The sequence below is a fragment of the Bradyrhizobium sp. BR13661 genome (genome assembly GCF_029892425.1).
Classification (GTDB): domain Bacteria; phylum Pseudomonadota; class Alphaproteobacteria; order Rhizobiales; family Xanthobacteraceae; genus Bradyrhizobium.
The window spans coordinates 54,825-168,455 of the sequence record NZ_JARXWB010000016.1; the positions used below are offsets into that span (position 1 = coordinate 54,825).

Sequence of the window (113,631 nt, forward strand, 5' to 3'; positions counted from 1 at the left end):
CCAGAGGCTGCTATTGTCTATGGAGAAGCCGCGGCGTATTGGATGCCCCGGTCAAGCCGGGGCATGACAGCGAGGTGTGGCTTCTACCCTTTCCTCCCCACGCGATACCCGGCCGCAGGATGCGGCGCATCTAACCGGGCGCGGCCGTCGCCGAACAGCTTCTCCCGCAGCGTGCCCTTGGCGTATTCCGGCTTGTAGCGGCCACGCTTGGTCAGCTCCGGCACCAGCATGTCGGAGATGTCCTCGAAATCGCCGGGCGAGATCGCAAAGGCGACGTTGAGGCCATCGACGTCGGTCTTCTCGAACCAGTCCTCGATCTTGTCGGCGACGCTTTCGGGCGTGCCGACCACGACCGGGCCGGCACCGCCGATGCCGACATGCTCGATGACGTCGCGCACGGTCCAGACGCGATCGGGGTCGCCGCGGGTGACATTGTCGAGCGCGCTGCGGCCGGCGTCGTTCTGGACGTGACGGACCTGCTGGTCGAGTTCGTAGCCGGAGAAGTCGATGCCGGTCCATCCCGACATCAAGGCGAGCGCGCCTTCCGGATTGATGTGCGAGCGGTAGTCGGCATATTTCGCCGCCGCTTCGGCTTCGGTGTTGCCGAGGATGATCGTCATCATGTTGAACATCAGAATCTCCGCCGGGTTGCGGCCAAGCCTTGCGGCTTCCTCACGGATCGCGGAGACGCGCGGCGCGATGATCTTGGCCGATGGCCCCGACATGAACACGCATTCGGCGTGCTTGGCCGCGAACTGCCGGCCGCGCGGCGAGGTGCCGGCCTGATACAGCACGGGTGTGCGCTGGGGCGACGGCTCGCTCAAATGAATTGTGTTGTTGATGCGGTAGTTCGCGCTCTCATGATTGATGCGATGAACCTTGCTGGGGTCGGTGAAGATGCCGTGCTTGCGATCGCGCAGCACGGCGTCGTCCTCCCAGCTGCCCTCCCAGAGCTTGTAGACCACCTCCATATATTCGTCGGCGATGTCGTAGCGGTCGTCGTGCCCGGTCTGCTTGTCCTTGCCGGCGCCGCGCGCTGCGCTGTCGAGATAGCCGGTGACGACGTTCCAGCCGATCCGTCCCTCGGTGAGATGATCGAGCGTCGACATCCGCCGCGCAAAGGGGTAGGGCGGCTCGAACGACAAATTGCTGGTGACGCCGAAGCCGAGATTTTTCGTCACCGCCGCCATCGCCGAGAGCAGCAGCAGCGGCTCGTTCGAGGGCGTCTGTGCTGCATTGCGCAAGGCTGCGTCAGGGCTATTGCCATAGACGTCGTAGACGCCGAGCACGTCGGCCAGGAACAGCCCGTCGAAACGGCCGCGTTCCAGCGTTTTGGCCAGGTCGAGCCAGTAGGGCAGGCGGTTATATTCGGCGGTGCGGTCGCGCGGATGGGTCCACAACCCCGGGGACTGATGCGCGACGCAATTCATCGCAAATGCGTTAAGCCTGATCTGCTTGGCCATGCTGGTACCCCGGCGCCCTGTACTGAGCGCTCTTCAAATGATAGACGTGCGCCCCAACTTGGCGACGTTCTTGCATATAATTGGCCCTTAGCAAGGGCCAAAATGAAAAGGCTTGCGCTTGGCAAGGCTAAAATGGCGGCACGACTGCCTTGGCAAGCCAAGCTCAAGAGAACAAGAACGAAATCACAAGTCCCCGCCACTTTCGAGCGTCCGCGTAGTCCGCTACGCTGCCTCGTTCCATCAAGTTGAAGACGATACTGATGACCAGAGCCGACGCCATCGCCCGCACCCGGGACGACTTCAAATCCGGTGCGTTCCTCGCTGAACTCGACCGCCGCGTCGCCTTCAAGACCGAGAGCCAGAATCCGTCACGGGGCCCCGAGCTGCGCGCCTATCTGGAGCAGGAGATGGTGCCGGCCTTCGCGGCGCTCGATTTCACCAGTCGCATCGTCGAATCCCCAAGCGGCAAGTCGCCGTTCCTGTTTGCCGAGCATCACGAGAGTGCCTCGCTGCCGACCGTTCTGGTGTACGGCCACGGCGACGTCGTCGATGGCATGGAAGGCGAGTGGCGCGATGGCCGCGATCCCTGGCGCACGACGGTTGCAGGCACGCGCCTCTATGGCCGCGGCACCGCCGACAACAAGGGCCAGCACAGCATCAACATGGCGGCGCTCCGCGCCGTGCGCGAGGCCCGCGGCGGCAAGCTCGGCTTCAATGCAAAGTTCATCGTCGAGATGGGCGAGGAGATCGGCTCGCCTGATCTGGGCAAGGTCTGCGACCTCAACCGCGAGGCGCTGAAGGCGGATCTGTTCATGGCTTCTGACGGGCCGCGGCTGTCGGCGGATCGGCCAACGTTGTTCCTCGGCTGCCGCGGCGGCATCCGCATTCATCTCGACGTGGCCTTGCGCGACGGCGGCCATCATTCCGGCAATTGGGGCGGCGTGCTCGCCAACCCCGCGACCATTCTGGTCAACGCGATTTCGACGCTGGTCGACGGCCACGGCCGGCTTCAGCTCGACGCGCTGAAGCCGCCGCGGCTTACCAACCAGATCCGCAGCTATCTTGCCGATGTGCAGGTGGTGCCGACCGAGGACGAGCCAGCGCTTGCGGAGAATTGGGGCGAGGAGGGGTTGTCCGCGGCCGAGCGGCTTTATGCCTGGAACACGCTGGAAGTTCTGGCGATGTCGTCGGGCAATATCGGGAAGCCGGCAAATGCCATTCCCGGCCATGCCAACGCCGTGCTGCAACTGCGTTTCGTCGTCGGCACCAAGGTCGATGGCCTGATCGACGCTATCAGGGCGCATCTGGTCGCCAAAGGCTTTCCGATGGTCGAGGTGCGGGCGGCGCAGAGCTTTGCCGCCTCGCGCACCGATTTCGACAGCCCCTGGATCAAATGGGCGGCGGATTCCATCCAAAACACCACCGGCAAGGCACCGGCGGTGCTGCCGAACTTCGGCGGCTCACTGCCGAATGATGTGTTTTCGGAAGTTCTGGGCCTGCCGACGATCTGGGTCCCGCACTCCTATCCCGGCTGTTCCCAGCATGCGCCCAATGAGCACATCCTGCTGCCATTGACCGAAGAGGCCTTGACGGTGATGGCCGGGCTGTTCTGGGATCTCGGCGAATTACCCAGGCCGCTTGCCTGAGCCCACAAGCCTGAGCCGGCGTCCAGCCGAAAGTCACATTCTAATCCGGGCCGAGATGTGCTTGCATCCGGCCGCATCATCCTGAAAGGGGAGAAAAAGTGAAACATTTCCGTCACATCGGCATCGCGCTCGTCGCGACCTTTGCCGTCAGCCAGGCCGGCGCCGAGGAACTGACCGGCACGCTGAAAAACATCAAGGACACCGGCGCCATCACGCTCGGTTTCCGCGATTCCTCGATCCCGTTCTCCTATCTCGACGACAACCAGAAGCCCGTCGGGTTCGCGATGGACATCTGCTACAAGATCGTCGACGCCGTGAAGAAGGAGCTTAAGCTCGACAAGCTCGAGGTCAAGCTCAATCCGGTGACCTCGGCCACGCGTATTCCGCTGATGGCGAACGGCACCATCGACCTCGAATGTGGCTCGACCACCAACAATGCCGAGCGTCAGAAGCAGGTTGCTTTCACCAACACCCACTTCCTGACCGCCAGCCGCTACGTGTTCAAGAAGTCGAGCGGCATCAAGTCGATCGACGACCTCAAGGGCAAGGCGGTGGTTTCCACCGCCGGTACCACCAACATCAAGCAGCTGACTGAGGCCAATGTCGCAAAGAGCCTTGGCGCCAACATCATCCCGGCCAAGGACCATGCCGAAGCCTTCCTGATGGTCGAGACCGACCGCGCGGTCGCCTTCGTGATGGACGACATCCTGCTCGCGAGCCTCGTCGCCGGTTCGAAGTCGCCGGACGATTACGCCATCTCCAAGGATGCGTTCTCCAAGCCCGAGCCCTACGGCATTATGCTGCGCAAGGATGACGCGCCGTTCAAGAAGGTGGTCGATGCGGCCACCGCTGCGCTCTACACCTCGGGTGAAGGCCAGAAGATCTACGACAAATGGTTCACCGCGAAGATCCCGCCGAAGGGCCTGAACCTCAACTCGCCGATCTCGGCCGAGCTGAAGAACGAGTTCGCCAAACCTTCGGACTCGCCGAACCCGGACGACTATAAGTAAGATATAACCTCGATCTCCGGATCGGGATTGATGTCCGGCCACTCTTGACTCAGGAGTGGCCGGACATTTGCATAGGCGCCCAGAACTTCTTTCGGGCCATTTTATTTGGCGCGTTCGCGCGGGGGACACGTGAACTACCACTGGAACTGGGGAATTTTCTTCGAACCGAACCCGATGGGGACCGGCACCTATCTCGACATGCTGCTGTCGGGTCTGGTGCTGACCCTGAAGACGGCCGTGCTCGCCTGGATCATCGCGCTGATCGTCGGCTCGATCGTCGGCGTCATGCGGACGCTGCCTTCCAAGGCCGCCGGCTGGTTCGGCTTCTGCTGGGTCGAGTTCTTCCGCAACATGCCGCTCTTGGTGCAGCTGTTCCTGTGGTTCTTCGTGCTGCCCGAATTGCTGCCGAAGGCCGCCGGCTTGTGGCTGAAGCAATTGCCGAACGCGCCGTTCTGGACCGCGGCGATCGGTATCGGCTTCTTCATGTCGGCTCGCGTCGCGATCCAATTGCAGGCCGGCATCTCGTCGCTGCCGCGCGGACAGAAGATGGCCGCGACCGCGCTCGGGCTCACCACGATGCAGGGCTATCGCTACATCCTTCTGCCGATGGCGTTCCGCATCATCCTGCCGCCGCTGACCTCCGAGTTCCTCAACACCATCAAGAACACCGCGGTCGCCATCACCATCGGCCTGATCGAGCTGACCGGACAGGCGCGCTCGATGCAGGAATTCTCGTTCCAGGTGTTCGAGGCCTTCACGGCCGCGACCATCCTCTATCTCCTCGTCAACGCCGTCGTCGTGACCGCGATGCGCTTCCTCGAGCGCTGGGTTGCGATCCCCGGCTACATCACGGGGAAATAGCGCTATGTTCAGCAATTTCGATTTCGGAGTCATCATCCGCGCGCTGCCCTATCTGTTCTACGAGGGCATGACGTTCACGCTGATGCTGACCGGGCTTGCAGCCCTCGGCGGCCTCGTGTTCGGTACGGCAATCGCCTTGATGCGCCTCTCCGGCTACAAGACGCTCGGGCGCATCGCCGGCGTCTATGTCGACTTCATGCGCTCGCTGCCGCTGGTGCTGGTGATCTTCTGGTTCTACTTCCTGGTGCCTTATATCGGACAGTGGCTGACTGGCGCCTCGCGGCCCATCAGCGTCGGCGCGTTCGCGTCCTCGCTCATCACCTTCATCATGTTCGAGGCGGCGTACTTCTCCGAGATCATGCGCGCCGGCATCCAGTCGATCTCGCGGGGCCAGCCGGCAGCGGCCAACGCGCTCGGCCTGACCTACGCGCAGACGATGCGCTACGTGGTGCTGCCGCAGGCGTTCCGAAACATGCTGCCGGTGCTGATCACACAGACCATTGTGCTGTTCCAGGACACCTCGCTGGTCTACGTGCTGTCGATCACCGATTTCCTCGGTGCTGCCAGCAAGGTCGCGCAACGCGACGGCCGTCTGGTCGAGATGTATCTGTTTGCCGCAATCGTCTACTTCACCGTTTCCTGTATCGCGTCCTTCGGCGTCCGCCGCCTCCAGGCGCGCATCGCCATCATCCGCTAGAGCAAGTCGGTCATGATCGAAATCAGCCACGTCAATAAATGGTACAGCCCGACCTTCCAGGTGCTGACCGACTGCACCACCAGCGTCACCAAGGGCGAGGTCGTGGTGGTCTGCGGCCCCTCGGGCTCGGGCAAGTCGACCCTGATCAAATGCGTCAACGCGCTGGAGCCGTTCCAAAGCGGCGACATCTCGGTGGATGGCACCAAGGTCAACGATCCCAAGACCAATTTGCCGAAGCTGCGCTCGCGCGTCGGCATGGTGTTCCAGCACTTCGAGCTGTTTCCGCACCTGAAGATCATCGACAATCTCTGCCTCGCGCAGGAGAAGGTGCTCGGCCGCGCGCACGACAAATCGGTCACCAAGGGCATGCAGCTCTTGGAGCGCGTCGGCCTGAAGGAACAAGCGCAGAAATTCCCGGCGCAGCTCTCCGGCGGCCAGCAGCAGCGCGTTGCGATTGCGCGCGCGCTCGCGATGGATCCGATCGTGATGCTGTTCGACGAGCCGACCTCGGCGCTCGACCCGGAAATGGTCAGCGAGGTGCTCGACGTCATGGTCGATCTCGCCCGGGAGGGCATGACCATGATGGTCGTGACCCACGAAATGGGTTTTGCCAGAAAGGTTGCCAACCGCGTGATCTTCATGGATCGCGGCGAGATCGTCGAGGATGCCCCGAAGGACGACTTCTTTGGCAAGCCGAGAAGCGACCGCGCGCAGAAATTCCTGTCGAAGATTCTGTCGCATTAGTTCCGCCGTCGCCCGGGTTCGGCGCCTCGCGCCACCCGGTTTGACGAAACGAGGGTGTTCGGCGCCCCCATTTCGCGTATAACGGCGCCAAATCCCCCTTTCCCACCAGGAGACCAGCCTTGGATTCGACCGCCTATGTCAACGGCTCATTCGTCCCGCTCTCGGAGGCAAAAATCTCGGTCCTCGACCGCGGCTTCCTGTTCGCCGACGGCATCTACGAGGTCTCGGCCGTGCTCGGCGGCAAGCTGGTCGACAACGCCTCGCATCTGGCGCGGCTGGAGCGTTCGGTCGGTGAGATCAAACTAAAGCTTCCGGAGACGCTCGAGCGCATCACCGAGATCCAGAAGGAGCTGATTGCCCGCAACAAGATCGACAGCGGCCTCGTCTATCTCCAGGTTACGCGTGGTGCCGACAAGGGGCGCGACTTCGCGTTCCCCAAGGAGGACGTCAAGTCGAGCCTAGTGATGTTCACCTCCGAAAAGGACATCATCAACGCCGCCTCGGCCAAGACCGGCATCAACGTCATCACGGTGCCCGACATCCGCTGGGAGCGCCGCGACATCAAGAGCGTGGCGCTGCTGGCGCAGGTGCTGGCGAAGCAAGCTGCCGCCGAAGCCGGCGCGGGTGAAGCCTGGATGCTTGAAGACGGCTACGTCACCGAAGGCGGCTCGTCGTCAGCCTTCATCCTCACCAAGGACGACGTCATCGTCACCCGCAAGAACTCCAACGCGATCCTGCCAGGCTGCACGCGCAAGGCCGTGGTTGCGCTCGCCGAAGAGCGCCAGCTTCGCGTCGAGGAGAGATCGTTCACGGTCGCCGAAGCGCTTGCCGCGAAGGAGGCTTTCATCACCTCCGCGTCCCAGTTCGTGCAGCCGGTGATCGCAATCGACGGCAACATGATCGGCAACGGCAAGCCCGGCCCGATGGCAACGCGCCTACGCGAGATCTACGTGGAGTTCGCCAAGGCGACGGCGGTTTAGGCCGCACCTACCACTGTCATCGCCCGGCTTGACCGGGCGACCCAGTACTCCGAGACGGTTGTGTTTCTATCGATGGGCCGCGGCGTACTGGATGCCCCGGTCAAGCCGGGGCGTGACAGTTGTGGATGTAGGTACGACGCCGTGGCCTATGCCACCGACGCCTTCACCTTCACCGGATGCACGGCGCGGAATGCGATCGCCAGTCTGTTCCAGGCGTTGATCGCGCCGATCAGCGCGGTCAGGTTCACCGTCTCCGCATCGGAGAACTGGGTGCGAACCTGCTCATAGACATCGTCGGGCGCGTGCGTCTCGGCAATCAGCGTCACCGACTCGGTCCAGGCCAGCGCGGCGCGCTCGCGGTCGGTATAGAGCGGGGATTCGCGCCAGGCGTCGAGCAGGTAGATACGCTGCTCGGTCTCGCCCCGCTTGCGGGCGTCTTCGGTGTGCATGTTGATGCAGAAGGCGCAGCCGTTGATCTGCGAGGCCCGGATCTTGACCAGCTCGATCAGCGACTTCTCGAGTCCGGTGGACTGGATCTGCTCTTCCAGCGCCATCAGCGCCTTCATGGTGTCGGGGGCAGCCTGGTAGAAATTCATGCGGGGCTTCATGGTTGGTCTCCTTGCTTCAAGTTGAGGTTAGTGAGCGCCGCCGGCCGAGGCATGGCCGGCTTTCTTCAGAAAGAGGACGGCAATCAGGGCGACGATCAGCGCCATGCCGAGCAGATAGAAAGTGTCGCTGAAGGCGAGGATGTAGGCCTGCTTCTGCACGATATGTCCGATCGCGACATAGGCACGATGCGTGGCGTCGGCACGGTCGAGCACGCCGTGATTGATGAAATACTGCGTGAGCTGTTCCAGCCGCGTGCGAGTGGCCTGTTCGAACACCGAGACCGACTGCATCAGTACGTTGGAGTGATACTGCTCGCGCTTGGTCAGCACGGTCTGAAGCAGCGCGATGCCGACGGCGCCGCCGAGATTGCGCATCATGTTGAACAGGCCCGAGGCCGAGCCCGCATTCTCCGCTTCGATGCCTGCAGTGGCAACAGCCGACAGCGGCGCCATCACCAGCGCCTGGCCGATGGCACGGACGACATTGGGCCACAGCAGCTGGTCGGCGGCGTAGTCGCTGGTCATGAAGATGTTCATGAAGTTCGAGCCGGCAAACAGAATGAAGCCGATGCCGATGATGATCCGCGCGTCGAACTTCTGCATCAGGCGCGGCACCAGCGGGATCAGCATGAGCTGCGGCAATCCGGTCCAGGCCAGCACCGTGCCGATCTGCTCGGAATTGTAGCCTTGGATGCGCGACAGATATTGCGGCAGGATGAACACCGAGCCGTACAGCGCGACGCCGAGCAGGAAGTTGGCGAGCATGCCGAAGCCGAAATTGCGACGGACCAGCAGGCGCAGGTTCAACAGCGGCTTCTTCACCGTGAGCTCGATGATCAGGAACATTGTCAGCGCAACGACCGCGATCACGCTGAGCTTGACGATGAAGGGTGAGCCGAACCAGTCGTCCTTGTTGCCTTCTTCCAGAACGGTTTGAAGCGCCGACAAGCCAATCGCCATGGTAATGATGCCGGCCCAGTCGCCTTCCGCGAGCAGCGACAGCTTCATCGGCTTGGCGTCGAGCGCATACCAGAGCATGCCGACCATGATCGCGCCAGGCACGACGTTGACGTAGAAGATGTACTGCCAGCCGAAGTTCTCGGTGAGATAGCCGCCGATGGTCGGACCGATCGCCGGTGCGAACGTCGCAGACAACGCGAACAGCGCAAGGCCGACCGGCTGCTTGGCCCGCGGCAGCAGCGTGATGATGAGCGTGAATGCCATCGGGATCAAGACGCCGCCGGTAAAGCCCTGCACGGCGCGCAGCACGATCATCTGCGGCAAATCCTGCGCCAGCGCGCAGGCCGCCGACAGCAACAGGAACAGAACCGCGTTGGTGAGCAGATAGATCCGGATCGAGAACACCTGAGCGAGCCAGCCGGAGAGCGGGATCACGACGATCTCGGCGATCAGGTAGGAGGTCGAGATCCAGCCGCCATCGTCGATGCCGGCGCCGATCGCGCCCTGGATGTCGGCGAGCGAGGCGTTGACGATCTGGATGTTCAGCACCGCCATGAACGCGCCGAGCGTGGCGCCGATCACGGCAATCCAGGTCTTGGTGGATGTCTTGGTAGACATTGTCGGCGCTGCGGGCGCCGAAGCAGGCGCGGGGAGATTGGCGGCGGAATCGGCGTTGATGGTCGGTTGGAGCGTGCTCATGGAAGCCTCGTCTCATTACGGAGACAGGATGCGTTAGGCGGATCGTTTCGATAATCAGGGAAGTCCGGAAAGGATCATCCGGCAGGACTTGATAATCCTGCCGAGCCCTTCCGGCGTCAGCCGCCGTTCGCGCGCAACGAGTTGTCGGCAACGCGCTTGGCGGTCTCGTACTCAGCCACCACGGTCGCCTTGGTGTCGACCGTCGGCACCGCCGACATGCCGGGCCGCAGCAGGCCGGTGAGGCTGTGGTCATCGAGCACGATCTTCACAGGGACACGCTGCACGATCTTGGTGAAGTTGCCCGTAGCATTGTCGGGAGGCAGCAGCGCGAATTCAAGTCCGCTGGCCGGCGACAGGCTGTCGACATGGCCATGCAGCGTGCGATTGCGAAAACTGTCGACGATCAGCTCGACCGGCTGGCCTGCGCGCACATGGGTCAGCTGCGTCTCCTTGAAGTTCGCGACCACATAGACTGCATCGAGCGGAACCACCGCCATCAGTTGCGTGCCGGCCTGCACGTACTGTCCGACGCGCAAAGACCGGGCGCCGACCGTGCCGTCAACGGGCGCGGTGATCTCGGTATAGGACAGGTTCAGCTCCGCCTGATCCGCGACCGCGCGGGCGTGATCGAGCTGTGCGGTCGCCTGCGCGCGCTGCGTGGTCAGCACGTCGACCTTGCGCTGCGCGGCGACGAGGCCCGACTTGGCGTGCTGCAATTGCGCGTTGCTGGCGCGGAGTGCCGCATCGGTCTGCTGCGCGCGCTGGATCGTGCCGGAGCCCGACTTCATGAGGTCGTCATAGCGGGCGCGCTCTTCCTGCGCGAACTTCAAATTCGCATCAGCGGCCGTGACGTCAGCGGTGCTCTGTTCGATGATCGGTTGTTGCAGCTCGAGCTGGGCATCGAGATTGCGGACCGAAGCTTCGGCGGCGGCGACGTCGGCGTGGGCCTGGCCGAGCGCGGCCTTGAAGTCGCGGTCGTCGATCCTCGCCAGCACCTGCCCGGCCTTGACCCGCTCGTTGTCGCCGACCAGCACCTTCGCGATGTAGCCGGAAACTTTTGGCGCGATGATCGTGGAGTCCGCCTTCACATAGGCGTCATCGGTCGATTCCAGGTACCGGCCGGTCGTCAGGTAATCGTAGCCAAAGTCGCCGGCAACAGCGACGCCGAGGGCCAGCGCCAGCCCGAGGGCTGCCCGCTTGATCGCCTTCCGGGACGGTTTCAGGATAATTTTACCAGTTTTTTCAATAGTATAAGCGGCATTCGACATGACATCCTCCGGATTCCCTGGGCGTCCCGTTCCGAAGGGGCGCTGCTGTCTGCGCGGAAGATGCGCTGTCCCGGCGCCTGTGATAATCCGCCAAAAAGCAAATTGATTGTCCACCCACGCTGCATAATCCGAGGCGCTCATGGACCGGCTGACCAGTCTGACCGCTTTCGTCCGGGTCGTTGATACCGGCGGGTTCTCCGCCGCAGCGCGCAAGCTCAACATGTCCACGACCATGGTGAGCAATCACATCCAGGCGCTGGAGGAGCGGCTCGGTGCGCGGCTGCTCAATCGCACCACGCGCAAGGTCAGCGTCACCGAGATCGGCAAGGCCTATTATGACCGCTGTACCCAGATCCTCGCTGACATCGAGCAGGCCGACGACATCGCAGGTGCCTTACAGTCAGTGCCGCGGGGCACGCTGCGGATTCACAGCGCCACCCACATGGTGCCGTTCGTCGCAGGCGTCGTGGTCAAAATGCTGTCGACCTATCCGGAGGTGAAGGTCGATCTGCGCATGGGCGAAGCCGATGTCGACTTGATCGAGGAGGGCTATGACGTTGCGCTGCGCATGACACCGCCGCCGGATTCCAGCCTGATCGTCCGCAGCCTCGCCACCTGGCGCCACGTGCTGTGCTGTTCGCATGATTATCTCGAAAAGCATGGTCGCGTGCTGCAGCTCGCCGAGCTCACCGCGCACAATTGCGGCCGCCACCTCAACTATCCCTTTGGCGACGAATGGCGCTTCTTCGATCGCAAAGGCTCGCCCGCCTCGGTGCGCGTTTCAGGCAGCCTCGTCACCAATAGCGGAGAGGCGCTGCGACGGATGGTGTTGGGAGGTGCCGGCATCGGCCTGCTCGCCGGATTTCTGGTGAGCGACGATCTCGATGCCGGGCGGCTGGTGCGCCTGCTGCCGGAATACCGGCCGGTGGAGATGTCGTTGAACGCAGTCTATCCGCACCGCCACCATCTGTCGGCGAAGGTCAGGACTTTCATCGACATGCTGGTGCTCCACAGCGCCGAGCAGCAGAAGCTGATTAATCCTTATTCGTGAGGCCCAGCCGACGGAACCGTCAGCGCGGCGGCGGTATCCGCCCAAACACGTCATCAAGAGCGATGCCAATCGCGAGCAGCCGTTCGTCGCTGCCCGCCGGGCCGTCGAGCTCGAGCCCGATCGGTAACTTGCTGGTCTCGCCCAGCGCGATCGGAATCTGGATGCCGGGAATGCCCGCATTGCTGCCGGGATCGGTGTTCTGGATGAACAGCCCGAAATTTTCGAGACTGCTGGAGTCCGGATTGGACGCGATCGCGACCCGTGGCGTGGTCGGGAAGACGATGGCGTCGAGACGGCTGCTTGCAAACATCTCTGCGTACAGCGCCTGAAGCGCGGGCCGCGCGACATTGATGGCGTGATCGTAAAGCGGCTTTGCATCGACAAAGCTACCGTCGGGCGCCGGCAATTTGCGCGGCAGCACCAGTCCTTCATAGGTACCCTTGACATCCGCGCTCGTGATTTGCGCGACCATCGCCTCGACGGTGACGCCTGTGCCCGTGCGCTTGAGATAGGCGACCATGTCGTCATAGGCCTCATACAACGCGACCGGAAATCCGACCTGGCCGTTGAGCTGTGCCAGTTCCGGCATCTCCATATCGATCACGGTGACGCCTTGCGCCTTCAATCTGACGAGTGCTGCATCGAACGCAGCTTGCGTGTCTGCATCGAGATTCGCCAGCATGCTCTTCACGAGGCCGAGACGGACCTGTCTCAGATCAGCCGCTCCGACCGCATCGCCGTCGGTAATGACGCGATCGAGCAGCGCGACATCAGCCATCGTCGCCGCCATCGGGCCTGCGGTGTCGCGGGTATGCGAGATCGGCGCGATGCCGGCCTGCAGATAGCGGCCGACGGTCGGCCGCAGCGAGGCGCACCCGTTCAGCGCGCCGGGCACGCGCACCGATCCGCCGGTGTCGGTGCCGAGCCCGCCCGCCACGATCCGCGCGCCGATCGCGGCGCCCGTGCCTGAGGACGAGCCGCCGGCAATCAGTGCGTGATTGTAGGCGTTGCGTACGCCGTATTCGGTGCCGGTCTTGAACGCGGTGTTGTAGCCGGAGATGCCGAACGCAAGCTCGTGCATGTTGGTCTTGCCGATGATGACGGCGCCCGCGGCCCGCAGTTTTGCCACCACAGGTGCATCAGTGCTCGGAATGAAGGTCTTCAACCCCGGCGTTCCAGCCGTGCAGGGCAGCCCCGCGACCTCGATATTGTCCTTGATGACGATGGGAACGCCGCCGAGCGGTTTGCTGCCTGCGCCTGTGCCCTGCGTATCGAACGCGACGGCGGCCTTCAGCGCGCCTTCCTCGTCCAGGGTGACGAAGGCGTTGAGGTCAGCTTTGGCCTTGGCCCGGGCAAGCGCTTCGGAGGTGAGCGCGTGGCTTGTGATTTTTCCGGCTGCGAGCTCGGCTGCGGCCTGGGTCAAGGTCAACTGATCGAAATCCATGATACGCCACCCGATTGCAGGGCTCCATGAGGGAGCCTCTTCAATCCGCAAGGCTGAAGCCTTGGCGGCGTCGCGTCAACCGGTGGCGCGCATCTTTGCCGGCGAAGATGCGGCGAGACCCGCGAGCAGCTGCTCGACCTCGGGCTTCACCTTCGCGATTGCCGCATCCTTTACCGGTCCGTAGCCACGGATGTCCATCGGCGCCCTGGCGATGGAGAGGAGATCGGGCAGATGCGCTGCGTCGAGCTTGCCCAGCATTTGCGCGATGATGCCCTCGTACCAGGCAATCAGCTCTCGCTCGGCGCGGCGCTCCGCGGTGTAGCCGAACGGATCGAACCGCGTTCCGCGCAGCACCTTCAGCCGTGCCAGCGCTGCGAGTGGCGTCTGGATCCACTGGCCAAAGGCGCGCTTGCGTGGACGGCCACGGGCGTCTTGGCCGGACGGCAGGAACGGCGGTGCGAGATGATACTGGACGCTGAACCCGTCCTCGAATTCGCGCTTCAATTCGTCGAGGAAGCCGCCCTGCATGTGCAGGCGTGCCACCTCGTATTCGTCTTTGTAGGCCATCAGCTTGAACAGGGAGCGGGCAACGGACTCGGTGAGCGCTTCGCTGTTAAGGGCGGCCTCAGCATCCCGGACTTTTGCCACGAGCGCCCGGTAGCGCGCCGCGTAGGCTTCGTCCTGGTAGGCGGTGAGAAAATCCGCGCGCCGGGCGATGATCTGATCAAGCGTCTCGGCTTTCGGCGCCTCGTCGACCTTCGGCACAAAGTCGGGATCCGCGGCGACAATCCGGCCCCATGCAAAGGCCTGCTTGTTGCGCTCGACTGCAACACCGTTCAGCTCGATCGCGCGCAGCAGGGCCGATAGCGAGACCGGCACCAAGCCACGCTGCCAGGCAAAGCCGAGCATGATGATGTTGGCATAGACGCCGTCGCCGAGCAGCCGTTCGGCCAGCGCGTTCGCATCGAGCGTGTCGAGATTGTCGTTGCCGACGACCTGCCGGATCGCACGCAGGCGCGCGGGGGAGGCGAGATCGGCGTCGCGAAAGCGAACGACGTCGCCGGTCGGCATCTCCGCGGTGTTCACAGCGGCGCGTGTACCCCGGCGATAGGTGCCGGATGCTTTCGGCGAGGAACTGACGACGAGGTCGCATCCGATCAGTGCATCGGCCGCGCCCTGGTCGATGCGGACCTGGTGCAGCGCCTCGGGTGAAGCGGCAAGCCGGACGAAGCTCAGCACGGGTCCGAATTTCTGTGCAAAGCCGGTAAAGTCCAGCACCGAGACGCCGCGTCGTTCCAGATGCGCCGCCATGCCGATCAGCGCGCCGACGGTGATCACACCCGTGCCGCCGACGCCGGTCACCAGCAAATCATAGGGACGATCGAGTGTTGGAGGGGGCGGGAGAGAAAGCGTTGCGGCGCGGCCGATCGCGTCGATCTGGCTCGCGCTCTTCTTGCGGCGCGTCCCACCTTCGACCGTGACAAAGCTCGGGCAGAAGCCGTTGAGGCAGGAAAAGTCCTTGTTGCAAGCGGACAGATTGATCTGGCGCTTGCGGCCGAACGGCGTCTCTTTCGGCTCGACGCTGAGGCAATTGGATTCGACCGAGCAATCGCCGCAGCCTTCGCAAACGAGGTCGTTGATGTAGGCAAAGCGTTTTGGGTCGGCCATCTGCCCGCGCTTGCGCCGGCGCCGCTTCTCGGTGGCGCAAGTCTGCTGGTAGATCAGCACGGAGACGCCGGAGACATCGCGCAGCTCACGCTGCACGGCGTCCATATCCTCGCGCGGATGGATGGTCACGCCACCGGGCAGGTCCGCAGGAGAAAACTGGGTGTGATCATCCGACACCAGCGCGATGCGCGTCACGCCCTCGGCGCGGACGCTGTGGGCGATCGCATGCACGCTGACGGGGCCGTCGACCGGCTGGCCGCCGGTCATGGCGACGGCGTCGTTGAACAGGATCTTGTAGGTGATGTTGGCCTTGGCGGCGATCGCCTGCCGGATCGCCATCGAGCCGGAGTGATAATAGGTGCCTTCGCCGAGATTCTGGAACACGTGTTTGTGGCCGGTAAATCGTGACGATGCGGCCCAGTTCACGCCCTCACCGCCCATCTGGATCAGCGAGGAGGTCTCGCGGTCCATCCAGCTCGCCATGAAATGGCAGCCGATGCCGGCCAGCGCCTTCGATCCTTCCGGCACCTTCGTCGAGGTGTTGTGCGGGCAGCCCGAGCAGAAATAGGGCGTGCGAGTTGCGCCCGCGACGTTGATGGTCCGTTCGGCCTCCGGCAACAGGGCAGCGGCGCGCGCGGCGAGATTGAGGCCCGGAAACATCGGATCGAGCCGCTTCGCCAGCACAGAGGCCAGCGCGCGCGGTGACAATTCGCCGATCCACGAGATCAAGCGTGCCCCTCGCTCATCGTGTTTGCCAACCATCCGCTCGGGCTTGCTGCCTGGATAGTCGTAAAAATATTCCTTGAACTGGCTCTCGATGATGCCGCGTTTTTCCTCGACCACGAGGATCTCGCGCTTGCCCTTCACGAAGTCCATGGCGTCATGCAGCGCCAGCGGCCAGACCATGCCGACCTTGTAAATATCGATGCCGATGCTGCGGCAGGCGGCCTCATCGAGGCCCATCAGCCGCAGCGCTTCCATCAGATCGAGATGCGCCTTGCCGGTCGTGACGATGCCATAGGTGGCATTGGGGATGTCGTAGATGTGGCGATCGATCGGATTGGCTTTCGCGAAGGCGTAGACGGCGTGCTTCTTCGCCTCCAGCCGTTCCTCGATCTGCGGTCCCGGCAGATCGGGCCAGCGATAGTGTAGCCCACCCGGCGGCGGCATGAAGTCGGGTTTGCGGAAGATGCGCGGGGGGCGCAGGGCGACGGATGCGCTCGATTCGACGATCTCGGATATCGCCTTGAAGCCGATCCACATGCCGGAGAAGCGGCTCAGCGCGTAGCCATATTCGCCGAACGCCAGATATTCGTCGACACTTGCCGGATGCAGCGTCGGCATGAACCAGCTCATGAACGCGACGTCAGACTGGTGCGGCATCGACGAGGACACGCAGCCATGGTCGTCGCCAGCGACCACCAGCACGCCGCCATGCGGCGAGGAGCCGTAGGCGTTGCCGTGCTTGAGAGCATCGCCGGAGCGATCGACGCCAGGGCCCTTGCCGTACCACAGCCCGAACACGCCATCGACCTCGCGCTCGGCTTGCGTCTCGACCTGTTGCGAGCCGAGCACCGCGGTGGCCGCGAGGTCTTCATTGACGGCGGGGAGGAATTCGATGCGGTCTTTCTTGAGCCGCTCCTGGATGCGCCAAAGCTCCAGGTCGACACCGCCGAGCGGCGAGCCGCGATAGCCGGAGATGAAGCCGGCGGTGTTGAGCCCCGCGGCTCGGTCGCGCCTGATCTGGTCGAGCGCGATGCGGACGATCGCTTGCGTGCCCGTGAGGAAGACGCGGCCCTCCTCGCGCGCGTAGCGGTCGGAGAGTTCGTAAGCGTCGAGTGACGAAATGGCGTCCATGCGGACCTCGCGCGGCATCCTGCCGATAAGAGAGGTTAAGCCGGGGCCTATGGTAGGTCTTACCTATTTATCCCGTTGTGATGCGCATCACGGTAATATTTTACAAAAATCGATGAATTTTGGTAGAAGTCATCGATTTGAGGGCTCTTGATGACTGAAGACCAGGACGCGCGGATTCTCGCTTATCTCCAGAAGGACGGCCGCGCCACCAACCAGCAGCTTGCTGACGAGGTCGGCATGTCGACCTCGGCCTGCTGGCGCCGGGTGCGTACGCTGGAAGAAAGTGGCGTCATTCGCGGTTATGCGGCACTGGTCGCGCGCGAGCAGGCGGGTTTTGCCATGTCGGCCATCCTCCACGTCTCGCTCGAGCGGCACGACGCCAAATTCGTCGACGAATTCGTATCGCGGGTCACGAAGCGTCGCGAGGTGCTGGAGTGTTTTGCGACCACCGGCGACGCGGACTATCACTTGCGGGTCGTTGTGCAAGACATGGTCGCCTACAACCGCTTCCTCGACGAATTCATGTTCCGCATCCCCGGCATCCGCTACGTCCGCAGCAACGTGGTGTTGAAGGAGATCAAGACGAGCGTGGCGCTGCCGTTTTGAGCCACGGGAGGTGCCGTTGCGTCACGATTTCTGTGCTTTCGATCCGGGCCTCAGCAGAAGCATGAAGGCCACAGCGTGCCCGACGAGCAGCAAAGGCACGTAAAGGGCCGGGATATAAATGCCGGCGCCGAACAGGCCGGGATTCTGAATCTTCGTCGCGCCCACGTAATACGCATTCAGAAGATCGAGCGTTCCCCAGATGTTGAAGATCCAGACGATCGGAATGGCGATCGGCGATTCCCAGGAGAGCGCTGCCATCGAGATGAGCGCGAGAGTGGCGGCGATCAGATCTCCCCATCCGACTTGGCTGGCGAAGTCCGGGTTCAACTCGGGGGAGACGAACCCGGCAACCATGAAGTTCATGCCAAGGAAACGGAACGCATGGAAGGCTGCAAGAAGTCTCAAGGCGTCATGGCGCGGCATTGCACGGACAAAGGGCCAAATATAGACGGAGGCCACCACCGCACTTGTCAGCAAGGCGCCTGCGACACTGAGGACGAACGGAAGATTGAATCCCTGTGGCACGTTCGGATGTCCTTGCAATGGTTCGCCGGGTGGGATCGGGGAAGACTGTGGCCGCTCAGGGTTTCGCCATGAGCAGGCGGAGCGGCATGAGCGGGCCGACGGCGATATATTCGTGGTCGATGAGGTCCTGCCTCGCGAGCGGAAGCGCATCCATGGTGGCATGAGCCTCGGCGACATCCTTTGAATCCAGCAAGAAGACGGCGCCTCGCCCATCGGACCGCGAATACCATTCACGAACCTTGCCGGTGAGATAGAGCTGAACGGTCTGCCTGATTTCATCAGGCATGATGGCCATGATTTGCTCGCGTGTGACGCCCGCCTTGGCGGTCAGGATGACCATGACCCCGGTGGTTACGGCCGAGGGCGCTTGTGTTTGGGCTTGGACGGCGGATGGCTCGGTCATGGCGGTAACACCTGTCAATGTGAGGGCGAGTATCAGAATGGCGCTGCGGATTGCCTTCATCGGTTTCGCTTCTCCGGTGCGTCTCATTTGCAATCCGGATTTAGGGCGTCTAGCCGTGAGCGACTATCCACGATAATATTGACGGGCTATGAAGCAGAACTTCACAGTCAGGCAGGGCGCGCTCGACGGCGTCGAGGCGTTCCTCAGCGTCGCCCAGCACCGCAGCTTTCGTCGGGCGGCTGCCGAACTCGCCGTGACGCCGTCGGCGATTAGTCAGGCCGTGCGGGCGCTCGAGGCGCGCGTCGGCGCTGCGCTCTTCATCCGCACGACCCGTAGTGTTGGCCTGACGGAGGCAGGCGAACGATTTTTCGAGCGCGCCAGGCCGGCCTTCGAGGAACTCGTTGCTGCAAGCGGAGCAGCGCGTGAGCTCGGCCAGCGGCCGGCGGGGCTGCTGCGTCTCACCGTGCCGCGCTCGGTCGTGCCGATCCTGCTCGAGCCGCTCATCGCCTCGTTCTGCGAGGCCTATCCCGAAATCGAGGTCGAACTCGCCGCTAGTGAAGAGATGGTCGACCTCGCGGCCGGAGGCTTCGATGCCGGCATCAGGATGGGCCAGTTCATCGCCCCCGACATGATTGCGGTGCGGCTGACCAAGCCGCTCCCGCTCATTGTCGTCGGCAGCCCCGCCTACCTCGCCCGTGCCGGCCAACCCGCGCGTCCGGACGATCTGCGCACGCATGCTTGCCTGAGATTGCGACGGTCAAACGGAGCGCTCGCACCTTGGTCGCTCATCGACAATGGCCGCCCTGTCGAGATCGCAGTGTCGGGACCGTTCATCGCCCACGATTTTCCCACGATGCTCGGTGCCGCGATCGAGGGCGTGGGTCTTGCGCAAGTGCCTGCACCACTGGCCACCGGCGCCATCGCGGCAGGAAAACTCGCTAGTGTGCTGGAGCCATTCGCGCCGATGACACCCGGCGTGTTCCTGTACTATCCGGGCCATCGGCAAATCATGCCGAAGCTGCGCGCCTTCATCGATCATGTGAAGATCCGGTCGGTCGGCTCAAGCTGATCTACTGCCCCTCCCGCACGAACCTGTTGCGCAACGTCCCCACGCCGGTGATCTCGATCTCCACGACGTCGCCATGCTTGATGTCGGGCGAGGCGCCGTCCGTGCCCATCCAGATCACGTCACCGGGCCAGAGCGTAAAATACTTCGTCAGCTCGACCAGGAACGGCACCACGCCAAAGATCATGTCGCCGGTCGCGAAGCGGTTGGTCTCCTTGCCGTTGACCCGGACGATCGTCTCCATCCTGGCGAGATCGGCCTCGGTCTCGATCCACGGTCCCATCGGCTTGAACGTATCGGCGTTCTTCGAGCGCCACAGGCTGCGATCGGCCTTCTGCCAGCTGCGTTCGCTGACATCGTTGCCGATGGTGTAGCCGAACACGCAATCCAGCGCGTTCGCTTCGGTCAGATGCTTCACCTTCTTGCCGATGACGACGGCAAGCTCGCCCTCGTAATGGATCTTCTCGGTCGCGAAGGACGGGATCACGACATCCTCACCATGCGCGATCAGCGCGTTCTGCGCGCGATAGCCGATCTCGGGTCGATCAGGCACGGCCGGCACGGTGCCGGCCTTGTCGGCGGCTTCCTTCAGATGCTTGAGGTAATTCAGGCCGACGCAATAGAAGGTGCGCGGAATCAACGGCAGCTCGATCTTGACCTGCGAAAGTGGATGCCTGTGCGAGGTGCGCTGCCATTGGCCGAAGGGATCGCCATCGACCGCGATCACCTGGTCGCCTTCGATGATCCCCCAGGAGGTTTTGCCGGAGGCGGTAAATTTCAGCCAGCGCATGTCGTGTCCCCGTTGTTATTCCGCGGCATCGCGCGGCTGCACTTTCCAGTCGCCGGCGGCCGGCCGCTTTAAGCCCAGATTTTCGCGCAGCGTCTTGCCGCGATACTCCCTTTGGAACAGACCGCGCCGCTGCAATTCCGGCACGACATGTTGCACGAAGTCTGCGTAGGAGCCGGGCACGTAAGTGGCTGCGATGACAAAGCCGTCGCAGCCGCGCTCGACGAACATTTCCTCCAGCTTGTCCGCGATCTCCTTGGGGCCGCCGACCATGGCGTCATGCACGTGGCCGCGGCCGGAGAAGGTGACGAAGTCGCGCGCAGTCGGATTGCTCTTGCCGGATGTCTTCAGCACGCCGTCGCGAATGCCCAAGATACCCTGCATGCTTTTGAGTTCCTCCGTCGTCAGCGGCTCGTCGAGACCCTTGGAGGCGAAATCGTAATTGAGCGCCTCGGCGAGGAGTGACAGCGCGTCGATCTCCAGCGGCAGCTTGTTGATCAGCGCCATCTTGTCCTCGGCTTCCGCCTTGGTCGCGGCACAGACCGGCGTCGTCAGATTGCAGAGGAACATCTGTTCCGGATCGCGGCCGGCCTTCGCGGCCTCGTTGCGCACGGACGCATAGCCGTCCTTGGCGCCTTGAAGATTGCGCGCGGCGGTGAAGATCACTTCGCCCCAGCGACCGGCAAAGCGCTGGCCGCGGCCGGACGCGCCGGCCTGGATGATGACAGGATGCCCCTGATCCGAGCGCGGCACCGTGAACGGCCCGCGCGACTTGAACGACGGCCCCTTGTGATCGAGCCGCTTCACCTTGGCCGGATCGGCAAAGCGGCCGCTTTTTTTGTCCATGATGAGCGCGCCGTCCTCCCAGGTATCCCAGTGGCCGAGCACCACCTCCATGAACTCGTCGGCCTTGTCGTAGCGGGAATCATGTTCGGGATGGGAATCTCGCCCCATGTTGAGCGCTTCGCCGTCATTGAGCGAGGTCACGACATTCCAGCCCGCGCGTCCGCCCGACATCAAGTCGAGCGTGGCAAAGCGGCGCGCCACGTCGAACGGCTCGTAATAGGTGGTCGAGCAGGTTGCCCCTAAGCCAAGCTTGTCGGTGACCATGCCCATCGTGGTCAGCACGATCAGCGGGTCCATCTTCACGCAGCGAATGCCGTATTCGACGGTGTGGGCGTGGTCGTTGCCATAGCGGTCCGGCATCGCCAGGCGATCGTCGAAGAACGCCATGTGGAATTTGCCGGCTTCGAGAATCTTCGCAATTTCCTGGTAGTAGTCCGCCGACATCGAGTCGCTACGCGAGTCCGGATGTCGCCACGAGCTCGGCAGGTTCGTGCAATTCTGCGCCTGAAGGAAGCCGACCAAAACCATCTGCCTGGGCATGCTGTTGTTCTCCGGATTGCGTCAGGACAGATCGAGGACGGTGTCGAGCCGGTATTCGCGGGCGAGCGCGCGCAGCTTCTCCCAGGTCGCATCCTCGACCTCGATGCCGTCGCGCAGCCGATGCTGCTCGCGCAGGCCCTCGATCTCGCCGGGGTAATAGACGCCCTTGCTGCCTTCGGACGGCGGCGTCGATTTCAGGTAGCGCGCAAATTCCGCGACCTCGCGCTTGAACTCCTTCAGCGGGCGGAACGCGGCGACGTTGAATACCGCCATGAAGCATCCGTCATTGTGCCGACCCGTCGGCTCGACGCCGAAGCCGAGACCGGTCAGCAGGCCACAGAGCACCTCGACCATCGCGGCGAGACCGCTGCCTTTGTAACCCTCGGTGCCGCCGAGCGGCAGCAGCGCGCCGCCCTTGCGATATTGCGTCGGATCGGTGGTGTGCCGCCCTTCGGCATCGATGATCCACCCCGTGGGGATCTCCTCGCCGCGCGCGACCGCGAGCTGGATCTTGCCGGCCGCGACCGCCGATGTCGCCATGTCCAGATAGAACGGCGCCTCCAGATCGGACGGCACCGCGATCGAGATCGGATTGGTGCCGAGCCGCGCCTCCTTGCCGCCGAACGGCGCGACGAGTTTTGGCGAGCGCCCGGAGTCTGCCGTCGCAATTCCGATCATGCCCTCGCGCATCGCCATCAGCGGATAGGTGGCGAGCCGGCCGACATGGCTCTGCCTGAACACGGTGCAGGCGGCGACATTCGCCGTTTTTGCCTTCTCGATGGTCAGCGCCATCGCCTTGGCGTTGACGTGGAAGCCAAAACCCCAATGGCCGTCGATCACGGTCGTGGTCGGCGATTCCTGGACGATGGTCCAGGTGGCGCCGGGGACGATGTGCCCGGCCTTGATGCGGTCGATATAGGTCGGAACGGCAATCACGCCGTGGGAGTCATGGCCGGCGAGATTGGCGTTGACGCAGCCGATGGCGACGGCGTCGGCTTCTTCCTCGGAGGCGCCGGCGGCACGGAGCAGCGCAGCGCTGACGCGCGTGAGGCGGTCGGCCCTAACGATCGGCATGGCGTTCCCTCGGCTTTGGTGCCCTTAACGGGCTGTTCGTTGGATGCCATCGTCTCAAAGCGGGGATGCGATATCAATCTCCCGTAAACCAATACAGGGCTGCAAATTCGTAAAGAGAGCGCGCCTCTGGTCGAAGACTCCTGCCGTGCGGCGGTATTCCCGACAGTCTGACACCTGTCGTTCGCAGCTTGTTCACTTTGATCGGTGGTTTGCAGCGCGCAATAACGACCGTTTAGGCCATGGCCGTTCATAAAGAACCCGGGAAAATTAGGCAGAAATGCCCGGGAGTTGAGATCGTGCAGACGACCCTCGCGCGCACCTTTGCAGCGTTGAGCGCCATCAACGAAGCAATCCTCTACGCGAAATCGCCGGACGAGCTGTACCAGAAGGTCTGCGACGCCGGGTTTTCGAGCGGGGACTTTTTGGCCGTCGCCGTGTTCCTGGTGGGACCGGATGGCGGGCGGCTTTGTTTTGCGGCGGGCTGCGGCGACGACGTCGAGCGGCTGCGCGCGATCGAGATCACGACTGACGCCGGAACACCCGAGGGATCGGGCGTCGCCGGCGAGGCGTTTCGCGATGGGAAGCTGTGTGTCAGCAACGACTATCTGAACGATCCGCGCTCGCTGGCGTGGCGCGAGGGTGCGGCCAAGGCCCATATCGGCGCGGCTGCGGCGCTGCCGCTGCTCTGCAACGGCAAGAGCGTCGGCGTGCTGCTGGTGACCCGCAGAGAGGCTGGCTCGCTGAGCGAGCAGATGGTGTCGCTGTTCGAGCGCATGTCGGCCAATATCTCCTATGCTTTGGAGAATTTCGCGCGCGAGACCGCGCGCCAGACCAGCGAGCGCGCGACGCGGCGGCTCAACCGCATGTTCGGCGCGATCAGCGCCACCAACGAGGCCATCCTGCGCGCCAAGACCGAGCAGGAGCTGTATCAGCTCGTTTGCGACGCATCCGTGTACAGCGGCAAGTCGTTGGCGACGATCGTGTTGCTTCGCGAGCCGGATTCGCACTGGATGAAGCCGGTCGCCTCCACGGGAGAGAATCTCGAGCTCGTCACCCAGGCGCGCTATTCGATCGATCCGGACAATCCCTACGGCAGGGGCATCTCCGGCGAGGTGTTCCGCACGCAGAAGGCCATCGTTGAGGACGATCTTGCCAGTCGCACCAAGGGAACGGTCTGGGCGCAGGCCAACATCAACACCGGCGTGGCCGCCTGCGTGGTCGCGCCGCTGATCAAGCATGGCAACAGTGTTGGTGTGCTGCTGTTCTTCATCAGCCGGTCCTGGGCCAAGGACCAGGAGATCGTCGCGCTCCTGGAGCGCATGACCGAGAACGTCTCGTTCGCGATCGAGAATTTCAGCCGCGAGGCCGAGAAAGCCAGGATCGCCGCCGAAGAAGAGCGGCTGGCGCGCATGTACGCGGCGCTCGGCGCCACCAATGAAGCTATCCTGCGGGCGCGGTCACGGAGCGATCTGTTCGACCTCGTCTGCGAAGCGACGGCGCAAGGGGCGAAGTTCACTTCGACCTCGATTGCGCTGCTCGACGATGACGCCGGACTGCTTCGGATCGTCGCTTCTTTCGGACCGAACGCGCACGAGGTGCGGACCTTCAGGCTTGCGATCAGCGACAACGTACCTGAGGGACGGGGGCTGACCGGCACGGCGTTCCGCACGCGCCAGCCCTGCATCAGCAATGACGTCCTCGCAGACGACCGCATCAGGCCATGGCACGCCAGCGCGCGCCGCAACGGAATCGGGTCGTCCGCCGCGCTGCCTCTGTTCAACGGCGATAGGGTGGTCGGCATATTCCTGTTCAACTCGCCGGAGCGCGGCACTTTCACGGACGAATTCGTCGAGTTGTTGCGCAAGCTTCAGGCCAACGTCGCATTCGCGCTCGAAAATTTCGATCGCGCCGAGGAGAAAGCGCGGGCGGACAAGCAGCGCGACCGCCTGAGCGGCATGTTCGAGGCACTTAGCGCCACCAACGAAGCCATCATGCGTGCCAAGACGCGCGAGGAGCTGTTCGAGGTGGCGTGCCAGGCGGCTGTGCTGGGCGGCATGTTTGCCTCGACGACAATTGCGATGCTGGATCCGGACGGCGAGGTCGTCCGTGTCCTCGCAGCGAAGGGACTAAAATACGAGCGCATGCTCGGCCGGACCTGCGTCATCGCGGCTGGCCACCCCGAGGGTGAGGGTATCATCGGCACGTCGCTGCGGTCGGGTCGGCCCTGCATCTTCAACGACTATTTGAACGACCCGCGATCGGTGCATTGGCGCGCCAAGGCAGCTGAAGACGGCACGCGCGCGGCGGCGAGCTTTCCGTTGCTTCGCGCCGGTCGTGATCCCATCGGCATCCTCCTGTTCCACGCAACCGAGGAAAACACTTTCACGCCTGATCTGGTCGAGCTTTTGGCGCGGTTGGCGGAGAACGTCTCGTTTGCACTCGACAATTTTGATCGCGCCGAGGAGAAGGCCCGCAGCGAGGCGCAGAAGGAGCGTCTGACGCGCATGTTCGCGGCGCTGAGCGCCACCAACGAGGCGATTATGCGGGCGAAGTCGCGCACCGAACTGTTCGATCTCGTCTGCCTCGCGGCATCGAACGGCGCAAAATTCACCTCGACCACAATTGCGCTGGCCAAGGCCGACAGCGACCAGCTGGAGATCGTCGCCAGCGCCGGGCCGTCGTCCGACACCACGCGCAATGTCCGCCTCTCCATCGACCCCGAGCGTCCCGAGGGCCGCGGGATGAGCGGCACGGCATTCCGGACCCGGCAACCCTGCATCAGCAACGACTATCTCAGCGATCAGCGGGTCAGTGCCTTCCACGCGATCGTCCGCGGCGACGGCGCTCGGTCGGGCGCGGCATTCCCACTGATCGTGCACGACCAGGCCGTCGGCGTCATGATCTACATGTCGACGGAGCCGGCTGCTTTTACCGATGAGTTCGTCGAACTGTTGCAGCGTCTCGCCGACAACGTCTCCTTCGCGATGGAGAATTTCGATCGGGCCGAGGAGAAGAACAAGGCGGACGAGCGAATCGAGTACCTCGCCTCTTATGACAGCCTGACCAATCTGCCCAACCGCGAGACGTTCAACGGGTTATTGCGCGAAGCGATCGAAGCAGCGCAGCGCCGGGAGCACCAGTTTGCGCTGCTGTTCATCGACCTGGACCGGTTCAAGGTCATCAACGATTCGCTCGGCCATGAAGCCGGCGATTTGCTCCTGCTCGAGATCGCGGATCGCTTGCGCCGCGTGCTGCGGGCGAGCGACGTGGTGGCACGGCTGGGCGGCGACGAGTTCGTGGTGATCCTCGACCAGTGCGGCGAGATTGACGACGTCCAGCGCATCTCGGCCGAGCTGCTCACCGTGCTCGGCAAGCCGATGGAGCTGGCCGGTCATGAGTGCCACACCACGGCCTCGATCGGCATCGCGATGTATCCGGCCAACGGCGCCGATGCCCAGACGCTGACCAAGAACGCCGACATGGCGATGTATCTCGCCAAGGAGGACGGCAAGAACGGCTATCGCTTCTTCTCGAATGAAGTGAAGACGCAATCGATCGAGCGCCTGTCGCTCGAAAGCGCGCTGCGCCGGGCGCTGGAGCGCGAGCAGTTCTCGCTGAACTACCAGCCCAAGGTCGACATGGAGACGGGCCAGATCACCGGCGTCGAGGCGCTGCTGCGCTGGAACCATCCCGATCTCGGCAACGTCTCGCCGGCGCAGTTCATTCCGCTCGCGGAAGAGACTGGCCTGATCGTGCCGATCGGCCGCTGGGTGTTGAACGAGGCCTGCGCGCAGGCGATGGCCTGGCAGCGTCGCGGTCTGCTGCCGCTGTCGATGGCGGTGAACCTGTCGCCGCGCCAGTTTGTCGACGAGCATCTGCTGCAGGATGTCGACGAGGCCCTGGCGGCCTCCGGCATGTCGCCGGTGCTGCTCCAGCTCGAGGTCACCGAGAGCATGATGATGCGCAATGTCGGACGTGCGCTGAAGGTGCTCGACGCCATTCAGAGCCGCGGTATCAGGCTTGCCATCGACGATTTCGGCACCGGCTATTCGTCGATGTCGCTGATGAAGCATTTCCCGATCGACACGATCAAGATCGACCGCTCCTTCGTGCGTGACCTGCCGCACGATTCGGAGGACCAGGCGATCGCACAGGCGATCATCAGCATGGGCAAGGCGCTCGGCATGACCGTGGTGGCCGAGGGCGTCGAGAACGTCGAGCAGGAGGCATTCCTGCGCGCCCATGGCTGTGACGAGATGCAGGGCTTCCTGATCGCCAAGCCATTGCCGGCGAAGCAGATGGCCGAGCTGTTGCGGCCGATCGAGCTGCCGATCGCGCCGCCTCTCCAGCCGGAGACGGATATGGTCGTGGATGAAGTCGACGCTCCGCGGCTGAAGCGCGCCGTCGTCTGACGACTGCGATCGCCTAGCGCGATTTGAGCGGATGGGCCTTCTGGTGCCAGGCCCAGGCGGTGCGGATCACCGTGGCGAGGTCGGAATGGCGCGGCACGAAGTCCAGCACCTTTCGCGCAGCCGAGGGATCGGCGACGAGATAGGTCGGATCGCCGGCGCGGCGCGGCTTGACGGTGTGCGGCACCTCGCGCCCGGTCTCCTGCTTGATCGCGGTGAGGATCTCGCGCACCGAGAAGCCCGCGCCGGTGCCGAGATTGAAGCTGCCGCCGGCATGTCCGGTTTCGAGCAGCTTCAGCGCCGCGACATGCGCCGCCGCAAGGTCGGTGACGTGGATGTAGTCGCGGATCGCGGTGCCGTCGGGCGTGTCGTAATCGTCACCGAACACGGCGAACTCGACATGGCCCTGCAACGCCATCATGGCGCGCGGAATGAGGTGCGTCTCGTTGTCGCGTAATTCACCGATGCCGCCGGCCGGATCAGCACCGCTGGCGTTGAAATAACGCAGACAGAATGCACCGAAGCCGTAGGCCGCGCGGTAGTCGGCGAGCATGCGCTCGATCATCCACTTCGAAGCCCCGTAGGGATTGATCGGCGCACAGGGAAAATCCTCCGGCAGCGCCTTGGAATCGGCATTGCCATAGACCGCACCGGTCGAGGAGAACACGATGCGGTGGCAGCCGGCGTTGCGCATCGCCTGGAGCAGCGACAGCGTGCCCTGGACGTTGTTGACGTAGTATTTCTGCGGGGCGGTCATGGACTCGCCGACGAGGCTCGCTGCCGCGAAATGCATCACCGCCGTGACCTTGTGGTCGGCAAAGGCGCGCGCCAGCGTCGCGCCATCGAGCAGATCGCCCGTCACCAGTTCCCCGGCGACGAAGCTGCGATGGCCCGTTGTGAGATTGTCATAAACGACGGGGCGGTAGCCGGCAGCAGCAAGGGCGCGGCAGGCGTGCGAGCCAATATAGCCCGCGCCTCCCGTGACGAGAACAGTCGGCCGGTCGGTCATGTCGTACTACCTACTCTTCTCAGCGATTGAATGGCCGGTTGCGGCTGAAGAGAAGATAGATCGCGCGGGGGTTGGTGGTCAAATAGCGCCAGAACAGGCGACGCGGCTCGAGCCATGTGCGCCAGGCCCATTCAAGTCCGACCTTCTGCATCCATTTCGGCGCACGGGAGCGACTGCCGGACAGGAAGTTGAACAGACCGCCTGACGTCTTGATGACGCCGACATTGGTCAGCAGCGGCGTGTATTCCTCGACAAAGGCTTGCTCCGAGGGTATGCCGAGCGCGACCCAGAGGAAATCGGGCGCGAGCGCGTTGATCTCGTCGACCTTGGCCCGCAGCGCATCGTCACGGAGGTAACCGTGGCTGTATCCGACGATCTTGAGGTTCGGGTACATGTTCTGGACGCGTCTGACCGCCGCGGCGTTCTCTTCTTCGCTGGCGCCGAGCATGTAGAAGGTGCGACCGGTCTCCTCCGCCTTGCGCGCGACGACATGGAACAGGTCCGTGGTGGCGACGCGTTCCGGCAATGGAAACCAGGACTGCAGCCTCGAGGCCGCCACCAGCGGCTGACCGTCGGCATTGATCAGGTCGGCGGCGCGAAACAGGCGTTCGGTCTGCGGCTCGGTCGAGCAGCGCGCCAGCACTTCGCCGTTGGCCGAGGTCAGGTACAGGGGGCGCCCGATGCGATTGTCAGGACCGGTCGCCTCGATCATGAAGTCGGCGGTCGCTTCCAGGTCGAGCGCGGCCATGCGAAGGCCGCCGACGGTGATCCGCGGAACTTCGGCGGTTGCGGCCCGGCCGTCCAGATTGACGCGGCGCTCAAGCATATTGTTTGCCTCGTTGGCGCGTTTGAGTTGCGGCGGCGAGCTCGTCGAGTACGACGCCAACGAGCTTGCGTTGGGCGCCGCCGAGCGCGGCCAGGATCTCTTCCATGCTGTCATTGATGTCGAGGCTGGTCGGCAGCACCGCCACCAGCGCGTCAGTGACGTCGAGCAGCTTGCGGCCCGCCGCCGAGAGCGGCATGGCGGGGCCGTCGAGAACGACGAGATCATAGCCGCCGGCCGCGCGCGCCTGCGCGATCGCCTTGCGGGTGGCCTCAGTGGCCTTGGCGGCATCGCCTTCGGTTGCCGGCAGCACCGAGACGCCGTTGACGGTCTTGATCTCGCGCGTGGCCTTGCTGCCGACCGAGAGCCAGCCAAGCTTGCCCGGCTCGTTCTTGCCGGGGCGGTTGACCTTGTTCGACAGCGCGTGCGCCCCATGGTCGGCGTCGATCATCAGCACGCGACTGCCGTCGCGCGCGGCCGCGAGCGCGAAATTCAGCGCGGTCACGCTGCGGCCCGCGGTCTGTCCGGCCCCGACGAGCGCGATCACCGGCATCGTCTTGCCGCCGGCGCGGCGGGCCGTCGCCGCGCGCATGTCGCGCAAGGCATTGAGCAGCGTGGTCAGCGGAAATCCGGGACGCAGCGTCGGCCAACCGACGCGCGTCAGGTCGACGCCGCTGCCCGTGGCGAGAATGGCGCCGAGCGTGCGGATCACGTCGGCCTCCTGGAGGCGCGCGATCAGCGGCTTCTCGACCAGTGCCAGCGCCGGCGCGGCGGCTTCCAGTGGAGGCTTGGAAGTGTCAGGCGCAGGCATCCGCTTGCGGAGGACCGGCTCGGGAGCGCTCGCGCCGTTGAACAGATGCTCGGCTGCGACGAACCAGCAGGCGGCGGCAAGCCCGCCGAACAGGAAGCCGATCATCGCAAACAGGCTCATCGCCGGCGGGAACGAGCGACGCTGCGGCACCGTGGCTTCGCCGATGACGCGGGCGGCCGAGGTGTTCAGCGTTTCCTGCTCCTCGGTTTCGCGCGAGCGCTTGAGGAAGGATTGATAGACGTCGCGGCTGGCATCGGCCTCGCGCTCGAGCTCGCGCAGGCGCACGGCGGCCTGGCTGAGCTGCAGGCTCTGCCGCTTCTGCATTTCCAGCGCGCGGTTGAGCGATGCCTCATAGTCGCGCGCGCGCGTCAAATCGTTCTTGGCGGACAATGCGAAGCGCTCGATCTCTTCGTTGATCGTATGCTTGAGATCCTCGACCTGCTTCTCGGTCTGGCGCAGCGCCGGGTGCCGCGGTCCGAGTTCGGCGGTCTGCTCGGCGTATTTCTTGCGGGCGTCGGCATATTGGGCGCGGAGGTTCGCGATTGTCGGCGATTGCAGCGCCTCGGGGATCGCGCCGGCATCCGCCGCGGTTCGTTTGTTCGCCTCGATCTGGTCCAGCCGCGCCTGCGCGTCCATCGTCGCGGCGCGGGCCGCGGACAGCCGCTGGTTGCTCGAGGAGAGCTGTTGATCGGAGATCAGCGAGTCCTGGGTGCCGACGAAATTGTTCTGGGCCTTGTAGGTGGCAAGCGCCGTCTCGGCGGTGCGCAGCCGCTCGCGCAGCTCCTTTAGGCGACCGGACAGTTCACTGGTGGCGCGCCGGGCGGCCAGTGCCTGAGAATTGCGCGAGTCCAGGAGAAACGTGCTGGTCAGCGTGTTGGCGAGCATCGCCGCCTTGGCGGGGTCGGTCGACCAGACCTCGATGTCGACGATGAAGCTCTTCTCAGTCTTGCGGATCGTGATGTGCTTGTTCAGCGCATCGAGAGCGGCGAGTTGCACCTCCTTGGTGTCGGCGGAGGAGGGCGCGCGGAACTGCAGGCCCAAGAGGCCGAGCAGCGACGATGTCAGGCTCTTGGCGTCGCCGCCGCCGCCGAATTCCGGATCCTTGTCGAGACCTGCCTGCTGGATCACTTGCAGCAGCACGCTGTTGGAGGTGATCAGGCGCGCCTGGCTCTCTACCACCATGGACATGCCGGAGACGTCCTGCGCGCGCGGCGTGAGCTCGCGATCGACGAGCTGGAGCTCGCGCGGGTCGACGTAGAGTTGGGCGGTCGCGGTGTAGCGGGGCGTCAGGCTTTTGCCGGCGGTGACGGCGAGGCACGCGCCGATCAGCGCCGCGGAGGCAATCGCGATCTTGTGGCGCCACAGCAGATTGACGAGCTCCAGCACGTTGAAGCTGGCCTCGGATCTCCGCTGCGGGGCCTCCGATCTGGCCCGCTCTATCGGCTGGTTGTAGTCAAGCATAGTCCCCAGCTTTCATTCCAACGGCCGCGGGCTGAGGGGTTACTCTTCGCTTTACGCCTCGCACCCGGGATATGGGTGCGCAATCAACGCAACAGGGAAAATTAACCATACTCATTGAGGGACTATTCACCGAAATGGCAAACAAAGCGTTTAAGCGCGGGCCTCGATGTGCCGTGTCGTTGTGACGCTCTCCGCGTCCCGGCCCCTCAGTGATTAACAGTTGGTTACCATGCGGGCCTTGCGGCCCGCGCGCATGCGGCTTTCCAGCGTTGCGGCCAGCCTGCGCGCACATGGCGGTCAGCGTTTCCGCAGGATGACGTGATAGTCGCCGCGGCGGACGTCGGTGCCGCGCGGAAGCACTGCGTTCATCACCGCCGCGCCGGCGTCGACGAGGGCGGCGAACAGCGGCTTGCGCCGGCGCATCTCGGGATAGCGCGGGCTCTCGACTTCGCGGCGGTAGATCATCTCGAGGCCGTGCGCGGCCGCGAACGCCTCGAGCTTCGACAGCGTCACCAGCGGATGGAAGTAGGTCGGGAACGGCGGTTCGCCCGGTTGGCCGGCGTTCTTGATGCCGCGGATGTTCCGGTAGAACCAGACGTGGAACCAGTGCGGCGAATATTTGGTGACGACGCCCGAGAGCGAGTTCGGATTGGGCGCGCCGATCAGGATCATGCCTCCTTGCTTGAGCGCATCGCGGAAATTCACGAGCGCCGCCTCGACGTCGGGCAGGTGCTCGATCACGTTGTAACAGATGACGACGTCGAAGGTCTCAGGGCCGAAGCGATAGGTCTGAACGTCGCCGAGGATGGCATCGTCCGCGTAAGTGTTGTTGCGGACCTGATCCTCGTCGATGTCGACGACCGTCACGTGGCTGCGGCCGAGCACATCCATGGGCAGGAAGCTCGAAGAGCCGCCGCCGGCCTCGTAGATCGCAAGGCGGCCCTGCGGCAGCTCGCGGCGCAGCACCTCGTGAACGCCGAGCAGGCTGTCGCGGGCTTCGCCGGCGATCAGCTCGAGCAGCGCCTGGGTTTGCGCCGGAGCATTGGTCGCTGTCGTGAAGTCGATCGTGGCTGACTTGTTCATGTTCTCTGACCGCGCTTGTTCGATTCAAATTTACAGGAAAACTCTCTCGGCCTCGAAGAGCAAATCCAATGCCGCGCGCCCTGACCAGTTGAGGTGCTTACGGGCGGGTTAATCAGACCCTGCGTTAACTACGGCATTGTCCATGTTGCGCCGCTGGCGCGTGATGGACCACCAATTGCACTAGCACGCGCGTAGGATTTTTCAGGGAAAACGCGCGAAAGCGGTCAAGCGCATGATGCGACGCTTCATAGCCGCGATATCGGCGTCGTGGCTCGGCTATCGGCGGCGAAGCAGTCGTCCATTTTGGGACGCTTCTGTCCCGCGCAGCCGTGCCGTCACGGGACAGTGGATGCAGGGTTTTTTCAACATATCTCAGGCATTGAGAACGCAATGACGCTGATCCCGACAGATTTGTCCGCCAGCCGGATCTCGGAAACGTTGCGCGATCCCTTCAGGGAGATCGCCGCGAGCTCGCGCGTCATTGACCTTTCCGTCGGCATCGTCGTCTGCATTCCCTGCTTCCGCCGCCCCGAGCATCTGCGGCTGACACTGGACTCGCTGGTCAACCAGCGCACTCCACGCTCTTTCGCGGTGGTGATGGTCGAGAACGACGCGCACGGGCGCGCCAGCGCGCCCGTGGCCGCCGAATACCTCGCCGCCGGAAAGCTCCAGGGTATCTGCCTCGTGGAGAAGCGGCAGGGCAATTGCCAGGCGATCAACGCCGCGTTCGAGACGGCGCAGGCGCTGTTTCCCGCCGCAACCCGCTTCCTGATGATCGACGACGACGAGATTGCATCGCCCGACTGGCTCGAGCTGATGGTTCGCACGGCCGAGGCGACGGGTGCCGACATCGTCGGCGGACCGGTACTGCCGGTATTCGACGACGACAGCCGGCCCTGGCTCGCGCGTCATCCCGCGTTCTGCCCCGCCTATGACTACACCGGTGCCGTGCCGCTGATCTATGGCTGCGGCAATTGCCTGATCACGCGCGCGGCGTTCGATCGGCTCGGCAGCCCTGCCTTCGATCTGAATTTCAATTTCCTTGGTGGCGGCGATTGCGATTTCTTCTATCGCGGCCGTAACGCCGGGATGATCTTCCACTGGACGGCCGAGGCCGTCATCGCCGAGTCCGTGCCGAAGAGCCGTACCAGCATCAGTTGGATCGCGAAGCGGAGCTTGCGCATCGGTGCAATCAACTACCGTGTGCAGATCAAGGCCGCAGCGGGCGCGGTAGCGCGAGCGAGGGTGTTTTCGCAGATGCTTGGCCGGCTGCCGCTGTCGCTGTTTCGCTCGGTTCGCCTGCTGACATCCTCAAAGGCAATCGTCGCAATGCACCCCGTGCTGGTGGCTGTCGGTTCTGCGCTCGCCGCTTTCGGGTTCGATCCGAAGCCTTACAAGGCGTCGAAGATCGGCTCCTGACTAGATGCCGAACAGGGATAGTGCGATCTTGGCCGCGGACCGTGGCATCGCCTTGAGCGAGCGCTGCCCGATCATGCCGAGATAGGCGAGCGCCTCGCGATATCTGCCGAAGCGGACCGCCTGCATCGCCGAATAAGTCACGAGATGGATTTCGGCCGCCTGCCGTAGCTTTGGTACCGCGTCTTTTGGCAGTTGACCGAGGATCAGCGGATCGTCGAACACGCGCGCGACCGCCGGGAAGAAATCCTGCGGCGTCCGTAGCGCGGCGCTCATCGTGTTGGTCGTGTGCAGGCGGTAGTCGAGCAGAAGCTTCGGCACATAGGCGAACTCGCCTGTTGCAGCGAGGCGGCACCAGCAATGCCAGTCCTCGCAATAGCGGAGCGAGACGTCGAAGCCGCCGCTGGCGCGGAAAGCATCAGTGCGGACCAGCATGATGCCGCCATTGACGATGAAATTGCCACGGGCAAGGCGCTCCAGCACGTTGCCGGAGGGCTTTTGGCGGCCCTTCAACAGGTCACGGCGGCCGATCGTCCGTCCTGCACTGTCGATCGTGTTGTAATCGCCATAGACCAGCACGGCGCGCGGCGCGGATTTCGCCGCCATCAGCAGCGTCGTCACCGCATCGGGGCGCAGGCGATCATCGGCATCGAGGAAGACCAGCCAGTCCCCGTCGGCGTTGCGAGCGCCGAGGTTGCGCGCCGCCGATACGCCGCCGGTGTCGTTTGTCATCAGGCGCAGCCGCGGATCACGGATGGCGCCGACGATTGCCATGGTGCCGTCGGTCGAGCCGTCATCGACGACGATGATCTCGCTGACTTCGGCCTGCGCCAGTGCGCTTGCGATGGTCTCGCCGATATAGGCGGCGGCATTCTTCGCCGGGATGACGACGGACACCATCGGCGACGTCGCACGCACATCCATCTCCGCGGGCGCGGCGATCGGTGCTTCGAGCAAAGCGTCGGCGAGGGGCAAGCGAGGGCTCTTCGGGTTTAAGGATCTGTTAACCAGGCGGCTTTTCGAGCCGTCGCGGATGATACCCACATAACGATCAAATCGTTGTTGCGAAGGCCACCCCCGCAATCGGTTTCGTAGATTAGCGTTAAACCTGTGGCGTTAAGTCTGTCGCTGATTTCGAGAGGTGCGACAGCCGGTCTCATGCGAGAATGCGAGGCCTTGATGCCGCGGATGGATCCAGTGCCCGCCAAGACATTCGACTACGATCCCGACGACATGGTCCTCAACCTGTTCTACGAGGACAAGGACGATCGCTGGTTTCCGGGCGACCGGCACCTGCGGCGCATGGCACGCAAGATGCTGTTCGGCGAGCCGCGCATGAGCGGACAGCTGCGTGTGTTCCTCAATCTCTGCGCCGGGCTCGACCGGCTCGGCATCCGCTACCGCGTCAACGACTACGGCTACATCGCGCAGCATCCGGACGAGGTCGCCTGCATCATCGGCCGCACCTTCCTGCTCGACAAGTTTGTGTGGAAGAACCCGATCCTGCTCGGCGTTGCCGCGCACAACCATCCGCTCGACGATCCCGATCTGTTCAAGCGCCTTCCGGTCAAGAAGGTCGTGGTGCCCGGCGACTGGTATGCCGACATGTACCGGCCCTATTGGCCGGAGACGGAAGCCTGGCCGGTCGGCATCGACACGGATCTGTGGGCGCCGTCACGCCCGCGCGACAAGACCGTCGACGTCCTGCTCTACGACAAGGTCAGCTGGGATCGCGATCGCTACGTGCCGGAGCTGGTCGAGCCGGTTCGCCAGCGGCTGGTCAGGGAAGGCCGCACCTTCACCGAGCTGCGTTACGGCAGCTACAAGGAGGAAGACTATCAAGCCGCGCTGGCGCGTTCGCGCGCGATGATCTTCCTGTGCCAGAACGAGAGCCAGGGCATTGCCTATCAGCAGGCCCTGTCCAGCGGCGTGCCGGTGTTGGCCTGGGACCCCGGCGGCCCGTGGCCTGATCCCGACTATTATCCGCACCGCGTCCAGTTCGCGCCGGTCTCGTCGGTGCCCTATTGGGACGATCGCTGCGGCCTCAAATTCACTGACCGCGCCGGCTTCGAAGAACGCTGGACCGATTTCTGGGCCGGCTGCACCGCGGGTAGGTTCGATCCGCGCGGCTACATCATGGACAATTTGACGCTGGAGCAGCGCGCGCTGCAATATTACGAGATCGCGCGCGGCGTGGCGCGGCAGAGCCGGGTTTCCGCCGCCTCCGGCATGCTGGTTGACGGATGGTTAACGGGGATGGGTTAGACCTTTGAGGTCCCCCATCGTCCCGCCAGGCCTTGAGGCATGGATCGCCGCGCCGCAGATATGACCGACGTCGAGTCCCCCTCGCTTGGCGACGCGCTGCGCGACAAGCTTGCCAAGCTGAACGTCGTGCAGATGGCACGCTGCCTCGTCGTGGTGGCGGCCGTGCTGCTGGTCATGATCACGCTCGATCCGTTCCCCGACCTGCGCAGCGAGGACGTCGCCACCGTCGTCGGCGGCCGCATGGCGCTGAACTACATTACCTTCGGCCTGCTCGCGGCGGCCGGCGTGCTGTTTGTCCTCACCACGGACGCGCCCTCGCTGAAGACCCTTGTGACGCCCCTGCATCTCTGCCTCGTCGGCTGGATGCTGATCAACGTCATCTTCTCCGAGAGTCGGGAGGTCTCGATCCAGCGTTTCGTGCTCGCGGCGAGCGTCACCTCGCTCGCGATGATCCTGCCGCTGCTCCCGCCGACGCAGCGGAGCTTCAATCTGTGCCTTGGCGGTGCTGCGCTGGTGCTGCTGGTGGTCTGCTATCTCGGCGTCTTCTTCGCCCCGCAATATTCGATCCACAGCGTGCTCGACATCACCGAGCCGCAGCTCGCCGGCGACTGGCGCGGCAGCTTCGGCCACAAGAACGTCGCCTCGCCTGTCATGACCATCCTGGTCTATGTGGGCATTTACCTGTCAGCCGTCGGCTCCTTCGTGATGGGGCCTGCGATCGCTCTTCTTGCCGGCATCTTCCTGATCTTCACCGGCGGCAAGACATCGTCGGTGCTGTGCCTTGCGATCTATGCGCTGGCATCGCTGGTCTACGTCACGCGCAGCCTGTGGCTGAAGCGGATCATCTGCTTCACGCCACTGGTCGTACTGAACCTACTGACGGTCGGCAGCGTCATGAGCCCGGCGCTCGGCAGTATCACGCGGGCGCTTCCGATCGATCCCACCTTCACCGGCCGCTCGGAGATCTGGGAGTTCGCGCTAGCAGCCGTTGCGGAAAAACCGATCACCGGCCATGGCTATGCGGCGTTCTGGGACGGCGTGACCGAGCGACAGACCACCCAGGGCGCGGAGTGGGCGGTGAGCGCGGCGCACAGCCACAACAGCTATCTCGATCTCGCCGTCACCATCGGCCTGCCGGGCCTGCTGCTCGTCATCCTCATCTTCGTTCTCGCGCCGCTCCGCAATTTCCATGCGGCCCAGGCTCACAGCCGCAGCAATGCGCTCGGCAAGCTGTTCCTCACCATCTGGCTGTTCGGCCTGTATTTCGGGGCGACGGAGACCTTCCTGCTCGAACGGCAAAATCCGGTCTGGTTCATGTTCGCGCTCGCCGTGGCCGGCCTGCATTTTCTGGCGAGATTTCAGTGCGTCGAGCACCCGGAACCCGAGCGCTGACAAGTTGTCGCAGCCTTCGCGTTTCATATCGGGACACGGGAGACATGCGCGCGGGCTGACGGTATCGGCTTAACGATAAGCAGCGACGTAACTTGAGGTCTGCGACAAAACATAATCTATCTGGACATGTAATGTAACTGTATGCCTCGCAAATGGCGTTTCTCAGCGTTGAGCAACTAGACGGTCGGGTGTCGTCCAGCACGTCGGGAATCTCAGTCGATTTCATGCGTGACTGGCGGACGGCCGCATCGCGCCTGAACGCTGGCCATCGCACCGCGTTCCAGCATGGTTACTGGCTCGACGCCTGGTACAGGGCCTTTCACGACGTTGCGCCGCTGATCGCGATTATCACCGATACAGCGACCGGCAAGGACATCGCTGTCGTGCCGATGTTCAGCCATACGAGGCGCGGCATCCGCGTCGTCGAGTTCGCCGATCTCGGTGTCTCCGACAACAACGCCCCGATTCTGGCCGTTGATGCAACCTTCGATGCGGCGGGAGCACAGGCGATCGGCGCGGCGCTGGTCGATGCCTTGCGCGCCTTGCCCGATCGTTTCGACGTGCTGCGATTGAAAAAAATGCCGTCCTATGTCGGCGCCCGGCCGAACCCGCTGGTGTCGCTCGGCCGACCGGGATCGTCATCGCTCAACGGCAATCTGGTGATGACGGGTGACGACTACACGCAGTATCAGGCCTCGATCAAGCGCATGCAGATGCCGCGCTGCTGGCGCGTATTCAACCGCAACCCCGGGGCGCGGTTCGAGATCGCCACGGACGTTGCCCGCGCGCACGAGCTTCTTGACGTGATGGACGCCCAGCAGCAGGAGCGTATGCAGCAGCTCGGCTCGCGCTTCGTCCTCAACGATGCCGCCCATGCCGGCTTCTACCGCGACGTCGTCCGGCAAGGTGTTGCGGAAGGCTATGCGGTGATCACGGCCCTCGTCTGCGACGAGGGCATCGTCGCCACCACGCTCGGCGTCAGATATGGCGCGACCTATTTCCTGCTGCGCATCGGTCATGCCGGAAGGCGGTGGGCGAACTGCTCTCCGGGGCTGCTCGTCACCGAACGCACCATGGCGGCGCTGCATGCGCAGGGCGTGCGGCGCTTCGATCTCAGCATCGGCAATCACGACTACAAGCGGCGCTTCGGCGCCGAGCCGTTGCCGCTGACCGATGCCAGTGTCGCCCTGTCCTGGCGCGGATTGCCTTACGTCCTGCGTGACCATGTCGCGCAGGGCCTGCGCCGCCATCCGAAGCTCGCAGCCTTTGCGGCGCGGGCGATCGGCAAGGGCCCGCGCTAGAGCGGCCGACACCTGCGGGTTGCAAGGTCACTCGAATATCGCAATCGTTGTGTTATCGTTGCCTCCGCAGCCCGGAGGCGACATGGACGATCGTTCGACAAAATATCGCGCGTTCTTTGCGCAATTGATCTGCACTGCGGCCAAGGCCACGGACCCGCGTCTCGAGCAGGCCTTTCGCAACGTGAGGCGCGAGCCCTTCGCTGGACCCGGACCGTGGTCGATCTCGTTCGGCGGCCATCCCTATGTCGTGACGCCCGATGACGATCCGGCCTTTCTCTATCAGAACACGCTCCTCGCGCTCGATCCCGCACGCGGCGTCAACATCGGCATGCCGGGCGCGCACGCTTATTGGCTCAGTGGCACCGGCGTGAGGGAAGGCGAGACCGTGCTCCAGATCGGCGCGGGCACCGGCTACTACACCGCCATTCTTGCCGAGCTCGCCGGACCCGAGGGCCGCGTCTATGCCTATGAGATCGACGAGCGCCTCGCGGGGCTTGCGCGCGAGAATTTGAAAGACATCGCCACGGTCGAGCTGCGTGAGCGCTCGGGCATTGCGTCCGATCTTCCCAGCGTCGATGTGATTTATGTCTGTGCCGGCGCGGCGCAGCCGGCCACGGAATGGCTCGAGGCGTTGCGCCCCGGCGGCCGGCTGGTGTTTCCGCTCGCGCCCGAGGGTATGCTCGGCGGCATGTTGATGATCACGCGCCCCGAGCAGGGCGCTGCCTGGCCCGCCAAATTCCTGAGCCGGGCCCAGTTCATCGGTTGCGCGGGACTTCAGGATGCGGAGGCGGGTAAGCGATTGGCCGAGGCGTTCGCGAGGGGATGGGAGGTCGTGCAGTCGTTTCGGCGGGGGGAGGAGCCTGACGACACCTGTTGGTTCGCAGGCGACGGCTGGTGGCTGTCAACGGCGCCCGCATCTGCGCCGGCGGCGAGCATCCCCGCGCACGGCGACATCAGGCAGGCCTGAGCGGGTTCAAGATCCCTTGCACTCGGCGCAGTGAAACCGACCGCGCGAGGCACGAAACAGGCTGCGGCAATACCAGCGGCGCGCGAGGGCCTGGGCCGGCCTACGGATCATCTGTGCGATCAGGAGAAGTTCGAAAGCCATTCGTCTCTTGAGCCTTGCGTCTCGTAGATCCAGTCGTTCCTGCAGAGATAGATGGGGCGGCATTCCCGTCAGAGAATGCCGCCCGCGTCGCATCTGCCATGCAGCCGGTTGTGCGGCTTAAGCTTAACCGTGCAGCTTTTTCGCGGTCTCCGCGATCACGCGCCCTTGATAGCGCGCGCCGGCCAGCTCGTTGGCGCTGGGCTGGCGGCTGCCGTCGCCGCCGGTGATCGTGGTGGCGCCGTAGGGCGCGCCGCCGGTGACCTCGTCGAGCTTCATCTGGCCGGCAAAGCCGTAATTCATGCCGACGATCACCATGCCGAAATGCAGGAGGTTGGTGATAACGGAGAACAGCGTCGTCTCTTGGCCGCCATGCTGGGTCGCGGTCGCGGTGAAGGCGCCGCCGACCTTGCCGTGCAGCGCGCCCTTGGCCCAGAGCCCGCCGGCCTGGTCGAGGAAGTTCGCCATCTGCGAGGCCATGCGGCCGAACCGCGTGCCGGTGCCGACGATGATCGCGTCGTAATTCGCGAGCTCCTCGATCTTGGCGACGGGAGCGGCCTGATCGACCTTGTAATAGGAAGCCTTGGCGACCTCGGCCGGCACCAGTTCGGGCACGCGCTTGATGTCGACGGTGGCGCCGGCTTCGCGTGCGCCCTCGGCAACGGCATTCGCCATCGCTTCAATATGGCCATAGGCGGAATAATAGAGGACGAGAACTTTGGTCATGGTGGTCTCCGTTGGGTGATGAGTTTTGACTAGTTATTCGGGTCGTCATGCCCGGGCTTGTCCCGGGCATCCACGTTCTTGTTCGCACGTTGGAAGGCGTGGATGGCCGGGACAAGCCCGGCCATGACGGAGAGAGCGGTTACGCGGCGTCGACGAGCACGAGCTCGGAGTCTTCGAGTGCCGTGATTGTCAGCTTGCTCTCGTCGCGGATCGCGGCGCCGTCGCGGGCGTTGACGCGCACGCCGTTGATCTCGACTGCGCCGGCGGCGGGCACGAGGTAGAGGTGCCGCGCCTTCTGCGACTCATATTCCGCGCTCTCGCCGGCCTTCAGCGTGGTTGCGAGCACCCGCGCATCGGCGCGGATCGGCAGCGCGTCGGTGTCTTCAGCAATGCCGCTCGCGATGGTGACGAGCTTGCCGGAGCGGTTCGCCTTGGGGAACGGCTTCGATCCCCAGGTCGGCTGACCGCCGCGCAGCGTCGGCTCGATCCAGATCTGGAAGATCCGCGTCCTGGTCGGCTCGAGATTGTACTCGGAGTGGCGAATGCCGCTGCCGGCGCTCATCACCTGCACGTCGCCCGCTTCGGTGCGGCCCTCGTTGCCGAGGCTGTCCTGATGGGTGATCGCACCCTCGCGCACGTAGGTGATGATTTCCATGTTGGCGTGGGGATGGGCGGGAAAGCCGGTATTCGGCGCGATCTCGTCGTCGTTCCACACCCGCAAGGACCCATGACCCATGTTGTTCGGATCATAGTGGCTTGCGAAGGAGAAATGATGCTTGGCCTTGAGCCAGCCGTGATCGGCGCCGCCGAGTTTCGCGAAGGGTCTGAGTTCGATCATGGAAATTTCTCCAGTCCTGAAATCCTGATGGCCTCTTGGATAAGCCTCCATCTGTGGTATAGAAATAGAAACTGTTGAAACGCATTGTTTCCGTAAATATCCTCTGTGGACCGAGCCATGGCAAAACTCCCCGATTTCGAGGCGCTCGCGATTTTCGCAAAAGTCGTGGAGTTACGGTCGTTTGCGGGGGCTGCGAGCGAGCTTGCGACGTCCAAGGCGACGGTCTCCAAGGCGGTCACCCGGCTGGAGGAGCGGCTCGGCGCCAGGCTCTTCAACCGCACCTCGCGCCGGCTCGCGCTCACCGATGCCGGGCACAAGCTGGCCGACCGCGCGACGCGCCTGCTCGCCGACGGGGAAGCGGCCGAGAACGAGGCGCTGGCGCAATCGGTGGCGCCGCGCGGCCTGGTGCGGCTTGCGGTGCCCATGACGTTCGGCGTCAAGGCGGTGGCGCCGCTCCTGCCGGAGTTTTTCGAGACCTATCCGGAGGTCTCGGTCGATCTGCATTTGAGCGATGCGACCGTCGATCTGATCGGCGAAGGTTTTGACATGGCGGTGCGGATCGCGCGACTGGCGGATTCCTCCCTGATCGCGCGGCGGCTCTTCACCATGCCGCGTTTCACGGTGGCCGCGCCGTCCTATCTGAAGAAGCACGGCCGGCCGACGCATCCGATGCACCTCGCCGAGCACAAATGCTTCAGCTACGCCTATCTTTCGACGCCCAACGTCTGGCACTACACCAACTCGGCCGGCGAGCAGGCGAGCGTTCGTCCGGGCGGCCAGCTCCGCGTCAACAATGGCGAAGCGGTGATGCCGTCGCTGATCGCGGGCCTCGGCATCGCCGAGTTGCCCGAGTTCATCGTCGGCGAGGCGATTTCGTCGGGTGACGTCGAAGTGATCCTGAAAGACTGGAAGCAGGCCGAAGGCGCCGTGCATTTGGTGACGCCCCCCGGCGGCCCGCGCCCCGCACGCGTCGAAGCACTCGGCGATTTCCTCGCCGCCAAGCTGCCCGGCACGTGCAAGCGGAAGCCTCCCAGGAAAACGAAGGCGTCGTAGAGCGAGCTGCTTCAACGACCCTCGCCATTGCGAGCGCGCAATGACGGAGCTTGCTTAGACGGCATCGCTTACAAGCCGCTTTGCGTGCGTGGCGCGAGCCGCTACTCTCTCCGAACAAAGAACAAAATCATATTGGGGGAGGCTGCCCATGGACCGCCGTGACCTGCTGCGCGCCGCCGCGGCCCTGCCGCTTGCACAAAGCCTGTTTGCGCGACCGGCGCTCGCGCAAACCTATCCCGTCCGCAATATCACCATGATCGTGCCGTTCCCGGCCGGTGGCCAGGCCGACCTTGCGGCGCGCCCTGTTGCACAGGCGCTGGAGCGGATCCTCGGCAAGTCCGTCATCGTCGACAACCGCGCGGGCGGGGCCGGCGGATCGGTCGGGAATGCCGCGGCCGCGCGTGCCGAGCCCGACGGCTACACGTTGCTGATGACATTGTCCTCGCTCGCGGTGTTGCCCGAGGCCGACCGTCTGTTCGACCGTCCCGTCGCCTATGAAGTGTCGCAGTTCATGCCGATCGCGCGCGTGCTCGCCGATCCCACGCTGCTCGCCGTGCCGGCCTCCGCACCTTGGAAGACGGCGCAGGAGTTTGTCGAGGATGCGAAGAAGCATCCCGGCCAGATCACCTACGGCTCGTCCGGTCCCTACGGCACGCTGCATGTGGCGATGGAGATGTTCGCCAGCAGCGCCGGCATCAAGCTGCTGCACGTGCCGTTCCGCGGCGCAGGTCCCGCGCTGACCGCGCTGCTCGGCGGCACCGTGCAGGCGATCGCTGCGGCGCCGGGTACGCTGAAGCCGCAGGTCGATGACGGCAAGCTGCGCGTGCTCGGCAATTGCGGCGCGCAGCGCATCGCGAGCTTTCCTGACGTGCCGACCTTCCAGGAGCTCGGCTACAAGGATGTCGAGATGTACATCTGGGCCGGACTGTTTGCGCAGAGCTCGCTACCGGCGCCGATCGCGGCACGCCTGCGAGAGGCGATGGCCCAGGTGATGACGAGCCCGGACGTGCTCAGGACATTCGATGCCTCGGGCAGTCTCGTCGCTTATCAGGATGCGCCGGCATTCGCCGAATTCGTGGCAACCGATAGCGCGCGCCTCATCGCGGCGGTGAAGAAGATCGGCAAGGTGGAGTAGGTTCCGATTGCGGCTTCACATTTAGTTGTTGGTCCAGAACCGGCTCCCGCCTCATTGATTGATGAGAACCGGAGGCAATCAGGAAGGATCAGGACCATGCGAACAGAGCGGATTGCGCTGGGTATGGCGCTTGCGATCGGCGGCATCGTCGCGCAGAGCGCCTCGTTCGCCGAAGAATATCGCGGGACCATGGAGCAGCAGATGGCCTGCACGCCTGACGTCTGGCGTCTGTGCAGCGACCAGATTCCGGATGTGAGCCGCATCACCGCGTGTTTGCAGCAGAACACGCCACAGCTTTCCAGCGGCTGCCGTGCGGTGTTCCAGTCCAACAATCAGATGCCGGCGCAGCAACCGGTTCCGCGCAATCGCGCAGCTCCCCCACCGCGTTATAACAATGCGCCGCCGCCGCCTCAGCAGATGCAGCCGCGGCCTTACGACGATGATGATTAGCGCTCGCCTCGTCAGCGCTCGCTTTTGCTGCCGGACTCGGGTCGATGTCCAAGCACCGTCCGCATGATGGCAGCGAAGAGAATGACTGAGACTGGCCAGTGGAACCAGATTTTATGCGCGCCAGTGAGCAGGTTGATCAGAATGAGGAAGGCCGACACGGTGAGGGCCGCCGCGACCGGGCGGGGTAGCTTCCCCAGCCACTCCGAGACAGGATTCGTCGGCGCGGACGGTTGATGCCGGTCGCCAATCTGCGGGGCACGAGCCGTCTCCCGGAGAGTTGGGCTTCCATCGACCGGGAAGCTTCCTCGCCCTGTGGTCTGGCCACCCAGGGTCAACCGATAGCTGGTCAGCGGAGCAATGTTCTTCATGGGGCGCTGGCCGAGACAGTCAAAGCCAACCGATAATTTGTTGTGCACCTGATCGTAGACCGAGCTCGAGATCACGACGCCGCCGGGGTCGGCGAGCTCTTGCAGGCGTGATGCGATATTGACGCCGTCACCATAGATATTGGTGCCGTCCACCATGACATCGCCGAGGTTGATGCCGATGCGAAATCGCATCGGGTTCACCTGGGGCGAGTCCGAATCCTCATTGGAAATTTCCTGCTGGATTTCGACCGCGCATTGCACGGCCTCGACGACGCTGGCGAATTCGGCGATCACGGCATCGCCCCAGGTATTGACGATGCGGCCGTCATGACGCTCGACCAGTCGCGCCATGGCGGCGAAGTAGCGGCGGAGCGTCTCCAGCGTTCCGGTCTCGTCGGCTTCCATGAGGCGCGAATAGCTGTGCACGTCAGCGCACAGCACGGTGGTCAGGCGTCGTTTCACCTTGTCGTCGGTCATGGTTCTTACATTAGCCTCCCTGACCGGCAAATGCATCAGCTGTCCGGTGGCCGCCTTACGGCCTGACCTCGCAAACATCGACCCATTCGGCCGCGGTCAGCTCGGCCATCCGATCGGGGGTGATGCGTACGGCGCTGTGGGTCGAGCCGGCGGCCGGCACCACGATGTCGAATGCCTTCAGAGAAATGTCACAATAAACGGGGAGCGGCGATTTCAGCCCGAACGGGCAGACGCCGCCGACTTCATGGCCGGTGATGTCGGCGACCTCTTCCAGCCCCAGCATCTTCGGCTTGCCGCCGAACTGCGCCTTGACCTTCTTGTTGTCCATCCGCGAGGTGCCGGATGCGACGATCAGGATCACGCGCTCGCCGACGCGCAAGGATAGCGTTTTGGCGATCATGCCGGGCTCCACGCCATAGGCTTCGGCGGCTAGCGTCACGGTTGCCGAACTGATCGGGGATTCCATGACTGTGATGTCGGGGGCTTTCTCGGCGAAGAAGGCACGAACGGATTGCAGGCTCATTCCAGTCAGCTCATCAAAGACCTACGGGCGGGCGGCGATCCCCGGGTCATCCCTTGATGATCCCGGGGTCATCCCTGGATGATCCCCCGGGTCATCCCAGGATGATCCCCGGGTCATCTCTGGATGATCCCCGGGAGCTCCGAAAGCGAACGAACCCGATAATCCGGCGCAAGGCCGAGTTCGTCCATCTGGGTGCGGATCGCCTTGAACATGGTCAGCGGTGCCACGAGTTCGGTCTCGACGCAAGCCAGCGCCATGGCCTCCGGCGTCACCCGTTCGATCCAGGCGACGTTCAGCCCGAATGATTTCGCGCCGGCGACATCCCAGGGATTGGAGGAGACGAACAGGACTTCTTCAGGCGCGGTGCCGAGCACATCGCCGATCAGCGCATAGGCCTCTGGGCTCGGCTTGAAGGTCTTCCTGGCATCGACGCTGATGGTGGCATCGAGCAGGCGGTCGAGGCCGGAGTTGCGCACCAGCGCATTCAGCATGTCCGGGCTGCCATTGGAAAGGATAGCGAGCTTTCGCGGCTTGAGCGCCGAAAGCGCGGCCGTCGCGTCCGGATAGAGATCGAGATGCAGGTATTTCTCGATGACGCGCTCAAACGCGTCCTTCTCATAGTCGAGCCCGAGCACGCGCAGCGTATAGCCCAGCGAGTCGCGGGTGACCGCGGCAAAATCCTGGTAACGCCGCATCAGCGAGCGCAACCAGGTGTATTCGAGTTGCTTGATCCGCCAGACCTGCGTGATGATCTCGCCATAGCCCGGAAACGCATCTTCGGTGATCTCCGCGACCGACTGGATGTCGTAGAGCGTCCCGTAGGCGTCGAAGACGACGGCTTTGAGGTTCATGGGCTGTCCTTCCGGGCCCCTGTGGTCACAAGAACTCCGCTTGGGGGCGTGCGCTTGATCGTCAGCTTACCAGAGCGCAGCGGAGGTCGGCCACTGCAAGCGTTATCGGCGGCTTGTGACGATCAGCAGACAGGCTGCCAACGCCGGGAGTGGCCAAGCTGCAGCTTCTCACGTTTCACTGCGTTGTTCTGCTGCACCTGAAGATAAGCGCTGCCTGAAACACCCGTTTGGCATCGGTTCGCACCTCGACGGAAACGTCTCGACGCTCGTCCATGACTGCAATGTCGCGAGCCAGATCCGCCAGCGCGTGGGCCGCTTCCACCTCGGCTTCTTGCTGGGTGCCGAACTCCAGACCTTCCTCATCAGGATAGAGGCCGGTATCGTCCCTGATGTCGAAATAATAGCGGGTCACCGCGGCGGCTCTCTGAATTGGCACGGACGTCAACATCAGCGCCAATTGGCCGTTCCTGACCAATCGCACCGTTGACGCGTACGGACAGCACCGCTTCGCCGGTTCCGAGAGAATAGGCCGTGTCAGCCCGCCGGCCTGGAGGTCTGCGGCAGGGGCGGCCTGCGTTCAGGGAGCTTCTTCTTCGGCGGCGCCGGCAGCAAGCCTTCCCTGATCGCCTGTTTGCGCGCAAGCTTGCGGGCGCGCCGGATTGCTTCGGATTTTTCGCGCGTCTTTCGCTCCGAAGGCTTCTCATAGGCGCGCCGCTGCTTCATTTCGCGAAAAACGCCTTCACGCTGCATCTTCTTCTTCAGGACCCGAAGTGCCTGATCGACATTGTTGTCGCGGACCATAACCTGCATCGAAACTCCTCGCTGGGCTGCGAAATGGGACGACCCTGCAAGCAGCCAATTGCGCAGGGAACTCGTTGCGAATGGGAGAATGGGAGCAACCGCGGATGTCTTCGTCGGTTTCGAACGAGCAGATTTGCCCGTCACGGAGATGCGCGGCTCAGTGGCAGCGAGGTGACCACCCCCGCGCGGCCAAGTCAACCGATCAAGTCAACCGGCCAAGTCAACCGGCCAAGTCAATCGATAAGGGCCCTGGCCCGACCCGGCAGATCAGATCCGGAACTGCTCCCGGCCGGCGTCTGGATCGCCGGGCTGAAAACAAACTGGCAGCCTTCCTTGTAAAAGGGGCGAACAATGTATATGTTCGCTCTATTCGATTAGCCGCTGTGCCTTGTTGATCGTGCCCGCGGGCTCCTTTTCCAAAGACATCGACGAAGTTGAAACAGCCGCGTGAATGTCGCGCGGAATGCGCTTGTGCGCTTTGGAGAAGAAAATGACGACAGGTACCGTAAAGTGGTTCAATGGCCAGAAGGGCTTCGGATTCATCCAGCCGGACGATGGCAGCAACGACGTGTTTGTTCACATCAGTGCGGTCGAACGTGCTGGCCTTGGGGGTCTCGCCGAAGGCCAGAAGCTCAATTACGAGCTCAAGACCGACAAGATGCGGGGTAAAGTCAGCGCAGAAAACCTCTCGCTGGCCTGATCTCGTAGCGCCGTTTCACGGATGTACTGAAACGGCTTGTTGCCCGCTCGATCTCCGGATTGGGCGGGCTTTGCCTGTTGCTGAACGAGGTGAAGGATGAGTACCCGAAAGCCGGCAGTACCGTCACCTGAAGCAATCGCGCGCGCCGATCGTCAGCGCCTGGCGGCCGAAGAAGGCGTGCGCGCGATTGCGGATGTCGAGAGACAAGCCGTCGAGGTCCGCAAGAATATGGCGCGGCTGCGCCAGTTGCGCGAAGCCAGAGAAGCTGCGGACGCGGCTCTCGTGGCAACCGAGCCGGCGCCAGTGGCAAAGAAGCGGACGAGGAAGTCGGGGCGATAGCCCGATGCGACGAACGCCGAAGACCGGGTCTCAAGCAAGAGAGTGTTGATCGTGCCCAGAGCAAAGTCAGACGGCCATGGAACGATTACTTTCACGCTTGCGCTAGGCGCAGCGCGCCAGCTTTGTAGACTCACGACGACGTTCCAGACCGACAAGCAGGCTTTCAGCTATCTCCATAAATACCGGACCCAGTTCGAGCAGATGGCGCGAGCGCGGCTTGCCTCGGGCGAGCTCGAAGACGGAATCGTCGTGCTGACGATGCTCTAGCCCGTCCGTCTGATGCGTCGATTGAACCGCAGCGGTGCATGAATCGCCTGTTGGCTGCCGAGCCGAACACCGCAAGTTCAGACCGTTTTGAAGCTCAATCGAAATACCGCTGCGCAAACTTGCGGAAGTTTTCCATCAGGAACCGATGTGCGCGCCTGCTAATGGGAGCGTCCGGCACCATCATATCAAAACCGTGATAGGCGCCGTCGAAGATTTCGAACGCAACCGGAATGTTGGCCCGGCGAAGGTTCTCGACGTAGATCTTGGTTTCATCGCGAAATGGCTCGAGACTGCCGACAAACGTGATCGTCGGCGGCAGTTTCGTGTAGTCCGTGCAGCGTGCCGCAGCCGCGTAGGGCGTAACGGTGTCCACGCCGTGGAGATAGCGGGACCATGCCAGCCTGTTGGCTTTTTCATCCCAGACGGGCGCGTCGTTGCCAACCACGGATGCGCTGGTCTGCCGGTCATCGATCATTGGATAAACAGGCATTTGAAACGCTATTCTTGCGTCGTTCGTGTCGGTCGCCTTGAGCGAGACGGCGGCCGCAAGCCCTCCGCCCGCGCTATGGCCTGCCACGATGAATTTGTCGGTTCGTCCGCCTAGGGATGCCGCGTTATCCCTGATCCATAGCAAGGTGTCGTAGCAGTCATTGAATGCGGCCGGGTAGGGCGATTCAACGGCCTTTCGATAGTCCGGCGCGACGATGATGCACGGCTCCGTATCGATGAAGTCCTTGAGGATCGAGCCGAACTGCTCGGGCACCCCGTGAACGTAACCGCCACCATGCATGTAGAGCATGATCGGCAGCGGTCCAGCTGCCGAGGTTGGCCGATAGAGTCTCACGCGAATAGGCGTGCCGCCATTCGTGCTGGGAATGTATCGCTCGCGGCAGACAAGTCCCCTGATGTTGCGTCCCCGCAAGACGGAAGCAGAGAAACGGAACACGAGCAGAGAGAACCATCTGGTGTGAACAAAGCTTGCGATGATCCGGCCAAAGGCATATCGGCCGCGCAGATCTTCATCCACCATCTCCCTGGTGACTTTCATCCGATGCGTCCTGCCGAGTTCAGGAAGCTTAGTCTAAGGCGCGATGGCTCCAGCAGGCCATCTTCTATTGCAGCGTCGCAATCATCTTTGCCGGGGCGGGCTGCCGAAGGCCCAGGCCCCGGGAAAACCGCGGGCGCGTCGATTTCGGCAGTCTTTCCGGAAGCTGCCCGAAATATGTGATCGTTCTGGTCATCGCAGCCCTGATGACGGGCTCGACCTTCGCGCAAATGAACCAGCAGACCAGGACAAGAATGCCCAGCTGGATCCACACGGCCGTGGTGGCATCCAGGCCGGCATCGACCAGGGTACGAATGATCGCGGTGCCGACGACGTTGTGCATGAGATAAAACGGATAGGTGATGAGGCCGAGCGTTCTCCAGTAGGCGGGCGCCTCGGCAGAAGCGATACCAGCAGCGTGCCTATTCCTGTTCCGGTTCGCGGCGAAGGCAATGAGCAGCACCGCGGCAGCCCAGACCATGATCGGCACCAGGGCTGACTGGTCCGCGATGGCGGGAATGCTCGTCAGGAAGAAAGACGCAAAATAGTAGATCTCTGCGGCCCCAGACAGACAGGTGACGGCGACGGCGACCCGTTCGAGCTTCGTCAGTTCTCTGTTGGAGGAAATGAACAGCCAGATGCCCAGCGCAAAGAAGCAACCATGATTGAGCAAGTACGCTGCGGCCGGAACGCGAAACATCAGAATGATGAGATAGATCAAATCGGATGGCGTCGTGCACGACAGCACCACTAACGAAAAAGCATTGAAGATCGCGCTGTAGATGGTGAGACCCCAGGCCACGTGCCGCAGCGTGACCTTCTTCGTGAGCATCGCGCAGTATACGAGCCCGTAGAACGCGGTCTCGGCAGCCAGCGTCCAGTAGACGCCATCAAGCCACTCACCCGTGACACCCTTGGGGACCATCAGCATGGCGTGGATGTAGGGCAGGATGAATTCGGATGCCGGTCCGCTTCCGAAGATGAGCAGAACAAGGAGGGTCGTGGTGGCGCAAACCCAAACCGCCGGATAAAGCCTGAGCGCCCGACCGAGCAGGAACTCGCCCGGCGAAGACTTGCACGCGGAATTCGCGATCACGAAGCCGGAAATGACGAAGAAGATTTCGACGCCCACCCAGCCGAACCATGTGTAGGGCGCGGCAGACGGGTAGATGACCTCGGCGGCGACGTAACGCTCGAAGCCTTGGACGCCGATCGAAACCCAGGCCCATGACCAGAACATCTGGTGAAAAATGGCGACTCCGAGAGCGGTGGCGAAGCGCAGCGGATCCAGCAGTGCAAAATGGTTTTTCACGGGAGTGCTTCCGATCCATGAAACGATCCCGTTGCAGATATTGGATCCCCTCACCAGGCTCTGCGACCTTGGTCACGCTTTCTCCGTCCATGGTTCGAACTGCGCAGATTCCCTGCGCGAATTGGCGTGCGCTCTGTGCCGTGCCTGCGCGCTGTGTGATGTTTCTCACGGAGGTGCTGACGTTATCGCCGGTTCTCCTTTCATCCCGCCGTCCGTGGATTCGACGCCCGATAGGCGTAAAGTTTTCCATCCTCTCCGGATGCGACGCCGTTAGGCTTACGGCCATTGTCGGCGCCTGACGGCTCCAGAGAGCTCTGCGAGGACTTGGTCGCTCAACTCATTTCAGACGATTGAATTTCGGCACTCACAACGGGCGGCGCCTTTGTCTAACGGGCCGTCAAGCGACCCAATGGCCTGGGTCGAAAATCAGATTGATATTCGACTACGGATTTTCCGGAGGACGTTTTGTGCTTCAAGTATATCGATCCGGACGGCGCGGGCGAGCTTCCCGGCTTTCGACGGGGCTATCTGATCGGGTGCGCCGTCTTGGCTTGCATTCTGGCCATTGAGCTGATTGTCCTGCTTTAGTTCGCGAGGGCAAGTGGCCTTCGCGAGAGGGTGCTACCGCGGAGGTGATGAGAGGCTGATCAACTCATCTCCGCACGATCTTGCGCCAGTACCGATTGTCGACAGAGCGTTGCGGTTTTGCGACGCAGGCTTCCTTTTTCCATCGCCAACGGCCTGTGATACGCTGCCCAAATTGGAGTTCTAAGGGGGAATTGAAAAATGATTCATCGTTTGTTGGCAATCTTGGTCGTGCTGCTATCCATATCGGCGGCGAAGGCCGGACCAAACGAAGACGCGGTGGCGGCACGCGCACAGTGGGAGCAGGTCTATAATTCCGGTGATGCGGAGAAGTTTGCCGCGATCTACACCAAGGACGCCATGCTGTTCGGCTCGACGGCTCAGCTGTTCACCGGTACGGACGGCGTGCGCACCTATTTCAGCAAGCTGCCGCCGGGCATCAAGGTGAAAATGGGCGACCAGCAGGCGATCGCGGCAGGTCCCGACGTGTTGTTGAGCTCCGGCTTCGCCGACTTCACGCTGCCCAACGGCACCGTGGTGCCCTACCGGCTGACCCTGGCCTGGGTGAAGGTGGACGGCAAATGGCTGGTGGCGCAGCATCACGGCTCACCCGTGCCCAAGTAAGCTCGGGGATGAGGCTGCCACTTCACACTGAGGTCTAGGCGACAGCGCCTCTTCCTGTCAGGGAATGGGGCGCCGCCCTGGCCTCTAAAATTCCACGACGACCTTGCCGAAATGCGAGCCGCTGCGCAGGTGAGCATAGGCTTCAGGGACTTCCTCGAAACCAAAGATGCGATCCACGATCGGGTGGATCGCTTGGTCGGTCAGGAAGCGATTCATCGCCGTGAAATGTTCGACCGACCCAACGGTGACACCGATGATGTCGGCATTCTCCCATTGCAGGCGGGCGAGATCCGGTTTCGGACCGAACCCTGTCAGGACGCCGATCTGAACGATCTTGCCGCCCGAAGCGACGGATCGCAGCGATCGGTCATAGGTCCCCGGGCCGCCGAGCTCGAGAATGTGACTGGCGCCTTCGCCATCAGTGGCTTTCATCAGAGCGGCGTCCCAGTCGGGCGTGTCGCGATAATTGATGAGGATCGAACCGCCCATCGTCCGGGCGCGCGCGAGTTTCTCATCCGAGGATGAGATCACGATTGCGCGTGCACCGAGCGCTGCCGCGAATTGCAGGCCGAACAGTGCGACGCCGCCAGTTCCCTGCACGAGCAGCGTGTCGCCTTTGCGCATCCCGCCGCGTGTGATGAGGCCGTGCCATGCGGTGACGCCGGCACAGGGCAAGGTTGCCGCTTCGACCGAGGACAGGTGCGCTGGCACGGCGACGAGTGCTGTTGCCGGCAGCACGACATACTCTGCCAGCATTCCGTCCGTCGTGCTGCCGCCGAGGGATGACGAAACATAGCTGGACTTGAACGGCCCCGAGATCCAGTCGCGGAAGAACGAGGCGGCGACGCGGTCTCCGATTTGCCATTGCGCGACATTGGCGCCGATGGCGTCAACGACACCCGCGCCGTCGGAGAGCGGCACACGGTCGTTGAGCCCGGTCTGTCCTGCGCGGTCGAGGGTGATCAGGTCGCGGTAGTTCAGACTGGCCGCTTCGACCTGAATGCGAACCTCGCCTTCGGCGGGTTCGGGTCTGCTGACATCGACGGGTTCGAGGCGGCCGGCCCCGGCATGGCTGTTCAAATGGTAGGCTTTCATCGTTGCTCCTTCTCAAGCGGCATTCACTTGGATGAGCACAGCCTGTAAGCTCTGACAGCACTGTCAGGGTCAAGAGGTCTCGGATGAAGATTGGCGAACTCTCCCGGAGGACGGGGGTCAGCGTTCGAATGTTGCGGTATTACGAGGCCGAAGGGTTGCTCGCGCCGCAACGGACCTATTCCGGTTATCGCGATTATGGCCCGGAGGAAGAGCAGACCGTGCGGCGGATCAAGATGCTCGGCTCGGCCGGGATGACGCTCGAGACGATCCAGCAATTGCTTCCGTGCGTGCGAAGCAACGACCCGGCCTTCACGCCGTGCAACGAGCTGCGAAGAATACTGGCCAAGCAAGTCAGCCTGATCGACGAGCGCATCGAGACGCTCAGCCAAAGTCGCACCATTCTGGCCGGCTATTTGGCAAGCGTGAACTGATCGCGCAACGGTGGATTTTACCGTGCCCGAGTTGAGTGGATTGGGCACTCATCTTGGTTAGTTATCCACGAATGGTTCGGGCGGCGTCGGCGCAACCGGCAAAACTATTTCTCCAGCAGCCTCAGATGTTTCGGCGGTCGGAAGTTCCTCCAAGCGCTTCGAAAGAGTCTCCACAACAGACTCTGCGACGCCCACAAATCCTCGCATCCGTTTAACCCTATCTGCGAGAACTTTTCGTTGTCCAGCGTTCGGATCGAGGGCCTTGTTTGAGTCCGCCGTTGCTGACAGAAAGCGTATGGTAATTTCGGATATGCCAGTTTCGCCGATGCCTTCGGCAAGTTTGACCCATTCCTTGGATCTGTCGAGCGCAGCTCCCGCAGCCTCTTCTAGGCAATATCCAATCAGTACCTTGGCCACGTAATCCATGTCTTCAGCTAGGCGGAGCCACTTCTCTTGGTCCGAGCTGTCCGCTGTTTCGCCCTTCGGTGGACGCACCATGCGGTAATAACGCAGCGTATCGTCCTCTGGATCAAGGCTCGCAATGGTTCGGATGATAGACTCTAATTCTCCAAATGGCCGCTTACCTGCCGGAAATTCCGAACGATGCTTCCATAACTTCAAGATTGCATCGAAAGCATCCGCCTCGGCCGTGCCTTTGTCGGCTCCCGTGGCAGTTTCTGCCTTTGCTATCAGATCAGCAACATGGTGCGCCATCCAGCGGCCCAGGGTATCGGTCGAATCGGCGAGACCCAGCTCTTCGACGAGCTTCCGGCCGAGCTCCAATACCTTTTCAGATTGTGCTGATTTTTCCATCGCGATTAAGGAGATAGAGTTTGGCTTGTGTGGGTACCCGTTCGTCATCGTCACCAAGGCTACGTTCATATGGTTGGTAGCGGCGCGTCCGTCCGATTTGCACTTCGATAATGAGGTCGCGATTCAGCTTCGCTAACATCTTTGTCACAAACGGCATGGATACCTTGAGCCGATTCCCTCGATTGGGGTTGCTGCGCTCGTGGCTTCTTGCTTCATCGTAATATCCCCAGACCTCAGTCTCCATGACCCAGGCTTGCTCTGCATTTCGCCAGAGACGGCGATCAGAATCAGTCGTTAGATCCAATAACTCAACGATGAATGCAGCCGGTCCTGCTGGCGGAAAAGAAACGCCTCCCGCCCAGCGATCCTGTTCGTCTAGCCTGGCACCGTTTGTTTCATTGACGACCCAACCCTTCAATTCGAATCCCGCCTCGTCGATCTCCAAGTCATCGTCCGCTCTTGGTATTCCATAGTGGTACACATTGTTTGACGTGGCTAGTGCACGCAGCAACGCCTCAGATTTCTCTGCGCAAACCAACGCACTATGAACGCTGATTGACTGTTCTGTTCGGTCATTGGCCTGCGTCCAATGACCCCATAGGTTCAATCCGTCGCTTGAGCGCAAAGTTTCCTCGAAATCGCCTTCAGTAACAGTTCGCCGATCGGGATGTTCTTTATCGCGGGAAAGCCATTCGCCTCTTTCTAGAGGTTCAGGATCGCGCCGATCCCAAAGCCAGCGACCATCATTTCGTGTTAGGTCGTGCCGCGACAGCCAATCACGGAACTCGTCATCTTCACCACATTCTGGATTGCGATGTGTCGGCGTGGAGGCCAACAGTCGCCCGGCAACGATCATCAACGCATGGTAGGAATGATAGAAATGAACATTGTCGGCCCGTGGATAGGAGCCGTGAGAATGATAACTGTGACGCTCTTCATAGAGATTGCGTCGAGCACGCTCGTCTTCGTCCCATCGTCCTGTAGCAGTAAACTGTAGATCATTTCGAATGACTTGGAGAGCCTCGGCCTCGATTGCGTTCTGTGACAGAGCGAACACACGGCCGAGCGGATCGAACCAGTAGGGACCGATGTCGATGCCGAAATAGTATCGATCTTCACCAGCGAGTTCCTTCGTCGCCTGTTTTCGGCCGCTATTGCGCGCGGAGGCATTCGACTCGATGACGGTTAGAGCAGACTTATTTATGTTCCTTAGTCGATTCGAAATCCCGCCATCGTCGTTTAGGTCACCACGAGCGACCAACTCAAGAGCGCATCGCGCTGCAAATTGTCGAATGACGACGTGAGGCTGTCCATTCAATGCCCATTCGAGGATTTGCTTGCCGTGCAGCGCAATAATTTTGGGAGCATCCAGTGCTGCCCGCGCCAAACCGATAAGTAGCCATTCAAGTGCGTGCAGTCGATAAAATGGCAGCTTCGTATCTACAAATGGTCCTCCGCTCATCTGAGAGGCTAGCTTCATCAGGTGGGCCAGAAGTTCGACGCGCCCGAAACAGCAGGTTTCAAGTACGGCGTGAGCTCCTTCCCATCGCAGCACCGCCTGGGGCGCAGCTAACATGCCCCAAACGTAACCAGCCAGCGCTTCCCGAACGTCAGTCGGTGGCGCGAGTTCATCCTTCCAGGGACCGTCTCCATCTTTGTCTTCTAGGGCGGGATTAAACAGATCCATTCCATACGTTAGAGTCTCCAACGCCTGATCAGGTGATAGCTTGACCGCGATAAGGCCGAGGAGCGAGAAGAGTCGGTCGGTTTTGATCAGGTCTGGCGTCTCACCGATAGCAGAGAGCACCACGTCGACAATTTCATCCAAGCTTACGCCAGATGCTGCGCAAGCCTTCTCAAATGGAAACCTCTCGTAATAGCGGCTTCTCCTGATATCCATGCAGTAGCGGCGGGAGAACTCCTTCAATGCTTTCGTTAACGCTTGAGAAATCGCAGGACGTCCCTTCCAGTTGTCTGGAACATTTTCCAAAAAGCCACTGAGAGAGTAGAGGTCAAACCCCGGAGCCTCCATAAAGGCTTCAATAAACTGAGTTTCGGTTCCGCTTGAAAGTCGCAGCCTTGCTTGACTGAAAAACTCTTCAGCGAGGAGCGGTGGCTCGGTTTCTCTAAACGCGAGATAGGCCTGCCAAATGCCACTCGGCGACGTTAGATCCTTATCCGTGAATATCGCGTTCCAATCACGGGCGGTCTCGTTTTCAAGGGGACGCGCTATTTCATATCTATTGCTATCTCGCTCGCGATCCTTCTCATCTTGGTCAGCAAGAGAAATTGCCTCCGCCAGATCATCGAACGAAATGTCATGCTGGGCCGCTGCATCCTGGAATTTTCTTAGGCTTGATGAACTGGAAATAACGAGACGCGCATACCGATAGACAATTGTAGCTGCAAGTTTCTTCTCCTTAGCATCGCAGCATTCGGCTAGAATTTGCGCAAGTAGCTCGTCATCATCCCAGTCCGCTCTAATTGCGATAAGCGGCAGTGCGTCTCGTGGATCGAGGACTTTCCGCTTAATTAGAGTTTCGATTGCGATCGGCAGTATTCTCTCGTGCCAGCCAAACTTTCGGTCTCGCCATCGACTCAAAATGGTGATGGCCGACGATGAGCATAAGCCGCAAAGCGCGCGAACCGTGCTCTCCCATGGAAAATGCTTATCACGATCCACATAAACATAAGTTAGCTCTGCACAGCGCGAGAATTGATACGCCGCTTTGGGTGCCAGCCGGTCCAAGCGCGACGCTCGTTCCGCAAGATTGAGAATGGCATCCCATCTGGCCAGATTTTCATCGCCAATCTTGCTCGCAACTTCCACCGCTTCGTTAAAGTATGCCTTGGCATCCGCTTTGCTCGTTGTCAGTATCGCGCGAGCGATCTCAATGTAGCCATCGGTCTTGGACTCCGCATTTGAGCGCTCATTTTTTGTCAGCGAATAAGACTCTGCCGCATAGGTGAGGGCGGCCGATTTCGTGTTGTCCTTTTGCGCGCACAAACGGCAGAGGAAATTGAGCGTGGGTGTAAACAGCGGACGCTTCAGCTTATCTTTCCATTGACCAAATGCCGACAAAGCTTCGGGGGTAGCCGCGTTCGTCTGATGCAGGATATCCATCCACAAAAGAGCAATTTCGTTCGAGGTATGGAAATCATCGCGATAGCTGATCCGTTCCGCTCTCGCGGAGGCGTCGATCGTCTTTTTTACCTCGTTCGCGACATCTTCTTCTTTTATCCGTCCGAGTAGGACCGATGTCCATAACATGTGCCACGGCAACAACGCGCCGACGTCTTCTTGAAATTCCTGCAGCTCGCGAGACGTCGCATTCTTGTTCGCCTTCCTTAATTCATCCTTCAACTCGGCGTGGGCGACATCGATCAATTCGAGCTGCTGCCCTTGCAAGGCAGCTCGCAAAGCATAGGCTCGCAACAACGGGAAACGAGTGGTTGAAAACCGAGAGGCTAGCCCGCGAGGAGGCTCGGAAGGGAGGTATCGGGAGAGTAAGTTGACTGCCTCGTCGTGCGTGCTTTGACCGTCTTTTAGTGCGGCTTCAGCGAGGCAGACAACCGCGTCGATAGACGCGTCTCTTTCTTCCCAACCTCCCCGACTGCGGATGTCGATGCGACGGTCTAAGAGCTGCTTAAGCGCGCTCTTTGCTACTTCAGCCGGCGCCAGCCTTTGAACGTCTCGCAGTTCTCTTATGATCGCGAGAACAAGGCAGACATTGTTGCCGGCGGCACGCGCGATTGCATCAATCTCGACAAAGCGACCGTGATCAACCAGTCGACGTACTGCTGCACGTCCGACGCGATACGACACTTCGCGAGGTTTCCATCCTCGCAAACTTTGGGCGGCGTTAGCCGGACCGTGGATATTGAGGTGCGCAAGTGTAAGTTCGACGATGTCCTGATCCGCGATCTCTTCGTCGGCGCGTTCATCAGATGGCAAGCGTGACCAATTGCGGAGCCATTCGTGAGCCATACGCAGGCGGCTGCGGGCTTCTCCCACAAGCTCTTCGCGTCCGGACAGAAGAGCGGCTTCGTACGCGTGGTGTGATCCGAGCCACCCCGATCCGAATGTGCGACGCGATACGATTTCCTGGATCAGTTCAATCTCAAGGAACTCGGCAGCAAGATCGGTATTTGCCTGTAGCAGTTTTCGCTGCCGTTCATCGCCGGCCGTTTCTCCACCTGCCTTCAGGGCAAGTTTAGCTGCTGAGACATAACGTTGCGTGCGAAGTCCTGCTTTCAAAGCAAATTGGAGCCGTTGCAGTTCAACATCGCGTTTTTCAAGCGGACTGCCCTCAGGAAGCGCTGTTGCGGAAAGGGCAAGATCAACAAGTTCATCGAATTGACCGGCCTCAAGCATGAGTTGAGGCAATGTTGACGCAACATATGCGCTTCGAGTGGCGAGAGGTCTCAAACTGGCGATGAACTCGCCCATCCCAGCCATCGTCGGCCTAAATCTTTCGCGAAACCAAGTCTCTGCCGGCTCATCCAGAAACTGGATGGTCTCTCCAGCAACGAGAAGCGGACGTCCTATGTCATAGGCGAAGCTCTTAATCGCTTCAGGCTCTACGCCAGACATCGCAGACAAAATGGGTATCGGTACTAACGGCCTCAATGCAGCCAAGCCTGCGCAGATCTTTTCGACGCGGGATTTTTCTACGGGACCAGACGCGTCCTTAAGTTTAGCAATAGCATCGTCCAGCAAGCCCGAAATTGCATCCTCCACGCTTGTCGGGTTGGGACCAAGCAAGCGTAGCGCATCTTGCAAGGGCTGCCCGCGCGACAGCGCTAAGGCTTGCACGCGCGGATTATGTGAACTCAGCCGATGGAATTCATCAACATCGCGTTCACTTGCGTCGGAAAATTTCTGACGTAAGAACGCCTGTGTCTCGTTTCGACTGAACGGGAGGAGCTCAATTGCGGTGCAATCGTGGGGCGGATCAAGTAGATCTTGACGATGTGAGCGGCAAAGAAACACGAGCCGAACACCTACCGGAAGCTTCGTGCGAATTATGTCTCTTACGAAGGAGCGCGCCTCGCCAATCTCTTGAGCCGCCATCTGGGCGTTGTCCGCGGCATCTACAACAATGCAAAGGAGCGCATCCGGATTTGCTAGCCTCAATAATGTTGCTGCCTGGCTGAGCCTATAGATAAATGCGCGTACATATGCCGGAGCATCTGCGTTCGCGGTTGGGATAAGGAGATGGCAGAGACCTTCTCTGGCTAGTTCGTTTGCAATTTGAACGAGGGCATCTTTATGCCGATGACGATAACCGGTAGCACCGCGATACTCACCATTGCCGAAGCAATCATAGAGAACGCAAGCGGACCCTTTAGGCAGGGCCTGACCAATGCGCGTTGCGAATATCGACTTTCCAACCCCGCCCGAGGCATGAACGACAACAGAGCCGGCGGCTGCCACGATCTGTTGAACCAGCTGCGGCTCCTGCTCACGAGGAACCGCGTCGCTAACACGAGCTATGAGACACTTTGCGGGAAATAGGCGGGTTTCGTCGGTCTTTAAGGCTCGGAGTACGTCAATCTTTGTTATCGTGGGATTCTGTTCGCTTTCGGAAAGTGCCCGGCGCGTTACCAACTCCTTTAACTGTGTTGGCGCATCGACGTCGGCATCCGGGAGATAACCACTTATGTCTTGAAACAGGATGTTGCGCTGATCCCAATAACCCTTCTGCCGGTCTTCGAAACGCACAAGCCGACAAAAGTCCGCGAGATCGCCGCCTGCCAAATCAGTGAAGGATTCCAGCTTTTTCAGCTCACCAGGATGTCGTGGTGTCGCTTCATTCGCCGCATCGGCAACTGCCTCCGCCACATCCGAACCAATTGGCCTGTTCGTTACAAACCAGAATTCTAGTTTGCCCGCCAATTCTGCTCGCGCATGAGTCTTTTGAAGCTCTGCATAACGTTGCGCAAAGCCTCTGATCGTCTTTTCCAACCCGCTTGCGGTCCACGGATCATCAGCGTGCACCGTCGAATGCTTGAGTTGCATGTAGCGTATCAAGCGCGCTTGCTTGATATCTTCACTTCCGATGTATTCGGCAATATCGATCAGCTCTTCACCGGCCTCTACCGGTGAGGCATCGGGTTGCTCGTTCGGTGAGGGACCTTCGATGCTGATGGCGACCAAGCCACTGTCGGAGGACAGGAGCTTTAAGCAGCGCCGCGCTGCCCACAGATAGTGGAATTGATCGCCGTCTCGGCTTGCACGGACTAGATTGGTTTTGGACATCGAAGCGCGCAATCTGAACCCGAAGCAGCTACCATTTGTCGTCTAGCGCTCCACTATGGTTCCGTGCGTACTCCAGCACGCAGTTAGGCCGGTTTGCAATCGGTCTAACTATCTTAGTCACAAGCCGAAATTGGACGTCGTTTTGGGCTAGATCCCTAAAATCTTCCTTGCGTTGGCCTTCAGCACCTTCGGCCGGATCTCGTCGCGGATGTCGAGCTTGGCGAAGTCGGCCAGCCAGCGGTCCGGCGTGATGACGGGCCAGTCGGAGCCGAACAGCATCTTGTCCTGCAGGATCGAGTTGATGTAGCGCACCAGGATCGGCGGGAAATATTTCGGCGACCAGCCGGAGAGGTCGATATAGACGTTCGGCTTGTGGGTCGCGACCGACAGCGCCTCTTCCTGCCAGGGGAAGGAGGGGTGGGCGAGGATGATCTTGAGGTCGGGGAAATCGGCCGCGACGTCGTCCATGTACATCGGGTTGGAATATTTCAGCCGCATGCCCATGCCGCCGGGCATGCCCGAGCCGACGCCGGTCTGGCCGGTGTGGAACAGCGCGATCGCGCCGCCATTGTTGATCTCTTCGTAGAGCGGATAGGCCATGCGGTCGTTGGCGTAGAAGCCCTGCATGGTCGGATGGAATTTGAAGCCGCGCACGCCGTATTCCTCGATCAGCTTGCGCGCCTCGCGGGCGCCGAGCTTGCCCTTGTGCGGGTCGATCGAGACGAAGGGGATCAGGACGTCGAGATGGTCGGAGGCGACCTCGATCATCTCGTAATTGTTGTAGCGGCGGAAGCCGGTCTCGCGCTCGGCATCAACAGGGAAGATCACCGCGGCGATGTTCTTGGAGCGGTAATAGGCCGCGGTCTCCGGCACGGTCGGCGGATGCTTGTGCGGCGACTTGAAATAGTCGGCCATCTGCGCCTGGAAATCGTCATAGCCGTCGTCGCCATGCATACCGCAGGGCTCCTCGGCATGGGTGTGGATGTCGATCGCGACGACCTTCTCGATATCAGGCAGCTTCAGCTTCGGCATTGTGTCCTCCCGAGGGTTGCCGAATTGATTATATGATATAACGAATTTGGCAAGGCATTGCTGGCGCTCAAACCGCAGCCGGCGAAAGTCTTTGCCGGGCTCGACCGGAATCGGACCGATCCGGGCTCATCTACTGTGCATGGGGTTGTTTTCACCAGTTTGGCTGACCGGAACCTGGCAGTTAACATTGACATGACCTCCCGCCATGCCTTAAGAACCGCCCCGTCCCGGGCGGTCCGTCCGCCAGCGGGAAAAATCTCATTTTGCCACATTCGCGCGTGCCGAGACGGGTGTGCCGAACACGGCCTTTCGAACGTTCAGGATTCTGCCATGAAGGTCCGTAACTCGTTGAAGTCGCTGCGCGGTCGCCATCGCGCCAACCGCCTGGTCCGCCGCAAGGGCCGGGTCTATGTGATCAACAAGGTGCAGCGCCGCTTCAAGGCTCGCCAAGGCTGATCAGTCAAAGGCTGATACTGCCCTCGCGGTCGCCTTAGCGCGCCCCCCGCAAGACCACGGTCTCACACGAGTTTGACGCCGCCTTTGCTTGGCAAGGGCGGCTTTGCGCGTTTAGACTTTGACGATGGCAGTGAGATTCCTTTTCGCACGCACGCTGTGTCTGGCCCTCCTTCTCGGCACGGTTGGCCTCGCGCCGGCGCTGGCGCTGGATGATCCGGCCCCGCCGGCGAAGCAGCAGAAGAAGCTGCCCGAGGCACCGGCCAAGCTGCCCAAGGCCGATCGCACCAAGAATCTGGATTTCCTGTTCGGCGCGCTGAAGGCGGCCCCCGACGACGTCAGCGCCAAGCATGTCGAGGCGCGGATCTGGGCGATCTGGCTGCAGACCCCGAGCGACACCGCCGCACTCCTGATGGCGCGGGCCAAGGCGGCCGTCGATGCGCAGAAGATCGACGTCGCGATCAAGTTGCTCGATTCCGTCATCAAGCTCCGGCCCGACTACATCGAAGCCTGGAACCGGCGCGCCACGCTCTATTACATGCAGAACGACTATGCCCGCTCGCTCGCCGACATTCGCGAGGTCCTGATCCGCGAGCCCCGTCATTTCGGCGCGCTCGCAGGGCTCGGCATGATCATGCAGGATGTCGGCGACGAGAAGCGCGCGCTCGATGCCTATCGCAAGGCGCTCGCCGTCAATCCGCACCTCGAGAAGATCCCCGAGCAGGTGAAGGCTTTGACCGAGAAGGTCGAAGGCCGCGACATCTAGCCTTTAAGTCGAGCGGTCGTGGCGCGGCGGGGTTAACCACGATCGGAAGCGCTGTGTCGCAAGGACTATTGTCGGCGCGGCCGCAGGTTTACCTGCATGGCAGGAGCAAAAGCCATGAAGCGTTTGATCTTTGCCTGCAGCTTGCTGTTGGCGTCGGGGACGATGAGCCTCGCCGACGGGCTGTTCTGGGTGGTCGGCAACCGCGCCACCGGCAAGTGTAACATCGTGACCAGCAACCCGGTCATCAATGGCGACATCTGGTTCGGCGACGGACCCTACAAGTCGAAGGACGACGCCAAGCTTGCGCGTTCGACCATCCGCGCCTGTCCCGCACTCACGCCGGAGGAGCAAAAGGCCGAGGACAGCGCCGGTTAGTGCAGGACGCTGGTGCCGCGCTCGGCAAGACCGCGATCAGCCGCCGCGGCGTAGGCCTTGGCGAGCTCGGTCTCGAGATGCTCGTTGATCAGCAGCAGCGCCCGCACGGCCCCGCGCAAATCGCCGTTGCAGCTTGCGACAATCTCGTCGATTGCCGTGTCGTTCGATCTGATGCTCATCGAAAATCCTCCGGTTCAAACCAGGACAATCCTGCCGGTCTTCCCTGCAACCCCTGAGGTTGCGAGGAGGGATCGGCGCCCACCCGCTTCCAAGTGGCGGAACCGACCGTGGCGATTATAAGGAAGGCGCGATGACGACTGCATGAAGCTGGTTCGTGGCTTATCTGTCCGGGGGCGCCGCCATTGATTCTGCTGGATTTTTTAGTTCGGCAATTATGCACATATCCACAGGGCGGCATTTTCAGTGGGGGCGCTGGGCCCCCTCGCGCGAAACTACCATCTGCGTTACGCGTAACTGCCATGTGCCCTGGATTATCCGGACTCTCTCCATGATTGTGTTGTCAGCCGTGACGGCGCTGGCCCTGCTGGCGCTGGTCACGCAGGCCGGCGTTCTTGCCGTGCAACGTTCTTTTCCGCCACAGGGCCGGATGATCGAGGTCGATGGTGCGACGCTCCATGTCGTCGACATCGGCCCGCGCGGAGGCCTGCCGATCGTGATGCTGCACGGTGCGAGCTCGAACCTCGAAGTGATGCGGCATCCGCTCGGCGAGATGCTCGCCGGGAACCATCGTGTCATCCTGATCGACCGCCCCGGCCACGGCTGGAGCACGCGTGCGCGCCTGCAGGATTCGACGCCGGATATCCAGGCGCGGATCATCGACGAGGCGCTTGGCAAGCTCGGGATCGATCGTGCCGTTTTCGTCGCGCATTCCTGGAGCGGCGCGCTCGGTGCGCGGCTGGCGCTCGATCACGCGAGCCGCGTTGCCGGCCTCGTGATGCTGGCGCCCGTCACCTATCCCTGGCGCGGCGGCGTCGGCCGCTACAACGAGATCATCGCGACACCGGTGATCGGCACGCTGCTCGCCTACACCATTACCCTGCCGCTGGGCTATTTCATCACGGGGTCCGGCGCGCGCGACGTCTTCCTGCCGCAGACGATGCCGGATGGTTTTGTGAAGGAGTCCGCGACGCCGCTCCTGCTGCGGCCGCGCGAATTTATCGCCAATGCCTATGATCTGGTGACGCTGAAGGCATCGGTGGCCGCGCAAGCGCCGCGCTACGGCGAGATCGGGGTGCCTGTGACGATCATCGCCGGCGAGCCCGACAAGACGGTGAAGACCGACATCCACGCGCGCCCGTTCGCTGCGACAGTGCCGAACACAAAGCTGATCGTGCTGCCCGATCTCGGCCACATGGTGCAGAACGCGGTGCCGGATCTCGTGAAGGCGGAGATCGAGACGATGATCAGGATGATCGCCCCGGTGCGGGCGGCCGCTGATTAGCGACCGCCTCTTGTCCGCTTATTGCTTGGTCTTCCCGTCCTTGTCGAACTGCGAGACGTAGGTCCAGAGATTGTTGATCTCGGTCTCGTTCTTGATGCCGGCGAACGCCATCTTGGTGCCGGGGATCTTGGCCTTCGGGTCCTTGATGTATTCCTTGAACTGCGCCTCGTTCCAGGTGATGCCGGAATTTTTGTTCGCATCGGAATAGTTGTAGTCGGGCGCGGTGCCGGACTTGCGGCCGTCGAGACCGTTGAGCTCGGGGCCGACCTTGTTCTTGGCGCCTTCGCCGATCGCATGGCAGGCCAGGCACTTGTTGAACGACGTCTTGCCGGCCGCGGCGTCCTGCGCCATCGCGCTGGTGGCCGTGGCAGTGACGGTGAGGATCATCAGCGCGCCAAAAGTCAGTTTTTTCATAGGGTGCTCTTCGTCTCTTTCCCGGTGGGGTCTCATTCGTCGGCAATCGTCGAACCTGCCGGTTTTGGCATGGCCCGCTCGGCTTGGACAAGCCACGAAACCATGACAGGTTTCATAGCTGCTTACTTGTCCCAGAGCGAACTGACCAGAGATCGTGGCTCCGACCTTCGTACGACCTACCTAAACCATCGCTGGCGTGATTGATTTGCCGTGATAAATCGACCGTTCGGAAGGATAATGCCGTGAAGGATATAACATGGCCATCATGATGCCTGCGAGCGACCAGGCCGTGCTTGCGCGCCGAGCGGAGATCGTTGCTGCATTGCGTGCCATCGTGCCCGGCGAGGGCGTGATCGACAGCGCGGCCGAGATGCGGGCCTATGAGTCCGACGGGCTGACCGCCTACCGGCAGCCGCCGATGGTCGTGGTGCTGCCCGACACCACCGAGCAGGTCTCGCTGGTCCTGAAATATTGTGCTGCGCAGGGCATCAAGGTGGTGCCGCGTGGCTCCGGCACGTCGCTGTCAGGCGGGGCGCTGCCGCTCGAGGACGGCGTGCTGCTCGGCCTCGGCAAGTTCAAGCGCATCCGCGAGATCGATTTCGACAACCGCGTCGTCGTCACCGAGCCTGGCGTCACCAATCTCGCGATCAGCCAGGCCGTTGCGCATGCCGGATTCTACTACGCGCCCGATCCGTCCTCGCAGATCGCCTGCTCGATCGGCGGCAATGTCGCGGAGAATTCCGGCGGCGTGCACTGCCTGAAATACGGCATGACCACCAACAACGTGCTCGGTTGCGAAATTGTCCTGATGAGCGGCGAGATCCTGCGCATCGGCGGCAAGGGCTGCGAGAATTCCGGCTACGATCTGATGGGCGTCATCACCGGCTCCGAAGGCCTGCTCGGCGTCATCACCGAGATCACGGTGCGCATCCTGCAAAAGCCGGAGACGGCGCGCGCGCTGATGGTGGGCTTTGCGCAAGTCGAGGCGGCCGGTGAATGCGTGGCGCGCATTATCGGCGCCGGCATCATTCCCGGTGGCATGGAGATGATGGACAAGCCGGCGATCCACGCGGCCGAAGCCTTCGTCCATGCCGGCTATCCGCTCGACGTCGAGGCGCTGCTGATCATCGAGCTCGACGGTCCCAAGATCGAGGTCGACGAGCTGATCAATCGCGTCGAGGCCATCGCGAATGCCTGCGGCTCGACCACCTGCCAGATCTCGACCTCGGAGGCCGAGCGCAATCTGTTCTGGGCGGGCCGCAAAGCGGCATTCCCTGCGGTGGGCCGCATCTCGCCCGACTATCTCTGCATGGACGGCACCATCCCGCGCGGGGCGCTGCCGAAGGCACTGGCGCGAATCCGCGAGCTCTCGGAAAAATACCAGCTCGGCTGCGCCAACGTGTTCCACGCCGGCGACGGCAATCTGCATCCGCTGATCCTCTACGATGCCAACAAGCCCGGCGAGATCGAGCGTGCCGAAGCCTTCGGCGCCGACATCCTGCGCGCCTGCGTCGAGTTTGGTGGCGTGCTCACCGGCGAGCATGGCGTCGGCATCGAGAAGCGCGATCTCATGCCCGACATGTTCACCGAGATTGACCTCAACCAGCAGCAGCGCCTGAAATGCGCCTTCGACGCGCAGGGCCTGCTCAATCCCGGAAAAGTGTTTCCGACCCTGCACCGCTGCGCCGAACTCGGCCGCATGCATGTGCATGCGGGGAAGGTGGCGTTTCCGGACATTCCGCGGTTCTGACGGCTGGACCTCCGACCTGGTGGCGGCGTGACGGACGTTTCGATTGACGCTACCGATGAAGCGCTGGCCGGGGCGCAGGCCCAACCGCGCCTCTCGTTCATCGACAACATCCGCTGGTCGATGATCATTCTCGTGCTGAGCATGCATGCGGCCGACACCTACTCGCCGTTCGGCAATTGGTACTATGTCGACCGGCAGGAGACGGGCTTCGGCACGGCCCTATTCTTCGGCATCTATCAGAGTTTTCTGCAGGCCTTCTAGTCCTCTGCGGCAATGTCATTGCCGGCCAGGAACGCGATACTCTCGCGCCAGAGTGCCGCTCTCATGACTTCCAGATGCATCAGGTGCGTTCCGCGGCTGATCTTGATGTCGCGCTTGCTGGGTGATCCGCTGAAGCTGCGAAACAACCATTCCGCATCGGCGTCTTTCAGCAGACTGTCCCATTCGCCGCGGATGATGGCGACCGGCGCCCGGACCCGCGACGGATCATAAGCGAGCTCGCCCCGCCATGCCTTGGCGATGTCGCTCGCCGGTCCCGTCGGGACCTTGACGCCAGCTGGATTGCGCGAGCGGCTGTCCGGATCGCTATCGAGGTAGCTCCTGCTCCAGGCGTCGAAATGCGTCCGCGACAGTACGGGCGGCTCATGGGCAGGGACATCCTCGACGAAGCGGTTCCATTGGTCCTCCGACGTGACGATACGCCAGGCCGGCAGCCGAGGCACTGCCTCGACGCTGACGGATTCGCGCCGGCTGATCGGCGCGAACAGCACGAGGCGATCGACCAGGGCGGGGTGCTCTCCGGCAAAGAGGCTTGCCGGCATCGAGCCCCAGGAGTGCGCGATCAGCGACAGTGTCCCGGTGCCGCGGTGGCCGAGAATGAATGCCGCGGCCGCCGCGAGTTGTAGAGCTGCATCGGGCGCAGTGCAAAGCGGCGGGTTTTCGAGAGCTGGCTTGTCCATCTCGGGATAGCGGTCGGATTCGCCGTAGCCGTAGAAGTCCAGGCCCCAGACGTCGAAGCCCGCCTCGCAAAGTGCGTCGCGCCAGGACGTGCCGTCGAACCGGTGCGCGATCGAGAGCGCGGAAGGAAACGTCGCGCCGTGGACGTAAAGCACGGCACGACGGGACGGCTGGCTCGCCTCGGCCGCCGGCAGCAGGCTCAGGAACAGCGACATTCTCTCGCACGGACCAGAAATTCGGAAGTGCTGCTCGAGGTGATCGAGCTTCGGGGTGATTGGACGATGGGTCATGGCGTTTCTCGGTCGCGATCGGCACGACCTTGTAGCGGCGGACCAGCAGGTTTGGTTCGCCGGCGATCGAAGTGTCGATGTTCTGCCGCGGAGCCGACGCGGCCAGCCGGCGGCACGCCGCATTTGATTTTGGGATCAAATTTCGATACCCGCTAGAGGTGTGGATACGCTCAGGGTCAGAGACGCCAAAGACGTCGAAGAGGTGGTGCGCGCGGCGATTGCCAACGAGCAGCCGATCGAGATCATCGGTCATGGCAGCAAGCGCAGCATTGGCCACGCCATGGCGACCAACGCCGTGCTCGACCTCTCCGCGCTGAATGCCGTCACCTCCTACGAACCGAACGAGCTCATCGTCACACTCCAGGCCGGCGCGCCGCTGGCCGACGTGCTGTCGCTGATCGATGCCAAGAACCAGCATTTCGCCTTCGAGCCTGTCAATACCGCGCCGCTGCTGGGCACGCCGGCGCTTGGAACCATCGGCGGCATGATCGCTTCCGGGCTCGCAGGCCCGCGCCGGATCAGGGCGGGTGGTGCGCGCGACCATCTCCTCGGCGCGCACGCCGTCTCCGGCTTCGGCGACAGCTTCAAGACCGGCGGCAAGGTGGTGAAGAACGTCACGGGTTACGACCTCTGCAAGCTGCTGGCGGGGTCCTGGGGCACGCTGTCGGTGATGACCGAGGTGACGCTGAAGGTGATGCCCAAGCCGGAAGCCGAGCGGACGCTGCTGCTACGCGGGCTCGACGATGCCGTCGCCAACAAGGCGATGACCGCGGCCCTCGGCTCGCCTTACGATGTGTCGGCCGCCGCGCATCTGCCGAAATCGGCGTTCCGGGCCAGGACCGACGGGCTTGGCGATGTCGCCGGCGAGGGCGAGGCGGTGACCGTGCTGCGGCTCGAGGGCATCACGGCCTCCGCCAGCCATCGCGCGACCTCGCTGCGCGAATTGCTGGCGCCGTTTGGAACCGCGACCCTCATCGAGGATGATACGTCGTCCGCGCTGTGGGACACGATACGCGACATCCTGCCATTCGCGGCCAGCGGCGTACTCGGCGCCTGGCCGGTGTGGCGCATCGTCTGCCCACCGGCCTCGGGCGCTGCTCTCGGCACGCAATTGGCGCGCGAGACCGGCGGTGACGTGATCTATGACTGGGGCGGCGGCCTGATCTGGGCGGCGGTGCCACCGAAGAGCGATGCGCATGCGCCAAGCGTGCGCCAGCGCGCCGATGCGTTTGGCGGACATGCCACGCTGATCCGGGCTGCTGAGGACGTCAGGCGCGGCGTCGACGTGTTCCACCCGCAGGCTTCAGGCATTGCCGCCCTCAGCGAGCGGGTCCGCGCCAGTTTCGACCCGAAGTCCATCCTCAACCGGGGACGGTTGACGCGAGGCGCCACGGTATGAAGACCGAATTCTCACTCGCGCAACTCGCCGACCCCGACATTGCGGAAGCCGACAAGATCCTGCGCGCCTGCGTCCATTGCGGCTTTTGCACCGCGACCTGCCCGACCTATGTCCTGCTCGGCGACGAGCTCGATAGCCCGCGCGGCCGCATCTATCTGATCAAGGAGATGCTGGAAAAGGACCAGGCGCCAACGGCCGAAGTGGTCAAGCATGTCGATCGCTGCCTGTCGTGCCTGGCTTGCATGACGACGTGCCCCTCCGGCGTGAACTATATGCACCTTGTCGACCAGGCCCGGGTCAGGATCGAGCAGCGCTATCAGCGGCCGCTCGCCGAGCGGCTGTTGCGCCAGGTGCTGGCCTTCGTGCTGCCCGACCCGCAGCGCTTTCGCATCAGCATGCAGCTGGCGCGGCTGGCCCGGCCCTTCGCTGTTTTCCTGCCGACCCCGCGACCCTCGGCTACACCAGGCCTGATCCAGCGCCTGAAGGCGATGCTGGCGCTGGCTCCCGGCCGGCTGCCCGCGCGTGGGGCCCTTCCGGGCAGCGTGTTCGCAGCGCTCGGCAAGAAGCGCGGCCGGGTCGCCCTGCTTCAGGGCTGTGCCCAGCAGGTGCTGGCGCCGCGCATCAACCAGGCGGCCATCAACCTGCTCACCCGCCACGGCATCGAGGTCGTCCTGGTCAGGGACGAGCAATGCTGCGGCGCGCTCACCCATCACCTCGGGCACGACGGGGATGCTCTGGCGCGGGCCCGCGCCAACGTCACGGCGTGGCAGAGGGAAGCGGCCGGCGAGGGGTTGGACGCCATCCTGGTGACTGCGTCCGGCTGCGGCACCGTGATCAAGGACTACGGCTATCTGCTGCGCGAGGATCAAGCCTTCGCAGCCGATGCGGCAAGGGTGTCCGCACTCGCGAAGGACATCACCGAATACGTCGCAAGCCTCGGACTTGAACCTCGCACGCGGCAGGACAACATCGTCGTCGCCTATCACTCCGCATGTTCGTTGCAGCACGGGCAGAAAATCACGGGCCTTCCGAAAGAATTGCTTTCCAAGAATGGATTCGTGGTGAAAGATGTGCCGGAGAGCCATTTGTGTTGCGGTTCGGCGGGGACCTACAACATTCTCCAGCCCGAGCTTGCGGGCAGGTTGCGCGATCGCAAGGTCGCCAACATCGCAAGCGTCAAGCCGGACATGATTGCCGCAGGCAATATCGGCTGCATGGTGCAGATTGCCAGTGGCACGTCAGTTCCGGTCGTACACACGATTGAGCTTCTCGATTGGGCTACGGGCGGGTCGCGGCCGGCGTCGAACACGTCGCACTGAGCTTTCGTCCGGAGGTGACGGCTGAAGGATGCCCGATCGACCATTGTTCGGCGGCAACAGGAGGACCACGATGGCGAAAGCGAGCAAGAAGAAAAGCAAGAAGGCCAAAAAGGCCAAGAAGGTTGTAGCGGCGAAGAAGGCGACGAAGAAGAAGGCGGCCAAGAAGAAGGCGGCCAAGAAGTCAGCAAAGAAGGCCGCGAAGAAATCGGCCAAGAAGGCTGCACCGAAGAAGGTCGCCAAGAAGGCCAAGAAGGCTGCGGCAAAGAAAGCGGCGCCGAAGACAGCCGCAAAGAAAGCAGCACCGAAGAAGGCGAAGGCAGCTCCCGCGCCGAAGCCGGCGGCTCCAATAGCGGCGCCGGCCCCCGAGCCCGCTGCCGAGACAAGCTGGGCGATGCCTTCGTCTTCTGCGGATCCGACGCCGGCCGAAGGGCAAGGCTAGCCCGAAGGGGGTGGCCAAGCCAGGGTTCGGGCTTGAGCCGCAGGCCGGGTCCAGCCCTCGACCGGGATTTACTAAGCGAAGGCCGCAGCGGTGACGCTGCGGCCTTTTTGCATCGCCCGCCAGGGCTGTCGGAGGCTGCCCGTTTTTGAGTCAGTTGATTCGTAGCGCGCCGGCCACGGAGCCTCGGGCCTCCGTAGTACCCCGGGCTCTGCTGTGCACTTTGGTGTGAAAATAATGTGATCGAGAAGCAACACCAGCCGACAACCTTTCGTGGAATCGCTGGAATGCCCAAAAAGTCGGCAGATGCTTTCGTTTTTTGCTTCTCGCTTGAGGTCCTTCCCTCCAGATTGCCGCTGTAAAGCAATTTGCAGTCAGGTCGTACGCCCCGGGGGGCTTCCGGGAATCCGACTGGGTGGAACTGGTGATGGGGATCGAAATGAAAAAAGTAACTTTGTTGGCAACGGCGCTGGCAATGGTGACGGGCTCGGCTTTCGCGGCGGATCTGCATGTGAAGGCATTGAAGGCTCCTCCGCCGCCCGCATTCGATCCCTGGGATATCGCCTTCGGCGGCGCGATCATGAGCGACTACATCTTCCGCGGCGTGACCCAGTCGAACCACCAGCCTTCGGTCGCCGCCTATTTCGAGCCCCGCTACAACATCAACAAGGACCTGCAGCTGTACGCCGGCGTGTCGGCGGAGAGCATCTCCTTCGCCAACCGCGCTGCGGCTGAAGTCGACGTCTACGGCGGTATCCGTCCGACCTTCGGCGCCTTCGCCTTCGATGTTGGTATCTGGGGCTACCTGTATCCGGGCGGAAGCTGCGCCGACAACGTGCTCGCGGCCGGCAACATCCCCGGCGGCGGCGTTTGCCCCGTCAGCACCACGACCATCTTCCTCGCCGACGGCAACGTCATGAAGAAGAACGTCAGCTTCTTCGAAGTCTACGGCAAGGTGAACTACACCATCAACGACAACTGGTCGGTCGGCGTGAACGAGTACTACTCGCCGAACTTCCTGAACTCGGGCGCTTGGGGCGACTACGCGTCGGTGACCGCGAAGTGGACCGCACCGGGCACGATCTTCGGCACTTCCGGCGTCGGCATGTACGTGTCGGGTGAGTTCGGCCGTCAGTGGCTCGGCACCTCGGATGCCTTCTACGGCATTCCCGGAACGATCTATGCCAACGGCATTCCCTACAAGAGCTACAACACCTGGAACCTCGGCGTCGGCTTCACCTACAAGGTGTTCACGCTGGATCTGCGTTACTCCGGCACCGACCTGAACAAGGGTGATTGCAACGCCTTCACCAGCGCCTTCAACGCCACCGGCACCACCAGCGTCACCCCGATCAATCCGGCCGGCGCTGGCTCCAACTGGTGCGGCTCGGCGGGTATCGCCAAGCTGTCCTTCGACCTGACGGCGATGACCAACCTGAAGTAAGTTTTGTCCCGAGACGACTAACAAGGGCGGCAGAGCAATCTGCCGCCCTTTTGTTTTGGGGGGGATGGAGACCCACGGTGCGGGTAGAGAGCCGGCGGGTTGCTACAAGCTCCAATGACGAGGCCTGAGCTGGGGCCGCCTCAGCGCGCCACACTCCGCTCCGGCTCGGCCGGTGCCTCGCCATCGGCCAGCACGTGAATCATGCCGTTCTTCACCATCGTCACCTTGCGGGTGTGGAAGGCATCGAGCGTCGAGCGGTGACCAATCGAGACGATGGTAGCCTGCGGCAGCTTCTCCGTCAGCAGCCGGTACAGCCGGGCCTCGGACGGCTCGTCGAGGGAGGCGGTGGCCTCGTCGAGGAACAAATAGTCCGGCATATGCAACAGCGCGCGGGCAAGCCCCAGGCGCTGCTGCTCGCCGAGCGATAGCATCCGGTTCCAGTGGCCGTCCTCGCCGAGCCGCTCGGCGAGATCGGGCAGGCCGACGGCGATGACGGCATCCCGGATCCTAGCCGCCTGGAAGGCACCGGGTGCTGACGGATAGATCACCGCATCACCCAGCGCACCGACCGGGAAATAGGGGCGTTGCGGCAGCATCATCAGCTTCGCCTGCGCGGGGATGTCGATGGTGCCGGTACCGAACGGCCAGATGCCGGCGATGGCTCGGAACAGCGTCGACTTGCCGGAGCCCGACGGTCCGGTCACGAGCACGCGCTCGGGCGTCCGGATGGCGAAGCCGTCGGCCGCCACCAGCGGCTTGCCGTTGGGCAGATACACGCACAGCTTCTCGAGGCCGACATTGCGGCTGCCGTCTGCCGCCTTGAGTTCGATCGTGGCCTCATGCGCCGGCAGATTTACCGCCGACTTGACCGACATCTCGAAGCCGTCGAGACGCGCGACAATCGCGCGCCATTCGGCGAGAGTGCGATAGGCCGAGACGAAAAAGGACAGCGCATCCTGCACTTGGCCAAAGGCCGATCCGGTCTGCATCATGTCGCCGAGCTGGATTTTCTTGGCGACGAAGTACGCCGGTGCGACCACAACATAGGGAAAGATCACCGCGGCTTGACTGTAGCTTGACGTGAAAGCGGTCAGGCGCTTGGTCCGGCTCATCATCGCGTACCAGTTGCCGATGACCAGACCAAATCGATGCAGCAGATGCCCTCGCTCCGCGTTCTCTCCCTTCATGAGTGCGATCTGTTCGGAATTTTCGCGCACGCGGACCAGGTTGAAGCGGAAGTCGGCCTCATAGCGCTGCTGCTCGAACATAATGTTGACGAGCGGGGCACCGATCCAATGCGTCAGCGCCGTACCCACTATCGCGTAGGCCAGCGCACACCAGACCAGAAAACCAGGGATGACGATATCAGTGCCGTAAAGGTGCAGTGGAGCCTTGTTCGACAGTCCCCAGAGGATGACAACGAACGAGGCCAGCGTTACGATCGACGACAGCAGGCCGAGGCCGATGCTTAGCGTCTGCTCGACGAAATTCTTGACGTCCTCGGTGATGCGCTGATCCGGGTTGTCGGCGGCGTCGCCCTTGAGCTGCATCCGATAGTGCGTGGCGCCATCGAGCCATTCGCCGAGATAGTGCTTCGTCAGCCATTGCCGCCAGCGAATCTGCAGCCATTGGTTGAGGTAGAGCTTGTAGACGGCGAGCGCGATGAAGACGGACGCCAGGCCGAGAAAGATCCAGATCTCCCTGACGAACCGATCCAGATCGTATTCCTGGATTGCCGTGAAAAACCGGTTCTGCCACTGGCTGACGAGCACGTTGATCGCGACGAGTGCCAGCTCCATCGCCACGACGACGGCAAGCAGGCCGCGGCCAGCCCATTTGTCCTCTGACCGGAAATAGGGGATGGCGATTCGCCAGACGGTCGCGAGCGTGGCGCGGATGTTGTTCACAGAGGGAGATCTCCTGAAGGATATTTACAGCGGCCCTGAAGCCAAGCGGCTGAAGCCATGGCAGAAAAGGGCGCGATTAGACTAAAGTCGCAAGTTCTGCAATTTGCGTTGGCGAGCCGCAGCTTGCAACCCTAGCATGGGCACAACGGCGTGGGGTGGGGACCTCCAGATTTTCGCGAGCTTGTGAGCAGGCGGGAACCGCGGCTCTCGCGAGGAATTCGCGTCCAACTCGGGGGTTATCGCTTCCAACGCCAAGCAGGTCCGGCTGTCCACGCGGGCCGCCTGCCGTACACATGCGTGGGGGAGGAAGACCATGTGGAATCAAATCTATGATCCGTTGCACAGCCCCGTGCTGTCGACGATCGCGGCGGCCATACCCGTCGTCACGCTGCTGGTCCTGATCGCGAGCGGACGCGTTCAGGCACACATCGCGGCCGTCATCGCCGTGATCGTGACCAATCTGATCACGATTTTCGTTTTCACCATGCCGGTGAACATGTCGATCCGCGCCTCGATCCTCGGCATCGTGACCGGCTTCTTCCCGATCGGCTGGATCGTCCTCAACGTCATCTTCCTCTACCAGGTGACGGTCACGACCGGGCGGTTCGAGCTGTTGAAGCGGGCAGTCGGCGGGGTCACCGAGGACCGGCGGCTGCAATTGCTGTTGATCGCGTTTTCGTTCGGCGCCTTCTTCGAGGGCGCCTCGGGCTTCGGCACGCCGGTGGCGATCACCGGCGCCGTTCTGATCGGCCTCGGCTTCTCGCCGCTTGCGGCCTCCGGCCTGTCGCTGATCGCCAACACCGCCCCGGTCGCCTATGGCGCGCTGGGCACGCCGATCCAGGGCCTCGCCTCGGTCACCGGGCTCGATCCCTACATCTTGGGTGCGATGGTCGGCCGACAATTGCCGTTCTTCTCGCTGATCGTGCCGTTCTGGGTGGTGTGGGCCTTCGCTGGCTGGAAGGGCATGAAGGACGTCTGGCCGGCGATCCTCGTCACCGGCGTCTCCTTCGCGATCCCGCAATTCGTGATCTCGAACTACGTCAATCCCTGGATCGTCGACATCGGTGCGTCGCTGATCTCGATGGGCGCGCTGATCCTGTTCCTGAGGGTCTGGCAGCCGAGGCAGCTCTGGCTGTCGCCGGCGTTGCGCGGACACGATGAATCCGCGGCGACCATGGCCACGGCCAAGCCAATCGACAAGACGCCGCTGACGCAAGGCGAGCTCTTCAGCGCGCTGCTGCCGTGGATCATCGTCTGCGTCGTCATGCTGATCTGGGGTAACGGTGGCTTCAAGACCTGGGCGAACTCGATCTTCGTCTGGAACTATCCCGTCCCCGAGCTGCACCAGATGATCAACAAGATGCCGCCGGTCGCGCCGGGGCCGACCAAGGAAGCGGCGGTGTTCGGCTTCACCTATCTGTCCTTCACCGGCAGTGGCATGCTGATCGCAGCGATCATCTCCGGCGTCCTGATGGGCGTTGGTCCTGTCAGGCTCTTGGTTGAATACGGCCGCACCATCCGGCTCTGCGCGATCTCGCTGATCACGATCTCGGCGATGCTCGCGATCGGCACGCTGACGCGTCTCTCCGGCGTCGACGCGACGCTGGGTCTCGCCTTTGCCGCAACCGGCGTGCTCTATCCCTTCTTCGGCACGCTGCTCGGCTGGCTCGGCGTGGCGCTGACGGGGTCGGATACGTCCTCGAACATCCTGTTCGGCAACCTCCAGAAGATCACGTCCCAGCAGCTCGGCCTGTCGCCGATCCTGATGGGCGCGGCGAACTCCTCGGGCGGCGTCATGGGCAAGATGATCGACGCGCAGTCGATCGTGGTCGCCTCGACCGCGACCAACTGGTACGGCCACGAGGGCACGATCCTGCGCTTCGTGTTCTGGCACTCGATCGTGCTGGCCTGCCTCGTCGGCGTGCTCGTGACGTTGCAAGCCTACGTCTATCCGTTCACGGAGCTCGTGCTGAAGTAGCAGGCGGCGCTGGTCTGGACACAAATCCCCGCGGGATTGTCCCGCGGGGATTTTTGTGACCGGAGCCGACGAGCCTTCTCAAAGGCTTTGCCGTCTTATAAGAGCGTTTTCGAGCGAAGTGGATACCGGTTCGCGTCAAGAAGACGCGTCAAAACTAGAATCTAGAGCCCCGTTCCGATTCCATCGGAACGGAAATGGCTCTAGAAGACCCGGCAAATCGCCGGTCGAGAGGTCTCATGGTGTCGATGAAGCGGATGGTGTGTGCGGGGGTCGCGGTGCTGTCGATGTCGGTTGCCGCGAAGGCCGAGGACGGCTTTCCCTTCGGCACCGAGATGACGCTGGAGGCCGTGCCGCAGCCCGGCTCGAAGCGTATTCCGAACATCGAGATCGGGGACAATGGCGAGGTCGTGCTCGAGCTCTGGTGCAAGGGCGGCAAGGGCCAGTTCTCGGTGGCCGGCAACACCGTGATCTTCGTGCCCGGCCAAATTCAGGATCGCTCCTGTCCACCGGCAAGAGCCCAGGCCGACGACGACCTCGTCGCGGCGCTCGCCGCCGTCGAGACCTGGAAGCGCCAGGGCGACTTCCTCACGCTGATCGGCCCAAAGACGCTGCGGTTTCGGGCGAACGGGAATTGACCCACGCGTGTCCCGGACAAGGGGCAACGCCTAAGCGATGCGCCGCAGAGCCGGGACCCAGTGTATCCGCGATCTCGCTTGCAGCTTCTGGGCTCCGGCTCTGCAGCGCCTAAAGCGCGTTTACGCGCGTCTTCGACGCGCTATGGCGCTGCGTCCGGGGCACGAGAGCTCAGCTCACTTCCACACCGATTTGTCGGCATCCCAGCGCTGGCCCTTCAGCTCCTTGGCGAGCGCCTCGATCGAGCCGTTGTCGTCGGGCTGGTCGCCTTCCTCGTCGGCTGCGGCCTCGTCGGAGACGTTGAGCTTCGCGCCCGTGCTCTCGTCGGTAGTCGTCGTCGACGGGCTGCCGATCCAGACCATCAGCTTGTCGGTCGCCCCCGGCTTGTCGGCGGAGACGAGACCCGCAACCTCGATCGTGTCGGTGAGCTCGAGCGCCGGAAAATCCTGGTTCGGCCGCTTGAAGACGAGCTTGAGCTTGCCGGTTGAGGGGCTGAAGCTCTGCATAATAGGCTTCGCCGCAAGCGTCTTGCTCAGCACGCCGGCCACGGCGGTGGCGAGCTTGTCGCGGTTGATCTTGTCGCCGTCGCGCCAGTCGGCGGCGGTGATGCGGATGGTGCGGTCCATCTCCGTGAGCCCTGCGGTCCAGCCGACAGCCGTGACGCCCGGCATCGCCTTGAACTTCGCGAGCAGCGCGGCGGCGCGCTCGGGATCGACCGACATGTTGACGGTCTGCTCGCCGGCGCGCAGCGCGTCGCAGCCGACCGACAGGCTTGCAAGCGTCACCTCGACGTCCTGGCCCTTCAGGCTCTTCAGGAAGTCGGTCGCATTATCGAGCTTGACCTTGACCGCGATCGCCTCCGGCGAGACTTCGGTAAAATCCTTCGGCTGCGGCGTGATGCCGTCGTCGCTGGTCTGGTTGTCGAGAAATTCCTTCTCGCTGAGATCGGCATTGTCGGGCGAGGTCACCTCGGTCACGGCCCCGCCGATGCCGATCTGGCCGCGGAACTCGAACGTGTCGCCGGTGGGCTTGCGGGTGAGCTTGACCGTGACGGGCGCCTTCGCGCCGAGGCTCGTGGTCGTGCCGGTCAACGTCTGGCCGGAGACCTGGAGATTGACGACGAAGCGGTCCTTGCGATCGGAATTCTTCGCCACCGGATAGCAAACGTCGAGTGTGGCCGCGGTGACCGTCTTGCCCTGCCGCGTCTCCTTCAGGATGACGTCGGCATTGCCGTCCATCAGTCCGTCGATCGAGGTGAAATAGCGCGTTTCCGTGCCGCCCGGCGCCGTGGCCTTCGGCGACAGCTTCATCTGGGCTGAGGCGACCTCAGGCGAAACGACAAGCAAAGCGGCCAAGAGAGCTGTCGAGCAAACCAGAAGCGCGCGCATTGACGGAATCCTCAAATCAGAATCGGGCGCCACCGTAGTGGATTTTGGCTGCCGGTTGAAGCGCAGGCCAGTATCGGCAAAAAAGAAGGCCGCCCGGAGGCGGCCTTCGCAACGCTGTCGATGAGATGGGCTCAGAAGCCGCCCATGCCGCCGCCGGCGGGCATCGCGGACGGGGCGTCCTTCTTCGGGGCTTCGGCGACCATGGCCTCGGTGGTCACGAGGAGGCCGGCCACGGAGGAGGCGTCCTGCAGCGCGGTGCGCACCACCTTGGCGGGGTCGATGATGCCCTTCTCGATCATGTCGACGTATTCCTCGGTCTGGGCGTCGAAGCCGAACGTCTCGGACTTGTTCTCGAGGATCTTGCCGACAACGATCGAGCCCTCGACGCCGGCATTCTCCGAGATCTGGCGGATCGGAGCTTCCAGCGCCTTCAGCACGATGTTGATGCCGGCCTGCACGTCGGCATTGGCATTGGTGAGACGGCCGACCGCCTTCTTGGCGCGCAGCAGCGTTACGCCGCCGCCGGGGACGATGCCTTCCTGCACCGCGGCGCGGGTGGCGTTGAGCGCGTCCTCGACACGGTCCTTCTTCTCCTTGACCTCGATCTCGGTCGCGCCGCCGACGCGGATCACCGCGACGCCGCCGGCGAGCTTGGCGAGGCGCTCCTGCAGCTTCTCACGGTCGTAGTCCGAGGTGGTCTCCTCGATCTGGGCCTTGATCTGGCCGACGCGGGCCTCGATGTCAGGCTTCTTGCCGGCGCCCTTGACGATCGTGGTGTTCTCCTTGTCGATCACGACCTTGCCGGCGCGGCCCAGCATCTTCACCGTGACGTTCTCGAGCTTCATGCCGAGGTCTTCGGAGATCAGCTGGCCACCGGTCAGGATCGCGAGGTCTTCCAGCATGGCCTTGCGGCGATCACCGAAGCCCGGCGCCTTGACGGCGGCAACCTTGAGGCCGCCACGCAGACGGTTGACCACGAGGGTGGCGAGTGCCTCACCCTCGACGTCCTCGGCGATGATGACGAGCGGCTTGCCCGACTGCACCACGGCTTCCAGCACCGGCAGCATGGCCTGCAGGCCGGACAGCTTCTTCTCGTGCAGGAGGATGTAGGCGTCCTCGAGCTCGGCGGTCATCTTCTCGGGGTTGGTGACGAAGTAGGGGCTGAGATAGCCGCGGTCGAACTTCATGCCCTCGACGATGTCGACTTCGGTGTCGAGCGACTTGTTCTCCTCGACGGTGATGACGCCCTCGTTGCCGACCTTCTGCATCGCCTGGGCAATCATCTTGCCGATGGCGGCATCGCCGTTGGCTGAGATGGTGCCGACCTGGGCGACCTCGGAAGAGGCGGCAACCGGCTTGGCGCGCTTCTCGATGTCCTTGATGACGGCCTGGACCGCGGTGTCGATGCCGCGCTTGAGGTCCATCGGGTTCATGCCGGCGGCAACGGCCTTGGCGCCTTCGCGCACGATGGCCTGGGCCAGCACGGTCGCGGTGGTGGTGCCGTCGCCGGCGAGGTCGTTGGTCTTGGAGGCGACCTCACGCACCATCTGGGCGCCCATGTTCTCGAACTTGTCCTCGAGCTCGATCTCCTTGGCGACGGTGACGCCGTCCTTGGTGATGCGGGGCGCGCCGAACGACTTCTCAATGACGACGTTGCGGCCCTTCGGACCGAGCGTCACCTTGACGGCGTTGGCGAGAATGTCGACGCCGCGCAGCATGCGATCGCGCGCGTCTCCGGAAAATTTGACGTCCTTGGCAGCCATGGTCTGCAATCCCTGTTTGTCGTGATGTGTCTTGTTTGGTGCTGCGTCGCGCTTTCTTCGTCATTGCCGGGCTTGACCCGGCAATCCATCATCTTGTGAGGAAGGATGGATGCCCGGGTCGAGCCCGGGCATGACGGTCGCGCATTCAGCGGCCGTTCAGCCTGACGGCCTTAGGCCATCACGCCCATGATGTCCGACTCCTTCATGATCAGGAGCTCTTCGTTGTCGATCTTGACCTCGGTGCCCGACCACTTGCCGAACAGCACGCGGTCGCCGACCTTGAGGTCGATCGGGATCAGCTTGCCAGCCTCGTCGCGGCCACCGGGGCCGACGGCGACGACTTCGCCCTGGGACGGCTTTTCCTTGGCGGTGTCGGGGATGATGATGCCGCCCTTGGTCTTTTCCTCGGCGTCGATACGTTTGACCACGACACGGTCATGCAGCGGACGAAATTTGGACTTAGCCATGACGTTTCCCTTTGGAGGCTCGCTTTTCCGAAAGCAGCGGAAGTGGGTGGGGCGGCGCTTCCGTTCCCCCTCGTCGGCGAGGGTCGAACGGCGCGCTTAGCAATCGGTCTTTCCGAGTGCTAATAGTGCGCAGGGGATATGGCTTGGCTGCGATCCTGTCAAGCAAAGGTGGTTAAGCGATTGTTGAGGCGGATATAGGATGGTGGCACTGGAAACTCGTTCGGGGAAGAGGCGTATCTTAGGACGTCATTGCCCTGGCTGCGGTTTTGCGCTTGGCTGCGGGAGGGATGCGGCCATGGTCTTGTTCGGGGGAATGCCATGATCAGTTCAGCTCGCGCGCGCACGGTTGCCAATCTGGCGGCTGCGTCTTCTCTGGCGCTGTTGCTGGGCGCCTGCGGCGGCGGCGGCCTGAGCCTGCCGTCCTTCTCTTCGTCCCAGCCGCCGGTCGAGACCGAGCCCGGCGTTGCGCCGGAAATGCCGGCCTCGATCCGCTCCGACGAGATCGTCGGCCGCTGGGGCCTCGCCTCGTTCCAGAACCCGGCCGACCGTGCCCGCACCGAGGCGGCAGCGCGGGCCCAGTGCAAGAATCCCTACGTGATCGGCGCCGGGACGTCCGGCGGCGTGGTCATGCATCTGGCCGACCAGGCGACGCCGCAGGAACTGCGTCTGAAGGGCTCGCCGAGCGGCAAGAACTATATCGGCCCCTCCGGCCCGACGCCGGGCGAGCAGGACCGCGAGATCGTCTCCTTCGACGGCCGTGTCATGATCACCCGCTTCGTCGACAAGGACGCCGCCACCCGCTACGGCAACATGGTCTACGTCCGCTGCGCGCCGAAGGCGTAGCTTCTCTCCTTCGTCATGCCCCGGCTTGACCGGGGCATCCAGTACGCCGCGGCGAGAGTTGGCTGAAACGACTGTGGCCTCTGGAATACTGGATCGCCCGGTCAAGCGGGGCGATGACAGTTGAGAGAGTGATCTCCAAAAACAAAAAACGCCAGCTTTTGCCGGCGTTTCGTTTTTCTGATCTCGCGTTCGCTCAGTCGAACAGCGCGTCGATGTCGTCCTGCGAGGCGTGGCCGGCATCGCCGGCGAGCTTCGGGCCGTTGAGCAGCTTTTCGTCGTCGCTGCGGTTGTCGACCGGGGCCGGCACATGGGCCTTGATCGCGTCGACGCCACCCCAGATGTCCATCATCGCATTGATGTGCTGCTCGATGAACTTCATCGTGGTCATGACCTTGCTGATGCGCTGGCCGGTCAGGTCCTGGAAGTTGCAGGCCTCGAAGATCGAGATGACGCGTTCCTGGATGTCGTCGGCGAGGCGCTTCTGCTGGTCGACCGAGTCGACCTTGGAGAGTGCGGAGGCCGCCTGGTCGATCGACTCGGCGGCTTCGAGGATCTGCTGGGTCGCCTGTTCGGTCCCGCCGACCACCGCGCCGAGCTCGCCATTGACCTTGGCCATTTCGCCGCCGTCGAAGCTCTTGCCGTGCAGGGTCGCGATCTCGCGCTTGGTGCGGTCGATGGCGTCGTGGATGAGATCGAGCTCGACCTTCAGCTTCTCGCACTGTTCGATCTGGGCCCGGTAGGTCTCGAGCATGGTGCGGGCTTCGGAGAGCTCGTGAGCCGTGGAGGCGTCGATAGCGGCCATCGCCGCGCCGCCGGACAAAGGCGCGCTGCTCTTCGCCATCTGTGCGCGGATCGCACGCAACTCCGCCATGATCTCGCTATGCATCGGGCCAGCCTCTTCGGTCGCGTCAAACATCGGCATCTCGCCACCGAGGATGTCCTCGACACGAAAACGCTTGCGGTGAACAGCCATCAGGAAACTCCCCCCACCTCACTCACGCGTCTTTGTAGACGGAAGCGATTTAACACGAGGTTCACGTCAGGAACTGTTGTGCGGCCGCGCGCGACGCCGCGCAAACGCACGATTAACCATGCGGTTCTGCCCTTCATCGAAAATAAACGCTGATCGCCGAATTGCCGCGTCGTTCGCGACGTGGTGAATCGAAACGCCCGTGCTGTTTACCAAACGCAACGGAGTTTGCTCTTTATTGACCACGCCGAGGACGCGGCAATCAGCCAGCCCGTCCTGCGGCGAATGCAATGAGACGAAACAGTACAGAGTACGTCGATGTTCAAGAAGATGTCTGTCGCGCTGCTCGGCAGCGCATGCGCTTTCATTGTCGGCGCGACCAGCGCGAGCGCCTTTGACAATAGCGTGCCGAACGATCCGCCCGCGGTGCTCTACCAGCCGCGGGTCGCGCCGGTGCGCGTCGCCTCTAATGCCAATATGGGCGGCGGCTTCATCGAGTTCCTGTTCGGCGATGGTCCCGGCCGCGGCCCGGCCTATGCGCCGCAGCAGTCGATCTATCAGCAGCAGCCGGCCTATGCCGATCCGCGCCGCATGCCGCCGATGGGCGAGCCGCAGATGCAGGGTGGCTATCAGCAGGGCGCAAGCTACCAGCAGGAGGCGGTCGATCCGCGCCAGCGCCCGTTCGATCCGAAATTCGAGAAACAAGTTGTTGACTATGGCGGCAAGGAAAGTGCCGGCACGATCGTGGTCGATTCCAACAACAAGTTTCTCTACCTCGTCGAGGGCAATGGCCGCGCGATGCGCTATGGCATCGGCGTCGGACGCGAGGGTTTCACCTGGAGCGGCGTGAAGTCGATCACCGCCAAGCGCGAATGGCCGGATTGGACGCCGCCCGCGGAAATGCTCGCCCGCCGTCCCGATCTGCCCAGGCACATGGAAGGCGGCCCGGAAAATCCGCTCGGCGCGCGCGCGATGTATCTCGGCTCCACGCTCTACCGCATCCACGGCTCCAATGAGCCCTGGACCATCGGCACCAACGTCTCCTCCGGTTGCATCCGCATGCGCAACGAGGACGTCATCGACCTCTACGGCCGCGTCAATGTCGGCACCAAGGTCGTGGTGATGTGATCGTCCGACGCTCAATATGAAAACGGCCGCCTTATCGGCGGCCGTTTTTATTTGGCGCTATCGAGCAGCCTCACGCGTAATCACTGCCGCCGTCGTCTCCGCCGCCGAAATCGCTGTCGTCGGCGAGGTCCGTATTGCCGTTATCGTTGTTGTCGTAGTTCTGGTCGCTGTTGTCGCGATCGTTCTGATCGAACAAGCCCTGACGCGAATCCCGGTTCGATCCGATGTCATTCAGGCCGGCGTCACGGGCGAGCGAGCCTCCGGATTGGTCGCCGCCCCAGGGGCCGCCACCGCCGCGTTCCTCGATGATGGTGGTGTCGCCAAAAGCCTGGTGCGATCCGCCGCCCATCATGCCGCGGATGCTGGAGAGCAGCAGCGAGCCGCCGACCACGCCGGCCGCGGCTGCGGCCGCCGTGCCCAGGAACGAGCCGCCGCCCCCGCCGACCGGGGGAGCGCCATATCCTTGTCCGTATCCTTGGCTTTGTCCGTAAGCCTGACCATAAGGCGGCGGCGCGCCGTAGCCGGGCTGCGCCTGCTGCATCGCCTGGCCGCTGTTCCAGACCGGCCGGGAGTCACGCGGCGGCACATTCGGCACCGAGCCGCGGGACGAGCCACCGCCGAACAGCGTGTCGCGCATGGTATCCAGGAAGCCGCCGGACTGCGGCTGCTCGGTCGCATGGGCCGCCTCCAGCTCCTGGATGCGGTTATGGGCGCGCTTCAGCGCCTCATCCTGCAACAGTGTGGTCTGCACCAGCGCATAGACCGCGCCCGGCGCCTTGCGTAGGCCGTCCGAAATCGCGGCGATCGCGTCGGGATCGCGCGGTGCATTTTCCAGTTTCGAAAGCCGGTCGAAAAGCTCGTCGACGAGCTGGCGTTCCTGCGGCGTCATGGTCGGTCTCCCTTGCGCGAAACAAGCGCAAGCCGGATGTAGGGTTCCATTGTGGCCCCAACAGTGGCGGCTGGATTAAATTTCGGTATGCGACAAGCCGCCTCGCGGGCTGGCTTTTGCCGGTTTCATCCCAATGTCACACGGCTGGTCGCGAGAAGCCGTGGAAAAGCGTCGCTCGCGAGATAGGCATGCTCGCGTTCCCTGACGTCCGTCATCGGGTCGAGGCCGGTAAGGATCTCATCGACAAAGCCCGGGTGGCACATCACAAGGCCGCCCTCGGGGAGGCCCTCCAGAAATTGCCGCATCAGCTCGCCGAAATCAGCCGCGCGCGTGAAATCATAGGCGCCGGCAAACGCGGAATTGAATGCAAGACCGGCGCGCGCCGCACGGCGACGGAATTTTGCACTGAGGATATCCAGGACGATCGCTTTTGGCGACGCCAGCCGCTGCGCCAACGGCAGGTCGCGCCCGCCCTGGCGAACCCAGGCCTTTGGCGCGATGTCGCTGACGGCTTCGACAAAGCCGTCGCGCACCTGCGGAAACAGCTGCACATGTTGATGGCCGTCGACGAAATCGGGCGCGCGGCCGAAGGCTTCGGCGAAAGCGGTGAGCTGCGCCCGCACCTCATTGCGGAAGAACTCGCTGTCGAGCCGCCGCATCGATCCGGCGCGCAGCAGTTTTGGAAAGGCCATGAACATGTCGCCGTCGAGCGGACGGAAATGCATCGTGAGCGGCCGGAACGGCGCCGACAATGTCACGTGCAATCCGATCGCGCAGCGCGGGCTCGCTTTTGTTGCGGAAGAAAGCGCCTCGACCTCGTGCTGCTCGATGGCGGGGCCGACCATCATCACCGAGGTGGCGTTGAGGCGGCCGCGTTCGATCAGGTCGCGGATGGCACGGTTGACGCCCGGGCTGATGCCGTAATCGTCGGCGCAGAGCCAGATCTTGCGCGGCGCCCCCGCCGCGCTCATTCGGCGGCGGTCCTGTTCGATGCGTCCTGACTTGAAGTATCCTGACTTGAAGTATCCTGGCTTGAAGTATCCTGGCTTGAAGTATGCTGGGCCTTGTCGGCCTCGAAATGCTTTTCGCTGTGCTCGGCGACGAAATAGATCGGACGCGCCTTCAGCTCGGAGAGGATCTTGCCGATATATTCGCCGACGATGCCGATCATGATCAGCTGAACGCCGCCGATCGTCATCAGGCCGACCACCAGCGAGGGATAGCCCGGCACCTGCTTGCCGGTCGTGAACACCTCCCAGAGGATCGAGAGACCGAACAGGAAGGCGACGCCGGCAAGCAGCACGCCGAGCAGGCTGGCAAAGCGCAGCGGCGCCACCGAGAACGACGTCAAGCCCTCGATCGACAGGCCCAGCAGACGCCCGGCGCTGAAGGTCGTGACGCCGTGGGCGCGCTCGGCAGGCTCGTAATCGACGCGGATCTGGCGGAAACCGATCCAGCTTGCGAGCCCCTTGAAGAAGCGGTTGCGCTCCGGCAGCTGCCTCAGCGCCGTGACCGCGCGAGGCGACAGCAGGCGGAAGTCGCCGGCGTCCTCCGGGATCTTCTGGCGCGCGCCCCAATTGATCAGCGCATAGAAGCCGTGCACGGCAAGGCGGCGCAGGAACGGCTCGTTGTCGCGATGGGCCTTCGCGGTATAGACGACGTCATAGCCGTCCTCGATCCAGTGCCGCACCAGCTGCTCGACGAGAACAGGCGGATGCTGGCCGTCGCCATCCATGAACATCACCGCGCCCAGGCGTGCATGGTCGAGGCCGGCCATCAATGCCGCCTCCTTGCCGAAATTGCGCGACAGCGACACCACCTGGACGTCGATCGCGTCGGCCGGCAATCCGCGCGCAACCGACAAGGTCGCGTCCGCGCTGCCGTCGTCGACATAGACGACCTCGCAGGCGAGGCGATAGCGTTGCCGCAAGGTCCTGGCGAGATCGCAGATGCGCTGGTGCAGCACAGCGAGGCCCGCCGCCTCGTTATAGACAGGGACGACAATCGACAGCCCCTTCGCCGCGGCGGTCGCTGCGTTGGTGGTCAGGCCGGAAACGTCAGAGCCCAGAATCATCGATCAAGGTTCCACAGGGTCGTCTTAACAGCATATGGTAGCAGCTGCTTGCTGTCGCTACGCTGAACAAAGCTGCCCAACAAACTTTGGACTCACTGCGGCAGGAACGCTTCGAGCTTGGCGAACAGCGGGTTTTCCCGGTCGAACACATAGTCGAGCGAGACCACCGAGACGGTCTCGGCGCCATGTTCGCGCAGGAAGCTCGCGAGCGCATAGAGCTGGCCCGGTGGGCAGTGCAGCGTGAGCATGCCCGATGACGTCGGGCCGCCGAACGGAGCTTCGACGCCGAAGCGGCTATGGGCTTCGCCGAGCAGCGCGGCGTCGCATTGCCGGAAGCGGGTCCGGACCTCGCGGTATTTGTTGGCGCGCGCCCGTGCCGCGATGTGATCGAGGATGATGCGCGCGGTCTCGCGGGCCTCCGGCGACCAGTCGGCATCTTTCGACGCGACCAGATTGGCCTGGCTGCGCAGCATCACGCCGTCGTCGAGCACCCGCAGGCCGTTGGCGGCCAGCGTCGCGCCCGTCGTGGTGATGTCGACGATCAGCTCGGCGCTGCCGGCCGCCGGCGCGCCCTCGGTCGCGCCCGTGCTCTCGACGATGCGGTAATCGCTGATGCCGTGCTGCGAGAAGAACGCGCGGGTCAGATTGATGAACTTGGTCGCAACCCGCATCCGCATGTGATGCTGCTCGCGGAAGCCGGTCGCGACGTCGTCGAGATCGGCCATGGTGCGGACGTCGATCCAGGCCTGCGGCACCGCGACCACGACGTCGGCATAGCCGAAGCCGAGCCCGTCGATCAGCGACACGCGCTTCTCCGCGTCCGCGATGTTCTCGCGCACCAGGTCTTCACCGGTGACGCCGAAATGCGCCAGGCCGCGGGACAATTGCGCGGCGATCTCGCTCGCCGAGAGATAGGCGACCTCGACATTATCGAGGCCCGCGATGGTACCGCGATAGTCGCGGGCGCCGCCGGCCTTCGTCAGCTTGAGTCCGGCGCGGGCGAAGAACGCCTCGGCATTTTCCTGCAGGCGGCCCTTGGAGGGAACGGCCAGAACGAATGGCGCGCTCATCGATTAAGCCCCCACCTTGCGGCCGATCTTGGTCAGCGCATCCACCCAGACCGAGAAGCCGACTGCCGGAATAGGAGCGGGCGAGCCGAGTTGGGTCATCAGTCCATCATAGCGACCACCGGCAACCAGCGGCTCGATGCCGTTACCCCGGTGATGCAGTTCGAACTCGAACCCGGTGTAATAGTCGAGGCCGCGCCCGAACGCGGTCGAGAAGCGCGTGCTCTTCACGTCGACGCCGCGCGCGGCCATGAAGCCCACCCGGCTCTCGAGCTGGTCGATCGCGGCGTTTAGATCAAGCCTTGCCTCGGCGGTGAGGGCGCGCAACGCGGCGACCGCCTCGTCAGGATTGCCCGAAATCGACAGGAAGCGCTTCAGCACCGCGATCGCCTCGCGCGGCAGCGCGCCGCCCTTCAGCGTCGACTGCTCGAGGAAGCGGTCGGCGATCTCGGCCGTGGTGCGGCCGCCGACATTGGTGGTGCCGGCAATCGACATCAGATCGGTGACGAAGGCCAGCGCCGCCCTGCGGTCGGAGCCCGCGAGTGCGGCCAGCACGCCTTCATACTCGCTGCGGGCCGCGGTGGTCTCGGCCGCCAGCCGCTCCAGATCCTGTTCCAGGCTGATCTTGCGGTTGAAGTCCTTGACCAGGCGGCGGCGCCAGACCGGGTAAAGGTTGAGCGCGTCGAGCAGGGCGTTGAACAGCGCGACGTCGCCGGTGCGGATCTCGACGTCGCGCACGCCGAAAGCGGAAGTTGCCTCCAGCGCCAGCGCCAGCGTCTCGGCATCCGCGGCCGCGCGGTCCTGGCGGCCGAACGATTCGATCCCGGCCTGGAGGAACTCACTGGCCTGTCCGCTGCGGTAGCGGAACACGGGCCCCAGATAGCTGAACCCGGCCGGCTGGCCGGCCCGGTTCGAAGCGAGGTAGTCGCGCGCCACCGGGATCGTCAGGTCGGGGCGCAGGCAAAGCTCCTCGCCGGACAGATCCGTCGTCAGATAGAGGCTCTTGCGGATGTCCTCGCCCGACAGATCCAAAAACGGCTCGGCCGGCTGCAGGATGGCGGGCTCGGCCCTGGCATAGCCGGCCTGCGCGAACGACAACAGCAGCGTATCCGCCCAGGCGGCGGAGCCGGCAGCATTTGAGGTGGCAGTCGCGGTCATCTCGGGGTCCATCATCCCGGGAGAACCGGGCAGGGCAAAGGAATTGCCGCAGCCCTTAGCATGGCCGGAAAACGGTTTCGACCTCCAAAGGATCAATCGCTTAACGACTTTGAAGCCGTCCGGGCCGGGGTGCGTGTGTCGGCTGCTGCACCGGTCGAACTTGTCGGTTCAAGGTAATATAATACCCAAATACATTTCCGTGGTGCCGGTCTCACCGGCGCGGCAGCGGTTGTCGTTCGCGTCACTCAATCCGGGCCGGGGCTGTCTTTGCAGTCTTCGATCGTCGGCGTCTTGGCCGGACCGGATTGCGGGGCGTCGAATGCGGCGTTCTCGGCGAGTTGCTCAGCCAGATCGAGAATGCGCCGCCTCTTGCTGGAATCCGTGATGCGGAGAAACGTCTTGATGAGACGCAGTTCCTGTCGTCGCAACATCTCGAGCCCAGCATCGTCGTCCATGGCCATTCATTCCCGTGCAGCCGCCGGGTGAGAGGGAGCCGGCGTCTTCGAAGCAGCTAGTTACGCTCGTCATGCAATGGAGTTTCGGCGCCGTCGATCCGGCTGGCATGCCGACATCGCGTCGCAATGTCGGCTGCGAACATCCGACGCGCGCGCCTCATCCATCTGCAACGTCACAGTGGCTCACAATGAGAGATTGAGAACCCTTGGCAAGTTGTCCCATACTCAATTTGGGTATGCCGGATGAGACGTTCGCGGCCGCCTTCGTTTACAACATAAAAATTGGTTTCTGATTCATGCAAAATGCTTCCGATATCATCCGGACAGTCTCGCGACACACGCTGGCCTACATGCTGTTTTCGATCAGCGAGATGTTTCGCAACTACGAAGAATTCGATCCGATGGACCTTCTGATCGTTCACGCGATTCTCAATGCGAACGTCATCAATGTGATGAACAATCCGTCGCTGGACGAGAAGTTTTCGAGCATCCACACCGTCGAGCCGGATGCGATCAAGCAGGGCGTGTCGCGAGCGGCGCTCTCTCGCTTCCTGAGCCTGCCGCTGGAGACCGTTCGCCGTCGTGTGGCGGGACTGAAGAGGCGGAAGATTCTCGCCGAGACCGAGGCCGGGCTGATCGTGACGGAGCAGAACGCATTCAAGTTCGGTAACAACCACGAGCTCCAGAAGACCAACATGCTGTTGCTCACCAAACTGCTTCGCGATCTCAAGCGCGCGGGCATCAATGGGCCGGACGATCTGCGTGCGCCCGAGAGCGCTGCATCGACCAGGAAGGCGAAGTAAGCGGCAGGATATGGATCAAAGCCTTCTCGACATAGCACGCGATGGAGCGAACAGGAGCGCAGCGGAACGCCTGTTGTCGTTCCAGGGACTCAAGGCATCCTCGGCGCTCGAGCTGCAATCGTACGACATCGATCATTTCGGCGACAGCGAGCGATATGCCGGTGCGTCGAGCATGCCGTTATCCGCTGGCTCCACTGCGATCATGCGTGCGCGGCTCAGCCTGCCGAACCTGAGCCTGTCTCTGGTCCGGACCTTCCCGCGGATTATCAGGGGGTACCAATTGGCCCATGCCGCGGCCGTGGTGGTGCCGATGGATCACGTGACCACCACCCGCATCAACGGGCAATCGATCGGCAGCTCCATCGTCGTTCTCAGGGGCGCCTCCGATTGCCTGGTCTACGAGCCCGTCGGTCGCATGATCGGTGTCATCTACTTCACGCCGCCCGCGAGCGGGCTCTGGTCTCGACTGGATGGCTATCATTTGCTGAGCGCGGCACCGGACATGCTCGCTTCCCTGCGCGGTCAGATTTCCACAACGCTCGAGATTGCAGCCAATGATCCGGATTTGCTGAACGATCCGACCTCGCGCGCATCTGTCGAACAATCGCTGCTCGGCGCGATGGATGCTGCCCTCGAAACCAGCGTGGATATCCGATCGACGCACGCCACGACGTCGACTTATCTGCGGATCGTCGCCGAGATGGAGAGCTTGATCCGGCACGATCTGACGATCTGGCATAAGACCACCGAGATGGCGGAGCGCGTGGGTGTGTCGGTTCGCACGCTGCAGAGCGCGACGCAGGCCATCTGTGGCATGAGCCCGCATCGCTATTCCAGGGTCATGCGCCTCTGGTCAGTGCGCCGGCAACTGCGCAACGGTCCGGGACGCCGCAGCGTGAAGGCCTGTGCCATTGCGCATGGCTTCTGGCATTTGAGCGAGTTCGCGGCAAGCTACAGGGCGGCGTTCGGAGAGCTGCCGTCCGAGACGCTGTATCGGTCGGTGCGCGAGCGCAGCTAGCTACCGTGATCGTTCGCGCGGCGTGTCGACCTAACCGCTGCTGTCGCCGCCCCAATCGCCCAGCACGGCCTGGACCAGCGCCAGGGCCGCCACCGCGGCCGTGTCGGCGCGCATGATCCGCGGGCCAAGGGCGAGCCGCAGGATGTTCGGCTGCCGCAGCAGCAGGGCGCGCTCTTCCTCGGCAAAGCCGCCTTCAGGGCCGATCAGCACGTCGATGCCGCCTCTGCCTTGGTCATGGCCGGTCTTGCTTGCGTCTTGCAGGCTTTGAATGGGGCTTTGGACCTCCGCTGCCTCGTCGCAGAAGATGAGCAGGCGGTGTGAGGGGCGCTGACTGAGATACCGCTCCAGCGGCACCGGTTCGGCAACCGCGGCGATGCTCAAGATGCCGCACTGTTCCGCCGCCTCGACGACGTTGGCGCGCATCCGCTCGGTATTGACCCGGGAGACCTGGCTGAACCGGGTCAAGACCGGTTGAAGCGTGGCGGCGCCCATTTCGATCGCCTTCTGGACCATGTAGTCGAGCCGGGCATGCTTGAGCGGGGCGAAGACATAGACGAGGTCCGGCAGCCGGTCCTGGGGCCGGACCTGCTGGAGGATGACCAGGTTGTCGGGCCGCTTGCGGCCCTCGATCGCAGCCTGCCATTCGCCATCGCGGCCGTTGAAGGCCAAAACTTCGGCCCCGGCGGCAAGCCGCAGAACATTGCCGAGATAATTGCTCTGGTCGCGGTCGAGCGGAACCCTGGCGTCCTGGGACAGGGGGGCGTCGACAAACAGGCGCGGGGCATGAAAATCGTGGGAGGGCATCGGTCAAAAGTCCAATCTGGCGCCGTTCTTAACCGAAAGCCATTGTTCCGGGGGTAAATATTGCCGAATCGGTGCGTCGGCACGCCGCGCTCTTGCCCCATTCGACGGGTTGTTAAGCGCTGGCGGGCCTCGTAAAATCGCCAGCATGCCGGTTGCGCTTCAATTGGGAAGACGCCGAACCCGTAAGCTCCTGCCGGAGAGACTGTCTTGATGATCCGTCGTTTGATGGTTCCGATCACTGCCGCCATGGTCGTCATGGGCGCCGCGGGGGCTCACGCCCAGGGATTCCCGGCGCCGCTGCCCGGCCAGGCCGCAACCGATTCCGCTTTTCCGCCCGTGAACGGCCGAGCGCCGGTTGCCTCCGTCGGCGCCACGCCACAGGCCTCGTTCCCGACCAGCGGCGCGGCCCCCATCGGTGGTGCCGGCGCGTTCAGCGCGGCTCCGCCGACGCAAGCAGGTCCCGGCCCGGATTGCATGAAGGCGTTCACGCCGCTCCGCGAGGAAGCCGAGAAGCGCGGCAAGCTCATCAAGGCCGCGAGCGACCGCCACGCTCCGCCTGACGAAGCCTGCAAGTTGATCAAGAACTTCGGCCAGGCCGAGCTCAAGATGATCAAATACATCGAGACCAACGCCGCCAAATGCGGAATCCCGCCGAACGTCGGCGCGCAGATGAAGGACGGTCACAAGGCAACCGAGGCGATGCAGACGAAGGTCTGCAATGTCGCGCAGCAGATGGCGAATGGGCCGCGCGGTCCGGCCGGTCCGTCGCTGAGCGAGGTGGTGGGCTCGGGCTCGGTGCCGGAGGCCAATACTGGCAAGAAGGGCGGCAGCACCTTCGACACTCTCAACGGAAACGTCCTCAGCCGCGACGTCATCACACGATGAGCGACACATCCGCCCGCGTTGCCGATTCCACCGGCAACTGGGTCGATACGCTCGCACCGCAATGGGCGCGGCCGTATTTGCGCCTGTCCCGCTTCGATCGTCCGATCGGCTCCTGGCTTCTGCTGATGCCGTGCTGGTGGTCGGCGGCCCTTGCGAGCGGCATGGCGCATGACGTTCACCGTCTGCCACTGATCATCGTCTTGTTCTTCATCGGCGCCTTCGTGATGCGCGGCGCCGGTTGCACCTGGAACGACATCACCGATCGCGACCTCGACGACAAGGTCGAGCGCACCCGATCGCGGCCGCTGCCGTCGGGCCAGGTCACCACGAATCAGGCGCTGGCCTTCATGGTGGCGCAGGCGCTGATCGGTCTCGTGGTGCTGTTGCAGTTCAACCGCTTCGCCGTCGCCACCGGCATCGCCTCGCTGCTGATCGTCGCGATCTATCCCTTCATGAAGCGCATCACCTGGTGGCCTCAGATCGTGCTTGGGCTCGCCTTCTCCTGGGGCGCGCTGATGGGATTTGCCGTCACCTTCGGACGCATCGATGTCACCGCGCTCGTGCTCTATGCCGGCGCGATTTCCTGGGTGATCGGCTACGACACCATCTATGCGCATCAGGATGCCGACGACGACGCGCTGATCGGCATCAAGTCCACGGCGCGCCTGTTCGGTGCACACACGCACCAGGCGCTGATCCTGTTCTACGGGCTATCGGTGATGCTGATCGGCGTCGCGCTGGCGTCAGCCGATGCGCGCTGGCCGGCGTGGCTCGGGCTTGGCGCGTTTGCCGTGCATCTGGGCTGGCAGATCAAGCGGCTGAGGATCGACGATCCCGAGCTGTGCAAGCGGCTGTTCTATTCGAACAAGCATGCAGGGGCGCTGCTGTTCGCGGGATTGCTGACCGACGCGGTGATGCGCGCAGCTTAATTCCGCGCGATGATCTCGCGCTCTTGGCGATGAATCGGCAGCTCGCGCGCCATGGCGGTGCGGCGGCGCATCAGGAATTTCGGGCGGCGGGCGCGGATCGCATTGGCGCGGCGGCGGCGCGGTGCCGGCTTGCGGGCGCCTTCGTCGAGCTGCGGCAGCGCGAAGATCTCGCTCCAGATGGCCCAGGCTTCCGCGAGATCCTCGCCATCGGCGCTGACCAGCAGCGGCACGGACAATGAGGGATCGCGGTGCACGAGGACGAGGGTCTGCGCCTCGTCATTGCCGCGCAGCGCGACGCCGGTGAAGTCGCTGACGCGGACGTTGATCGCCATCTGCATGCCGCGGACGGCACGGCGCAGCACGACACGCTCGCGATGAAGCTCGATCTGCCTGGTGTAGCCGTCGGCGCGCGGGTCATGCGCATCGAAGCGGACCGGAAGGGAAAGAGGGTCGAGCCGCAGATTGCGGCTCGACCCGGCGGGGTTGGCCCCGCATGTTGCTGTTTGACGCCTCACGGCTTTCGTTCTCCCCGCCAGGATTATGTTCCCGGTCGATGCGGGGACCTTAGCGTGCCGCTTTCCGAAACCGCTTAAAAAGGCTGGTTAATCCAACCTCACCGCCCACCATGATTGACAAGACCTTGGCGCAGATGATTGACGAGACGTTGCGCGAATGCTGCGAATCTGAGCCTTCTGCAGGCTGAAAATGCTTGAAGTCCGCACCATTTGGGCACATCTGGTATTCAGGATCTAAGGTCGCGCCCCGAAACCTCCCGCGCCCCCAACAGGATTTCGTTCGTGAACTCTTCACCATCCGCAAGCTCGACGCTTTCGCCCAAAGCCACCAGCGACCTGTTCGATCAGTCCGCGCTCTCGGATCTCGCGCAGCGTCTGGTCGAGGCGGCGAAGCGCGCCGGCGCCGATGCGGCCGACGCGGTCGCGGTGCGCGGCATCTCGCAAGGCGTCGAGGTGCGCGACGGCCGTGTCGAGGAATCCGAGCGGTCCGAGGGCGACGATGTCGGCCTGCGCGTGCTGGTCGGCCAACGCCAGGCCGTGGTCTCGACCAACGACGCGAGCGGCGATGCGGTCACCAAGCTCGCCGAGCGCGCGGTGGCGATGGCGCGCGTGGCGCCCGACGACAAATATGTCGGCCTCGCCGATCCTGCGCTGCTGGCGCGCGACTTCCCCGATCTCGATCTGCTCGATCCGAACGTGCCTGCGACATCAGAGCTCGAGCGCCGCGCGCTCGAGGCCGAGGCCGCCGCGCTTGCCGTGAAGGGTGTGTCGAAATCCGGCGGCGCGTCAGCTTCTGCCGGCATGGGCGGCATGGTGCTCGTCACCTCGACCGGTTTCCACGGTTCATATCTGCGCTCCAGCCAGGGCATCTCGGCGACTGCAATCGTCGGCGAAGGCACCAGCATGGAGCGCGACTACGACTTCACCTCGGCGCCGCACGGTGCCGATCTGTTGTCGCCTGAAGTCGTCGGGCGTTCCGCCGGCGAGCGGACCGTGGCGCGCTACAATCCGCGCAAGGTCGAGACCTGCAAGGTGCCCGTGGTGTTCGACCCGCGCGTCGCGGGCTCCCTGGTCGGCCATGTCGTCGGCGCCATCAACGGCGCCTCGATCGCGCGCAAGACCAGCTTCCTCAAGGACAAGCTCGGCCAGCAGCTGTTCTCGAAGAACATCCGCATCATCGACGACCCCTTGCGCAAGCGCGGCCTGCGCTCGCAGACCTTCGATGCCGAAGGCGTCGCGGTGAAGCGGATCGCGCTGGTCGACGAAGGCGTGCTGACCACCTGGCTGCTCGACTGCGCCACCGCGCGCGAGCTTGGCCTCACCACGACAGGCCACGCCCATCGCGGTGTGTCGTCTTCGCCGTCGCCGGGGCCGTACAATCTGCATCTCGAGGCCGGCACGCCAACGCCGACCGAATTGATCTCGGACATCAGCCAAGGTTTTTACGTCACCGACCTGATCGGATCGGGCGTCAACGGCGTCACCGGCGATTACAGTCGCGGCGCCTCCGGCTTCTGGATCGAAAATGGCGAGCTCACCTATCCCGTCAGCGAGGTGACGATCGCCGGCCATCTGTTCGAGATCTTCAAATCGATGCAGCCGGCCAACAATCTCGAGTTCCGCTACGGCATCAATGCGCCGACGGTGCGCATCGAGGGTTTGACGCTTGGCGGACGCTGACTTTTCCGACACGACGATACAGACGCGCGACGCGGCGCTGCTGCAGGACACGGTGCGGGAGGCGGGGGCGCTCGCGCAGTCGATGTTCCGCACCGAGCTGAAGAAATGGATCAAGGGCGCATCCTCGCCGGTCTCGGAAGCCGACATTGCCGTGAACGATCTGCTCGAAGCCCGCCTGCGCGGCGCCACGCCCGATTATGGCTGGCTGTCGGAGGAGAGCGCCGACGACGCCTCGCGGCTGTCGCGGCGGCTGACCTGGGTGGTCGATCCGATCGACGGCACCCGCAATTATCTGGGCGGCCATGACGAATGGTGCGTCAGCGTCGCGCTGGTCGAGGATGCTTCGCCCGTGCTCGCCGCCGTGTTCGCGCCGGTGAGCAATGAGTTCTTTTTCGCCGTTCGCGGCCAGGGCACCACGCTCAACGGCAAGCAGGTCCAGGCCAGCGCCGGCACCGCGCTCGACTTCGCCCGCCTGGCCGGCCCCAAGCCGATGGTCGAGCGACTCAATACAAGACCCGGCGACATCAAGCTGCATCCGCGAATCGGCTCGCTGGCGCTCCGGCTGTGCAGGGTTGCCAATGGGTCCCTGGATGCGGCTTTTGCGGGTGGCAATAGTCATGATTGGGACCTTGCGGCGGCCGATTTGATCGTGCAGGAAGCGGATGGTAGGATGAGTGACCTCTCTGGAGACCCCATCCTCTATAATCGCCGGGAAGTGACGCACGGGGTGCTGGTGGCAGCGGGACGCGATCGTCATGCGAGCATTGTCGCGCATTTTCGAAACCGTCCCCTGGCCTGAAGCGCTCGTCGTCGTGCTTGTCGACCACTGCTTTGCCGGGCAGCCTCTTAGGAACCGAACCCATGCCAGATAGTGCCCCGCAACAATTGCTGCATCTCGTGATCGGCGGTGAGCTGCTCGATCTCGAGCACAACACCTTCAAGAACCTCGACGACGTCGAGATCGTCGGCCTTTACCCGAATTACGCCGCCGCGCACGTCGCCTGGCGCGCCAAGGCGCAGAGCACGGTCGACAATGCGCAGATGCGCTATTTCATCGTCCATCTCCATCGGTTGCTCGACCCGAATGAAGAAACGAAGGCGCGTTGAAGAAACTGCTTCGCAATACGCTGCGAAGCAGCTGGTTTCAGCGTGCCGTCGGGGTCCTGGCGGCCGAATGGCTGCGTCTGGTCTGGCGGACCAACAAGTTCTCCTTCGATCCGCCGGACGTCTATGAGCGCGTCGAGGTGGAGATGCCGGCGATCTTCGCGTTCTGGCACGGCCAGCATTTCCTCACCCCCTTCATCAAGACCAAGGACTGGCACCAGGCCAAGGTCCTGATCTCGCGCCACCGCGACGGCGAGTTCAACGCCATCGCGGTGGAGCGGCTCGGCATCGGCACGATCCGGGGCTCGGGCGACCATGGCGGCGCCTTCCATCGCAAGGGCGGGGTCGGCGCCTTCAGGGAAATGGTGTACACGCTTCAAGACGGTTGTAATGTCGCGCTGACCGCCGATGTCCCCAAGCGTTCGCGCGTGGCCGGCCTCGGCATCATCATGCTGGCACGGGAATCGGGGCGGCCGATCATGCCTTTCGCAATAGCGACCAGCCGCTTCATCCGGCTCAAGAACTGGGACCGCACCACCGTCAACCTGCCGTTCGGGCGCGGCGTTCTGGTCGGCATCAAGGAAATCCGCGTGCCGCCGGATGCGGATGCCGCCGCCATGGAAGCGCTGCGGCAGGATCTTGAAGACACGCTGAACGAAGCGACCCGCCGCGCCTATGCGCAACTCGGCCGCCAAGGGCCTCAAGATGGGCCGGTCGATGGCTAGCTCGCTGCCCCATTCGGTCCCGAAGTCCCTGCCGATGACGCTGCGGATGTATCGGCGCTTGGCCACCGGCCTCGTGCCGCTCGCGCCTGCGCTGATCAAGCGGCGGCTGAAGCAGGGCAAGGAAGATCCCGCGCGCGTCGGCGAGCGGCGCGGGCTCAGCCAGGATGTGCGGCCGCACGGCCCGCTGGTCTGGATCCACGGCGCCAGCGTCGGCGAGGTGCTGGCCGCGGCGGCGCTGATCGAGCGGCTGCGCGATCTCAATCTGCGCATCCTGCTCACCTCGGGCACGGTCACCTCGGCCGCCGTCGTGGCCAAGCGATTTCCGCCCGACGTCATTCATCAATACGTGCCATATGATTCCCCGCGCTATGTCGCGCGCTTCCTCGATCACTGGAAGCCGTCGCTGGCGCTGTTCATCGAATCCGATCTGTGGCCGAATTTGATCCTGGCGGGTGCGGCGCGCCGCCTGCCGATGGTGCTGATCAACGGGCGGATGTCGCCGCGCTCGTTCCCGCGCTGGCGGCGCATGCACGGCACCATCTCGGCGCTGCTGTCGCGCTTCGACATCTGCCTCGCGCAATCCAGGACCGATGCCGAGCGCTTCTCCGCACTCGGCAGCCGCGACGTCGTCACCACCGGCAATCTCAAGCTCGACGTTCCTGCCCCTCCGGCCGATCCCGCCAGGCTCGAACGGCTGATGGCGGTGACGCGCGGCCGGCCGATCATCGTCGCGGCCTCGACCCATCCGGGCGAGGACGAGATGCTGGTTTCGGCGCATCGGAGCCTGGTCGGCGTCTTCCCGCATCTTCTCTCCGTGATCGTGCCGCGGCATCCGGATCGAGGCTCGTCGATTGCGGGACTGATCACGGCATCGGGCCTGAAGCCCGCACTGCGCTCGCGCGACGAGCCGCTGGCGGCGATGACTGACGTCTACGTCGCCGACACCATGGGCGAGCTCGGCCTGTTCTACCGTCTCTCGCCGATCGTGTTCATGGGGGGATCGCTGATCCGCCATGGGGGGCAGAATCCGATCGAGGCGATCAAGCTCGGTGCCGCCATCGTCCATGGGCCGCATGTCTTCAACTTCACCGACGTCTACGCGGCGCTCGACCAGAGCGGTGGCGCGCGCCAGGCCGACACGCAGGAGACGCTGGTCAGGCAGCTCGGCCTGCTGCTGGCCGAGCCCAGCGTGCGTGACAAGATGCAGCGCGCGGGCGCGGCCGTGGTCGAGGACCTCGGCGGCGCGCTCGATCGCACCATGACGGCGCTCGAGCCGTATCTGATGCAGCTGCGGATCGAGATGGGAGCTGCCAATGCGTGAGCCGGCCTTCTGGTACCGGCCGCGTTCCCCGAAGTCGCATCTGCTCAGCCCGTTGGGCGCGCTCTATGGCGCCATCACCGCACGCCGCATGGCGCGCCAGGGCTTTGACGCCGGCATTCCCGTGCTCTGCGTCGGCAATTATCATGTTGGCGGCGCCGGCAAGACGCCGACCGTGCTGGCGCTGACCAAGCTGCTGCGCGAGCTCGGCGAGACGCCGGTCGTGCTCAGCCGCGGCTATGGCGGACGCTTGCACGGCCCGGTCATGGTCGATCGCAAGCGTCACACCGCCACTGAGGTCGGCGACGAGCCATTGATGATGGTGCGCGACGTGCCCGTCGCTGTCGCACGCGACCGCCTCGACGGCGTGGCGCTGGCGAAGTCGCAAGGCGCCACCGTCATCCTGATGGACGACGGTTTCCAGAATCCAAAACTGCTCAAGGATGCCTCGCTGATCGTGATCGACAGCGAGCGCGGTCTCGGCAACGGCAAGGTGTTTCCGGCAGGTCCGCTCCGCGCGCCGCTGAAGCCGCAGCTCGTGCGCACCGATGCGCTGGTGCTGATCGGCGACGGCCACGCCGCGGACGATGTCGCGGCGGAGATATCATCGCGCAACAAGCCGGTGCTGCACGCGCGGCTGAAGCCGGAGGCCGCGTCGGTTGCAAGGCTGCTGGGCAAGCCCGTGCTTGCATTTGCCGGCATCGGCGACCCCGAGCGTTTCTTCCGCAGCTTGCGCGCCAGCAGCATCGAGATCGCGCGCACGCGCCCCTTTGCCGATCACCACATGTTTTCGCGCGATGAGCTCGCCGCACTTGCCGCCGACGCGAAAGCCGAGCAGCTCACGCTGGTGACGACAGAGAAAGACCTCGCACGCCTGCGCGGCACCGACGGCGTGCCCGATGGCATCGTGCCGTTCGCGGTCCAGCTCGAATTCGATGATCCGGCCAAGCTCAAGCAGCTGATCAGCGATCATCTCTACAAGGCCCGCGAACGTCTTTTCTCCAGGCGGTGATCCCGTAGGGTGGGTTAGACCCGCGACTGCGCAAAGCGCAGTTGCGGGGCGTAACCCACCCACGGCACTTTAGTTTGGCTCAAGAACAGAATTTCGGATCGCGCGCGCCAGACGCCAAAAACATTCCACGCATCGTTCGAACTAGAGAACCGAATTGCCCTCTCGCCCGCCTAAGCTTGTGGAAACACCAGGGGCAGGCAATGAACGGCGTCCGTACAGGTTTCCTCGACTCCATCGGCAATACGCCGTTGATCAGGCTGCGCGCGGCGTCGGAGGCAACTAGCTGCGAGATCTACGGCAAGGCCGAGTTTCTCAATCCCGGCGGCTCGATCAAGGATCGCGCGGCGCTCGCGATGATCGATGATGCGGAGCGGCGCGGCAAGCTGAAGCCGGGCGGTGTCATCGTCGAAGGCACCGCCGGCAATGTCGGCATCGGTATCGCGCTGGTCGCGAATGCGCGCGGCTATCGCAGCATCATCGTGATGCCCGACACGCAGAGCCAGGAGAAGAAGGACATGCTGCGGCTGTGCGGTGCCGACCTTCGCCTGGTGCCCGCCGTGCCCTATTCCAATCCCGGTCACTACGCGCGCTATTCCGGTCAGCTCGCCGAGGAGCTCGGCGCCTTCTGGGCCAATCAGTTCGACAACGTTGCCAATCGCGACGGCCATTTTCGCACGACCGGTCCGGAGATCTGGGCGCAGACGGATGGCAAGATCGACGGCTTTACCTGCGCCGTCGGCAGCGGCGGCACGCTGGGCGGAGTTGCGCGGGCGCTCAAGGAACGAAATCCCGCCATCAAGATCGCGCTCACCGATCCCATGGGCGCAGCGCTCTATGATTGGTTCACCAAGGGGCAGCTGACGAGCGAAGGCAATTCCATCATGGAGGGCATCGGCCAGATCCGCGTCACCGCGAATCTGGAGGGCGCGCCGATCGATGCCGCCTATCAGGTCACCGACGAGGAAGCCTTGCCCGTTCTGTTTGACCTGATCGAACACGAAGGACTGGTGCTGGGCGGCTCGAGCGCCATCAACATCGTCGGCGCCATGCGGCTCGCGCGCGACCTCGGTCCCGGCAAAACCATCGTGACCATCCTCGCCGACGGCGGCCAGCGCTATCAGTCAAAACTTTTCAACCCGGAATTTCTGCGGACGAAGAATTTGCCCGTTCCGCGCTGGATGACGTAGCAGGGACATGATCCCGTAGGGTGGGTTAGACCCGCGACTGCGCAAAGCGCAGTTGCGGGGCGTAACCCACCTCTTTGGTCTCCGCGGAAGCAGAAGTGGTGGGTTACGCCCAGCGAATTGCGCTTCGCGCAATCGCAAGGCTAACCCACCCTACGGCACCGGCCGGCGGCCTTACGCCTGCGGCTTCGGCGCGTTCGGGAAATGCCGCTGCAGCACGGCGGCGGGCGTGGCGTAGGCTTCCTGCAAATCCACGCTCCAGTACTTCAATTCGTCGAGCGGGATCCGCGTGTCCGATATGGCGCAGCGCACGAAGGTCCCCGGCGAGATCACGCGGAAATCGCCGTCGAGATATTGCACCTGGGCTTCGCCATGGCCCGAGGGGCCGAACTTGTTCAGCACGGTCGAAAGTCTCCGGGAGAGGCCTCTCCATGGAAACCCTGGAGGGCACGATGTGTTGGTCCTCAAGTAGCATAGATAGGGTGGCTTGTCCGCCCGTTAAACCCACCGGTTTGTGATGTTTTGCCGCCGTATCAGCGTGATAGTGCTTGAGGCCACCTCCTGCGACAGAATCCGATGCGCCCCAAACTGACCGCCCTGTTCCTGACACTGCTGATGTCGGCCGCGCAGGCCGCGCCGGCGCCGCAAGCCGTCGAGATCCCGCTGTCGTCAGGCATGCTGCATGCGCAGCTGTTCAAGCCCGACGGTGAGGGCCCGTTTCCGACCGTGATCGCGCTGCACGGTTGCGGCGGTCTCGGCAGCCATTCCGAGTCCGTCCAGCCGCGCTATCGCGACTGGGCCGAGCGCCTGCTCAAATCAGGCAATGCCGTGCTGCTGCCGGACAGTTACGGCTCGCGCGAGCTCGGCCCGCAATGCCGCGTCAAGGAGGTCCACGTCAAGGCGCGGCGCGAACGCGTCACCGACATCGCGGCCTCGCGCGCCTGGCTGATGAAGCAGGCCTGGGTGGCGCGCGACCGCGTCAGCCTGATCGGCTGGGCCAATGGCGCCAGCGCGCTGCTCTGGGCGGTGCGTCCGCAAAGCGCGGCGCGCGATGCGGGACCGGATTTCCGTGCCGCCGTCGCCTTCTATCCGGATTGCCGGATCTCCGCCGGCCTCGGCTGGAGCGCGCGGGTGCCGACGCTGGTGCTGATCGGCGCCAATGATGATGTCTCCTCGCCGCCGGCCTGCCGCCAGATGGTGGATGGCGCTCACGGCCGCAGCGCGCTCGCGCGCATCGTGGTCTATCCCGGCGCCTATCATGATTTCGACCGCCCCAACACGCCGCTGCATGCGGCAGCCGCGAGCACCGATGCTTCAGTTCCCGAGCGCGGCCATCTCGGAACCGATTCCGAAGCGCGCGCGGAGTCGCAGAAGGAAGTCGCGGAGTGGCTGGCGCGATAGCGCCGCGGGCTTGCCGCGCCGTAGCTCGTGAGAAGCGAAGGCGGGCGCCTTAGTTCGACCACGATGTCCGCTAAACGCATCTCTCATGCGCAACCGCTTCGTCATCTTCTCATCCGCATTGGTGATCTTCACCGTCGCGATCTTCCTGTTCGAAGCCAAGGCCGGCGCGCCCCCGCGCGCGCCTGACCATTGCGGCTTCTGGACCACCATCGACGCGGGATTGTCCTGTCGGTAGGGGCTGCGAGCCAACACTCGGCGCTGAAGTCGTGACAAGTCGTTGTTGCGTTCGTTGCAACGGCGCGCGGTCGTGCCGTATGGCACATTGCGCTCCCTCCCCCCTTGTGGGGGAGGGCGGGGGAGAGGGGTAGCCCAGCAAACGGTGCTGACTAGCGGCAACAGGGTCTTTGCTCAGATCGAGAGAGCACGCCGTGTGGTACCCCTCTCCCTAGCCCTCCCCCACAAGGGGGGAGGGAACGCGGCTGTGCGTGTGGCAACACCGCATCTCCAAAGGGCCTCAGAACAAACTGCCCTGATCCACCGGCTTGGCCACGCGCCTCAGTGCGGGCTTCGTCTCCTGCGCCGCGGCCTTCGGCTGCGCGCGCTTCGCCACAGGCGCCGGCCGATCCGCATCAGCGGTCGCGCCGACGCGTCCATCCGCGAACTCGATCGCGATCCGCGCGTTCGGTCCGACGCTGTCGGCCGAATGCAGCGGGTGGCCGGCCTCATCGCGCACCAAGGCAAAGCCGCGGGCGAGCACGCCGCGATAGGACAGCGCCGAGAGCAGCTTGCCGCTGTTCTCGACGCGCGCGTCCAGCCGCTGCAGCAGCGTGAGAAGCGCGCGACCCGCGCGCTCGGAAAGCCGCTGCGTGCGCTCGCGCTGGCGGGCAATCGCGTTGCGTTGTGCCTGCGCATTGGAAAGCTTTGAGGCACGCAAACGAACTTCAAGCCCCGCAAAACGGTCGCGCCGCTGCCGCAGCAGCGCGCGCGCGGATAGGCCGAGCCGTTCGCCTGATACCGTGAGCCGGTGCCCGGCCTGCGCGATCTGCCCGTGCAGCACCCGCAGCGTCAGCTTCGCGCTTGCCGCGGTGAACCTGCGGAAATGCGCATGCGTGTTGGCTTTCAGCCCGCGGGGCAGGGCGCCGCCTGCCGAATCCAGCCGCTGCCGCGGGATCGCCAGCAGATCGCCCGCCGACGGCAGCGCGCGTGCGGCCGCCCGCAACTCGTTGCGACGGCTTTCCTGGGCACGCATCCAATAGGCGTGGGTGCGGCGTCCGAGATCTGCGACCTCGACGAACAATTCGCTGCGCACCGGCACGGCCATCTCGGCGGCGGCCGTCGGCGTCGGCGCGCGCTTGTCGGCGACGAAATCGATCAGCGTGATATCGGTCTCATGGCCCACCGCCGAGATCAGCGGGATCATGCTCTCGGCCGCGGCGCGCACCACGATCTCCTCGTTGAACGACCAGAGATCCTCCAGCGAGCCGCCGCCGCGCGCGACGATCAGCACGTCCGGCCGCGGAATCCTGCCGCCCTCAGGCAGCGCATTGAAGCCGCGGATCGCGGCCGCGAGCTGCTCGGCCGAGCCTTCGCCCTGCACCTTCACCGGCCACACCAGCACGTGGCGGGGAAAGCGGTCCTCCAGCCGATGCAGGATGTCGCGGATCACGGCGCCGGTCGGCGAGGTCACGACGCCGATCACCTCGGGCAGCCACGGCAACAGCTGCTTGCGCGCCTCGTCGAACAGGCCTTCGGCGGCGAGCTTCTTCTTGCGCTCCTCCATCAGCGCCATCAGTGCGCCGATGCCGGCCGGCTCCAGCGCCTCGATCACGATCTGGTACTTGGACGAGCCCGGATAGGTCGTGAGCTTGCCGGTGGCGATCACCTCGAGCCCCTCCTGGGGCTTGAAGCGCATGCGGCCGTGCACGCCCTTCCAGATCACCGCCTCGATCTTGGCGCTCTCGTCCTTGAGCGCGAAATAGCAATGGCCGGAGGAATGGGCGCCGCGGAAGCCGGAGATCTCGCCGCGGACCCGGACATGGCCATAGGTGTCCTCCACCGTCCGTTTCAGGGACTGGGAGAGCTCGGAGACGGTGAATTCGGGCGTATTGGGCAGCGGTTCCGCAGGCGGCATCGGCAAACGATTCGGCATGTTGGGGTCGTTTCAGACGTTAAGGATTTTCGCCCGTAAGCGCGAATCCGCCTCTTGATCTCAAGAGTACTCTGTAATATAGAGTTCTCTATTGATTGTAAGATCAGGGAGTTTCGACCATGGCGATGCGTTTGCTGAAAGGTGCTTTGGGCTTGCTCAAATGGGGTCTTTGCGCGGTCGGCGCCGTGGCGCTGATCTTCACCGCCCTGATCGCGACGCCGCTGCAGCGGCCGCCGGAGATGCGCTCCGTCTCGGAATCCGTCAAGGGCATCGACTGGTCCACCCTGCCGCCGCTCGAGCGTTTCCAGGCCCGCGACGGCACCTGGCTCGGCTTCCGCCACTACGCCGCGAAGGGAGCGGAGACAGGTCGCGGCGCGCTCTTCATCCACGGCTCGTCCGGCTCCTCCGGCACGGTCAACCACGCCCTGACCGCGGCCCTCGCCGCGCATGGCGTCGAGACCTGGGCGCTGGATACGCGCGGCCATGGTGCTTCCGGCACGCACGGCGACATCGGTTACGTTGGCCAGCTCGAGGATGACCTCGTCGACTTCGTCGCCCATATCAGGAAGAGCGCGCCTGACCTGCCGCTCACTCTCGTTGGCCATTCCGCCGGCGCCGGCTTCTCGCTGCGCATTGCCGCGACGCCGATCATCCAGGATTTGTTCGTCCGCACCGTTCTGGTCGCGCCCTATCTCGGTTATGACGCGCCGACCAACGTCGCGCATTCCGGCGGCTGGGCCAATGCCGATGTCCCGCGTCTCCTCGGTCTCACCGCGTTGCGCAAGCTCGGCATCGATTGCTGCGCGCAGCTGCCGGTGCTCGCTTTCGCGGTGCCGCCGAATTCGGAACGAATTCTGACTTCGACCTATTCCGATCGCCTGATGCGCAATTTCGCCACGCACGGTTATCGCCTCGATCTCCCGGCCGTGACGCATCCGATGACGGTCTTCGGCGGCACTGAGGACGAGATGATGATATCAGCCAAATATGCCGAGACCGTTCAGGCCATCAAGCCTGATATCGACGTCAAGCTGATCGACGGCGTCAACCACATGGGCATGGTCACGAGCCCAAAGGCCGTCAACGCGATCGCCGAGGACGTGGCGACGCGTGGGATTGGCCAGTCATGATCGACAGCAAGGAGGCCTCCGCAGCGCTGGCCGATATCGACGACATCGTCCAGCGGGTGAAGCAGTCGCAGCTCTATGAGCTTGCCAGCATCGCGGCGCTGTGGTGGGGCGTGCTGGTTTTCGCCGGCAACCTCATCACCTGGCTCTGGCCGTTCTATGCGGCCTACGCCTGGCCCGTCGTCGACGTCCTCGGTGTCGGCGGCCTGATCGCGACCCGCCTGTTCACGCCGTCGCGGCGGCACGGCGGCGGCTTCGACATCAGGCTGGTGCTGGTGTTCGCGCTGTTCTTCGCCTTCGGCAATATCTGCACCGGCGTGCTCGGTCATTTCGGCCCGCGCGAGCTCGGCGCCTTCTGGCCGATCTATTTCATGCTGTTCTACACGCTTGCCGGCCTCTGGTTCGGCACCGCCTTCGTCGCCATCGGCCTCGCCATCATCGCGCTGACCCTGATCGGCTTCTTCTTCATCGGCGAGGCCTTCCCGCTCTGGATGGCCTTCGTCAACGGCGGCGGCCTGATCGTCGGCGGCCTGTGGATGCGGCGCATCTGATGGCCGAACTCGACGACATCATTCATCAGCCCCTGCGGCTGAAGATCATGGCCGCCCTGAACGCCCTGCCGGTCGCCTCAGGACTCGAATTCGCTCGCCTGAAAAAACTCACCGGCGCCACCGACGGCAATCTCGGCGCGCACATCGAGACCCTCGCGAAGGCGGGATACGTCGCGGTGGAGAAGGCCTTTGTGGGCAAGAAGCCGCAGACGACGGTGACTGCCACAGCCACAGGCCGCGGCGCCTTCGCGCGGCACGTGGCGACGCTGCAGGAGATCATTGCGGGGAAGCAGGTGTAGCCTGAAGCTTGCGCAAGCTCTTACCCTCCCCTGGAGGGGGAGGGTCGATCGCGCGCAGCGCGAGCGGGGTGGGGTGACGGTCCCTCCGCGACGAACAGTGCCCGTGGGGAGAGATCACCCCACCCCGTCATGCGATCTCGCTTCGCTCGATCACGTGCCGACCCTCCCCCTCCAGGGGAGGGTAAGACCGACTTGCACACCGCGCCCATTCGGGCGGCGCCATAAATTCGGCGGGCCGCGTCGCCTTCGCGCGGCACGCGGCGACACTGCGGGAAATCATTGCGGGGAAGCAGGTGTAGCACTGCTCACAACCCGCAATGTTCAGCATGGACGATGAGAGATGTCGTCAAGACCTGATGAACGAGAGCAGGTCGGGGTTGAGGACATCCGCATGCGTGGTGAGCATGCCATGGGGATAGCCGGGATAAGTCTTCAGCGACCCGTTCTTCAGCAGGTTGACCGCACGCGGCACTGAACTTGCGAACGGGACGACTTGATCAGCCTCGCCATGCATCACCAGTACCGGCACGGTGATCTTCTTGAGGTCTTCGGTATAATCTTCGAGCCAGGAGTCGACGGTCGCGTAGTGAGCGAGAGCACCGCCGGCCATGCCTTGGCGCCACCAGTTCGCAATGACCGCCTCCGAAGGCTTCGCCCCATCGCGGTTGTAACCGTAGAACGGGTTCTCAGGGACGAAACGGTAGAACTCCGACCGGTTGCCCAGCACGCCCGCCCGGATCGCTTCGAACCACTCCGGCGGTTGACCGGACGGGTTGTCCTTGCTCCGGTACATGTTCGGCGTCAGGGAAGCGACCAGCGCCGCCTTCGCGACGCGCTCCTGGTGGCGAGCGACATAGCGAGCCACCTCACCGCCGCCTGTGGAGTGACCGATGTGGATCGCGTCGCGCAGGTCGAGGTGTCTAGTCAGGGCCGCGAGGTCGGCAACCCAGTGGTTCATGTCGTTGCCGGTGCTGGGCTGGTCGGACCGGCCGTGGCCGCGCCGGTCGTGGGCGATCACCCGGTAGCCTTGGCGAAGGAAGAAGGTCATCTGGGCGTCCCAGTCGTCCGCTGTCAGCGGCCAACCATGGCTGAAAACGATCGGCTGACCTGAGCCCCAGTCCTTGTAGAAGATGCTGACGCCATCGGTAGTCGTGATCGTGGGCATCGAGTCGCTCCATCTGCGCTGTTAGATCTTTGTTGAAAGTTTGCGGACGGGGGTCAAAAAAACAGGCAGGCCCAAGCTGATCAGGCCACAGATCGCGCCCCCTGTCTTTCCAGAAGACACGATGTTCAGCGGCTTCGCCGGCGAGCCATTGCCGTGGTAACACCCGATCGCCGACGCGTTATCGCCGGATCCGGTGCGGCGCTATTCGTCGCTCCTGCGCATTCGCGCGCGTTTAATTGTCGAGGCCGTACCGAATTGCGATCACGCCGTGCCTATCGGCCTGGCGTGCCGGGATCACTTTGTTGAAGACGATACTATGCTTCGGCGAAGACATTGTTCGTTGTCCTTTTTTGTTGAAGACTGCGAAACGGTAAATCCCTCTTTGGCTCCTGACCAAGACCTTGTAGGCTTCAAGCTATGCCTGGAAGATATACGAGGGATCATGGAGCTCCGGCACCTGCGCTATTTCATTGCCGTCGCTGAAGAAGGCAGCCTGCTGAACGCCGCCGAACGGCGACTGAACACCTCCCAGCCGTCCTTGAGCCGGCAAATTCGCGATCTGGAAGCCGAAGTCGGCGTCCAGTTATTGGAACGCCAGGCGCGAGGCGTGACGCTGACCGCTGCCGGACGCGTGTTTCTCGATCATGCGCGGCTGGCGCTGCTGCAGGTCGAGGCCGCAACGGAAGGGGCCCGGCAGACCGCCCAACCGCAAAGGCCCGTCCTCTCGATGGGCTTTCTCGTCGGGCTGGAGGTCATGTGGCTCCCCCAGTTGCTGCGCATCCTCCGCGAGGAAGCCCCCGATGTCGACGTGACGCTCAGCACGCAATCTTCGCCAGAACTCGCACTGGCATTGATGCGGGGAAAGCTGGACATCGCTTTCCTTCGTCCGGAGAAAGACAACGAGGGCGTCGTCTTCAAGATATTGGCGAAGGAGCCCTTGATTGCCGTGCTGCCGGCCGAACACCGCTTGGCATTACGAAAGAAGATTCGTCCGCAGGATCTCGCCCGCGAGATCTATGTCAGCTCGGCAAGAACATCGCCGGTCTTGCAAGAGGTCATACAAAATTACGCATCTCGGGTCGGCATTACCCTCAAGGCGAAGTATGAAGGCGAAAACATATCATCGGCCATGTCGCTCGTGGCTTCCACAGGCGGAATTAGCCTCGTCCCGCTCTATGCGCAGAATATGCTTGCACCGAACGTCGTCGCCAGAGCTCTCGAGGGCGGCACGCCCACGGTCGATCTGGCGTTGGGATATAATCGGACCAATCCGTCGCCCCTGCTCCGCCGTCTTTTGTCCCGCGCGGATGAATTGGTTGCAAACGTTCAAAATCAGAGCATCATTCGCTACGTTGAAGCTGACTAGTAGCCGATGCGAGATAAAGCTGCCGCACGAGTTTATGGAATTACGGTGACAGTGCACTAAACTGTGTCAACGGACGCTTTGGTTTTGGCATTTAGTGCACTGTCACCGTAATTCCAAGGGCTCAACCCATCCTACGGGCTATTAGCGCTCAAGCTTCATGAGCATCGTGTCGATCTTGTCGAACAGAAAGCCGTTGTAATCCTGCGTCGCGTCTTTCAACGCCAATAGCTTGCACATGTCATCGACATTCAAGTTGACGATAAGCTTACCGTGCTCTCTGAGTGCACCGCGAGCAGCCGCCATTGCGCTCTCATGTGCGGCTGTTCGCGAGATTACGAAAGCTACACTTCGAAGCGCTTTTTGATAGAGATACTTCTCGGTCGTATAAATCTCGCCCTGTCGTATCGGGTCTTTGTAGTTCTTGCATTCGAATATTACGTATTGTGACTGAAAACGATCCTTAATCATTCTCCAGACATCGTCCTTCGACGCGACTCGCGCAATCAGATCGTATCTCGATAGGCCTGTATCGGTAACTTTTTGCGAGGACCAAGAAACTAGATCGGTCGTGAAGATGTACCTAAGCGCACCTTCTACGGCGAGTTCAAATTTTCTCGCGTGCTGCTTGCCGGTTTTGACGCCGGTTATCTCCTGACAGAGAGACGCACCTTGCGCTATCAAATTCTCTTCGGCCAAGGGTGCCACCGACACCGCGCGCGCAGGGGTGTTAAGAATCTCTGTCGACGGCTCGGCAGAACTAGCAGACGATATATCTGGACGTATCAACGTCTCACGTAGCAGCTCTTCCAACCGTAGAGCTAGATCGGGATGTTTGGCAGCCAAGGCCCTGAGCGAGTCATGGTCATAGATCGTCAGTCTAGGATTATCGAAAACCAATGCGCGCTGGAATTCGATGGGGATGCGTACAGACGTGACGATGACAGCTCGATCGAGTTGCAGGCTCCGGCGTATGTGTTCTACCTGCAATGCAGCCTTGAAGAGCGCGTCCGATGGAAGAGTTAAGGTCCGAAATAGCTTGATTTCGACCGCAGTTGTAGCCTTGGTCTTCGACGTCAAAATTAGATCAGCTTCGTATCGCACCGACCCCACTCGATACGATACATTCCGGGCGATTTCGAATCCCTCCGCCCGAAAAATCTCCGCCACTATCGCTTCAAACGATTTAAATCGATCCAATGTTGGCATCGCTCCCCCTCGACATTTAAATGATGTCCATCGCCCATTGACGCAGTCAGAAAGCTGCCTCTCTTCCGGCGGTGAACTCGCGATAATACTCGAGGCGCAGGTCGCTATCTCCTCGCTGATATCGAAATCGATACTCAAAGCGGTGCTCGCCGCCGAATGTGTCGTCAAATACGACATATCCATAGAACCAAACGGCGAGCTTTCGCTTCTGGAAGTTTACAGCGTCTCCGACTTTGAACGTTTCTTCCATTACACATGTCAACACTGCACTCGAACCACCCGGCGCGATCACCAGATCGTCCGGCATCTGTTCGCGAATAGTATACTCAACAAGCTTAGGAAACTCGTCCGCCGCAATGATCTGATTGCTCAACTCCTTGATGGTGGCATGCGTCTTACCGAAATTCTTGAAGGAGTACGCGACGGTCGGACTTTCCACGTCATCTTCGAACATACTCTCGGATTTGTCCCACCGGCCATATGTGCCAACAATCTTGCTGATTGTATTTCCATTGGTGGCCACGAACAGATGAGCGCGTTCCGCGCTTACGAGGGCGTTGGCAGACTTGCGAGCAGCTTCCGCAGCTATGCGGGCTGTGATGTCCGAGCGCTTCAAGTAGTGGAATTGACGAAGCGATACTGCCACCAGCGCCAGCGTGGCAATGGTGAGAGTAAACGTAAAGAACGCAACTGGATCAGAAGTCGTTCTTTCCCAGAGGTTCATGCATTCTTCCGTCTTGTGTCCAATCTCTTTGGCTTGCTCATAACAGTGTTGTCGCTCATCCTCAGAAGTCATATGCGACGATTGCCACCAAAGGACACCTACCCAGAACAGGGTGGCCAGCATGAAGCCAATCGGTATCTCTGAATGTCCGCGCGGTGGTCTCATGGCAGGGAAAGCATACTTGCGCAGATTGTGCGAAGCACGCCCGGCTACCCGATTTCCACAGGCTCTGATCGATGGTATTAATCGGGCCGCGCAAGAAATCCGATGGCGGCACCGGAAGATGATCAAGCATCCGAGCGAGGCAGACTTTGACGTTCAAGTTTCGACCTCTGGCGTGGTCGTGACTTTCAAGCCGACCAAGAGCGTTTACACGTTCTCTCGGCTGGCCGACCCCAATGACATCGCGCGTCACGGGCCGATCTTGCCGGGTGGGGCTGATAGCGTCTGGCATGCTGGGCCAACGGGCGATACCAGCGATTATTACGACCGTGAGGTCGAGCGGATGGCCCGCGATGTCGTGTTGAAGAAGCTGGCAGCGGGATAAGGGAAACTTCAGAGAAACCGTTTCCGGCCCGACGCTAAGCGCTACTTTTCAAACAAACCTGCCTTTCTCTGCCAAGCTCCATTCTCCAAAAGGCGGACAAGGGAGAGCAGCGGCTGCGCGTACCCGGAATGCCTGGGACTTCGCCCCACCCCCCTTGAGCCCCACCCCGATTCGTGCGACCTCCGCCTCCAGCAAAACCCCTCATTTTCTGAGCCTTCGATGCACATTCTCCTCCTCGGTTCCGGCGGCCGCGAACATGCTCTGGCGTGGAAGATCGCAGGCAGTCCCCTGGTGACCAAACTCTGGTGCGCGCCCGGCAATGCCGGCATCGCGCGCGAGGCGGAATGCGTGGCGCTCGATGTCGCCGACCATGCGGCCGTGATCGACTTCTGCAAGAAGAATGCGGTCGAGCTCGTGGTGGTCGGGCCGGAGACGCCGCTGGCGGCCGGCATCGTCGATGATCTCACCGCATCAGGCATCAAGGCGTTCGGGCCGAACAAAATCCCGGCGCAGCTCGAAAGCTCCAAGGGCTTTACCAAGGCGCTGTGCACCGAGTTCGGCATTCCCACCGGCGCCTACAAGCGTTTCACCAACGCCAATGATGCGCTCGCTTACGTGCACAGCCAGGGCGCGCCGATCGTGGTGAAGGCCGATGGCCTTGCCGCCGGCAAGGGTGTCGTCGTGGCGAAAACCGTGCGCGAGGCCGAGGATGCCATCGCCATGATGTTCGAGGGCGCGTTCGGCGAGGCCGGCGCTGAGGTGGTGATCGAGGAGTTTCTCGCTGGCCGCGAGATCAGCTTCTTCGCGCTGTGCGACGGCGAGACCGCCATTCCGCTCGCCTCCGCGCAGGACCACAAGCGCGTGTTCGACCACGATCTCGGCCCGAACACCGGCGGCATGGGCGCCTATTCGCCGACGCCGCTGGTGACGCCTCAGGTCCACGACGCGATCATGGCCAAAATCATTTTGCCGACGGTCGCAGGCATGAAGAGCCGCGGCACGCCGTTCCGCGGCATTCTCTATGCCGGGATCATGCTGACGACGCAGGGCCCAAAGCTGTTCGAGTTCAACGTCCGCTTCGGCGATCCTGAATGCCAGGTGCTGATGCTGCGCATGATGAGCGACATCGTGCCGGCGTTCCTCGCCGCCTGCGACGGCCAGCTGAAGAACTTTGACCTGCGCTGGTATCCGGAGTCTGCGCTGACGGTAGTGATGGCCGCACAAGGCTATCCCGGCGACTACCAGAAGGGCACCCGCATCGAGGGCCTCGATGACGCGGCCAAGGTCGACACCGTCGAGATCTTCCACGCCGGCACCGTCGCGAAGGACGGCGCCATCCTCGCCAATGGCGGCCGCGTGCTCAATGTCTGCGCGCTCGGCGCGACCGTGACCGAGGCGCAGGCGCGCGCCTATCAGGCCGTCGACCGCATCAAATGGCCGGAAGGCTTTTGCCGCCGCGACATCGGCTGGCAGGCGGTGGAGGCCGAGAAGGCCAAGATCTGACGAAAATGATGTAAGTCGATCTAACGCCGCTCGCGAAAGAACGCCTTGAGCAGCCGCGACGCCTCGCTCTCGCCGACGCCGGAATAGACCTCAGGCGCGTGGTGGCAGGTCGGCGAGGCGAAGAACCGCACGCCTGATTCGACCGCACCGCCCTTGGGGTCGGCGGCGCCGTAATAGAGCCGGCGGACCCTTGCAAAGGAGATCGCGCCCGCACACATGGTGCAGG

107 protein-coding genes (1 of these 107 cut by a window edge) are annotated in these 113,631 nt (G+C 63.0%); 56 read left to right on the top strand and 51 right to left on the bottom strand.

Annotated elements, in window-relative coordinates; translation table 11 throughout:
* Positions 1–83: 83 nt before the first annotated feature.
* A complete protein-coding gene (locus M2427_RS24875; RefSeq protein ID WP_280709394.1) occupies positions 84–1,463 on the bottom strand; it encodes an LLM class flavin-dependent oxidoreductase in 1,380 nt (459 codons plus the stop codon).
* 260 nt (positions 1,464–1,723) lie between these two features.
* On the opposite strand from M2427_RS24875, the gene M2427_RS24880 reads away from it, so the two are divergent.
* The 6 genes from M2427_RS24880 (at position 1,724) to M2427_RS24905 (ending at position 7,401) form a co-directional block, all read left to right on the top strand.
* Positions 1,724–3,109 (top strand): M20 family metallopeptidase, encoded by a 1,386-nt coding sequence (locus tag M2427_RS24880; RefSeq protein ID WP_280709395.1) that lies wholly within the window; start codon positions 1,724–1,726, stop codon positions 3,107–3,109.
* Positions 3,110–3,207: 98 nt separating this feature from the next.
* Positions 3,208–4,119 (top strand): amino acid ABC transporter substrate-binding protein, encoded by a 912-nt coding sequence (locus tag M2427_RS24885; RefSeq protein WP_280709396.1) that lies wholly within the window; start codon positions 3,208–3,210, stop codon positions 4,117–4,119.
* Positions 4,120–4,248: 129 nt separating this feature from the next.
* A complete protein-coding gene (locus M2427_RS24890) occupies positions 4,249–4,980 on the top strand; it encodes an amino acid ABC transporter permease (protein ID WP_280709397.1) in 732 nt (243 codons plus the stop codon).
* Between the two features lie 4 nt (positions 4,981–4,984).
* A complete protein-coding gene (locus M2427_RS24895; protein ID WP_280709398.1) occupies positions 4,985–5,677 on the top strand; it encodes an ABC transporter permease subunit in 693 nt (230 codons plus the stop codon).
* 12 nt (positions 5,678–5,689) lie between these two features.
* Positions 5,690–6,421 (top strand): amino acid ABC transporter ATP-binding protein, encoded by a 732-nt coding sequence (locus M2427_RS24900; protein ID WP_080134881.1) that lies wholly within the window; start codon positions 5,690–5,692, stop codon positions 6,419–6,421.
* 119 nt (positions 6,422–6,540) lie between these two features.
* Positions 6,541–7,401, top strand: a complete 861-nt coding sequence (locus M2427_RS24905) for a D-amino-acid transaminase (protein ID WP_280709400.1) — start codon at positions 6,541–6,543, stop codon at positions 7,399–7,401.
* 146 nt (positions 7,402–7,547) lie between these two features.
* On the opposite strand, the gene M2427_RS24910 is transcribed toward M2427_RS24905, so the two are convergent.
* From M2427_RS24910 to M2427_RS24920, 3 genes are all read right to left on the bottom strand, one after another.
* Entirely contained in the window at positions 7,548–8,009 is a 462-nt protein-coding gene (locus M2427_RS24910) for a carboxymuconolactone decarboxylase family protein (RefSeq protein ID WP_280709402.1), read from the bottom strand.
* 27 nt (positions 8,010–8,036) lie between these two features.
* Positions 8,037–9,668 (bottom strand): MDR family MFS transporter, encoded by a 1,632-nt coding sequence (locus M2427_RS24915; RefSeq protein WP_280709403.1) that lies wholly within the window; start codon positions 9,666–9,668, stop codon positions 8,037–8,039.
* Between the two features lie 116 nt (positions 9,669–9,784).
* Positions 9,785–10,936 carry an HlyD family secretion protein gene (locus M2427_RS24920; RefSeq protein WP_280709404.1) on the bottom strand — a complete coding sequence of 384 codons (1,152 nt, stop codon included), beginning with the start codon at positions 10,934–10,936 and terminating at the stop codon, positions 9,785–9,787.
* A 139-nt stretch (positions 10,937–11,075) separates the two neighbouring features.
* Here M2427_RS24920 and M2427_RS24925 point away from each other — a divergent pair, with 139 nt between their 5' ends.
* Positions 11,076–11,987 (top strand): LysR family transcriptional regulator, encoded by a 912-nt coding sequence (locus tag M2427_RS24925; RefSeq protein ID WP_280709406.1) that lies wholly within the window; start codon positions 11,076–11,078, stop codon positions 11,985–11,987.
* Between the two features lie 19 nt (positions 11,988–12,006).
* On the opposite strand, the gene iaaH is transcribed toward M2427_RS24925, so the two are convergent.
* A complete protein-coding gene (gene iaaH, locus M2427_RS24930) occupies positions 12,007–13,431 on the bottom strand; it encodes an indoleacetamide hydrolase (RefSeq protein ID WP_280709408.1) in 1,425 nt (474 codons plus the stop codon).
* A 75-nt stretch (positions 13,432–13,506) separates the two neighbouring features.
* On the bottom strand, positions 13,507–16,956 hold the full coding sequence (locus M2427_RS24935; protein ID WP_280709410.1) for an indolepyruvate ferredoxin oxidoreductase family protein: 3,450 nt from the start codon (positions 16,954–16,956) through the stop codon (positions 13,507–13,509).
* 150 nt (positions 16,957–17,106) lie between these two features.
* On the opposite strand from M2427_RS24935, the gene M2427_RS24940 reads away from it, so the two are divergent.
* Positions 17,107–17,562 (top strand): Lrp/AsnC family transcriptional regulator, encoded by a 456-nt coding sequence (locus tag M2427_RS24940; protein WP_280709412.1) that lies wholly within the window; start codon positions 17,107–17,109, stop codon positions 17,560–17,562.
* Between the two features lie 21 nt (positions 17,563–17,583).
* Here M2427_RS24940 and M2427_RS24945 read toward each other — a convergent pair whose 3' ends face one another.
* Positions 17,584–18,087: a hypothetical protein gene (locus M2427_RS24945; protein WP_280709413.1), complete on the bottom strand. Its 504-nt coding sequence runs from the start codon at positions 18,085–18,087 to the stop codon at positions 17,584–17,586.
* A gap of 55 nt (positions 18,088–18,142) precedes the next feature.
* Positions 18,143–18,550 (bottom strand): hypothetical protein, encoded by a 408-nt coding sequence (locus tag M2427_RS24950; protein WP_280709414.1) that lies wholly within the window; start codon positions 18,548–18,550, stop codon positions 18,143–18,145.
* 88 nt (positions 18,551–18,638) lie between these two features.
* Between M2427_RS24950 and M2427_RS24955 the strand changes: the two genes are divergently transcribed.
* The gene (locus M2427_RS24955; RefSeq protein ID WP_280709415.1) at positions 18,639–19,559 is read left to right on the top strand and encodes a LysR family transcriptional regulator; all 921 of its coding nucleotides are present in this window, start codon (positions 18,639–18,641) and stop codon (positions 19,557–19,559) included.
* A 1-nt stretch (position 19,560) separates the two neighbouring features.
* Here M2427_RS24955 and M2427_RS24960 read toward each other — a convergent pair whose 3' ends face one another.
* The 3 genes from M2427_RS24960 to M2427_RS24970 are packed head-to-tail and all read right to left on the bottom strand — an operon-like array spanning position 19,561 to position 22,803.
* Positions 19,561–20,346 (bottom strand): fumarylacetoacetate hydrolase family protein, encoded by a 786-nt coding sequence (locus M2427_RS24960; RefSeq protein ID WP_280709416.1) that lies wholly within the window; start codon positions 20,344–20,346, stop codon positions 19,561–19,563.
* A 15-nt stretch (positions 20,347–20,361) separates the two neighbouring features.
* Positions 20,362–21,729, bottom strand: coding sequence for an LLM class flavin-dependent oxidoreductase (locus M2427_RS24965; RefSeq protein WP_280709417.1), 1,368 nt, complete (start codon positions 21,727–21,729; stop codon positions 20,362–20,364).
* A gap of 21 nt (positions 21,730–21,750) precedes the next feature.
* Entirely contained in the window at positions 21,751–22,803 is a 1,053-nt protein-coding gene (locus M2427_RS24970) for an Ldh family oxidoreductase (protein ID WP_280709418.1), read from the bottom strand.
* 296 nt (positions 22,804–23,099) lie between these two features.
* Between M2427_RS24970 and M2427_RS24975 the strand changes: the two genes are divergently transcribed.
* A complete protein-coding gene (locus M2427_RS24975; protein WP_280709419.1) occupies positions 23,100–27,215 on the top strand; it encodes a GAF domain-containing protein in 4,116 nt (1,371 codons plus the stop codon).
* A gap of 13 nt (positions 27,216–27,228) precedes the next feature.
* On the opposite strand, the gene galE is transcribed toward M2427_RS24975, so the two are convergent.
* The 4 genes from galE to M2427_RS24995 form a co-directional block, all read right to left on the bottom strand.
* Positions 27,229–28,221, bottom strand: a complete 993-nt coding sequence (gene galE, locus M2427_RS24980; RefSeq protein ID WP_280709420.1) for a UDP-glucose 4-epimerase GalE — start codon at positions 28,219–28,221, stop codon at positions 27,229–27,231.
* 19 nt (positions 28,222–28,240) lie between these two features.
* Entirely contained in the window at positions 28,241–29,047 is an 807-nt protein-coding gene (locus M2427_RS24985) for a WecB/TagA/CpsF family glycosyltransferase (RefSeq protein WP_280709422.1), read from the bottom strand.
* The gene (locus tag M2427_RS24990; RefSeq protein ID WP_280709423.1) at positions 29,040–31,316 is read right to left on the bottom strand and encodes an exopolysaccharide transport family protein; all 2,277 of its coding nucleotides are present in this window, start codon (positions 31,314–31,316) and stop codon (positions 29,040–29,042) included. The genes M2427_RS24985 and M2427_RS24990 overlap by 8 nt, the downstream gene beginning before the upstream one ends.
* A gap of 297 nt (positions 31,317–31,613) precedes the next feature.
* Entirely contained in the window at positions 31,614–32,399 is a 786-nt protein-coding gene (locus M2427_RS24995) for a methyltransferase domain-containing protein (RefSeq protein WP_280709424.1), read from the bottom strand.
* A 390-nt stretch (positions 32,400–32,789) separates the two neighbouring features.
* Between M2427_RS24995 and M2427_RS25000 the strand changes: the two genes are divergently transcribed.
* A complete protein-coding gene (locus M2427_RS25000; protein WP_280709425.1) occupies positions 32,790–33,818 on the top strand; it encodes a glycosyltransferase family 2 protein in 1,029 nt (342 codons plus the stop codon).
* Here the strand turns inward: M2427_RS25000 and M2427_RS25005 are convergent, their stop codons facing one another.
* The gene (locus tag M2427_RS25005; RefSeq protein WP_280709536.1) at positions 33,819–34,739 is read right to left on the bottom strand and encodes a glycosyltransferase; all 921 of its coding nucleotides are present in this window, start codon (positions 34,737–34,739) and stop codon (positions 33,819–33,821) included.
* Positions 34,740–35,012: 273 nt separating this feature from the next.
* Between M2427_RS25005 and M2427_RS25010 the strand changes: the two genes are divergently transcribed.
* From M2427_RS25010 to M2427_RS25025, 4 genes are all read left to right on the top strand, one after another.
* The gene (locus tag M2427_RS25010; protein WP_280709427.1) at positions 35,013–36,080 is read left to right on the top strand and encodes a glycosyltransferase family 1 protein; all 1,068 of its coding nucleotides are present in this window, start codon (positions 35,013–35,015) and stop codon (positions 36,078–36,080) included.
* A gap of 39 nt (positions 36,081–36,119) precedes the next feature.
* Complete coding sequence (locus M2427_RS25015; RefSeq protein ID WP_280709428.1) at positions 36,120–37,472, top strand: O-antigen ligase; 1,353 nt, start codon at positions 36,120–36,122, stop codon at positions 37,470–37,472.
* Between the two features lie 152 nt (positions 37,473–37,624).
* Entirely contained in the window at positions 37,625–38,773 is a 1,149-nt protein-coding gene (locus tag M2427_RS25020; protein ID WP_280709429.1) for a GNAT family N-acetyltransferase, read from the top strand.
* An 82-nt stretch (positions 38,774–38,855) separates the two neighbouring features.
* Positions 38,856–39,740, top strand: coding sequence for a methyltransferase domain-containing protein (locus M2427_RS25025; RefSeq protein ID WP_280709430.1), 885 nt, complete (start codon positions 38,856–38,858; stop codon positions 39,738–39,740).
* 264 nt (positions 39,741–40,004) lie between these two features.
* Here M2427_RS25025 and wrbA read toward each other — a convergent pair whose 3' ends face one another.
* Positions 40,005–40,604 (bottom strand): NAD(P)H:quinone oxidoreductase, encoded by a 600-nt coding sequence (gene wrbA, locus M2427_RS25030; RefSeq protein WP_280709431.1) that lies wholly within the window; start codon positions 40,602–40,604, stop codon positions 40,005–40,007.
* Positions 40,605–40,743: 139 nt separating this feature from the next.
* A complete protein-coding gene (locus M2427_RS25035) occupies positions 40,744–41,442 on the bottom strand; it encodes a pirin family protein (RefSeq protein ID WP_280709433.1) in 699 nt (232 codons plus the stop codon).
* A 117-nt stretch (positions 41,443–41,559) separates the two neighbouring features.
* Between M2427_RS25035 and M2427_RS25040 the strand changes: the two genes are divergently transcribed.
* The 3 genes from M2427_RS25040 to M2427_RS25050 all read left to right on the top strand — a co-directional run bounded on the left by M2427_RS25040 (position 41,560) and on the right by M2427_RS25050 (position 44,080).
* Complete coding sequence (locus M2427_RS25040) at positions 41,560–42,495, top strand: LysR family transcriptional regulator (RefSeq protein WP_280709434.1); 936 nt, start codon at positions 41,560–41,562, stop codon at positions 42,493–42,495.
* 148 nt (positions 42,496–42,643) lie between these two features.
* On the top strand, positions 42,644–43,630 hold the full coding sequence (locus tag M2427_RS25045; protein ID WP_280709435.1) for a tripartite tricarboxylate transporter substrate binding protein: 987 nt from the start codon (positions 42,644–42,646) through the stop codon (positions 43,628–43,630).
* A gap of 96 nt (positions 43,631–43,726) precedes the next feature.
* Positions 43,727–44,080 carry a hypothetical protein gene (locus M2427_RS25050; RefSeq protein ID WP_280709436.1) on the top strand — a complete coding sequence of 118 codons (354 nt, stop codon included), beginning with the start codon at positions 43,727–43,729 and terminating at the stop codon, positions 44,078–44,080.
* An 11-nt stretch (positions 44,081–44,091) separates the two neighbouring features.
* On the opposite strand, the gene M2427_RS25055 is transcribed toward M2427_RS25050, so the two are convergent.
* The 5 genes from M2427_RS25055 to rpsU all read right to left on the bottom strand — a co-directional run bounded on the left by M2427_RS25055 (position 44,092) and on the right by rpsU (position 47,109).
* Complete coding sequence (locus M2427_RS25055) at positions 44,092–44,925, bottom strand: adenylate/guanylate cyclase domain-containing protein (RefSeq protein ID WP_280709437.1); 834 nt, start codon at positions 44,923–44,925, stop codon at positions 44,092–44,094.
* Between the two features lie 55 nt (positions 44,926–44,980).
* Entirely contained in the window at positions 44,981–45,448 is a 468-nt protein-coding gene (locus tag M2427_RS25060; RefSeq protein ID WP_280709438.1) for a YbaK/EbsC family protein, read from the bottom strand.
* Between the two features lie 113 nt (positions 45,449–45,561).
* On the bottom strand, positions 45,562–46,299 hold the full coding sequence (locus M2427_RS25065) for a haloacid dehalogenase type II (protein WP_280709439.1): 738 nt from the start codon (positions 46,297–46,299) through the stop codon (positions 45,562–45,564).
* A gap of 175 nt (positions 46,300–46,474) precedes the next feature.
* Complete coding sequence (locus tag M2427_RS25070) at positions 46,475–46,711, bottom strand: hypothetical protein (protein WP_280709538.1); 237 nt, start codon at positions 46,709–46,711, stop codon at positions 46,475–46,477.
* A gap of 122 nt (positions 46,712–46,833) precedes the next feature.
* Positions 46,834–47,109: a 30S ribosomal protein S21 gene (gene rpsU / locus M2427_RS25075; protein ID WP_280709441.1), complete on the bottom strand. Its 276-nt coding sequence runs from the start codon at positions 47,107–47,109 to the stop codon at positions 46,834–46,836.
* Between the two features lie 481 nt (positions 47,110–47,590).
* On the opposite strand from rpsU, the gene M2427_RS25080 reads away from it, so the two are divergent.
* From M2427_RS25080 to M2427_RS25090, 3 genes are all read left to right on the top strand, one after another.
* On the top strand, positions 47,591–47,800 hold the full coding sequence (locus tag M2427_RS25080) for a cold-shock protein (RefSeq protein WP_280709442.1): 210 nt from the start codon (positions 47,591–47,593) through the stop codon (positions 47,798–47,800).
* A gap of 96 nt (positions 47,801–47,896) precedes the next feature.
* On the top strand, positions 47,897–48,139 hold the full coding sequence (locus M2427_RS25085) for a transcriptional regulator (RefSeq protein ID WP_280709443.1): 243 nt from the start codon (positions 47,897–47,899) through the stop codon (positions 48,137–48,139).
* A 42-nt stretch (positions 48,140–48,181) separates the two neighbouring features.
* Positions 48,182–48,406, top strand: a complete 225-nt coding sequence (locus tag M2427_RS25090) for a hypothetical protein (protein ID WP_280709444.1) — start codon at positions 48,182–48,184, stop codon at positions 48,404–48,406.
* A 94-nt stretch (positions 48,407–48,500) separates the two neighbouring features.
* Here the strand turns inward: M2427_RS25090 and M2427_RS25095 are convergent, their stop codons facing one another.
* On the bottom strand, positions 48,501–49,454 hold the full coding sequence (locus M2427_RS25095) for an alpha/beta hydrolase (RefSeq protein ID WP_280709445.1): 954 nt from the start codon (positions 49,452–49,454) through the stop codon (positions 48,501–48,503).
* A 64-nt stretch (positions 49,455–49,518) separates the two neighbouring features.
* Positions 49,519–50,763: an acyltransferase gene (locus M2427_RS25100; RefSeq protein ID WP_280709446.1), complete on the bottom strand. Its 1,245-nt coding sequence runs from the start codon at positions 50,761–50,763 to the stop codon at positions 49,519–49,521.
* A gap of 786 nt (positions 50,764–51,549) precedes the next feature.
* On the opposite strand from M2427_RS25100, the gene M2427_RS25105 reads away from it, so the two are divergent.
* Complete coding sequence (locus tag M2427_RS25105; protein ID WP_280709447.1) at positions 51,550–51,972, top strand: SgcJ/EcaC family oxidoreductase; 423 nt, start codon at positions 51,550–51,552, stop codon at positions 51,970–51,972.
* 84 nt (positions 51,973–52,056) lie between these two features.
* On the opposite strand, the gene M2427_RS25110 is transcribed toward M2427_RS25105, so the two are convergent.
* A complete protein-coding gene (locus tag M2427_RS25110) occupies positions 52,057–53,067 on the bottom strand; it encodes an NAD(P)-dependent alcohol dehydrogenase (protein ID WP_280709448.1) in 1,011 nt (336 codons plus the stop codon).
* 83 nt (positions 53,068–53,150) lie between these two features.
* Between M2427_RS25110 and M2427_RS25115 the strand changes: the two genes are divergently transcribed.
* Positions 53,151–53,498 carry a MerR family transcriptional regulator gene (locus M2427_RS25115; protein WP_280709449.1) on the top strand — a complete coding sequence of 116 codons (348 nt, stop codon included), beginning with the start codon at positions 53,151–53,153 and terminating at the stop codon, positions 53,496–53,498.
* A 57-nt stretch (positions 53,499–53,555) separates the two neighbouring features.
* Here M2427_RS25115 and avs3b read toward each other — a convergent pair whose 3' ends face one another.
* From avs3b to M2427_RS25130, 3 genes are all read right to left on the bottom strand, one after another.
* Positions 53,556–54,311 carry an AVAST type 3 anti-phage proein Avs3b gene (gene avs3b / locus M2427_RS25120; RefSeq protein WP_280709450.1) on the bottom strand — a complete coding sequence of 252 codons (756 nt, stop codon included), beginning with the start codon at positions 54,309–54,311 and terminating at the stop codon, positions 53,556–53,558.
* Positions 54,289–60,573, bottom strand: a complete 6,285-nt coding sequence (gene avs3a, locus M2427_RS25125; RefSeq protein ID WP_280709451.1) for an AVAST type 3 anti-phage nuclease/ATPase Avs3a — start codon at positions 60,571–60,573, stop codon at positions 54,289–54,291. Before avs3a ends, avs3b begins: the two co-directional genes overlap by 23 nt.
* 147 nt (positions 60,574–60,720) lie before the next feature.
* Positions 60,721–61,605 (bottom strand): amidohydrolase family protein, encoded by an 885-nt coding sequence (locus M2427_RS25130; RefSeq protein ID WP_212236038.1) that lies wholly within the window; start codon positions 61,603–61,605, stop codon positions 60,721–60,723.
* A gap of 330 nt (positions 61,606–61,935) precedes the next feature.
* On the opposite strand from M2427_RS25130, the gene ykgO reads away from it, so the two are divergent.
* The 3 genes from ykgO to M2427_RS25145 all read left to right on the top strand — a co-directional run bounded on the left by ykgO (position 61,936) and on the right by M2427_RS25145 (position 63,199).
* Positions 61,936–62,061, top strand: a complete 126-nt coding sequence (gene ykgO / locus M2427_RS25135) for a type B 50S ribosomal protein L36 (RefSeq protein WP_006611362.1) — start codon at positions 61,936–61,938, stop codon at positions 62,059–62,061.
* Between the two features lie 124 nt (positions 62,062–62,185).
* Positions 62,186–62,824, top strand: coding sequence for a tetratricopeptide repeat protein (locus tag M2427_RS25140; RefSeq protein WP_280709453.1), 639 nt, complete (start codon positions 62,186–62,188; stop codon positions 62,822–62,824).
* Between the two features lie 114 nt (positions 62,825–62,938).
* Positions 62,939–63,199: a hypothetical protein gene (locus tag M2427_RS25145; protein WP_280709454.1), complete on the top strand. Its 261-nt coding sequence runs from the start codon at positions 62,939–62,941 to the stop codon at positions 63,197–63,199.
* Here the strand turns inward: M2427_RS25145 and M2427_RS25150 are convergent.
* Positions 63,196–63,378, bottom strand: a complete 183-nt coding sequence (locus M2427_RS25150) for a hypothetical protein (protein WP_280709455.1) — start codon at positions 63,376–63,378, stop codon at positions 63,196–63,198. The two genes, M2427_RS25145 and M2427_RS25150, sit on opposite strands and share 4 nt — an antisense overlap.
* 329 nt (positions 63,379–63,707) lie before the next feature.
* On the opposite strand from M2427_RS25150, the gene M2427_RS25155 reads away from it, so the two are divergent.
* Positions 63,708–64,661: an alpha/beta hydrolase gene (locus M2427_RS25155; protein ID WP_280709456.1), complete on the top strand. Its 954-nt coding sequence runs from the start codon at positions 63,708–63,710 to the stop codon at positions 64,659–64,661.
* An 18-nt stretch (positions 64,662–64,679) separates the two neighbouring features.
* Here M2427_RS25155 and cycA read toward each other — a convergent pair whose 3' ends face one another.
* The gene (gene cycA, locus M2427_RS25160; RefSeq protein ID WP_280709458.1) at positions 64,680–65,075 is read right to left on the bottom strand and encodes a cytochrome c-550 CycA; all 396 of its coding nucleotides are present in this window, start codon (positions 65,073–65,075) and stop codon (positions 64,680–64,682) included.
* 256 nt (positions 65,076–65,331) lie between these two features.
* Between cycA and M2427_RS25165 the strand changes: the two genes are divergently transcribed.
* Positions 65,332–66,825 (top strand): FAD-linked oxidase C-terminal domain-containing protein, encoded by a 1,494-nt coding sequence (locus tag M2427_RS25165; protein WP_280709459.1) that lies wholly within the window; start codon positions 65,332–65,334, stop codon positions 66,823–66,825.
* Positions 66,826–66,852: 27 nt separating this feature from the next.
* Positions 66,853–67,086 (top strand): hypothetical protein, encoded by a 234-nt coding sequence (locus M2427_RS25170; protein WP_280709460.1) that lies wholly within the window; start codon positions 66,853–66,855, stop codon positions 67,084–67,086.
* Here M2427_RS25170 and M2427_RS25175 read toward each other — a convergent pair.
* A complete protein-coding gene (locus M2427_RS25175) occupies positions 67,083–68,072 on the bottom strand; it encodes an alpha/beta hydrolase (RefSeq protein ID WP_280709461.1) in 990 nt (329 codons plus the stop codon). The two genes, M2427_RS25170 and M2427_RS25175, sit on opposite strands and share 4 nt — an antisense overlap.
* 160 nt (positions 68,073–68,232) lie before the next feature.
* On the opposite strand from M2427_RS25175, the gene M2427_RS25180 reads away from it, so the two are divergent.
* From M2427_RS25180 to M2427_RS25195, 4 genes are all read left to right on the top strand, one after another.
* Positions 68,233–69,471: an FAD-binding protein gene (locus M2427_RS25180; RefSeq protein WP_280709463.1), complete on the top strand. Its 1,239-nt coding sequence runs from the start codon at positions 68,233–68,235 to the stop codon at positions 69,469–69,471.
* Entirely contained in the window at positions 69,468–70,790 is a 1,323-nt protein-coding gene (gene glcF, locus M2427_RS25185; protein WP_280709465.1) for a glycolate oxidase subunit GlcF, read from the top strand. The genes M2427_RS25180 and glcF overlap by 4 nt, the downstream gene beginning before the upstream one ends.
* A 70-nt stretch (positions 70,791–70,860) precedes the next feature.
* Positions 70,861–71,229, top strand: a complete 369-nt coding sequence (locus M2427_RS25190) for a histone (protein ID WP_280709467.1) — start codon at positions 70,861–70,863, stop codon at positions 71,227–71,229.
* A 436-nt stretch (positions 71,230–71,665) separates the two neighbouring features.
* Positions 71,666–72,670 carry a TorF family putative porin gene (locus tag M2427_RS25195; protein WP_280709468.1) on the top strand — a complete coding sequence of 335 codons (1,005 nt, stop codon included), beginning with the start codon at positions 71,666–71,668 and terminating at the stop codon, positions 72,668–72,670.
* A 140-nt stretch (positions 72,671–72,810) separates the two neighbouring features.
* Here M2427_RS25195 and M2427_RS25200 read toward each other — a convergent pair whose 3' ends face one another.
* Complete coding sequence (locus M2427_RS25200; RefSeq protein WP_280709469.1) at positions 72,811–74,577, bottom strand: ABC transporter ATP-binding protein/permease; 1,767 nt, start codon at positions 74,575–74,577, stop codon at positions 72,811–72,813.
* A gap of 313 nt (positions 74,578–74,890) precedes the next feature.
* Between M2427_RS25200 and M2427_RS25205 the strand changes: the two genes are divergently transcribed.
* On the top strand, positions 74,891–76,555 hold the full coding sequence (locus tag M2427_RS25205) for an L-lactate permease (RefSeq protein ID WP_280709470.1): 1,665 nt from the start codon (positions 74,891–74,893) through the stop codon (positions 76,553–76,555).
* Positions 76,556–76,791: 236 nt separating this feature from the next.
* Positions 76,792–77,190: an META domain-containing protein gene (locus tag M2427_RS25210; RefSeq protein ID WP_280709471.1), complete on the top strand. Its 399-nt coding sequence runs from the start codon at positions 76,792–76,794 to the stop codon at positions 77,188–77,190.
* A 174-nt stretch (positions 77,191–77,364) separates the two neighbouring features.
* Here the strand turns inward: M2427_RS25210 and M2427_RS25215 are convergent, their stop codons facing one another.
* From M2427_RS25215 to M2427_RS25225, 3 genes are all read right to left on the bottom strand, one after another.
* Positions 77,365–78,576: a hypothetical protein gene (locus M2427_RS25215; protein ID WP_280709472.1), complete on the bottom strand. Its 1,212-nt coding sequence runs from the start codon at positions 78,574–78,576 to the stop codon at positions 77,365–77,367.
* 131 nt (positions 78,577–78,707) lie between these two features.
* On the bottom strand, positions 78,708–80,339 hold the full coding sequence (gene groL / locus M2427_RS25220) for a chaperonin GroEL (protein ID WP_280709473.1): 1,632 nt from the start codon (positions 80,337–80,339) through the stop codon (positions 78,708–78,710).
* Positions 80,340–80,509: 170 nt separating this feature from the next.
* Positions 80,510–80,806, bottom strand: a complete 297-nt coding sequence (locus M2427_RS25225; protein ID WP_014491914.1) for a co-chaperone GroES — start codon at positions 80,804–80,806, stop codon at positions 80,510–80,512.
* 318 nt (positions 80,807–81,124) lie between these two features.
* Between M2427_RS25225 and M2427_RS25230 the strand changes: the two genes are divergently transcribed.
* Positions 81,125–81,649: a hypothetical protein gene (locus M2427_RS25230; RefSeq protein WP_280709474.1), complete on the top strand. Its 525-nt coding sequence runs from the start codon at positions 81,125–81,127 to the stop codon at positions 81,647–81,649.
* Positions 81,650–81,842: 193 nt separating this feature from the next.
* Here the strand turns inward: M2427_RS25230 and M2427_RS25235 are convergent, their stop codons facing one another.
* Positions 81,843–82,622 carry a protein phosphatase CheZ gene (locus M2427_RS25235; protein WP_280709475.1) on the bottom strand — a complete coding sequence of 260 codons (780 nt, stop codon included), beginning with the start codon at positions 82,620–82,622 and terminating at the stop codon, positions 81,843–81,845.
* 315 nt (positions 82,623–82,937) lie between these two features.
* Here M2427_RS25235 and M2427_RS25240 point away from each other — a divergent pair, with 315 nt between their 5' ends.
* Positions 82,938–83,747, top strand: a complete 810-nt coding sequence (locus tag M2427_RS25240) for a L,D-transpeptidase (RefSeq protein WP_280709476.1) — start codon at positions 82,938–82,940, stop codon at positions 83,745–83,747.
* A gap of 70 nt (positions 83,748–83,817) precedes the next feature.
* Here M2427_RS25240 and M2427_RS25245 read toward each other — a convergent pair whose 3' ends face one another.
* The 6 genes from M2427_RS25245 to M2427_RS25270 all read right to left on the bottom strand — a co-directional run bounded on the left by M2427_RS25245 (position 83,818) and on the right by M2427_RS25270 (position 89,390).
* On the bottom strand, positions 83,818–84,636 hold the full coding sequence (locus M2427_RS25245) for a DUF2076 domain-containing protein (protein WP_280709477.1): 819 nt from the start codon (positions 84,634–84,636) through the stop codon (positions 83,818–83,820).
* A 125-nt stretch (positions 84,637–84,761) separates the two neighbouring features.
* Positions 84,762–85,607, bottom strand: a complete 846-nt coding sequence (locus tag M2427_RS25250; RefSeq protein ID WP_280709478.1) for a ChbG/HpnK family deacetylase — start codon at positions 85,605–85,607, stop codon at positions 84,762–84,764.
* Complete coding sequence (locus tag M2427_RS25255; protein WP_280709480.1) at positions 85,604–86,710, bottom strand: glycosyltransferase family 2 protein; 1,107 nt, start codon at positions 86,708–86,710, stop codon at positions 85,604–85,606. Before M2427_RS25255 ends, M2427_RS25250 begins: the two co-directional genes overlap by 4 nt.
* Before the next feature lie 92 nt (positions 86,711–86,802).
* Positions 86,803–87,780 carry an ATP phosphoribosyltransferase gene (hisG, locus tag M2427_RS25260; protein WP_280709481.1) on the bottom strand — a complete coding sequence of 326 codons (978 nt, stop codon included), beginning with the start codon at positions 87,778–87,780 and terminating at the stop codon, positions 86,803–86,805.
* Positions 87,781–87,783: 3 nt separating this feature from the next.
* Positions 87,784–88,935, bottom strand: a complete 1,152-nt coding sequence (locus M2427_RS25265) for an ATP phosphoribosyltransferase regulatory subunit (RefSeq protein ID WP_280709482.1) — start codon at positions 88,933–88,935, stop codon at positions 87,784–87,786.
* Positions 88,936–89,180: 245 nt separating this feature from the next.
* Positions 89,181–89,390 carry a hypothetical protein gene (locus tag M2427_RS25270; RefSeq protein WP_280709484.1) on the bottom strand — a complete coding sequence of 70 codons (210 nt, stop codon included), beginning with the start codon at positions 89,388–89,390 and terminating at the stop codon, positions 89,181–89,183.
* Between the two features lie 296 nt (positions 89,391–89,686).
* On the opposite strand from M2427_RS25270, the gene M2427_RS25275 reads away from it, so the two are divergent.
* Both M2427_RS25275 and M2427_RS25280 read left to right on the top strand, forming a co-directional pair.
* Entirely contained in the window at positions 89,687–90,193 is a 507-nt protein-coding gene (locus tag M2427_RS25275) for a hypothetical protein (protein WP_280709485.1), read from the top strand.
* A complete protein-coding gene (locus tag M2427_RS25280) occupies positions 90,135–91,211 on the top strand; it encodes a helix-turn-helix domain-containing protein (protein WP_280709487.1) in 1,077 nt (358 codons plus the stop codon). The genes M2427_RS25275 and M2427_RS25280 overlap by 59 nt, the downstream gene beginning before the upstream one ends.
* 30 nt (positions 91,212–91,241) lie before the next feature.
* Here the strand turns inward: M2427_RS25280 and M2427_RS25285 are convergent, their stop codons facing one another.
* On the bottom strand, positions 91,242–92,015 hold the full coding sequence (locus tag M2427_RS25285; protein WP_280709488.1) for a 16S rRNA (uracil(1498)-N(3))-methyltransferase: 774 nt from the start codon (positions 92,013–92,015) through the stop codon (positions 91,242–91,244).
* A gap of 210 nt (positions 92,016–92,225) precedes the next feature.
* Between M2427_RS25285 and M2427_RS25290 the strand changes: the two genes are divergently transcribed.
* Together M2427_RS25290 and ubiA are read left to right on the top strand one after the other, a co-directional pair.
* On the top strand, positions 92,226–92,900 hold the full coding sequence (locus M2427_RS25290) for a hypothetical protein (RefSeq protein ID WP_280709489.1): 675 nt from the start codon (positions 92,226–92,228) through the stop codon (positions 92,898–92,900).
* Positions 92,897–93,829, top strand: a complete 933-nt coding sequence (gene ubiA / locus M2427_RS25295) for a 4-hydroxybenzoate octaprenyltransferase (protein ID WP_280709490.1) — start codon at positions 92,897–92,899, stop codon at positions 93,827–93,829. The genes M2427_RS25290 and ubiA overlap by 4 nt, the downstream gene beginning before the upstream one ends.
* On the opposite strand, the gene M2427_RS25300 is transcribed toward ubiA, so the two are convergent.
* The gene (locus M2427_RS25300; protein ID WP_280709491.1) at positions 93,826–94,344 is read right to left on the bottom strand and encodes a DUF6101 family protein; all 519 of its coding nucleotides are present in this window, start codon (positions 94,342–94,344) and stop codon (positions 93,826–93,828) included. The genes ubiA and M2427_RS25300 overlap by 4 nt on opposite strands.
* 282 nt (positions 94,345–94,626) lie before the next feature.
* Between M2427_RS25300 and M2427_RS25305 the strand changes: the two genes are divergently transcribed.
* The 7 genes from M2427_RS25305 (at position 94,627) to M2427_RS25335 (ending at position 101,370) form a co-directional block, all read left to right on the top strand.
* The gene (locus M2427_RS25305; protein WP_280709493.1) at positions 94,627–96,024 is read left to right on the top strand and encodes a TldD/PmbA family protein; all 1,398 of its coding nucleotides are present in this window, start codon (positions 94,627–94,629) and stop codon (positions 96,022–96,024) included.
* Entirely contained in the window at positions 96,011–96,823 is an 813-nt protein-coding gene (locus M2427_RS25310; protein WP_280709495.1) for a 3'(2'),5'-bisphosphate nucleotidase CysQ, read from the top strand. Before M2427_RS25305 ends, M2427_RS25310 begins: the two co-directional genes overlap by 14 nt.
* A 62-nt stretch (positions 96,824–96,885) precedes the next feature.
* The gene (locus M2427_RS25315; protein WP_109182616.1) at positions 96,886–97,131 is read left to right on the top strand and encodes a DUF4170 domain-containing protein; all 246 of its coding nucleotides are present in this window, start codon (positions 96,886–96,888) and stop codon (positions 97,129–97,131) included.
* Complete coding sequence (locus M2427_RS25320) at positions 97,128–97,853, top strand: lysophospholipid acyltransferase family protein (RefSeq protein ID WP_280709497.1); 726 nt, start codon at positions 97,128–97,130, stop codon at positions 97,851–97,853. Before M2427_RS25315 ends, M2427_RS25320 begins: the two co-directional genes overlap by 4 nt.
* Entirely contained in the window at positions 97,804–99,174 is a 1,371-nt protein-coding gene (locus tag M2427_RS25325; RefSeq protein WP_280709498.1) for a 3-deoxy-D-manno-octulosonic acid transferase, read from the top strand. The genes M2427_RS25320 and M2427_RS25325 overlap by 50 nt, the downstream gene beginning before the upstream one ends.
* Positions 99,167–100,183 carry a tetraacyldisaccharide 4'-kinase gene (gene lpxK / locus M2427_RS25330; RefSeq protein ID WP_280709499.1) on the top strand — a complete coding sequence of 339 codons (1,017 nt, stop codon included), beginning with the start codon at positions 99,167–99,169 and terminating at the stop codon, positions 100,181–100,183. The genes M2427_RS25325 and lpxK overlap by 8 nt, the downstream gene beginning before the upstream one ends.
* A gap of 200 nt (positions 100,184–100,383) precedes the next feature.
* Positions 100,384–101,370: a cysteine synthase A gene (locus M2427_RS25335; RefSeq protein ID WP_280709500.1), complete on the top strand. Its 987-nt coding sequence runs from the start codon at positions 100,384–100,386 to the stop codon at positions 101,368–101,370.
* 171 nt (positions 101,371–101,541) lie between these two features.
* Here the strand turns inward: M2427_RS25335 and M2427_RS25340 are convergent, their stop codons facing one another.
* On the bottom strand, positions 101,542–101,769 hold the full coding sequence (locus M2427_RS25340) for a DUF2093 domain-containing protein (RefSeq protein ID WP_280709502.1): 228 nt from the start codon (positions 101,767–101,769) through the stop codon (positions 101,542–101,544).
* Between the two features lie 174 nt (positions 101,770–101,943).
* Between M2427_RS25340 and M2427_RS25345 the strand changes: the two genes are divergently transcribed.
* Both M2427_RS25345 and M2427_RS25350 read left to right on the top strand, forming a co-directional pair.
* Positions 101,944–102,768 (top strand): dienelactone hydrolase family protein, encoded by an 825-nt coding sequence (locus M2427_RS25345; protein ID WP_280709503.1) that lies wholly within the window; start codon positions 101,944–101,946, stop codon positions 102,766–102,768.
* Between the two features lie 85 nt (positions 102,769–102,853).
* On the top strand, positions 102,854–103,003 hold the full coding sequence (locus M2427_RS25350) for a hypothetical protein (RefSeq protein ID WP_280709504.1): 150 nt from the start codon (positions 102,854–102,856) through the stop codon (positions 103,001–103,003).
* Positions 103,004–103,282: 279 nt separating this feature from the next.
* On the opposite strand, the gene xseA is transcribed toward M2427_RS25350, so the two are convergent.
* Complete coding sequence (gene xseA, locus M2427_RS25355) at positions 103,283–104,917, bottom strand: exodeoxyribonuclease VII large subunit (protein ID WP_280709505.1); 1,635 nt, start codon at positions 104,915–104,917, stop codon at positions 103,283–103,285.
* Positions 104,918–105,036: 119 nt separating this feature from the next.
* On the opposite strand from xseA, the gene M2427_RS25360 reads away from it, so the two are divergent.
* Genes M2427_RS25360 through M2427_RS25370 form a run of 3 tightly spaced genes read left to right on the top strand, consistent with a single transcriptional unit; the run spans position 105,037 to position 106,894 of the window.
* On the top strand, positions 105,037–106,047 hold the full coding sequence (locus M2427_RS25360) for an alpha/beta hydrolase (protein ID WP_280709506.1): 1,011 nt from the start codon (positions 105,037–105,039) through the stop codon (positions 106,045–106,047).
* Positions 106,044–106,595: a hypothetical protein gene (locus tag M2427_RS25365; RefSeq protein WP_280709507.1), complete on the top strand. Its 552-nt coding sequence runs from the start codon at positions 106,044–106,046 to the stop codon at positions 106,593–106,595. The genes M2427_RS25360 and M2427_RS25365 overlap by 4 nt, the downstream gene beginning before the upstream one ends.
* Positions 106,595–106,894: a transcriptional regulator gene (locus tag M2427_RS25370; protein ID WP_280709508.1), complete on the top strand. Its 300-nt coding sequence runs from the start codon at positions 106,595–106,597 to the stop codon at positions 106,892–106,894. The genes M2427_RS25365 and M2427_RS25370 overlap by 1 nt, the downstream gene beginning before the upstream one ends.
* A 346-nt stretch (positions 106,895–107,240) precedes the next feature.
* Here the strand turns inward: M2427_RS25370 and M2427_RS25375 are convergent, their stop codons facing one another.
* On the bottom strand, positions 107,241–108,059 hold the full coding sequence (locus tag M2427_RS25375; RefSeq protein ID WP_280709510.1) for an alpha/beta hydrolase: 819 nt from the start codon (positions 108,057–108,059) through the stop codon (positions 107,241–107,243).
* Between the two features lie 442 nt (positions 108,060–108,501).
* On the opposite strand from M2427_RS25375, the gene M2427_RS25380 reads away from it, so the two are divergent.
* Positions 108,502–109,425, top strand: a complete 924-nt coding sequence (locus tag M2427_RS25380) for a LysR substrate-binding domain-containing protein (protein ID WP_280709511.1) — start codon at positions 108,502–108,504, stop codon at positions 109,423–109,425.
* 141 nt (positions 109,426–109,566) lie between these two features.
* On the opposite strand, the gene M2427_RS25385 is transcribed toward M2427_RS25380, so the two are convergent.
* Together M2427_RS25385 and M2427_RS25390 are read right to left on the bottom strand one after the other, a co-directional pair.
* Positions 109,567–110,631, bottom strand: a complete 1,065-nt coding sequence (locus tag M2427_RS25385; protein WP_280709512.1) for a hypothetical protein — start codon at positions 110,629–110,631, stop codon at positions 109,567–109,569.
* Positions 110,632–110,677: 46 nt separating this feature from the next.
* The gene (locus tag M2427_RS25390; RefSeq protein WP_280709513.1) at positions 110,678–111,478 is read right to left on the bottom strand and encodes a hypothetical protein; all 801 of its coding nucleotides are present in this window, start codon (positions 111,476–111,478) and stop codon (positions 110,678–110,680) included.
* Positions 111,479–111,638: 160 nt separating this feature from the next.
* On the opposite strand from M2427_RS25390, the gene M2427_RS25395 reads away from it, so the two are divergent.
* Entirely contained in the window at positions 111,639–111,902 is a 264-nt protein-coding gene (locus tag M2427_RS25395; RefSeq protein WP_280709514.1) for a hypothetical protein, read from the top strand.
* Positions 111,903–112,121: 219 nt separating this feature from the next.
* Complete coding sequence (gene purD / locus M2427_RS25400; RefSeq protein WP_280709515.1) at positions 112,122–113,405, top strand: phosphoribosylamine--glycine ligase; 1,284 nt, start codon at positions 112,122–112,124, stop codon at positions 113,403–113,405.
* A gap of 20 nt (positions 113,406–113,425) precedes the next feature.
* On the opposite strand, the gene M2427_RS25405 is transcribed toward purD, so the two are convergent.
* On the bottom strand, positions 113,426–113,631 hold the end of the coding sequence (locus tag M2427_RS25405; protein ID WP_280709516.1) for a nucleoside deaminase. The gene runs 253 nt beyond the window's last position; 206 of the gene's 459 nt are visible here — the last part of the coding sequence; the start codon falls outside the window, past its right edge; its stop codon occupies positions 113,426–113,428.

Coding starts and splice junctions, on each gene's coding strand:
- M2427_RS24875 (WP_280709394.1), bottom strand. CDS start 1,463: ATGGCCAAGCAGATCAGGCTTAACGCATTTGCGATGAATTGCGTCGCG.
- M2427_RS24880 (WP_280709395.1), top strand. CDS start 1,724: ATGACCAGAGCCGACGCCATCGCCCGCACCCGGGACGACTTCAAATCC.
- M2427_RS24895 (WP_280709398.1), top strand. CDS start 4,985: ATGTTCAGCAATTTCGATTTCGGAGTCATCATCCGCGCGCTGCCCTAT.
- M2427_RS24900 (WP_080134881.1), top strand. CDS start 5,690: ATGATCGAAATCAGCCACGTCAATAAATGGTACAGCCCGACCTTCCAG.
- M2427_RS24910 (WP_280709402.1), bottom strand. CDS start 8,009: ATGAAGCCCCGCATGAATTTCTACCAGGCTGCCCCCGACACCATGAAG.
- M2427_RS24915 (WP_280709403.1), bottom strand. CDS start 9,668: ATGAGCACGCTCCAACCGACCATCAACGCCGATTCCGCCGCCAATCTC.
- M2427_RS24920 (WP_280709404.1), bottom strand. CDS start 10,936: ATGTCGAATGCCGCTTATACTATTGAAAAAACTGGTAAAATTATCCTG.
- M2427_RS24925 (WP_280709406.1), top strand. CDS start 11,076: ATGGACCGGCTGACCAGTCTGACCGCTTTCGTCCGGGTCGTTGATACC.
- iaaH (WP_280709408.1), bottom strand. CDS start 13,431: ATGGATTTCGATCAGTTGACCTTGACCCAGGCCGCAGCCGAGCTCGCA.
- M2427_RS24935 (WP_280709410.1), bottom strand. CDS start 16,956: ATGGACGCCATTTCGTCACTCGACGCTTACGAACTCTCCGACCGCTAC.
- M2427_RS24940 (WP_280709412.1), top strand. CDS start 17,107: ATGACTGAAGACCAGGACGCGCGGATTCTCGCTTATCTCCAGAAGGAC.
- M2427_RS24950 (WP_280709414.1), bottom strand. CDS start 18,550: ATGAAGGCAATCCGCAGCGCCATTCTGATACTCGCCCTCACATTGACA.
- M2427_RS24955 (WP_280709415.1), top strand. CDS start 18,639: ATGAAGCAGAACTTCACAGTCAGGCAGGGCGCGCTCGACGGCGTCGAG.
- M2427_RS24960 (WP_280709416.1), bottom strand. CDS start 20,346: ATGCGCTGGCTGAAATTTACCGCCTCCGGCAAAACCTCCTGGGGGATC.
- M2427_RS24965 (WP_280709417.1), bottom strand. CDS start 21,729: ATGCCCAGGCAGATGGTTTTGGTCGGCTTCCTTCAGGCGCAGAATTGC.
- M2427_RS24970 (WP_280709418.1), bottom strand. CDS start 22,803: ATGCCGATCGTTAGGGCCGACCGCCTCACGCGCGTCAGCGCTGCGCTG.
- galE (WP_280709420.1), bottom strand. CDS start 28,221: ATGACCGACCGGCCGACTGTTCTCGTCACGGGAGGCGCGGGCTATATT.
- M2427_RS24985 (WP_280709422.1), bottom strand. CDS start 29,047: ATGCTTGAGCGCCGCGTCAATCTGGACGGCCGGGCCGCAACCGCCGAA.
- M2427_RS24990 (WP_280709423.1), bottom strand. CDS start 31,316: ATGCTTGACTACAACCAGCCGATAGAGCGGGCCAGATCGGAGGCCCCG.
- M2427_RS24995 (WP_280709424.1), bottom strand. CDS start 32,399: ATGAACAAGTCAGCCACGATCGACTTCACGACAGCGACCAATGCTCCG.
- M2427_RS25000 (WP_280709425.1), top strand. CDS start 32,790: ATGACGCTGATCCCGACAGATTTGTCCGCCAGCCGGATCTCGGAAACG.
- M2427_RS25005 (WP_280709536.1), bottom strand. CDS start 34,739: ATGGATGTGCGTGCGACGTCGCCGATGGTGTCCGTCGTCATCCCGGCG.
- M2427_RS25015 (WP_280709428.1), top strand. CDS start 36,120: ATGGATCGCCGCGCCGCAGATATGACCGACGTCGAGTCCCCCTCGCTT.
- M2427_RS25020 (WP_280709429.1), top strand. CDS start 37,625: ATGGCGTTTCTCAGCGTTGAGCAACTAGACGGTCGGGTGTCGTCCAGC.
- M2427_RS25025 (WP_280709430.1), top strand. CDS start 38,856: ATGGACGATCGTTCGACAAAATATCGCGCGTTCTTTGCGCAATTGATC.
- wrbA (WP_280709431.1), bottom strand. CDS start 40,604: ATGACCAAAGTTCTCGTCCTCTATTATTCCGCCTATGGCCATATTGAA.
- M2427_RS25035 (WP_280709433.1), bottom strand. CDS start 41,442: ATGATCGAACTCAGACCCTTCGCGAAACTCGGCGGCGCCGATCACGGC.
- M2427_RS25040 (WP_280709434.1), top strand. CDS start 41,560: ATGGCAAAACTCCCCGATTTCGAGGCGCTCGCGATTTTCGCAAAAGTC.
- M2427_RS25045 (WP_280709435.1), top strand. CDS start 42,644: ATGGACCGCCGTGACCTGCTGCGCGCCGCCGCGGCCCTGCCGCTTGCA.
- M2427_RS25050 (WP_280709436.1), top strand. CDS start 43,727: ATGCGAACAGAGCGGATTGCGCTGGGTATGGCGCTTGCGATCGGCGGC.
- M2427_RS25055 (WP_280709437.1), bottom strand. CDS start 44,925: ATGACCGACGACAAGGTGAAACGACGCCTGACCACCGTGCTGTGCGCT.
- M2427_RS25060 (WP_280709438.1), bottom strand. CDS start 45,448: ATGAGCCTGCAATCCGTTCGTGCCTTCTTCGCCGAGAAAGCCCCCGAC.
- M2427_RS25065 (WP_280709439.1), bottom strand. CDS start 46,299: ATGAACCTCAAAGCCGTCGTCTTCGACGCCTACGGGACGCTCTACGAC.
- rpsU (WP_280709441.1), bottom strand. CDS start 47,109: ATGCAGGTTATGGTCCGCGACAACAATGTCGATCAGGCACTTCGGGTC.
- M2427_RS25080 (WP_280709442.1), top strand. CDS start 47,591: ATGACGACAGGTACCGTAAAGTGGTTCAATGGCCAGAAGGGCTTCGGA.
- M2427_RS25085 (WP_280709443.1), top strand. CDS start 47,897: ATGAGTACCCGAAAGCCGGCAGTACCGTCACCTGAAGCAATCGCGCGC.
- M2427_RS25095 (WP_280709445.1), bottom strand. CDS start 49,454: ATGAAAGTCACCAGGGAGATGGTGGATGAAGATCTGCGCGGCCGATAT.
- M2427_RS25105 (WP_280709447.1), top strand. CDS start 51,550: ATGATTCATCGTTTGTTGGCAATCTTGGTCGTGCTGCTATCCATATCG.
- M2427_RS25110 (WP_280709448.1), bottom strand. CDS start 53,067: ATGAAAGCCTACCATTTGAACAGCCATGCCGGGGCCGGCCGCCTCGAA.
- M2427_RS25115 (WP_280709449.1), top strand. CDS start 53,151: ATGAAGATTGGCGAACTCTCCCGGAGGACGGGGGTCAGCGTTCGAATG.
- avs3b (WP_280709450.1), bottom strand. CDS start 54,311: ATGGAAAAATCAGCACAATCTGAAAAGGTATTGGAGCTCGGCCGGAAG.
- avs3a (WP_280709451.1), bottom strand. CDS start 60,573: ATGTCCAAAACCAATCTAGTCCGTGCAAGCCGAGACGGCGATCAATTC.
- M2427_RS25130 (WP_212236038.1), bottom strand. CDS start 61,605: ATGCCGAAGCTGAAGCTGCCTGATATCGAGAAGGTCGTCGCGATCGAC.
- ykgO (WP_006611362.1), top strand. CDS start 61,936: ATGAAGGTCCGTAACTCGTTGAAGTCGCTGCGCGGTCGCCATCGCGCC.
- M2427_RS25140 (WP_280709453.1), top strand. CDS start 62,186: ATGGCAGTGAGATTCCTTTTCGCACGCACGCTGTGTCTGGCCCTCCTT.
- M2427_RS25145 (WP_280709454.1), top strand. CDS start 62,939: ATGAAGCGTTTGATCTTTGCCTGCAGCTTGCTGTTGGCGTCGGGGACG.
- M2427_RS25150 (WP_280709455.1), bottom strand. CDS start 63,378: ATGAGCATCAGATCGAACGACACGGCAATCGACGAGATTGTCGCAAGC.
- M2427_RS25155 (WP_280709456.1), top strand. CDS start 63,708: ATGATTGTGTTGTCAGCCGTGACGGCGCTGGCCCTGCTGGCGCTGGTC.
- cycA (WP_280709458.1), bottom strand. CDS start 65,075: ATGAAAAAACTGACTTTTGGCGCGCTGATGATCCTCACCGTCACTGCC.
- M2427_RS25165 (WP_280709459.1), top strand. CDS start 65,332: ATGGCCATCATGATGCCTGCGAGCGACCAGGCCGTGCTTGCGCGCCGA.
- M2427_RS25175 (WP_280709461.1), bottom strand. CDS start 68,072: ATGACCCATCGTCCAATCACCCCGAAGCTCGATCACCTCGAGCAGCAC.
- glcF (WP_280709465.1), top strand. CDS start 69,468: ATGAAGACCGAATTCTCACTCGCGCAACTCGCCGACCCCGACATTGCG.
- M2427_RS25190 (WP_280709467.1), top strand. CDS start 70,861: ATGGCGAAAGCGAGCAAGAAGAAAAGCAAGAAGGCCAAAAAGGCCAAG.
- M2427_RS25195 (WP_280709468.1), top strand. CDS start 71,666: ATGAAAAAAGTAACTTTGTTGGCAACGGCGCTGGCAATGGTGACGGGC.
- M2427_RS25205 (WP_280709470.1), top strand. CDS start 74,891: ATGTGGAATCAAATCTATGATCCGTTGCACAGCCCCGTGCTGTCGACG.
- M2427_RS25210 (WP_280709471.1), top strand. CDS start 76,792: ATGGTGTCGATGAAGCGGATGGTGTGTGCGGGGGTCGCGGTGCTGTCG.
- M2427_RS25215 (WP_280709472.1), bottom strand. CDS start 78,576: ATGCGCGCGCTTCTGGTTTGCTCGACAGCTCTCTTGGCCGCTTTGCTT.
- groL (WP_280709473.1), bottom strand. CDS start 80,339: ATGGCTGCCAAGGACGTCAAATTTTCCGGAGACGCGCGCGATCGCATG.
- M2427_RS25225 (WP_014491914.1), bottom strand. CDS start 80,806: ATGGCTAAGTCCAAATTTCGTCCGCTGCATGACCGTGTCGTGGTCAAA.
- M2427_RS25230 (WP_280709474.1), top strand. CDS start 81,125: ATGATCAGTTCAGCTCGCGCGCGCACGGTTGCCAATCTGGCGGCTGCG.
- M2427_RS25235 (WP_280709475.1), bottom strand. CDS start 82,622: ATGGCTGTTCACCGCAAGCGTTTTCGTGTCGAGGACATCCTCGGTGGC.
- M2427_RS25240 (WP_280709476.1), top strand. CDS start 82,938: ATGTTCAAGAAGATGTCTGTCGCGCTGCTCGGCAGCGCATGCGCTTTC.
- M2427_RS25245 (WP_280709477.1), bottom strand. CDS start 84,636: ATGACGCCGCAGGAACGCCAGCTCGTCGACGAGCTTTTCGACCGGCTT.
- M2427_RS25250 (WP_280709478.1), bottom strand. CDS start 85,607: ATGAGCGCGGCGGGGGCGCCGCGCAAGATCTGGCTCTGCGCCGACGAT.
- M2427_RS25255 (WP_280709480.1), bottom strand. CDS start 86,710: ATGATTCTGGGCTCTGACGTTTCCGGCCTGACCACCAACGCAGCGACC.
- hisG (WP_280709481.1), bottom strand. CDS start 87,780: ATGAGCGCGCCATTCGTTCTGGCCGTTCCCTCCAAGGGCCGCCTGCAG.
- M2427_RS25265 (WP_280709482.1), bottom strand. CDS start 88,935: ATGACCGCGACTGCCACCTCAAATGCTGCCGGCTCCGCCGCCTGGGCG.
- M2427_RS25270 (WP_280709484.1), bottom strand. CDS start 89,390: ATGGACGACGATGCTGGGCTCGAGATGTTGCGACGACAGGAACTGCGT.
- M2427_RS25275 (WP_280709485.1), top strand. CDS start 89,687: ATGCAAAATGCTTCCGATATCATCCGGACAGTCTCGCGACACACGCTG.
- M2427_RS25280 (WP_280709487.1), top strand. CDS start 90,135: ATGGGCCGGACGATCTGCGTGCGCCCGAGAGCGCTGCATCGACCAGGA.
- M2427_RS25285 (WP_280709488.1), bottom strand. CDS start 92,015: ATGCCCTCCCACGATTTTCATGCCCCGCGCCTGTTTGTCGACGCCCCC.
- M2427_RS25290 (WP_280709489.1), top strand. CDS start 92,226: ATGATCCGTCGTTTGATGGTTCCGATCACTGCCGCCATGGTCGTCATG.
- ubiA (WP_280709490.1), top strand. CDS start 92,897: ATGAGCGACACATCCGCCCGCGTTGCCGATTCCACCGGCAACTGGGTC.
- M2427_RS25315 (WP_109182616.1), top strand. CDS start 96,886: ATGCCAGATAGTGCCCCGCAACAATTGCTGCATCTCGTGATCGGCGGT.
- M2427_RS25325 (WP_280709498.1), top strand. CDS start 97,804: ATGCGCAACTCGGCCGCCAAGGGCCTCAAGATGGGCCGGTCGATGGCT.
- lpxK (WP_280709499.1), top strand. CDS start 99,167: ATGCGTGAGCCGGCCTTCTGGTACCGGCCGCGTTCCCCGAAGTCGCAT.
- M2427_RS25335 (WP_280709500.1), top strand. CDS start 100,384: ATGAACGGCGTCCGTACAGGTTTCCTCGACTCCATCGGCAATACGCCG.
- M2427_RS25345 (WP_280709503.1), top strand. CDS start 101,944: ATGCGCCCCAAACTGACCGCCCTGTTCCTGACACTGCTGATGTCGGCC.
- M2427_RS25350 (WP_280709504.1), top strand. CDS start 102,854: ATGCGCAACCGCTTCGTCATCTTCTCATCCGCATTGGTGATCTTCACC.
- xseA (WP_280709505.1), bottom strand. CDS start 104,917: ATGCCGAATCGTTTGCCGATGCCGCCTGCGGAACCGCTGCCCAATACG.
- M2427_RS25360 (WP_280709506.1), top strand. CDS start 105,037: ATGGCGATGCGTTTGCTGAAAGGTGCTTTGGGCTTGCTCAAATGGGGT.
- M2427_RS25365 (WP_280709507.1), top strand. CDS start 106,044: ATGATCGACAGCAAGGAGGCCTCCGCAGCGCTGGCCGATATCGACGAC.
- M2427_RS25370 (WP_280709508.1), top strand. CDS start 106,595: ATGGCCGAACTCGACGACATCATTCATCAGCCCCTGCGGCTGAAGATC.
- M2427_RS25375 (WP_280709510.1), bottom strand. CDS start 108,059: ATGCCCACGATCACGACTACCGATGGCGTCAGCATCTTCTACAAGGAC.
- M2427_RS25380 (WP_280709511.1), top strand. CDS start 108,502: ATGGAGCTCCGGCACCTGCGCTATTTCATTGCCGTCGCTGAAGAAGGC.
- M2427_RS25385 (WP_280709512.1), bottom strand. CDS start 110,631: ATGCCAACATTGGATCGATTTAAATCGTTTGAAGCGATAGTGGCGGAG.
- M2427_RS25390 (WP_280709513.1), bottom strand. CDS start 111,478: ATGCTGGCCACCCTGTTCTGGGTAGGTGTCCTTTGGTGGCAATCGTCG.
- M2427_RS25395 (WP_280709514.1), top strand. CDS start 111,639: ATGATCAAGCATCCGAGCGAGGCAGACTTTGACGTTCAAGTTTCGACC.
- purD (WP_280709515.1), top strand. CDS start 112,122: ATGCACATTCTCCTCCTCGGTTCCGGCGGCCGCGAACATGCTCTGGCG.